Origin of the sequence: Streptococcus suis (genome assembly GCA_002831545.1) — a bacterium.
Classification (GTDB): Bacteria; Bacillota; Bacilli; order Lactobacillales; family Streptococcaceae; genus Streptococcus; species Streptococcus suis_P.
The window spans coordinates 346,029-461,371 of record CP025095.1 but is presented as its reverse complement, the minus strand read 5'-3'; the positions used below and the strand labels follow the sequence as shown (position 1 = coordinate 461,371).

General features: G+C 43.0%; 97 protein-coding genes, 4 tRNA genes, 3 rRNA genes and 7 pseudogenes (2 of these 111 cut by a window edge). 18 read left to right on the top strand and 93 right to left on the bottom strand.

Annotated features, from left to right (window positions below; all coding sequences use genetic code 11):
* On the bottom strand, positions 1-1,256 hold the 5' portion of the coding sequence (locus CWM22_02350) for a PTS glucose/maltose transporter subunit IIBCA (GenBank protein AUC90839.1). Its footprint begins 913 nt before the window's first position; 1,256 of the gene's 2,169 nt are visible here — the first part of the coding sequence; it begins with the start codon at positions 1,254-1,256; its stop codon lies beyond the left edge, outside the window.
* Between the two features lie 36 nt (positions 1,257-1,292).
* Complete coding sequence (locus CWM22_02345) at positions 1,293-2,084, bottom strand: endonuclease (GenBank protein ID AUC90838.1); 792 nt, start codon at positions 2,082-2,084, stop codon at positions 1,293-1,295.
* A 196-nt stretch (positions 2,085-2,280) separates the two neighbouring features.
* On the opposite strand from CWM22_02345, the gene CWM22_02340 reads away from it, so the two are divergent.
* Positions 2,281-2,988, top strand: a complete 708-nt coding sequence (locus CWM22_02340; GenBank protein AUC90837.1) for a GntR family transcriptional regulator — start codon at positions 2,281-2,283, stop codon at positions 2,986-2,988.
* Positions 2,989-3,044: 56 nt separating this feature from the next.
* Here CWM22_02340 and CWM22_02335 read toward each other — a convergent pair whose 3' ends face one another.
* The 27 genes and pseudogenes from CWM22_02335 to CWM22_02205 form a co-directional block, all read right to left on the bottom strand.
* Complete coding sequence (locus CWM22_02335; protein AUC90836.1) at positions 3,045-5,309, bottom strand: glycogen/starch/alpha-glucan family phosphorylase; 2,265 nt, start codon at positions 5,307-5,309, stop codon at positions 3,045-3,047.
* The gene (malQ, locus tag CWM22_02330) at positions 5,302-6,810 is read right to left on the bottom strand and encodes a 4-alpha-glucanotransferase (GenBank protein ID AUC90835.1); all 1,509 of its coding nucleotides are present in this window, start codon (positions 6,808-6,810) and stop codon (positions 5,302-5,304) included. The genes CWM22_02335 and malQ overlap by 8 nt, the downstream gene beginning before the upstream one ends.
* Before the next feature lie 181 nt (positions 6,811-6,991).
* Positions 6,992-9,091, bottom strand: a complete 2,100-nt coding sequence (locus tag CWM22_02325; GenBank protein ID AUC90834.1) for an ATP-dependent Clp protease ATP-binding subunit — start codon at positions 9,089-9,091, stop codon at positions 6,992-6,994.
* Between the two features lie 406 nt (positions 9,092-9,497).
* Entirely contained in the window at positions 9,498-9,908 is a 411-nt protein-coding gene (locus CWM22_02320) for a peptide deformylase (protein ID AUC90833.1), read from the bottom strand.
* A gap of 29 nt (positions 9,909-9,937) precedes the next feature.
* Positions 9,938-11,110 (bottom strand): peptidoglycan branched peptide synthesis protein, encoded by a 1,173-nt coding sequence (locus tag CWM22_02315; GenBank protein AUC90832.1) that lies wholly within the window; start codon positions 11,108-11,110, stop codon positions 9,938-9,940.
* Positions 11,110-12,336 (bottom strand): UDP-N-acetylmuramoylpentapeptide-lysine N(6)-alanyltransferase, encoded by a 1,227-nt coding sequence (locus CWM22_02310; protein AUC90831.1) that lies wholly within the window; start codon positions 12,334-12,336, stop codon positions 11,110-11,112. Before CWM22_02310 ends, CWM22_02315 begins: the two co-directional genes overlap by 1 nt.
* Positions 12,337-12,673: 337 nt before the next feature.
* Positions 12,674-13,393: a MerR family transcriptional regulator gene (locus CWM22_02305; protein AUC90830.1), complete on the bottom strand. Its 720-nt coding sequence runs from the start codon at positions 13,391-13,393 to the stop codon at positions 12,674-12,676.
* A gap of 63 nt (positions 13,394-13,456) precedes the next feature.
* A complete protein-coding gene (locus CWM22_02300) occupies positions 13,457-13,897 on the bottom strand; it encodes a hypothetical protein (protein AUC90829.1) in 441 nt (146 codons plus the stop codon).
* A gap of 3 nt (positions 13,898-13,900) precedes the next feature.
* Positions 13,901-15,553 carry a hypothetical protein gene (locus CWM22_02295; protein ID AUC90828.1) on the bottom strand — a complete coding sequence of 551 codons (1,653 nt, stop codon included), beginning with the start codon at positions 15,551-15,553 and terminating at the stop codon, positions 13,901-13,903.
* Positions 15,554-15,651: 98 nt separating this feature from the next.
* Positions 15,652-16,740, bottom strand: a complete 1,089-nt coding sequence (locus tag CWM22_02290; protein ID AUC90827.1) for a nucleotidyltransferase — start codon at positions 16,738-16,740, stop codon at positions 15,652-15,654.
* 43 nt (positions 16,741-16,783) lie between these two features.
* Positions 16,784-17,410, bottom strand: a pseudogene (locus tag CWM22_02285) (hypothetical protein).
* 174 nt (positions 17,411-17,584) lie between these two features.
* Positions 17,585-18,724, bottom strand: a pseudogene (locus CWM22_02280) (hypothetical protein).
* A gap of 12 nt (positions 18,725-18,736) precedes the next feature.
* Positions 18,737-19,483 carry an SAM-dependent methyltransferase gene (locus CWM22_02275; protein ID AUC90826.1) on the bottom strand — a complete coding sequence of 249 codons (747 nt, stop codon included), beginning with the start codon at positions 19,481-19,483 and terminating at the stop codon, positions 18,737-18,739.
* Positions 19,484-19,932: 449 nt separating this feature from the next.
* Positions 19,933-20,217, bottom strand: a pseudogene (locus CWM22_02270) (hypothetical protein).
* Positions 20,218-20,227: 10 nt separating this feature from the next.
* Positions 20,228-20,581 carry a ribosome silencing factor gene (gene rsfS / locus CWM22_02265; protein ID AUC90825.1) on the bottom strand — a complete coding sequence of 118 codons (354 nt, stop codon included), beginning with the start codon at positions 20,579-20,581 and terminating at the stop codon, positions 20,228-20,230.
* A gap of 1 nt (position 20,582) precedes the next feature.
* Positions 20,583-21,092 carry a cysteine hydrolase gene (locus tag CWM22_02260; GenBank protein AUC90824.1) on the bottom strand — a complete coding sequence of 170 codons (510 nt, stop codon included), beginning with the start codon at positions 21,090-21,092 and terminating at the stop codon, positions 20,583-20,585.
* The gene (locus CWM22_02255) at positions 21,089-21,493 is read right to left on the bottom strand and encodes an N-acetyltransferase (GenBank protein ID AUC90823.1); all 405 of its coding nucleotides are present in this window, start codon (positions 21,491-21,493) and stop codon (positions 21,089-21,091) included. The genes CWM22_02260 and CWM22_02255 overlap by 4 nt, the downstream gene beginning before the upstream one ends.
* Before the next feature lie 157 nt (positions 21,494-21,650).
* Positions 21,651-22,238: an HD domain-containing protein gene (locus tag CWM22_02250; GenBank protein ID AUC90822.1), complete on the bottom strand. Its 588-nt coding sequence runs from the start codon at positions 22,236-22,238 to the stop codon at positions 21,651-21,653.
* Positions 22,235-22,867 carry a nicotinate-nucleotide adenylyltransferase gene (nadD, locus tag CWM22_02245; GenBank protein ID AUC90821.1) on the bottom strand — a complete coding sequence of 211 codons (633 nt, stop codon included), beginning with the start codon at positions 22,865-22,867 and terminating at the stop codon, positions 22,235-22,237. The genes CWM22_02250 and nadD overlap by 4 nt, the downstream gene beginning before the upstream one ends.
* Before the next feature lie 12 nt (positions 22,868-22,879).
* The gene (locus CWM22_02240) at positions 22,880-23,191 is read right to left on the bottom strand and encodes a ribosome assembly RNA-binding protein YhbY (protein AUC90820.1); all 312 of its coding nucleotides are present in this window, start codon (positions 23,189-23,191) and stop codon (positions 22,880-22,882) included.
* Between the two features lie 56 nt (positions 23,192-23,247).
* Positions 23,248-24,354, bottom strand: coding sequence for a ribosome biogenesis GTPase YqeH (locus tag CWM22_02235; GenBank protein AUC90819.1), 1,107 nt, complete (start codon positions 24,352-24,354; stop codon positions 23,248-23,250).
* Positions 24,355-24,882 carry a YqeG family HAD IIIA-type phosphatase gene (locus tag CWM22_02230; protein ID AUC90818.1) on the bottom strand — a complete coding sequence of 176 codons (528 nt, stop codon included), beginning with the start codon at positions 24,880-24,882 and terminating at the stop codon, positions 24,355-24,357.
* Between the two features lie 108 nt (positions 24,883-24,990).
* Entirely contained in the window at positions 24,991-25,668 is a 678-nt protein-coding gene (locus tag CWM22_02225) for a hypothetical protein (protein AUC90817.1), read from the bottom strand.
* Positions 25,669-25,785: 117 nt separating this feature from the next.
* A complete protein-coding gene (locus tag CWM22_02220; GenBank protein ID AUC90816.1) occupies positions 25,786-26,415 on the bottom strand; it encodes a copper homeostasis protein CutC in 630 nt (209 codons plus the stop codon).
* Positions 26,416-26,464: 49 nt separating this feature from the next.
* The gene (locus tag CWM22_02215) at positions 26,465-27,373 is read right to left on the bottom strand and encodes an EamA family transporter (protein ID AUC90815.1); all 909 of its coding nucleotides are present in this window, start codon (positions 27,371-27,373) and stop codon (positions 26,465-26,467) included.
* 75 nt (positions 27,374-27,448) lie between these two features.
* Positions 27,449-28,930, bottom strand: coding sequence for a UDP-glucose--hexose-1-phosphate uridylyltransferase (gene galT / locus CWM22_02210; GenBank protein ID AUC90814.1), 1,482 nt, complete (start codon positions 28,928-28,930; stop codon positions 27,449-27,451).
* 9 nt (positions 28,931-28,939) lie between these two features.
* Positions 28,940-30,112: a galactokinase gene (locus CWM22_02205; protein ID AUC90813.1), complete on the bottom strand. Its 1,173-nt coding sequence runs from the start codon at positions 30,110-30,112 to the stop codon at positions 28,940-28,942.
* Between the two features lie 132 nt (positions 30,113-30,244).
* Here CWM22_02205 and CWM22_02200 point away from each other — a divergent pair, with 132 nt between their 5' ends.
* A complete protein-coding gene (locus CWM22_02200) occupies positions 30,245-31,243 on the top strand; it encodes a LacI family transcriptional regulator (protein AUC90812.1) in 999 nt (332 codons plus the stop codon).
* Positions 31,244-31,545: 302 nt separating this feature from the next.
* Here the strand turns inward: CWM22_02200 and CWM22_02195 are convergent, their stop codons facing one another.
* The 3 genes from CWM22_02195 to CWM22_02185 form a co-directional block, all read right to left on the bottom strand.
* Entirely contained in the window at positions 31,546-31,653 is a 108-nt protein-coding gene (locus CWM22_02195) for a putative holin-like toxin (GenBank protein ID AUC90811.1), read from the bottom strand.
* Between the two features lie 213 nt (positions 31,654-31,866).
* Positions 31,867-32,517 carry a hypothetical protein gene (locus tag CWM22_02190; GenBank protein AUC90810.1) on the bottom strand — a complete coding sequence of 217 codons (651 nt, stop codon included), beginning with the start codon at positions 32,515-32,517 and terminating at the stop codon, positions 31,867-31,869.
* A gap of 3 nt (positions 32,518-32,520) precedes the next feature.
* Positions 32,521-35,421 carry a hypothetical protein gene (locus tag CWM22_02185; protein AUC90809.1) on the bottom strand — a complete coding sequence of 967 codons (2,901 nt, stop codon included), beginning with the start codon at positions 35,419-35,421 and terminating at the stop codon, positions 32,521-32,523.
* 266 nt (positions 35,422-35,687) lie between these two features.
* On the opposite strand from CWM22_02185, the gene CWM22_02180 reads away from it, so the two are divergent.
* Positions 35,688-36,593: an XRE family transcriptional regulator gene (locus tag CWM22_02180; protein ID AUC90808.1), complete on the top strand. Its 906-nt coding sequence runs from the start codon at positions 35,688-35,690 to the stop codon at positions 36,591-36,593.
* A gap of 269 nt (positions 36,594-36,862) precedes the next feature.
* Here the strand turns inward: CWM22_02180 and CWM22_02175 are convergent, their stop codons facing one another.
* Entirely contained in the window at positions 36,863-36,967 is a 105-nt protein-coding gene (locus CWM22_02175) for a putative holin-like toxin (protein ID AUC90807.1), read from the bottom strand.
* 519 nt (positions 36,968-37,486) lie between these two features.
* Between CWM22_02175 and CWM22_02170 the strand changes: the two genes are divergently transcribed.
* Positions 37,487-38,522 (top strand): IS630 family transposase gene (locus CWM22_02170; protein ID AUC90806.1). Its coding sequence is split into 2 segments (ribosomal slippage): positions 37,487-37,983 and positions 37,982-38,522, totalling 1,038 coding nucleotides; the frame shifts between segments, so codons are not numbered across the junction.
* Between the two features lie 124 nt (positions 38,523-38,646).
* Here the strand turns inward: CWM22_02170 and CWM22_02165 are convergent.
* The 7 genes from CWM22_02165 to codY form a co-directional block, all read right to left on the bottom strand.
* Positions 38,647-40,086 carry an Asp-tRNA(Asn)/Glu-tRNA(Gln) amidotransferase subunit GatB gene (locus CWM22_02165; protein AUC90805.1) on the bottom strand — a complete coding sequence of 480 codons (1,440 nt, stop codon included), beginning with the start codon at positions 40,084-40,086 and terminating at the stop codon, positions 38,647-38,649.
* The gene (gene gatA, locus CWM22_02160) at positions 40,086-41,552 is read right to left on the bottom strand and encodes an Asp-tRNA(Asn)/Glu-tRNA(Gln) amidotransferase subunit GatA (protein ID AUC90804.1); all 1,467 of its coding nucleotides are present in this window, start codon (positions 41,550-41,552) and stop codon (positions 40,086-40,088) included. Before gatA ends, CWM22_02165 begins: the two co-directional genes overlap by 1 nt.
* Positions 41,552-41,854, bottom strand: a complete 303-nt coding sequence (locus CWM22_02155) for an Asp-tRNA(Asn)/Glu-tRNA(Gln) amidotransferase GatCAB subunit C (GenBank protein AUC90803.1) — start codon at positions 41,852-41,854, stop codon at positions 41,552-41,554. Before CWM22_02155 ends, gatA begins: the two co-directional genes overlap by 1 nt.
* 228 nt (positions 41,855-42,082) lie before the next feature.
* Entirely contained in the window at positions 42,083-42,757 is a 675-nt protein-coding gene (locus CWM22_02150; GenBank protein AUC90802.1) for a hydrolase, read from the bottom strand.
* Positions 42,758-42,943: 186 nt separating this feature from the next.
* Positions 42,944-43,291 carry a 50S ribosomal protein L19 gene (locus CWM22_02145; protein AUC90801.1) on the bottom strand — a complete coding sequence of 116 codons (348 nt, stop codon included), beginning with the start codon at positions 43,289-43,291 and terminating at the stop codon, positions 42,944-42,946.
* Between the two features lie 263 nt (positions 43,292-43,554).
* Entirely contained in the window at positions 43,555-44,106 is a 552-nt protein-coding gene (locus CWM22_02140; GenBank protein AUC90800.1) for a cysteine hydrolase, read from the bottom strand.
* Position 44,107: 1 nt separating this feature from the next.
* The gene (gene codY / locus CWM22_02135) at positions 44,108-44,896 is read right to left on the bottom strand and encodes a GTP-sensing pleiotropic transcriptional regulator CodY (GenBank protein ID AUC90799.1); all 789 of its coding nucleotides are present in this window, start codon (positions 44,894-44,896) and stop codon (positions 44,108-44,110) included.
* A 231-nt stretch (positions 44,897-45,127) separates the two neighbouring features.
* On the opposite strand from codY, the pseudogene CWM22_02130 reads away from it, so the two are divergent.
* A pseudogene (locus CWM22_02130) lies at positions 45,128-45,226 on the top strand (hypothetical protein).
* Positions 45,227-45,428: 202 nt separating this feature from the next.
* Here CWM22_02130 and CWM22_02125 read toward each other — a convergent pair.
* Complete coding sequence (locus CWM22_02125) at positions 45,429-46,643, bottom strand: pyridoxal phosphate-dependent aminotransferase (protein ID AUC90798.1); 1,215 nt, start codon at positions 46,641-46,643, stop codon at positions 45,429-45,431.
* A gap of 154 nt (positions 46,644-46,797) precedes the next feature.
* On the opposite strand from CWM22_02125, the gene CWM22_02120 reads away from it, so the two are divergent.
* Positions 46,798-47,250: a universal stress protein gene (locus CWM22_02120; GenBank protein AUC90797.1), complete on the top strand. Its 453-nt coding sequence runs from the start codon at positions 46,798-46,800 to the stop codon at positions 47,248-47,250.
* Positions 47,251-47,265: 15 nt separating this feature from the next.
* Here CWM22_02120 and CWM22_02115 read toward each other — a convergent pair whose 3' ends face one another.
* Together CWM22_02115 and CWM22_02110 are read right to left on the bottom strand one after the other, a co-directional pair.
* Entirely contained in the window at positions 47,266-47,784 is a 519-nt protein-coding gene (locus CWM22_02115) for an HAD family hydrolase (GenBank protein AUC90796.1), read from the bottom strand.
* Between the two features lies 1 nt (position 47,785).
* Positions 47,786-48,631 carry a Cof-type HAD-IIB family hydrolase gene (locus CWM22_02110; GenBank protein ID AUC90795.1) on the bottom strand — a complete coding sequence of 282 codons (846 nt, stop codon included), beginning with the start codon at positions 48,629-48,631 and terminating at the stop codon, positions 47,786-47,788.
* Between the two features lie 69 nt (positions 48,632-48,700).
* Here CWM22_02110 and CWM22_02105 point away from each other — a divergent pair, with 69 nt between their 5' ends.
* On the top strand, positions 48,701-49,660 hold the full coding sequence (locus CWM22_02105; protein ID AUC90794.1) for an asparaginase: 960 nt from the start codon (positions 48,701-48,703) through the stop codon (positions 49,658-49,660).
* Positions 49,661-49,723: 63 nt separating this feature from the next.
* On the opposite strand, the gene CWM22_02100 is transcribed toward CWM22_02105, so the two are convergent.
* The 18 genes from CWM22_02100 to CWM22_02015 form a co-directional block, all read right to left on the bottom strand.
* Complete coding sequence (locus CWM22_02100; GenBank protein ID AUC90793.1) at positions 49,724-51,742, bottom strand: DNA helicase RecG; 2,019 nt, start codon at positions 51,740-51,742, stop codon at positions 49,724-49,726.
* 118 nt (positions 51,743-51,860) lie between these two features.
* A tRNA-Glu gene (locus CWM22_02095) sits at positions 51,861-51,932 on the bottom strand.
* A 22-nt stretch (positions 51,933-51,954) separates the two neighbouring features.
* A tRNA-Asn gene (locus CWM22_02090) sits at positions 51,955-52,027 on the bottom strand.
* Positions 52,028-52,031: 4 nt separating this feature from the next.
* A 5S ribosomal RNA gene (gene rrf / locus CWM22_02085) occupies positions 52,032-52,147 on the bottom strand.
* Between the two features lie 202 nt (positions 52,148-52,349).
* A 23S ribosomal RNA gene (locus CWM22_02080) occupies positions 52,350-55,255 on the bottom strand.
* Between the two features lie 307 nt (positions 55,256-55,562).
* Positions 55,563-55,635, bottom strand: a tRNA-Ala gene (locus CWM22_02075).
* A gap of 187 nt (positions 55,636-55,822) precedes the next feature.
* A 16S ribosomal RNA gene (locus CWM22_02070) occupies positions 55,823-57,378 on the bottom strand.
* The 16S, 23S and 5S rRNA genes sit together here with 3 tRNA genes alongside, the layout of an rRNA operon.
* A gap of 725 nt (positions 57,379-58,103) precedes the next feature.
* The gene (locus CWM22_02065; protein ID AUC90792.1) at positions 58,104-58,292 is read right to left on the bottom strand and encodes a 50S ribosomal protein L28; all 189 of its coding nucleotides are present in this window, start codon (positions 58,290-58,292) and stop codon (positions 58,104-58,106) included.
* Positions 58,293-58,685: 393 nt separating this feature from the next.
* On the bottom strand, positions 58,686-59,567 hold the full coding sequence (fba, locus tag CWM22_02060; GenBank protein ID AUC90791.1) for a fructose-1,6-bisphosphate aldolase, class II: 882 nt from the start codon (positions 59,565-59,567) through the stop codon (positions 58,686-58,688).
* Between the two features lie 234 nt (positions 59,568-59,801).
* Positions 59,802-59,887 (bottom strand) — tRNA-Leu (locus tag CWM22_02055).
* A 276-nt stretch (positions 59,888-60,163) separates the two neighbouring features.
* Positions 60,164-61,768, bottom strand: coding sequence for a CTP synthase (locus CWM22_02050; protein ID AUC90790.1), 1,605 nt, complete (start codon positions 61,766-61,768; stop codon positions 60,164-60,166).
* Positions 61,769-61,960: 192 nt separating this feature from the next.
* Positions 61,961-62,542: a DNA-directed RNA polymerase subunit delta gene (locus tag CWM22_02045; GenBank protein ID AUC90789.1), complete on the bottom strand. Its 582-nt coding sequence runs from the start codon at positions 62,540-62,542 to the stop codon at positions 61,961-61,963.
* Between the two features lie 126 nt (positions 62,543-62,668).
* The gene (locus tag CWM22_02040) at positions 62,669-65,824 is read right to left on the bottom strand and encodes a histidine triad protein (protein ID AUC90788.1); all 3,156 of its coding nucleotides are present in this window, start codon (positions 65,822-65,824) and stop codon (positions 62,669-62,671) included.
* Between the two features lie 33 nt (positions 65,825-65,857).
* Positions 65,858-66,778: an adhesion protein gene (locus tag CWM22_02035; GenBank protein AUC90787.1), complete on the bottom strand. Its 921-nt coding sequence runs from the start codon at positions 66,776-66,778 to the stop codon at positions 65,858-65,860.
* 142 nt (positions 66,779-66,920) lie between these two features.
* A complete protein-coding gene (locus CWM22_02030) occupies positions 66,921-68,204 on the bottom strand; it encodes a trigger factor (protein ID AUC90786.1) in 1,284 nt (427 codons plus the stop codon).
* 114 nt (positions 68,205-68,318) lie between these two features.
* Complete coding sequence (locus tag CWM22_02025) at positions 68,319-68,918, bottom strand: DUF1349 domain-containing protein (GenBank protein ID AUC90785.1); 600 nt, start codon at positions 68,916-68,918, stop codon at positions 68,319-68,321.
* A 1-nt stretch (position 68,919) separates the two neighbouring features.
* Positions 68,920-69,939 carry an alpha/beta hydrolase gene (locus CWM22_02020; protein AUC90784.1) on the bottom strand — a complete coding sequence of 340 codons (1,020 nt, stop codon included), beginning with the start codon at positions 69,937-69,939 and terminating at the stop codon, positions 68,920-68,922.
* Between the two features lie 9 nt (positions 69,940-69,948).
* On the bottom strand, positions 69,949-71,067 hold the full coding sequence (locus tag CWM22_02015; GenBank protein ID AUC90783.1) for a pectin acetylesterase: 1,119 nt from the start codon (positions 71,065-71,067) through the stop codon (positions 69,949-69,951).
* Positions 71,068-71,199: 132 nt separating this feature from the next.
* Here CWM22_02015 and CWM22_02010 point away from each other — a divergent pair, with 132 nt between their 5' ends.
* On the top strand, positions 71,200-71,718 hold the full coding sequence (locus CWM22_02010; protein AUC90782.1) for a TetR family transcriptional regulator: 519 nt from the start codon (positions 71,200-71,202) through the stop codon (positions 71,716-71,718).
* A gap of 274 nt (positions 71,719-71,992) precedes the next feature.
* On the opposite strand, the pseudogene CWM22_02005 reads toward CWM22_02010, so the two are convergent.
* The 7 genes and pseudogenes from CWM22_02005 to CWM22_01975 all read right to left on the bottom strand — a co-directional run bounded on the left by CWM22_02005 (position 71,993) and on the right by CWM22_01975 (position 75,952).
* Positions 71,993-72,209, bottom strand: a pseudogene (locus tag CWM22_02005) (hypothetical protein).
* A complete protein-coding gene (locus CWM22_02000) occupies positions 72,210-72,659 on the bottom strand; it encodes an Rrf2 family transcriptional regulator (protein AUC90781.1) in 450 nt (149 codons plus the stop codon). It abuts the pseudogene before it with no gap.
* Between the two features lie 9 nt (positions 72,660-72,668).
* Positions 72,669-73,298, bottom strand: a complete 630-nt coding sequence (locus CWM22_01995; GenBank protein ID AUC90780.1) for an NADH-flavin reductase — start codon at positions 73,296-73,298, stop codon at positions 72,669-72,671.
* A 139-nt stretch (positions 73,299-73,437) separates the two neighbouring features.
* Positions 73,438-73,575: pseudogene (locus tag CWM22_01990) on the bottom strand (short-chain dehydrogenase).
* Complete coding sequence (locus tag CWM22_01985; protein ID AUC90779.1) at positions 73,568-74,413, bottom strand: alpha/beta hydrolase; 846 nt, start codon at positions 74,411-74,413, stop codon at positions 73,568-73,570. Before CWM22_01985 ends, CWM22_01990 begins: the two are co-directional and overlap by 8 nt.
* A 26-nt stretch (positions 74,414-74,439) precedes the next feature.
* Positions 74,440-75,441 (bottom strand): oxidoreductase, encoded by a 1,002-nt coding sequence (locus tag CWM22_01980; GenBank protein ID AUC90778.1) that lies wholly within the window; start codon positions 75,439-75,441, stop codon positions 74,440-74,442.
* Between the two features lie 79 nt (positions 75,442-75,520).
* A complete protein-coding gene (locus tag CWM22_01975; GenBank protein AUC90777.1) occupies positions 75,521-75,952 on the bottom strand; it encodes an Rrf2 family transcriptional regulator in 432 nt (143 codons plus the stop codon).
* 199 nt (positions 75,953-76,151) lie between these two features.
* On the opposite strand from CWM22_01975, the gene CWM22_01970 reads away from it, so the two are divergent.
* Complete coding sequence (locus CWM22_01970; GenBank protein AUC90776.1) at positions 76,152-76,259, top strand: hypothetical protein; 108 nt, start codon at positions 76,152-76,154, stop codon at positions 76,257-76,259.
* Between the two features lie 274 nt (positions 76,260-76,533).
* Here CWM22_01970 and CWM22_01965 read toward each other — a convergent pair whose 3' ends face one another.
* From CWM22_01965 to CWM22_01945, 5 genes are read right to left on the bottom strand one after another with little or no spacing between them, the layout of a single operon-like run.
* The gene (locus CWM22_01965; GenBank protein AUC90775.1) at positions 76,534-77,148 is read right to left on the bottom strand and encodes a DUF1349 domain-containing protein; all 615 of its coding nucleotides are present in this window, start codon (positions 77,146-77,148) and stop codon (positions 76,534-76,536) included.
* Positions 77,148-77,714 (bottom strand): TIGR01440 family protein, encoded by a 567-nt coding sequence (locus CWM22_01960; protein AUC90774.1) that lies wholly within the window; start codon positions 77,712-77,714, stop codon positions 77,148-77,150. Before CWM22_01960 ends, CWM22_01965 begins: the two co-directional genes overlap by 1 nt.
* A complete protein-coding gene (locus CWM22_01955) occupies positions 77,695-78,180 on the bottom strand; it encodes an ECF transporter S component (protein ID AUC90773.1) in 486 nt (161 codons plus the stop codon). The genes CWM22_01960 and CWM22_01955 overlap by 20 nt, the downstream gene beginning before the upstream one ends.
* The gene (locus tag CWM22_01950) at positions 78,170-78,931 is read right to left on the bottom strand and encodes a hydroxymethylpyrimidine/phosphomethylpyrimidine kinase (protein AUC90772.1); all 762 of its coding nucleotides are present in this window, start codon (positions 78,929-78,931) and stop codon (positions 78,170-78,172) included. The genes CWM22_01955 and CWM22_01950 overlap by 11 nt, the downstream gene beginning before the upstream one ends.
* Entirely contained in the window at positions 78,921-79,670 is a 750-nt protein-coding gene (locus CWM22_01945) for a tRNA pseudouridine(38-40) synthase TruA (protein AUC90771.1), read from the bottom strand. Before CWM22_01945 ends, CWM22_01950 begins: the two co-directional genes overlap by 11 nt.
* Positions 79,671-79,829: 159 nt before the next feature.
* Here CWM22_01945 and CWM22_01940 point away from each other — a divergent pair, with 159 nt between their 5' ends.
* The 6 genes from CWM22_01940 to CWM22_01915 all read left to right on the top strand — a co-directional run bounded on the left by CWM22_01940 (position 79,830) and on the right by CWM22_01915 (position 84,173).
* Entirely contained in the window at positions 79,830-80,291 is a 462-nt protein-coding gene (locus tag CWM22_01940) for a transcriptional repressor (protein AUC90770.1), read from the top strand.
* Between the two features lie 148 nt (positions 80,292-80,439).
* Complete coding sequence (locus CWM22_01935; protein ID AUC90769.1) at positions 80,440-82,308, top strand: heavy metal translocating P-type ATPase; 1,869 nt, start codon at positions 80,440-80,442, stop codon at positions 82,306-82,308.
* 133 nt (positions 82,309-82,441) lie between these two features.
* On the top strand, positions 82,442-82,966 hold the full coding sequence (locus CWM22_01930; protein ID AUC90768.1) for a hypothetical protein: 525 nt from the start codon (positions 82,442-82,444) through the stop codon (positions 82,964-82,966).
* 1 nt (position 82,967) lies between these two features.
* Positions 82,968-83,183, top strand: a complete 216-nt coding sequence (locus CWM22_01925) for a transcriptional regulator (protein AUC90767.1) — start codon at positions 82,968-82,970, stop codon at positions 83,181-83,183.
* Position 83,184: 1 nt separating this feature from the next.
* Entirely contained in the window at positions 83,185-83,691 is a 507-nt protein-coding gene (locus CWM22_01920; protein ID AUC90766.1) for a DUF2975 domain-containing protein, read from the top strand.
* An 11-nt stretch (positions 83,692-83,702) separates the two neighbouring features.
* A complete protein-coding gene (locus tag CWM22_01915; protein ID AUC90765.1) occupies positions 83,703-84,173 on the top strand; it encodes a hypothetical protein in 471 nt (156 codons plus the stop codon).
* A gap of 37 nt (positions 84,174-84,210) precedes the next feature.
* Here the strand turns inward: CWM22_01915 and CWM22_01910 are convergent, their stop codons facing one another.
* The 13 genes from CWM22_01910 to CWM22_01850 form a co-directional block, all read right to left on the bottom strand.
* Positions 84,211-84,882 carry an amino acid ABC transporter permease gene (locus tag CWM22_01910; protein AUC90764.1) on the bottom strand — a complete coding sequence of 224 codons (672 nt, stop codon included), beginning with the start codon at positions 84,880-84,882 and terminating at the stop codon, positions 84,211-84,213.
* A 90-nt stretch (positions 84,883-84,972) separates the two neighbouring features.
* Positions 84,973-85,848, bottom strand: a complete 876-nt coding sequence (locus CWM22_01905; protein ID AUC90763.1) for an ABC transporter substrate-binding protein — start codon at positions 85,846-85,848, stop codon at positions 84,973-84,975.
* Between the two features lie 123 nt (positions 85,849-85,971).
* Positions 85,972-87,417 carry an amidase gene (locus CWM22_01900; protein ID AUC90762.1) on the bottom strand — a complete coding sequence of 482 codons (1,446 nt, stop codon included), beginning with the start codon at positions 87,415-87,417 and terminating at the stop codon, positions 85,972-85,974.
* A 91-nt stretch (positions 87,418-87,508) separates the two neighbouring features.
* Positions 87,509-88,645, bottom strand: a complete 1,137-nt coding sequence (locus CWM22_01895; GenBank protein AUC90761.1) for a molecular chaperone DnaJ — start codon at positions 88,643-88,645, stop codon at positions 87,509-87,511.
* 506 nt (positions 88,646-89,151) lie between these two features.
* A complete protein-coding gene (locus tag CWM22_01890) occupies positions 89,152-90,975 on the bottom strand; it encodes a molecular chaperone DnaK (protein AUC92824.1) in 1,824 nt (607 codons plus the stop codon).
* A 255-nt stretch (positions 90,976-91,230) separates the two neighbouring features.
* Positions 91,231-91,743 (bottom strand): nucleotide exchange factor GrpE, encoded by a 513-nt coding sequence (locus CWM22_01885; protein ID AUC90760.1) that lies wholly within the window; start codon positions 91,741-91,743, stop codon positions 91,231-91,233.
* A gap of 12 nt (positions 91,744-91,755) precedes the next feature.
* Positions 91,756-92,790, bottom strand: a complete 1,035-nt coding sequence (locus CWM22_01880; protein ID AUC90759.1) for a heat-inducible transcriptional repressor HrcA — start codon at positions 92,788-92,790, stop codon at positions 91,756-91,758.
* Between the two features lie 263 nt (positions 92,791-93,053).
* Positions 93,054-93,554 carry a hypothetical protein gene (locus tag CWM22_01875; GenBank protein ID AUC90758.1) on the bottom strand — a complete coding sequence of 167 codons (501 nt, stop codon included), beginning with the start codon at positions 93,552-93,554 and terminating at the stop codon, positions 93,054-93,056.
* The gene (locus CWM22_01870) at positions 93,544-93,867 is read right to left on the bottom strand and encodes a PadR family transcriptional regulator (protein AUC90757.1); all 324 of its coding nucleotides are present in this window, start codon (positions 93,865-93,867) and stop codon (positions 93,544-93,546) included. Before CWM22_01870 ends, CWM22_01875 begins: the two co-directional genes overlap by 11 nt.
* Positions 93,868-93,977: 110 nt before the next feature.
* A complete protein-coding gene (locus tag CWM22_01865) occupies positions 93,978-94,673 on the bottom strand; it encodes a histidine phosphatase family protein (GenBank protein ID AUC90756.1) in 696 nt (231 codons plus the stop codon).
* A 67-nt stretch (positions 94,674-94,740) separates the two neighbouring features.
* Complete coding sequence (locus CWM22_01860) at positions 94,741-96,078, bottom strand: PFL family protein (GenBank protein AUC90755.1); 1,338 nt, start codon at positions 96,076-96,078, stop codon at positions 94,741-94,743.
* An 11-nt stretch (positions 96,079-96,089) separates the two neighbouring features.
* Positions 96,090-96,356, bottom strand: coding sequence for an ACT domain-containing protein (locus CWM22_01855; protein ID AUC90754.1), 267 nt, complete (start codon positions 96,354-96,356; stop codon positions 96,090-96,092).
* 174 nt (positions 96,357-96,530) lie between these two features.
* A protein-coding gene (locus CWM22_01850; protein ID AUC92823.1) for an IS630 family transposase occupies positions 96,531-97,566 on the bottom strand; the annotation gives its coding sequence in 2 pieces (ribosomal slippage) (positions 96,531-97,071 and positions 97,070-97,566; 1,038 coding nt in all).
* A gap of 151 nt (positions 97,567-97,717) precedes the next feature.
* Between CWM22_01850 and CWM22_01845 the strand changes: the two genes are divergently transcribed.
* Together CWM22_01845 and CWM22_01840 are read left to right on the top strand one after the other, a co-directional pair.
* On the top strand, positions 97,718-99,460 hold the full coding sequence (locus CWM22_01845; protein AUC90753.1) for a multidrug ABC transporter permease/ATP-binding protein: 1,743 nt from the start codon (positions 97,718-97,720) through the stop codon (positions 99,458-99,460).
* A complete protein-coding gene (locus tag CWM22_01840) occupies positions 99,450-101,198 on the top strand; it encodes a multidrug ABC transporter ATP-binding protein (GenBank protein ID AUC90752.1) in 1,749 nt (582 codons plus the stop codon). Before CWM22_01845 ends, CWM22_01840 begins: the two co-directional genes overlap by 11 nt.
* A 94-nt stretch (positions 101,199-101,292) precedes the next feature.
* Here CWM22_01840 and CWM22_01835 read toward each other — a convergent pair whose 3' ends face one another.
* From CWM22_01835 to CWM22_01815, 5 genes and pseudogenes are all read right to left on the bottom strand, one after another.
* Positions 101,293-102,390, bottom strand: a complete 1,098-nt coding sequence (locus CWM22_01835; protein ID AUC90751.1) for a type 2 isopentenyl-diphosphate Delta-isomerase — start codon at positions 102,388-102,390, stop codon at positions 101,293-101,295.
* Positions 102,391-102,400: 10 nt separating this feature from the next.
* The gene (locus CWM22_01830) at positions 102,401-103,480 is read right to left on the bottom strand and encodes a phosphomevalonate kinase (protein ID AUC90750.1); all 1,080 of its coding nucleotides are present in this window, start codon (positions 103,478-103,480) and stop codon (positions 102,401-102,403) included.
* Between the two features lies 1 nt (position 103,481).
* Positions 103,482-104,507, bottom strand: a complete 1,026-nt coding sequence (gene mvaD, locus CWM22_01825) for a diphosphomevalonate decarboxylase (protein ID AUC90749.1) — start codon at positions 104,505-104,507, stop codon at positions 103,482-103,484.
* Entirely contained in the window at positions 104,500-105,435 is a 936-nt protein-coding gene (mvk, locus tag CWM22_01820) for a mevalonate kinase (protein AUC90748.1), read from the bottom strand. The genes mvaD and mvk overlap by 8 nt, the downstream gene beginning before the upstream one ends.
* A 637-nt stretch (positions 105,436-106,072) precedes the next feature.
* Positions 106,073-108,310 (bottom strand): annotated as a pseudogene (locus tag CWM22_01815) (hemagglutinin).
* A 1,536-nt stretch (positions 108,311-109,846) separates the two neighbouring features.
* Between CWM22_01815 and CWM22_01810 the strand changes: the two are divergent.
* Positions 109,847-110,882 (top strand): IS630 family transposase gene (locus tag CWM22_01810; protein ID AUC90747.1). Its coding sequence is split into 2 segments (ribosomal slippage): positions 109,847-110,343 and positions 110,342-110,882, totalling 1,038 coding nucleotides; the frame shifts between segments, so codons are not numbered across the junction.
* On the opposite strand, the gene CWM22_01805 is transcribed toward CWM22_01810, so the two are convergent.
* Both CWM22_01805 and CWM22_01800 read right to left on the bottom strand, forming a co-directional pair.
* Positions 110,841-114,065, bottom strand: a complete 3,225-nt coding sequence (locus CWM22_01805) for a hypothetical protein (protein AUC90746.1) — start codon at positions 114,063-114,065, stop codon at positions 110,841-110,843. The genes CWM22_01810 and CWM22_01805 overlap by 42 nt on opposite strands.
* Positions 114,066-114,831: 766 nt before the next feature.
* On the bottom strand, positions 114,832-115,343 hold the end of the coding sequence (locus CWM22_01800; protein AUC90745.1) for an MATE family efflux transporter. It continues 766 nt past the right edge of the window; 512 of the gene's 1,278 nt are visible here — the last part of the coding sequence; the start codon falls outside the window, past its right edge — the gene reads right to left on this strand; the stop codon is at positions 114,832-114,834.

The following is a 115,343-nucleotide window of genomic DNA, read 5'->3' as shown; positions in this document are numbered from 1 at the left end:
ATAAAGTTGAAAGCATCCATACCGATACCAGCTTTAATCGCCATCGGTGTACGTGTAAGGAATTCGATATTACCAAATGAGTGCATACGCAAATTGACAATATCCGCCATAGCAAAAGCAGCACCTTGTACAAAAGCATAAACGACATAGAGCGGCATTGCTGCAAACATGAACATAAACTCAATTGGTTCTGTTACACCTGTCAAAAAGACAGCTGCAGCAGATGAAAGGAACATACCACGGTATTTTTTCTTCTTATCCGGGTCAACATTGCGGTACATAGCGTAAGTCAATCCCATCAAAATCCCTGATGAACCAATCATTTGACCAACTTTGAAACGGGCTGGAGTAATGTTTGCAAGAAGATCATTGTACTGAGCCATATCACCAGCGTCTTTGAGGTTGATCAAGTCTGTAATCCAAGCCAACCAGAGCGGATCTTGACCAAATACTTGTGTACCTGCTTGAGCACCTGTCAAGATGTCATAGGTACCACCAAGCGATGTGTAGTTCATTGGAATGGTCAACATGTGGTGCAAACCAAATGGAAGAAGCAAACGTTCCAATGTACCATAAACAAAAGGTGCAAGAATTGGTGCTGTATCCTGTGAGCTTGCAATCCATTTACCAAAGCTATTGATTCCTGTTTGAACAACTGGCCAAAAGATAGCTAATCCTAGCGCTACAAGGACAGAACGATAGATGACAACAAACGGCACAAAGCGTTTGCCGTTAAAGAAGGTCAATACATCTGGCAACTTGCGATAGTTGTAGTATTTGTTGTATGCAGTCGCCCCAACAAAACCAGCAATAATCCCTACAAAGACACCCATGTTCAAAGCAGGTTGACCCAAGATGTTGACGAAGTAGCCTGAAACTGGAATCTCTGTTCCAAAAACAGTGGTTACGGTTGCTGCTGCATCTGCAAGCATGTCAGTCGTCACACCAAAGAAGTGACCTGTTATCAAATTAATCAAGATGAAGGCAAGACCTGCTGAGAAAGCACCGCCAGCCTTCTCCTTAGCCCAGCTACCACCGATTGCCAAGGCAAAGAGCAAGTGGAGGTTTCCGATAATCCCCCAACCGATTTGGGCAATGATATTCCCAATACGAATGAGCAATTCTGATTCAGGACTAATTAGTGGAATCGAGTTTCCGATAGAAACCATGAGACCTGCCGCCGGCATAACGGCAATCACGACCATCAAACATTTACCGAATTTTTGCCAAAATTCAAAACTAAGAAATTTTTTCATGTGTTTCTCCTAAATTTTTTCTTGGTCAGTTGACCTTTAAATACTAATGTTAACTTCCACACCAAAGTGGTCTGAAATAATGGGAAGATTATCTCCATTGAAAATCACACGACTGGATTGAACCTGTCTTTCTTGGTTTAAAAACACATAGTCCAGACGTTTTTCCTGACTATGACCTGCCCATCCATCTATGGCTTTTTCAACGGTGATACCTGCATCCTTTTCCTCTGCCAAATCATAACTATCATAAAGACCTAGATTCTTGATAGCTTGATAGGCTTGTGGATCCGACAGGGCATCCGTATTGAAATCTCCCATTAGAATTTTCAAGTGCCCCGAACTTGTCCGTTCCACAATCGAGCGGATATTATCTAGCTGATTTTCTTCTTTACTGTCAGGAAGGTTGATATGACAAGAATACAGGTCGATCAATTCCTTCTCATACAAGACCGTCAAACCGATGATTTTTCTAGATAAGATTGATGTCAGGTCTTGGTTCTGACTACAATAGAAGGCATCCACTTCGTAGACAGGTAGTTTGGTCAAGAAGGCAATCCCTTCATCGTACCTATCGTAACCAATATGGGAATTGGACCAGAAATAGGAATAGTCTGTCACTCCAAGCTCTCTTAGTTTCTCAAGCAGGACCAGACCATAATTGTCTTGCCGTAAGTCCTTGGTCACCAGAGGACTTGTCATCAACTGGTTGACTTCCTGAAGAGCAATCACATCGTATTGCTTTTGGGCAATGGTCTGAGCTAAAATATCCAATTTCTCATGCTGGTCCTCTTCTAGCCAAGCATGAACATTGACTGTTAGTAATTTCATATCTCTCCTTTCTATTTACTTAGTAAAACCTTTTCAACTTGTAGCCTTATTATAACGTAAACGTTTTCAAGTGTCAATAGTTTTACGGAATAATTTTATTGGTTTTACGTAAAAGTTTGTCTAGACTTAGAATACTGACCTTTGGCATTTTTTATGATATACTAGCGGTAAATAGCAAGCTAGGAAGTTACCCCCAATGAGTAAATACAAGAAAGTCTACGCTGACATCAAGGAAAAAATTGAACAAAATATCTGGCAGGCCAATCAAGAGATGCCTACAGAAAATGAACTGATGGAGATTTACTCCTATTCCAAGGACACCATCCGCAAGGCCCTATCGCTGTTGGAGATGGATGGCTATATCCAAAAACGTCAGGGACGAAACTCAATTATTTTGGACCATAACCTGGTCAGAAAACCATTTGTATCCGAATTGAAAACCGTCAGCGAACTCAACCGCTCTGCCCACCATCAAGTCCAGACCGAATTGACCAACCTCTATATTGTCCAAGGTCAGCCAGAGGTCATGAAAGAATTGGAAGTGGATAAAAAAACGGATCTCTACCGTGTCAGCCGCGTTCGGACTATTGATGGAGAACGATTAGAGTATGAGATTTCCTACTTTGATCGCAGAATTGTCCCCTATCTCAGTAAGGAAATCGCTGAAAAATCGATTTATCAGTATTTGGAAAACGACCTTGGCTTAGAAATTTCCCATTCCCGCCGAGAAATTTCCTTCCGCTTTGCTACGGAGGAAGAAAAAAGCCTGCTGGACCTGGCAGGCTACGACATGGTGGTCTCCGTTACCAGTACCACCTATTTAGCAGACGGCCGTCCTTTTCAGTACGGAACCATCACCTATCGACCAGACAAGGTGACCTTTGTATCTATGGCCAAACGGTAAAAACTAAATATACCAAAAAAGAATGTTCCCACTCGGAAACATTCTTTTGTTTTGGATTATTTACTGTGCCAGATGTCTTCGTTGTACTGCTCGATTGTACGGTCAGATGAGAAGAATCCAGCTTTGGCGATGTTGTGAACAACTTTCTTGTTCCATGAATCTTGATCTTCGTAGTCTGCAAAGACTTGCTCCTTGACTTCAATGTATTCAGCCAAGTCAATCAAGGTCATGAACCAGTCTTTCGAAATCAATTCATGGTGCAGACGACCAAGACGTTCTTCGTTACCAAGTGCTTTTACCTCATCGCTGACGATAAAATCAACTGCACGCTTGATATTGGCATCGCCATTGTAGTAGTCCGCAGATACGTAACCAGCCTTATCGTACAAGTCGATGATGGTATCTGAATCTTTACCAAATGTATAGATGTTGTCCATACCAGCCAACTCAGCAATCTCAACGTTGGCACCGTCCATGGTACCAAGTGTCAATGCACCGTTCAACATGAATTTCATGTTACCAGTACCTGACGCTTCTTTAGAAGCCAATGAGATTTGTTCTGAAATATCTGTTGCAGGGATGAGTTTCTCAGCAACTGTCACATTGTAGTTTTCTACCAAGTGAACGTTGAGGTACTTGCTGACTTCTGGGTCGTTGTTGATCAACTCAGACAAGCAGAGAATCAAGTGGATAATGTCTTGGGCAATCACGTAAGCTGGAGCTGCCTTACCACCGAAGATAACCGTGATTTTACGTTTTGGCAGATTACCATTCTTGATTTCAAGATACTTGTGGATGACATACAAGGCGTTCATTTGTTGGCGTTTGTACTCGTGGAAACGTTTGATTTGTGTATCAATGATAGAGTTTTCGTCCAACTCGATACCCTTATTGTCTTTCAAATAACGTTTGAGAGCCAATTTGTTGTTGTGTTTGATTTCCGCCAACTTAGCATGAACTTCTTTGTCATCAGCAAAGGCCAGCAATTTCTCAAGTTTAGTCGCATCTGTTAAGTACTCATCGCCAATCAATTCCTTGATATAGTCTGCAAGGTCTTGGTTGGCAAATTCCAACCAACGGCGGAAAGTGATACCGTTTGTTTTATTGTTGAATTTTTCTGGGTAAAGCTCGTAGAAAGCTTTCAATTCAGAGTTTTTGAGGATTTCTGTGTGAAGCGCAGCTACACCGTTCACTGAGTTAGAGAAGTGGATATCCATGTGAGCCATGTGTACACGACCTGATTCATCAATGATTTGGACTGCTGGGTCTTTAATTTCTGCACGAATAAGGGCATCCAATTCTTTGATAATATCAACCAAGTGCGGCACCACTTCTTCAAGGAACTCAAGTGGCCATTTTTCAAGTGCTTCCGCCAAGATAGTGTGGTTTGTGTAACCAGTCATATTCTTAACGATGGCAACTGCTTCCGCAAATTCAATACCATGCTTTTCAGTCAAAAGACGGATCAACTCAGGAATCACCATTGATGGGTGAGTATCGTTGATTTGCACATAAGCGTAGTCAGCCAAGTCATGCAAGTTTGAACCGCGCTCAATTGCTTCATCAATCAAAAGTTGAGCTGCATTTGATACCATGAAATATTGTTGGTAGATACGGAGCAATTCACCATTCTTATCAGAATCATCTGGGTACAAGAAGAGTGTCAAGTTTTCTTTAATATCAGTCTTGTCAAATGAAATACCGTCTGTAATCAAGTCATAGTTTACTGACTCAATATCAAACAAATTGAGGTAGTTCTTAGTCTCTTTTTTATAGCCAAGAATATCAAGACGATCCAATTTTGATTTCAAAGTGAAGTTTTTGAATGGAACATCATAGCTGATAGTTGTTGGAATCAACCAAGAATCATTTTCAATCCAGAAGTTTGGCTCTGCTTCTTGCTCATTTTTCTTAAATACTTGGCGGAAAAGACCACAGTGGTAGTTCAGACCAACACCTTCACCGTTGATAGCAAGTGTTGACATAGAATCAACGAAACATGAAGCTAGACGTCCCAAACCACCGTTACCAAGTGATGGTTCTGGTTCAACATCTTCAACCTGCGCCAATGATTTACCAGCTGCTGCCAATTCTGCTTGAATGTCTTTGTACACGCCCAAGTTAATCAAGTTGTTTGACAAGAGTTTACCGATAAGGAACTCAGCTGAGATATAGTAAACTTTACGTTTTCCTGTGTTTTTTGGTTTTGAAGCTGCAGCTTCTTTTACGTAGTTCAACAGTTGAAGATAGATTTCTTCATTTGTCAAATCAGCTAATTTCTTCGAAGTATTTGTTTCTGCAAATGTTGTAAATTTAGTCATGGTTTTCATTTCCTCGTTGGTATAGTAATGTCATTTTTGTCAAGAAGTCTTTGCGTTCTTGGGTCAAGTCTTCAGCTTTCATGCGCCATTCCCAGTTTCCACCGATAGTTGACGGCATATTCATTCGACTTTCTTCACCCAAGTCTAGGACGTCTTGCATGGTTGCAATAGCTGTATCACTCACTGTTGCAAACAGCATACGGAGCATAGCTTGGCTAACTTTTTCAATCGGCTTACGGTTGCTGTAGGCATCCACGTATTCTTGTTGTTCTGGATCAAGATTGTTGTACCAGCCATTGACAACCTCATTATCGTGAGTTCCAGTGTAGGCAACTGAATTTGGAATGCAACGGTGTGGAGCATCGATACTCTTACCCGTTACATCAAAGAAACCAAATTCTAAGATTTTCATGCCTGGATAGCCACAATCCGCAAGCAATTTGCGAGCTTTAGCGTCAATGTTTCCAAGGTCTTCTGCAATGATTGGAAGGTCTCCAAGTGTTTCTTTGACAGCCTTAAAGAGATTGTAGCCAGGACCTGGTTCCCAAGTTCCAACCTTAGCTACTTCTGCCTTACCATCAACTTGCCAGAAGTCTGAGAAACCTTTGAAATGGTCAATCCGAAGGACATCATAAAGTTTGAAACTTTCATGGATACGATAAATCCACCAGTTATAGCCTGTTTTTTCATGTTCTGGCCAATCATAAATAGGATTTCCCCATAATTGACCATCTGCCGAGAAGTTATCAGCTGGTACACCTGCTACATAAAGCGGCTTGCGTTCACTGTCCAATTTGAATAGTTGGGGTTTTGTCCACACTTCAACGCTATCAGCAGAAACATAGATTGGCATGTCTCCGATGATTTTGATGTGGTGTTTGTTGGCATATTCTTTCAATTGTTTCCATTGGCTGAAGAAGAAATACTGTGTGACTTTGTAGTAGTCGATTTGATTTGCCAATTCTAAGCGGTACTTATCAAGAGCTTCCTCGTTGCGAGCTACAACTTTTTTATCTTCCCATTCTTGGAGAGCTTTATTACCAAAGTATTCCTTGATAGCCATGAACTCAGCATAATCTGTCAACCAAGATGAGTTAGCCTTTTCAAACTCTAGAAAAGCAGCTTTCTTCTTATCATCTTGTAAAAATGCTTGAACTGCCTTCTCCAAAATTGGTCGACGAACTTGATAGATAAGAGCATAGTCTACTTTTTCAGGATTATCTCCAAAATTTACATCTTGGAAATCTTCTGTTGCCAATAAGCCATCCTCAACCAAGAGGTCAAAGTCTATCAAGTGTGTATTTCCTGCAATAGCAGAGAAAGACTGGTAAGGAGAATCTCCATAGCTTGTAGTTGTTAGTGGTAAAATCTGCCAGTAGGTTTGCTTGGTTTCCACCAAGAAATCTACAAAATCATAGGCAGACTGTCCAAAAGTACCAATACCAAACTTACCTGGAAGTGAGGTAATATGCATCAAAATTCCACTGGTACGATTTGTCATAAAAACGTTTTCCTTTCTGTCGGTTACGAATATAGTTTAACGCAAACGTTTGCATTTGTCAAGGATTTTATAAAAAAAGTTTTAATATGCTCTAGAAGGCCTATTTTATAGCATTTGTTAGCGAATAACAAAAAAGAAAAATCAGATATTTCTATCCGATTTTTCAAATTCTTCACTATTTTTAAGCAAAGCTTTGCTCTTTTATTTGGATGCTTCCATCAACCACATCCGCTTCCAGATATTTGACATCAACATGATCCAAATAGTAATCTGTTACCTTGTCTCGAATCTGATTTTCAATCACACGGCGCAGAGGACGAGCTCCCATGGCCTTGTCATAGCCTTCTTCCATCAAGAATTCTTTGGCAGCTTCCGTTACCGTTAATTGGATACCTTTCTTCGCCAGGGTATTATTGACCTGGGCCAAGAGTAATTCTACAATGGCTTTGAGATCATCTTTATCCAAGTGCTTGAATTCGATAACTGCATTGAAACGATTGAGAAACTCCGGACGGAAGAATGGTGCGATGCGGTCCATGATGTCTTGATTTTCTTCACCTTCTGCCATTCCATAACCAAAACCTGCATTAGATGTAGCGATGATAATGGTATTCTTAAAGTTAACTTGGTTGCCCTGTCCATCAGTCAAATGACCATCATCTAGCACTTGCAAGAGAAGGGTAATCACTTGCGGATCTGCCTTTTCAATCTCATCCAAGAGGACAATGGAGTAAGGATTGCGGCGGACACGTTCGGTGAGAGTATGGGAATTGTCATCGTAGCCAATGTAACCAGCTGTGGTACCGATTAATTTGGAAACGGCTGTCCGATCGCTGTATTCAGACATATCCAAACGAATAATGGCATCCTTGTTACCAAACAAGTCTAGCGCTAACTGTTTTGCCAACTCGGTCTTACCTACACCTGTCGGACCGACAAAGAGGAAGGAACCAATCGGACGGTTTCCGTCATCAAAACCTGCACGATTCCGACGAATGGCACGGGATACAGCTTCCACCGCATCGTCTTGACCGATAACCTTAGCTGCCAGACGATTTTTCAATTCCTTGAGTCGTTCGATATCTGAGGCTCCCATTTGGGAAACAGGAATACCTGTCATGCGTTCAACTGCTTGAGCCACATCATTAACAGTCGCCACCACTTTCTGTTGCTCTGTATGATTATCAATCTGCTTTTGTAGCTTATCAATACGGACCTTTTCATTCAAGGCTTTTTCATAATCCTCTTTTTCAGCCGCTTCCAACTGCAACTGTTTTGCCTCAGCCATTTCTGCTTCCAAGGTCTGAATATCTGTCACAGGATGTTGTGCAGCCAAGTGTGCAGCGGTCACATCGACCAGGTCAATAGCCTTATCAGGCAAGCTACGTTGTGGAATATATTGGACGGAATAATCAACCGCAGCTCTCAAAACCTCATCTGGCAATTCAATATTGTGGTGGGCTTCATAAAGCGGCTTGATCCCTTTCAAAATCTGGTAGGTGTCTTCTGCGGACGGAGCATTAACCTTGACTTCATTGAAACGACGAGCCAGAGCGGCGTTCTTGTGAATGGTATTGCGGTATTCGTCCTGTGTAGTGGCACCGATAACCGTCAATTCCCCACGGGATAAAGCTGGTTTGAGAATATCCGCTAAACCCTTGGAACCTGAGTCTCCGCCAGTGCTACCAGCTCCCAAAATCTGATGAATTTCATCAAAGAAGAGAATGATATTTCCTGCTTTTTTGACTTCATCCACAAGATTTTGCACATTTTCCTCAAAAGCTCCACGATACTGAGTCCCAGCTTCCAAGCCTGAAATGTCGATGGAGATGATTTCCTTGTTCTTAATAGCTGCTGGCACATCACCATTGACAATGGCTTGAGCCAAGCCTTCTACTACCGCTGTCTTTCCGACACCCGCATCACCGACCAGAACAGGGTTGTTCTTGGTACGACGAGCTAGGATTTCAGAGGTTTCTTGGATTTCCTTGTTTCGTCCAATGACTGGATCCAACTTACCTTCACGCGCATCTTGGGTCAAATTGCGGCCAAGTTTTGCAAGAATCCCGTCTGACTTTATCTGACCTTTAGCCTGTGTTTGAGCCACTTCTTCTGTCTGTGGCAGGCGACCAGTCTGACGGTACATAGCAAATTCTTCTGGTGTCACTTCACGCCCATTGATAGAATAACGGCGACGTTCTGTGCTGTAGCCACCCATGTTGCCCATGAGTTGATTGAAAATGTCGTCCATATTGTTAAAGTTATTGAAATTGTTGTTCATAGTAGTTACCTCATTTATAAATTCTATTTTTTGACTTTTACTGACCTTTGTTTTAAAAAAATTGATTTAGTCTTTTAGTTTGCTTTTAGTACTAGGCAACGAGCTGAAGGCAGTACTGGAGTACGGCAAAGCGAGTTAACGCAGTAATAAAAGATAAACTAAATGACGCTAATAGGGTATAATCCTGTCTTTCATCCTAACCTCCTTAGAAGTTTGTCTTTTACTGACCAATAGGTTCAAGAGTAAGTCAAACCGTTCTAGTTTGACCTAAACTGACCTTTTAATCAAAGAATTCGTAAGGACCTTTACCTTACGAATCTTATTCTACATCATTGGTCAGTAAAAGTCAATAGGTTTGTTTGACCTTTTTTGACTTTTTGATAAAAAAATCTACCTGACGGTAGATTTAGATGATAATCCCTTCCAAATGATCCAGTTCATGCTGAACAATCTGGGCTTGGAAGTCTGTCAGCTTTAGGCTCTGCTTTTTCCAAGAAGCATCAAAAAACTCCACTTCAATCTCCTGATAGCGTGTCATCAGGCGGGTACCTTCCAGCGACAGGCAGCCTTCCTCGGTCTGATAGGGCTTGGCCTTGCTGATGAGGACGGGATTGTACATGATCAGGTTGGTAAAACCCATGTTGACGATGATAATCCGCTTTTTGATGCCAATCATGTTGGCCGCCATGCCCACGCAGGCGTGAGCGTTGGCTGACAAAGTATCCTGCAAATCCTGACCGACCTGTACATCTAGCTGAGTCGCAGGCTCAGACTTTTGTTGCAGGAAGAAAATATCTTTCATAATGGGTTGAATCATGGGAACCTCTTTCGATAAAGTATATAGTATTATTTTACTATTTTTTTGATAATTTGAATTATTTTATGCTTTATCGGATGAGGATAGTAACGAAAAGTACCAGCTTTTCTCAAAATATACCCATTAAAATTTTGCTTAAAGCGAAGAACACCATCTGAGCTGTCGAATATCCCTTGAATACCAAGGAAATTATAACGCTTAAGATTTCGTTTTATTGCACGTTGCATCGCCTCATATTGAAGTAAGAAAGGTGCAGATAGGCTTTGAAACTCTGAATATGAGCCACCAAAAAGATAAGTTGCCTCATTCACATCATAAATTATCAGTGCACATGCCAAAAAAATAGGAGCTGTCTGAGTTTGATTTAAAATATTTTGAACCACCTCTTGTTTTTTCAACAATTTCTGCACTTGCTGTGCATACTGTTTTGAATTTCTATCACTTGTTTCTATTTCCTTTTCAATTTGCTTTAGACTGGCTTTCGGGTCAAGTTCTGCAACTAAAAAATCTGCCTGTGTACCAAAGCTTTCAAAAAGACTGTTATAGTAACCACTATCTCTATCTTCAAAGCCTTGTCTAGCTCCAGTTTCCTCAATTATTTTTTTGAAATCTGAAAGCTCCTTATGATTGATGCTACGAATCCTGATACCGTAACTTTCTGAATTTTTTATGTTTCGTTTACTATTTTTATTGTAGGATTGCAATAACGACGTTGTTGAATACCCTTGCAAATCCTTCACATAATGCCAAACAGGCTCTCCATTTGGATAACCTGTTTGTAAGCCATCATGTTTAAATCCAACTTGCACCAGCTTCTCAATTAGTTGAGTATCTGCTTCACTCATTGGACTCCCTACACTATCAAAGAGTTGATAGGCTTGGGAAGGCTTGACCACCAATTCAAGTACGCCTTCACGCTTCGCATAGTTTTTTAAAGATTGATAAAATTCCTCCAAATAAGCATCATCGGTAACCAGCGGTCCAGAATTTAATTCCATATACAAACCACCAGCCATCTTCTTACAGAAAAGCAAAGTAGAAATAACGATTTCTGATTGTGAATTTTTAAAACCAGCATAGCGAACATCATATCCTCGCTTGGATAGCAATCCGGCCATCTCAATAGATTGAAAAAATGATTTTTCATTTACTTGTTCACAATGCTTTAAAAATTCTTCTTTAGTTATTTGACAAAAAGTCATTATTTTTTCTTCCTTAATTTTTTTCTAATTTCCAGTAAAACTTGAAAAATCTTATATAATATTGGCGAAACAATAAGATCGAATTCCCCAATATACTCTTCTACTACTGGATTCAAATGTGATTTAAAGTGATAAAGGCCTCCGTCTAAAGTTGGCTCTATTCCTCCTAAATTTTGCCATTTCACACCTCGTTCGAAAGCATACTTTGCTGTCTCCACCCATGTTAGTAAAGCAGGCTGATAATGTTTAAACTTTTCATCCATACCAGCATAGATAATTTCAGATGTTCCTGCAAAATCAATTGTCAAAGTACCAGCCAATGGAACTAACTTACTCCCGTTACGAATCAGAGAATTTATCATTTCTAATTCTGTATTTATTCTTCGGGTTTCTTTTTTATAATTGTCAATCTTCGATTGTTTTGTAGTGGAGGTGAAAGTCATGGCTTCTTTTACTAATTTTTCTTCAAGATAAGATAACTGTTCATATCTCTTTGCTAAATCCAAATAGGCAACTACAATATAAGAATTTTCTGGATAGGCATTCAATATTTTTTGATAATACTCTCTCCCCCGCAAGCGAATAGATTTGCGCTCCTCAGTCTTTTTTAATAGCTCTGAAAAATCTCTTAACAATTCCTCACGACCAATTCGAATCTCAATACCTTTATTACGCGCCGACCGAATATTTTGTCGAACTCGTTTATTTAGTGATTCCTCTGAGAAGGATTCGCTATACAATACTGCATGACAAGTAGGTTGGATTGTAGCCGACATGGTCTGCACTCGACCAGACCAAATACCTCCCAAATCAACAATCCTATCTTTGACGGCAAGTACATTTAATTCTTCTTCCCTATCTCCTGTTATAGTTTTACTAGATAGTCGAATAAATGGATCGAATTTTATAACAACACTGCGTTCTCGGAGGGCAAATTCTTTAATGGACTTAAATACAAATGATACTAATTCAGCATCTTCATAATCCATTACAGGACCTCTTGGTATATAAATCATCGTAAAACCAAATGGTACTACCAACCTTCTGATAAGAAGAGAAGCAACTGCCACTAATTGTCCATCTTTAAAAAAGCCTAGTCTCTCATTTCGCCACTCACTTTTTACGGTTGCCCACTGACTACTCTGCAACAGGTTAGCCTGTGGTGATTGCTTTACAAATGAATCATGTTCCTCAGCAGATATACCTATTTTATAAGTGTAAAACATTAATTATTCCCCTTGTTCATAATTACTTTTAACGCTAATTAGGAAGGGCTTGCCCGTAGTGTCAAGCCCTGCTATACTAGTATAGCAGGGCTTGCCCGTAGTGTCAAGCCCTGCTATACTAGTATAGCAAGCGATTTTGTCAAGTATTTTTACTCAATCATAAAAAAATAATAATGTTTTATTTGTGCCAAGAAATCACTTGTGCATATATATAATCGTTTTGTTTTGCTTCTAATATTTTAAAATTTAGCAATGTACCTCCAAGTCATAATTGAATTGATATATACATAGCCAAGATGAACATAAAAAAGCCTAGTTCTCACTAGACTTTTCTTATTTATTTTCCACAATAAATCGCAATCGCTTGACTGACAAAGGACGCTGTACCTTCTCCTCCCACTTGATCAATAAATTGAGTAAACCGGTTATCTGCAATATACATTTGTCCTAGACTTGCTAGAATTTCATTGGTACAATTATAAAAATTCTCACTAATATAAGCTTTAAGAACCTCTACCTGTTTCTGAACTTTAGAATCATCAGCTGATAATTTTTTCAATTGTCCAAATTCCATCATAATACCAGACATTTCTGCACTTATCTGAGCAAACCTTTCCTGATTCGTCTTAGCAGAAAATTCCTGAAAAGCTGCGGTATTACCCCATCTTTCTTTAGCTTCCTCCTGGAAAGCCAACAAATCTGACTTATCAAACACTTCAAAATTCATGTAATTTTCTCCCTTCTGCTGTAAAGACTTGGCATGCTTTATGACTTTTTCCAAGTGTTTCTTTTTCAACTCCAGTAATCTAATCTGGTCTTTCAAAGCTGACTCTCTGTCATAAGCTACATTCCCTACAATTTTTTTAATTTCTTTGAGAGGAAATTCCAATTCACGAAAAAGTAAGATTTCTTGCAACTTTTCAAACGCCTCATTATCATAATAACGATATCCATTTTCCGCAATAAAACTAGGTGTCAGCAAATTTATTTCATCGTAATAATGAAGTGTGCGCACGCTGATACCTGAAAGCTGACTCATTTCCTTCACTGTTTTCATGGGTAATCTCCTCTCATAAATAGCAGTATAATCTATGACCTAGCGTTAGAGTCAAGGAAAAAATTACATTTTTTTCAGTCGGTTATTCACAATAGCAATTTCATTTTCTTGACACCAGTCCAGTACAAGTTCTTTGTAGCATTGTGCCTCAAAAACATACCAATCTTCCAAACGGTCACATCTCTCTAACTCATTCTTAAAACGTCTAAAAGCACCGCGCCCTCGAATAGCTCGAGACAGGCGGTCAGATAAGTCACCTTCAGGCAAATGATAAACATAACGCTCCATGAATGCGTAGGGATTGAAGTCATAATAGGTCGGCAGCCGTACGAACCTTCCCGTCACATCCTCCTCAATCTCTTCTTCTAAACCTTCACAGGATTCAAGCCCCGTTTCCTCAACAGACAGGTAGACTAATTCATCTAAATAGCTATCATAATAGTACCTATCACCTTGACTCAGCATCTGCAATGCATCGACCACATCTTGAAACCAAACTGCCATATCCTACCACCTCACTGCATCTAATTCCTCTATCATGGCTTTGCGTCGCGGATACTGGACTTTCCACGAGGTGCGAAGACTTGCACTCACCACTTTTCCATCAGGTAAACCTGCAATTTTTACCAAATACCCTGCCAACTGACGATAGCGATTGCGACTACTAGCCACATCCATTTGCTGACAAATAGCTTGAGCGTAAGCATCTCGTAATTGCTCAGGCAGTTTCTCTGATAAATAGTTCTCAAACCGGTCCAAATTTTCTAAGAACCAATAACTGGCTGTAATGCGGTCCAATAATTCCTGCGGTCGGTCTGCCAATTGCAACAATTTCAACTGCTGCGACTGGAAACGACCATCCTCCAGCAAATCATCTAAGTAGCTCTGCCATTCTTCCCTAGAAACATAGTCCCGTAACTCCTCTACCAGCTTCAAATCTGTATCACCAGCAGAGAAAATCATCTCCAGCAATTCTTCTCTGACCTTGTCATCCTGCCCCTGAGAACGATAGATGTCCCGTAGCTGCTGGCTATAATCCGACACCAGTCCCCTGTACTGGGCATCCAGGCGCTTACTTTCCTGCAAGAGGTGAACGGCACGGTCTAGATGCTGATTTGCTACAGCCTGGGCAATGGCTAGTTTACGAAGTCCAGCCACCTCCCAATGATTGGCCTGGAAGGTCAGCAAGTCTGCCTCACTAGAGTCCAACTGAACCAACAACCTGTAACAGAGCAAGGCAAATCGGTCACGACGGAATTTCCATGACCAAGAGGACTTGTCTCCTCCTTCTATCGCTTGTAAGACCGCTTGAAAATAGGTCAATTTCTGCTCAAGGAAATGTTCTTCTTGAAACTCTGTTTCTACAAATTCCATGAGAAGGTCTTCTGCAACCTCATAGCCACTTAGCTGTTCTAAGCACCAGTCTAGTAATTCTTGGACAATCTTATCCGGAGCTACAGTCAATAAATTCTGCCAGTAGCCAGTAAGTATATAAAGCAGACTACCAGTCGTTCCATTGGAATCATCCAACTCTTGCTGGCAAATCTGATGGTAAAAGGCATCTGATACAGCCAAGAAATTCGCATACTCACACCTATCCAGCAACGGCTGGAGATACTGATGCATGGCCTTTTCCACGGCCCGTTCGTAATCCCTAGTCTGCCTATACTCTATAAAGCCCGTACGCCTGTCCTCAAAAGGCAAACCCAAGTCTCTGATTTCCTTTTTCACATCTTCCACTTGCTGAGGTGTTAGCTGGGATGAGAAACGCAGTTGAATTCGATTAGCCAGTTCCCTATCTTCTTGAGCCAATTCAAGAACAAAAGCCCGTAGTTGCTCAACTGTCAGTTTATCCAGGAGCTGGGCAAGTGACACATCTTTACCCTCAAGAGCTGGCTGGCTATCTAATTCAGAAATAGCAAACAAGACTGCTGCCATATGCTTGCAGTGGTTCATTTCTTGAGCATATGGACACTCACACCACATATTGACCAGCTGACCGTGCTCAAAGCTAATCTCCACCTCATAGACTTGACTACCAGAGACAAGGGCATAGTAACCCTCACCTACCTCTTCAAGCCCTTGAACAGCATCGTCTAAAAATAAACTGCAGCCCCTATCTACAATGTGAGGCTTAAAATAGTCCATCCAGTTTTCCATGATTTATTTCCTTTGATTTTGCTACTTAAATTATACAAAAAAAATAGGAATTTTTTCAAGTCAACGACAAAAACTTCCCATTCTTTATTGCATTCATCTCACTCCACCCTCACTGGCACGCGCCCATAGGTCTGCTCTGCTATTGCGTCAGCACCCAATTGATAGACTGCGTCTGCCTGCTGGGTCAGGCTGTCCCAGGGCTCTTTGCCGATCCGCGTCACCAGGTCCACCCGCTCCTTGACGTTCTTGAGATAGGCCTGGCCTCGAGCTGAAAAGCCTAGGACATGGACCGCATCTGGCAAGGGAGTTTCCACCGCATTGACCAGGATGTAGGTCAGCACCCGCCGCACCCGCGCCTTAGTGTAGCGCTTGGTCGCAACAGCTTCCACTAACTCCTCCACGGTCGCTACGCTCCCAATGGCAGAGCGGATACGACTGGCTAGTTCTTCGTTGACCTGAAAGACCTGACTGAGATCTGGGTGGGTCGCAATCTGGTAGCGGAGCAGGGGAAAATAATCCTTCCAGCTTACCTTGGTCGCCTCTTCAAAGAGACTGGCAGACGGTAAAAAGTCACGAACCAAGTCCAGCTGGTCAGCACCCTTGCGGATAGCTGTCGCCGAGGCGTAGGACGTTTCCACCTCTTCCGAATGAAAACCAGCTCCCTGCCGTTGAACAGGGCTGAGATGAATGCCTGTTCCAGCCACTGCCTTAGCGTAAGCTAGAGCCAGAATATGGTTGGGCGTGTCACCTGTGAAGGTTAGTCCCGCAAATTCCTGCCACATAGCCTGGGTCTTCTGTGGATAAGAGAGATGGTCTGGCAAGTTTTTCACAAAATTTTCCATTTCCTCAGACTTATCCACATAGATATCCGCAATTTTCTGATAATCCAGCATTTCTTCCGTACCGAAAACCAGTTTTTCCACACCTAGCCTGTGTAAAATACTGATTGCTCCTTTGGCAAAATGGTCAGCCGACTGGACCGACACCAAAAAGGGCATCTCGACAACAAGATCTGCCCCGTGTTCCAAAGCCATCTGAGCCCGTGTCCACTTATCCACAATAGCTGGCTCGCCCCGTTGCATAAAATTGCCAGACATAACCACAATTTTCAAGCCTTCCGCCTGTTCCAGCAGGTATTTATGCCCTGTATGAAAAGGATTGTATTCTGCTATTATCCCTGAAATCATGCCCTACCTCCTAGACTTTATTCAACCATCTCCAACCTAATACCTAAATTACAGCAAATTCTTTTTCTGCAATCTGTACTGCTTCAAGTATATCCTCTTCTGCTAAAACCGTGCGTTTTGAGATAACTCTTTCAACCTCTCGTTCAATTATTGACTCTCTAGTAAACATCCTATTTTTAACAGATTGCTTTTTCTGGAACATGTCTTTAAGTCGTTCTCCTAATTTCTTATCGAAGATATTATTTTGAATTTCTTTAAACTCTTCTTCTGAAAGCGCCATAGCCATAACAATATCAATAAATTCTTCTTTTAGAATTGCAAACATCTCAATTCTGTCATCTTCTATAAAGTTGTCTAAAACAACCTTAGAACCAACAGCAGCCAATGTTCCACCAGCTACTGCACCTACAAATGACCCAACTGGACCTAAAAATGCTCCAGCAACCGCACCACCTGCAACTCCACCTAGTAAGCCTGATCCTGCTACTAGGCTATTCTTTAATAACTGTTGGCTAGATATTCTACCTTGCAGTAGATCAAATACGTCCGGACCTACAGTAATTCCGAATGAAATAATTCCTGCTGCTTGTCTAGCAACAGTATTGGCTGCGACATTCTTAACTGTTTGATCAGCGATTTTTTTAGTAAGAATTTTTCCAATTTGTTGAGAAGCTGTGTATATAGCCGCTCCCAACAATATCGTTTTTACTCCAGAATAGATTGCTGATTTTGCAGCTTCTTCAGTATCTTTTCCAGCCCATTTTTCCATTGCAAAAACAAGGACAAAGCTTATTCCTGCAGCTGGAATAGATTGAATAGCTCCATCAATGGCATCATATTTTAATGAAACAATATTTCCGCCCTTGGCAACCAGTTTTGCCTCATTATAAGTAACATTCCCTTTTCTAATAATCAGATAGGCATCATCAGGCTCACTATGACCCGGAACTTTTCCAGCTTTTATTTTTTTCTTCATGAGTTGAATTGATTCATTATACTGGTCTTTAGGAACTTCTAACTGCATCCCCTTATAACGGTATTCTCCTCCATTAGCCTTATCAAATGCTGCATTTATCGTTCCACTAGCTTTTGCATAGTATTTTGTTTGAATTTTTTGATTTCCAACAATTCTATCTGCCCCATTTTTGACATTATCTCTCCCTACTTGCTCTACTTTTTGGAAAGGATACTTTATCTTGTCTATTACATTATTAGCATATTCAGCTGCATGCCCATGTCCTTGTGGAGCTTTTGCGATAGCATTAAATTGAATATCTTTCAAATGAGAACCTAACATCATATTTAAACCTATAATTGATCCTATTTTAGTCCCATTTTGAAAATTCTCGGTATGAAAATCATTTTTTTGCAAACGATCAATAACTTTTTCTAAATAGTTTTCATGTAAATCTGCCGTATAACCTGTTTTAATAATTTCGTTTAAATTTGCAACTATATTTTTTTGTTGAGCGTCATCAAATTGGAAAGATAGTCTCTCAATCTTATTAGGATAAAAAAGTAGAATTTTTTTACCCTTACAAGAAATCTTCCATAAACCTTTTAAAGGGAAAAACTTTTTGCTAATTTTATACTTAATATCAGCGTCATTATTGCTATTTTCGATTTGTTCTCTAAAATAAAATCCATCCTGAGTTAACAACAAACCATATTCCAAAAACTCCTCGTCAATTTTGCTCCTAATAGGACTATAGCCAAAAATCTCCAAATTCTCTACGTCATTAACTGTACAAACAAAATCTTTGCTCCCCAATATAAACCATCTAGCCCGACCGTAGGGAATCTGCGTACTAAAATATTCAAAAGACTCGGCTAATTTGCATAAATAATCACGAATAATATCTTCATTGTATTCATGTATTTGACGACTTGATTTTAACCATATTTGAAACAAAGCTACATAAACTAATAATAACAATAAAAGAATAACAAATATTGCAACCAAGATAATGATAGCTACATTCATATCCAATACCGCCTATTTCTTCTTACACTTGAAAAACCACCGCTGGCTGATTTCTGTCGGAGCTTGATCTTCAAAGTCCGCAAAGACTTCCACAGATGCAAATCCAGCTTCTTTCAAACATTCCACATAGGTTTCAATCGGATAGGTCCGCTCTTCGTGAACTTCATCCCGACGGATAAATCGCTCCTCTTGACTGTCCTTATCTTTGACAAAGAAGGTCAATTCATGAACAATGGAATGCTCTTGCTCACCCTCATAGGTATCCCAGACAAAGGCAAAATCCTCATAGTTTTCATGGTAGCTATAGCCTGCAAATACTTCCTCCATTTGATAGATGGAGTGAACGTCAAAAAGGAAAGTACCACCTTGATTGAGAACAGAGTGAACTCCTTCAAAGACCCGCAAAACAGCTTCTTGGTCTACCATATAGCACAGACTGTCCGAGTAACAGGTCACCGCATCGAAATCTCCCACACCTTCCAGAGCCATCATGTCTGCCTGGGCTAACTCCATCATGACACCAGCAGCTTCTGCCTTCTTCTGGGCCAATTCCAACATCTCATAGGACAGGTCAAGCCCAGTCACTTCAAAGCCCTTTTGAGCAAAACGTACAGCCTGAATCCCTGTCCCACAGGCCAATTCTAAAATTGTCTTGGTGTCTTGCGGCAAGTTCCGCAAGCTAAAATCTGTCCATTTATCATACAAGCTGTCATCCATGATTTCATCATAGACCGCCGCAAAGGTTTCATAAGTTGCCATATATCCTTCCTTCTTTTCGATGAAAAAACAGTCTTACGACTGTCTTAGGCCAGAAGCCAACTCCCTGCTAAGAGGTAAAGAGCTAAATCCAAGGTAAAGACACCAGCTAAGATATAAATAAGCCCCGTCAGTCCCCTATTTAGTATTGGACGATACTTGTCCATGAAAGCATTGAATTCTAGAACAAATTTCTCATGCTGGTTGAAAATCACAGCAATAGTGAGGAGAAAGAGTGGAGCTTGACTCAGCAAGACCCAGATTGTACTGTAAAGCAAGGACAAGAGAAAATGATTGCGATGTCCAGATATGGCTAAGACTGCGAGAAAACTAGGGTCAGTCGGAGCAGTAAAAACCATAAAGACTACGCCAGCCCAGATACCTGTTATCTTCTTTTCGCTTTGATTCTCTTTGATTTCTTTTTGATTGTCACGGCGAATGCCCCAATAAATCAAGAGAGCGATGAGGGCGACATCAATCCAAACCCAACTGGCATCAGGCAGTTGATTGATAGCTGTGCCGACTTCCCCAATAAAGTCGCTCAGTTTATTGAGACTAGATCCTAAAAGTGTCGATAAGGCCACACCTAGCAGGGTTGTACCAAAGAGAACAAGCCCTGCAAAAAGAACTGCTTGACGCTTGCTTCCACCAGTAGCAAGCTGTGCCATAAGCATCAACATACCAACAGGGTCTATGCCCGCTAACCCCAACCCTAAAACGGTTACTAAATTTGCCATAAAGCTCTCCCTATCCTAGGTACTCCGATACTTCCAAGAAGCTGCCTTCATGCCATAATTTTTCAAGGTTGTAGAGGTCACGCATTTCTTCTGAGAAAATATGAACGACAACGCCTCCAAGGTCCAATAGGACCCAGCCACCGTTACTATCGCCTTCTACACGGCTACTCTTGATTCCAACATCCGCTACCTTTTCACGGATATTTTCCGCAATAGCCTCCAACTGGCGACTGTTCATAGAGCTGGCAATCACAAAGTAGTCTGTCAGGCTGGTCACGCCTTGAACATCAATTACAACAAGGTCCTCAGCTCGCTTGTCATCAGCAGCCTGAACCACAACTTTTACTAAATCTAGTTCTTTCATCTTATCCTCTAATTATATTTTCTAATTTATCCACCTGGGCAAAATTCCATGACCAGATGTTTTGGTAGTGGTCAATCAAGTCTTCGGCATCCAATTTGCCTGAATAACCTGTCGTCGTTCCGTCCCGAATCACAGCTACCTTGTAGCCTAGTTCAAAGACTACTTTAATCGTCGTATCAATGCAAAAATTGGTCGCCATGCCCATGATAATGAGCTGCTCAATTCCCTTTTCCTGCAAATAAGCATGAAGCCCCGTTTCCTTGAAGGCACTGTTAAAGGTCTTATCGAAAATCTTCTCACTAGCTAAGGGTGCAACAGTTGAGTGAATCTCCCAGTCAGCAGTCCCCTTGACCAATTCCTGATCATGATGGCGGACATGGATGACTTCTATCCCCGCTTGACGAGCCTGAGCAAGGCTATCTTGCCAGAGGGCTAATCGCTCTTCAATGGCATAAGGTTTTTCCTCCACTAGAAGGTTTTGAATGTCAATGACTAACAATGCAGATTTCATAGCTTAACACCAGGCGTTTCCAAACGGAAGACCAATTCCCTTTCTTCTTCACTATCCAAGACAAAATCATTTTTCTCTAAGAGATGAGCCATCTTCTGATTGCCCTTAACATAAGCTGCAATCAAATGGTCGCAGACAGGATGTGATTGAGCCATTGCTATTACGACCTCCAAAGCCGCCTGACCATAGCCCTTCCCCTGAAATTCTTGACCAATCATAAACCGCCAGAGCATATACTGCTGTATGTCTTCATCAATGTCAATCAAGGCAAAACCAACCACCTGTTCATCCGCCCAGATGGCATAGGGGAAGACATCCCCGTTTTCTCTGTAAAGCCAAGCGTCAGCGAGTGAACGCACGTTTGGAGCCACGAAGCCCTTGTCCTCCTCGGCTACTGTCAAGTCTAAGACTATTTGATAGGAACGTTCATCAAGATATTTTATAGCCTTTTAGTTTACTTTTAGTACTAGGCAATGAGCTGCAGGCTGTACTGGAGTACGGCAAAGCGAGTTAACGAAGTAATAAAAGAAAAACTAAATGACTATAATGCAATCATCCCTACTCCTTCAACCAAACAACATAGCCATTATAGGTTTCCAAGGTTTGTGGATAAATGGGAATTCCCTTCTTGGCCAAGTAGGAAATGGTCTGGGCAGTTTCATAGGCTACCGCCTTGTCCAAGGACTCTTTTGCGATACGACGCGCCTCATCCACCCCAGGAAAATCCCGATTGGGTTCGATGTAGTCCGCCACATAGAGCACCTTGTCCAGCAAGGTCATCTGCCCAGCACCAATGGTGTGTCGTTGAATGGCTTGGAAAATTTCCTCATCTTTCAAGCCAAAATCTTCTGCGATTTTATAGGCGCCAACCACACCGTGCCAGATGTTATTATCCCAGTTGAGCAGGTCCTTGTCCAAATCATACTTGGCAATCAAGTCCAGAAAGACTTGGTCTTCCACTTCCTTAGCATAGTCATGCAAGAGTGCTGCCAGACTGGCTTTTTTCGGATCACAGTCGTATTGTTCTGCCAAGGCAAGCGCCGCCTCTTCCACACCCAAGACATGTTGGAAGCGCGCTGGCTTCATGGCTACACGGATTTTCTCCAAAAGAGCCTGACGGTCAAATGTCAAATCTGCTGCAATCATTGGTAAAGTCCCTTTTCTTCGATATAGTCCAGAACTTCATGAGGCACCATAAAATTCGGCACCCGTCCTTGCTTGATAAAACTACGCACCATGCTGGAGGAAATATCCATCAAGGGCACATCTACCCAGATAACAGGATAGGAAGTCCCTGCCTTGTAACGAGGACGCTGGACACCAACAAACTGCACCAACTGGACCAATTCATCAATCCTGTGCCATTTTGGCAGGTAGTCTACCATATCTGCACCGATGATAAAATAATAATCTGTGTCAGGATTTTTTTCCTTCAGCAATTTCATGGTGTCGTAGGTATAGCTGACACCACGGCGCTCCAGTTCAATGGTTTCAATCCCCAATCCCTCAATACCTGCAATAGCCATCTTGAGCATGGAATAACGATGGTATTCGTCAATGGTTTCCTTCGTGTCCACATGGGGCGGAATGAATTCTGGCATGAGCAAGACTTCATCCAGCTTCAACTGTTGACGGACCTGGTCTGCCACAATCAAATGAGCATTGTGAACAGGGTTGAAATTCCCTCCCAAAATCCCCACTTGTTTGCGATTGGTTTCTTTCTTTTCAACCTCTAATTCAACCTTGGTAAAGGGTGTTAAGAGTTCAATAGCCATAGGCTCTCCTTCTTAGATTTCTTTGACCTGTTTGGAAATTTTACGGTTCTCTTTCTTGCTAGATTGTTTGAATAAAATCAAGATGCGACCGATTTTTTGGACCGTATCCACACCGATTTCTTCTTCCAAGATTTCTGCTACTTCGTGAATGTTTTCATCCGTATTTTGTAGCAAGGTCACCTTGATCAATTCACGCGCATCTAGCGCCTGACGAACACTAGTTTTAATCTGGTCATTGAGACCATTTTTCCCAATCTGAATAATGGGTTTTAGACTATGTGCCTGACTGTTCAAAAAGGCACGTTGTTTTGAAGTTAATGACATCTATTTTTCCTATGTTTCTATATTTATTGGCTAACAAATGTAACCAGTACGCACATCTAGATAATGGCCTTGCGGATCACCACATCCACACCTTTAGGTGCCCAGGCAGCAATCTTGGCCTTTTCATTGACACGAATCCAACCAAGACCTGAGAAGACCACATCCGTCTTTTCGTTGATGGTAAATTCATGGCGGACCAATTCAGGAAATTCTTTCAATTCCTTGCTGGTTGGTGGCACTAAAAGTGAGCCCGCATGTTTCTGGTAAAATTCACTAGCTCCCTGCAGTTTGGTGCGGTGGAGTTGGAGCTCATTGTCAAAGAAGGCCGTAAAGCCTTGGCGTTCACCAGCCACAAAGTCAAATCGTCCCAGACCAGCCAAGAACAAGGTTTGTTCTGGATTGAGCTGGTAGGTCTTTGGCTTGATTTCTTTCCGAGGGCTAATGTACTTGAGGTTTTTAGCTGTCAAATAATGGGCCATCTGGTGACGATGGATAATCCCTGGCGTGTCATAGATGTATGAACCATCATCCAGAGGAATTTCAATCTTGTCCAGCGTCGTTCCAGGGAAACGTGAAGTCGTAATGACATCCTTGTCCCCCGTGATTTCTTGAATAATAGCGTTAATCAAGGTTGACTTGCCGACGTTGGTCACGCCGACCACATAGACATCCCGTCCCTTGCGGTGTTGTTCAATCTTTTCAATCAAGTCCTTGATAGCCTGCTTGTTTTGGGCTGAAGTCAAGACCACATCAACTGGTCGCATGCCGATTTCATGCGCCCGCTCGGTCAACCACTGAGTGACCTTTCCTGTCTTGACAGACTTGGGTAAAATGTCCTGCTTGTTGCCGACCAAAAGCACGTCATTTCCAGAAATAAAGCGAGGCAAGCCAGGAATAACCGATCCATTGAAGTCAAAAATATCAATGACATTAACCACCAAGGCATCACTTTCTCCTACGCTATGGAGCAGTTTCAAGAAATCGTCATCCGAGATATTGACATCTGAAATTTCATTGTAATGGCGCAAACGAAAACAACGTTGGCAGTAGAGTTGCCCTGTTTCCAAGCCTTTTTCTAGGGCTGATTGAGGTGTAAAACCAGCGACAGCCTTGTCTAGCGTCTGAATCTGGGCACCACAGCCGATACAAAATAATTCTTCCACTTACATCTCCCTCTTGTAGTCTATCGCCCCGTATTTGGCGATGATTTTCTTCATGGTCCGTCGCTCACGCCAACGGTTAATCTGCGTATTGATCGAGTCCGTCTTTATCAAGGGTTTGACCAAGACAGACTTGAGACCTGCTCGCTTAGCAGCCCGAATATCCGTCATCAGCTGATCCCCAATCATAACCACTTCATGTGGCTGGACATTAAAGCGTTTCAGGGCACGGTTAATCCCAAAGGTGAAAGGCTTGAGAGCGAAGGCTTCAAATTCAATCCCAAATTTTTCAACCGCCCGTTTGACACGTTCGTATTTATTGTTTGAAACCACCACAACAGGAATACCTGCGTCTCGCAAATCATGTAACCACTGGCGCATCTCTGGCGTACCATCGGGATTATTCCAAGCAATCAAGGTATTATCCAAGTCAACAAATACTACTTTAATGCCATGTTTTTTCAAGCTTTCGACGGTCACGTCATAAGCCTTTTCCAAGGCAAAATCTGGCATGTAATTTTCTAAACTCACTATCGACTCCAAAGTTTTTTATCAGACAATTATACCATTTTTCCAAGAAAAATGCGAACAGAGAACCAAAAGTAAAACACCCGGCAACCCGAGTGTTCATCAGCAAGTTTAGCTCTTTTCTAAAATCCAATCTTTAGGAATGAAAATCATATGGGTTAGCAACCAATCAATATCCAGTGAGTATTTTGAGAAGGCAAAACCGATTTGCTCTACTCCTGAACCATCATCATCCATCCCCAAAATCGTAGCTGCATGGCCGTAATCAGCATGACTATCATCAAAGAGTCGCCAAGTGAGTGCTTTATAGACTAATTTTTTTGCATCGTACAAAGTATAGCATTCTCTGAATTCCGAAAAAGCTAAACAATCTTTTCCTTTGGGCTCCACTCCCTTGATTTGGGCAATGGCAATCAAACTTTCATAATTGTGGTAACGTAGGGAATTGTTTAAAGATTGGGCCAAGCTCACTGCATAATCCAAGGCTAAATCACTCACCTCAACTGCTACTGTTCCCAATTGTTCCCGTAGTGGATTGAGCAAACCAGCTGCAAAGCGAGCTAACTCTTCTCGGATCTCTTGAGGCAAATTCTCTATATCTTCCAGAATAACCTCCCTATCCTGCTCAGAACCCTTGTAGACATTGATGTCTAGCCCCTGCTCACCCAGTTTTTCCAGTTCAGAATCAAAACCTGTTTTCCCAGCTCGAACATATTGAGCGAGAGTTTCATAGTAACCTTCTGGCAAGATGATACGTTCTAAGTTATCAGCTCTTTCAATGATTGTCATAGATTTCTTCCCCCCTATGCTTGATATTCTTATTGTAACAATATAAGGTAGAATTGTAAACCTTTTCAACTTTTATTACATACTTATAAGAAGTATAAGGATTTCATACGTCATAACCTACCAAAACAATCTTGTCCCATGAACTTGGTCAATAGCTATTTTTTCTAGTAAAGTCGGCACATTGTCCACAGTCAATCCTCCACCAATCAAGATTTCAATTTTACCTTGTGCATAGGCGACAATTTCCTGTAACCATTCCACACTGTTCAAGGCAGACCCCGTCAAACTGCCTCTTGTCAAAATCCGTGTCACACCATGAGCTGCCAGCCAATCAAGAGCCTCGAATTGGCGTTCGCGAGGAATTTGGTCAAAAGCCATGTGAAAGACAATCTGACAGTCCTGCGAAACAGCAAACAGTCTTTCCAAGGCTGGTTCGTCCAACCAATTTTCCTCGGTTAACAAACCATAAACCAGACCATCTGACCCCAGTTCAATCGCTGCTTTACAATCTTCAACCATCATCTCAATCTCTGCCTCATCATAGCAAAAATCTCCACCGCGAGGGCGAATCATGGTCATGATTGTTGCATCCTGCTCATGCGCTAGTTGGCAAACATATTTGATTACAGCATAGCTCGGTGTCGTCCCTCCGACTGCCAAATTATCGCAGAGTTCAATCCGCTGGGCACCCATTGAGATAGCTTTGGCAAGCTCTACGTGGTTTTCCGAACAAAATTCTTTTATCATTGCAATTTCCTCTTATGTCTTTTACTTTAGTATATCAAAAAAGAGTATATTAACCAATACTCTTCTCTGAAATAATAATATCCTTTAATGAAATAAGAAGAACAGCTCCTAATATCAAGGCCATGCCCAGAAAATCAATCGGATAAAAACGTTCATTGACCAACCATACCGCAAAAAATACTGAGGTGATTGGTTCGATAGAAGCCAATAGACTACCATTGACAGGACCAACCATACTGACACCTTTGAGAAAGGCCGTATAGGCAAAAATCGTCCCGACTCCGACAATACCTAACAGGCCCAGGAAACTTCCACCATCAATAGGAAGACGATGCTGCCAAGTTTGCAAACCAAGCGTGACTACAAAACCACCCATTAACATCCCTAAACCAATCACCGTTATACTGCCGTATTGACGAATCAATTTACCTGGCAAAATAATATATAGCGCATAAGTAAAGGCTGAGAAGATTCCCCAGAACAAACCGATTGGAGTCACTGCCAATTCATCTAATTTGCCATGAGTCGCAATCAAAAGTGTTCCTGCTACAGCTAAGATAATCGAAATCACTTCAACCCCTGTCGGTCTTTGCCTATCTTTCAAGCAGGTATAGGCTAGCACTAAGATAGGGCAGAGATATTGAAGAACTGTTGCCGTTGCCGCATTAGTATGATAGATGGCTTGTAAATAAGCCATCTGGTTAAGAACCAGACCCAACATCGCAAAAACAAAAATTCCCAACAAGGCTTTTCTATTTTTCAACACTATCAACAGCTGTTCTTTCGCTGTAGCATAAGCCAGGCCAACGAGAAAGAATCCCGATACCAACAAACGCAGGGAGGTAATCATATCCACTGAAACACCACGTGACATCAAGTACTGTCCACTCACTCCAGACAAGCCCCAGGCTATACCTGCTATTAATGTAATCAGTGTTCCCAATCTCTTTTCCGCCATCATATCTCCTTTTCACACTGTGAATACTTTCATTATACCAAAAAGAGCAGGATAGCGTCCCACTCTTTCTTACATTTATATTGCTAAACCTACAAATTCTACGAATCGTAGAAAGGCTGCTTGTCCTTCTGGTGTTCGTTTGTAGACCCCTGCATCTTCCAATACACGCGCAAAAATTTGTCCCACTGACTCACGAACAACTTGTTCGACAGTTTCTTCCGTCACATCTGGGTGAGCTGTTTTCAGACTTTCCGCCCAAGGCTGATGATAGTCAGCCACCTGACTATCTTGACCCAGTAAGAATTTTTCTACTTCAGCCAATTCTGCCTTCAAGCGTGGAGGCAAAATCGCCAAGCCCATGACCTCAATCAAGCCGATATTTTCTTTCTTGATATGTTGTACATCTGGGTGTGGATGGTAGATGCCATCTGGAAACTCTTCTGAGGTCTGATTGTCGCGGAGAACCAAATCCAGCTCGTACAAATCTCCTCGTTTCCGAGCAATCGGGGTAATGGTATGATGGGAAGTTCCATCCGTCTCAGCCTTAATCTGAACGCTATCATCTGAGTAGCTTCGCCATTTTTCCAAAATCTTAGTCGCTAAACCAAGAAGCGATGGCTTATCTGCCGAGCTCAATCGAATCACCGACATGGGCCACTTGACAATGCCTGCCGAAACGGACTCAAAGCCGTCGAAGACCAGCTGACGCTCAATCGGTGCCTTTTCCATGGCAAAACTGTGCCGCCCACCTTGATAGTGATTGTGGGTCAAGATGGAGCCACCCGAGATGGGTAGATCAGAGTTGGAACCGACAAAATAATTTGGAAAGATGTCTAGCAGGTCCAAAAGTTGTTCAAAAGTTTGAGGACTGATAACCATAGGCACATGCTCTTGGTTCAAGAAAATCGCGTGCTCATTGTAGTAAGCATAGGGCGAATACTGGAAGCCCCACTTTTCCTGACCAAGATCCAAGCGAATAATGCGGTGATTGGCGCGTGCAGGATGATTAATCCGACCCTGATAGCCCTCATTTTCCATACAGAGTAGGCATTTGGGATAATTGCTTGCTTCAGCTTTCGTAGCAGCTGCAATAGACTTGGGATCCTTCTCGGGTTTGGACAGATTAATCGTGATTTCCAAATCCCCATACTCTGTCGAAACTGGATAATAGATATTTTTCGCAATCGCAGCCATCTTGATATAGTCATTGCGCTTGCTCAATTCATAGAAGTCACCAATCGCTTGCTCTGGACTATCCTGATAGGTCTGCCAAAAATCGCGATTGACCTGACTCGGACTCGGTGTCATCAAATCCATCAAACAAGCCCCAACAATGTCCTGCTCTTCCAGCAATTCACCCACAAAACCAGTTCGAACCCCGTGAGCCAATAATTCTTCCTTGAGTTCAATCAAGTCTGTTAGCTCTGTTTGGACAGTCAAAACTTGGTCCCCAACCAAGGCTAAAACCCGATTTCGCAAGTAGATAGCATCCATTTCCTCAAAATCACTGTTGGCAATAACCTGCTCAACAAAACGATCTACCAATCCAGCCATCATTTCTCCAATCTATTTTCGAGATAAAACGCGAGAGCCTCCAGCAATCTCCGCTACATAAAAGCTTGGTGCATAGCCCACGACCTCTGTATAGGTCTTGCCGACATTTTCCGTAAAGGCATCAACCTTATCCTTGTGAACAATGGCAATACCACAGCCGCCGAAGCCAGCTCCTGTCATCCGAGCACCAAGAACGCCTTCTTGCTCCCAAGCAGTATGGGCCAAGGTATCCAATTCCAAACCTGTCACTTCATAATCATGCTCCAAAGAGACATGGGAAGCATTGACCAGACGACCAAAGGTTGCCAAATCTCCTTCTTCCAAGGCCTTACGAGCTTGCAAGGTCCGTTGGTTTTCCAAGACAGCATGGCGGGCACGCTTGATACGGTTTTCATCTTTGATTAAATAACTATATTGGTCAAAGGTCCACTCATCCAATTCACCTAGAGTTTGAATAGTCAAGACTGCATTCAATTCTTCCACAGCTTTTTCACATTCCGCGCGGCGTTCATTGTACTTAGAATCCGCCAATTCACGGCGTTTATTGGTGTTCATGATAACGATCACATGGTCACCCAAGTCAAGTGGCACCAATTCATACTCCAAGCTATTGGTATCCAGATAAATGGCACGCTGGTCTGCTCCCATACCGATCGCAAACTGGTCCATGATACCAGAATTGACACCGATAAAGTGATTTTCCGTTTGTTTACCAATTTTCACCAAATCAAGTCGAGTTAGCTCAAGTCCATACAGTTCTTCTGCGATAATACCGATCAAAAGTTCCAAGGAAGCTGATGATGACAAGCCTGATCCGTTTGGAATATTTCCGTAAACAAAGACTTCCATACCTGTATCAATGCTGTGCCCTGCTTCTTGCAAGAACTTGAGAACACCCTTGGCATAGTTGGTCCAGTTGTCCGCCTTATCAAAGACCAGATTGTTCAAATCCACTTCGATAATTCCAAGTTCTTCAAAGTTTGCGGAATAAAAACGTAGAAGCTGGTCATCACGTTTGCGAGCAGCCCCGTAGGTCCCCAAGGTAATAGCCGCAGGGAAAACATGACCACCGTTGTAGTCTGTATGCTCACCAATCAGGTTAATCCGACCAGGTGAGAAGAAAGTCGCATCTGCCTCTTGACCAAACACATCGAGAAAGGCTTGCTTGAGTTGTTCTGTGTTCATAGGAACCTCCTTGATTTTGTAATCGTTTTCTTTTATTGTACAACTTAACAATATAAAAGTCAATAAATTTACTAAAAATTTACTAATTTTACTTTTTGTGCTATACTAGATACAAATAGATAGGAGAATCCCATGGTTACCATTAAAGACATCGCTGAAAAGGCTCAATTATCATCCGCCACCATTTCCCGCGTACTCAAGGGCGACCTGACCCTATCCGTCAGCCAAGAAACCCGCGACCGCATTTTCAACTTGGCACAGGAATTGGGCTACACCAAACACATAAAAAAACAAGCACCTCAACAAAAAGGCACCATCGGCATTGTCCAATGGTACACTGAAAGCGAAGAGCTAGCCGACCTCTACTACTATTCCATTCGGGCCAGCATCGAGCAGACCGCCAGCCTTCTCGGCTACCAAATCGTCCGCTCCTTCAACGACCTGACCAATCCCCTCCTTCAAGGATTGGATGGCATCATCGCAGTTGGCAAATTTTCTTCTGGACAAATAGCAGAGCTATCTAGCCTGTCTTCTAAAATCATTTTTGTGGATTCTGATACGCTGACAGAGGGATTTTCCTGCATCACAACTGACTTTGAACACTCTGTACAGACCGTTATCGACCACTTCCGTTCTCAAGGCCTGACAGGCATTGGCCTATTAGTTGGACAGGAAGAAACCACAGACGGACACCAACTGCCAACAGACCCCCGCCTGACTGCCTTTCGTGACTACCTAGACACCTTGGGCATTCTCCAAGAAAATTATATCTACCAAGGAAAATTCTCCACCCAATCAGGCTATGAGCTGATGAGCCAGGCAATTGAGGACCTAAGCGACAAGCTACCCTCTGCCTTTTTCATGGCTAATGATACCCTGGCTGTCGGCGCTCTGCGTGCTTTACAAGAGCGTCAAATCGCAGTGCCCGATAGAGTCCAACTCATCACCTTTAACGATACAGCCATCACGCGCCAAGTCTATCCTGCCTTGTCTTCTATCAGCGTCTTTACCGAAGAAATGGGGCAAGAAGCCATGCAGCTGCTAGACCGTGTGATTGCTAGTCCGCAGCCCCACCATCCCCGTAAGATTAAACTAGGTACACAGCTGGTTATACGGGAGAGTTCATATTGATAAGGAAATCTTCCATCATTCCGTTACTTATATTGAATTTTATACAAGTGGTTTGATACCGAGTACGGCTTTTCAATAAGTATTAAAAATGTTAAACTTCTTGTAAAACTTGTACTAAAATTTGCATAGCACATGCTCATAGCCAACATGAACAGATTATTTGCATTTTACAAGTAATCTGTTATAATGGATATAGAAAAAGGAGCTAGACGGCAATCCAGCCCCAAATGTAGAACCGTTAAAAAGACGGTGGCTCAGTTTAGATTATTTAGAAATAACCGTTACTGTCCAAAGTTTGACGGTTATTTCTTTTTGTCATTATCTTTGAAGATTTTATAGCACAAGCCAATCAATGCAATAGTAAAACTACCAAAGCCTAGAATAGTTTGCACAACTTCAAAAGCTGTCAAAAGATGCTACTCCTTTCCGTCAGTTTTTGATGAATTGCCCATAGGCATCACCTCACTTTCAGAAAATCAAGAGCCACCGTCTTCACTTTTCTACTCATCTATTATAACACATTTCATTCCCAAAACTTGTTGAAATAGCGTAGTCTTTTCAATAAGTTTTGGGAATCCAAAAAAATCTTCCTACTATCTAAGTAAGAAGATTTTTTTATTTTCCTAGTTATTCTTGATACCGTGTCTATAATTAAAGGCGTGTGCTTCAATTTCTTCAATAGTATCAGGAAAACGTTGTACTAACCTAGCATTCAAGAGTTTTTTGACACTATCTTTCGGAGTAAGTTCTCCTACAATTAAGGCATTACGGAGATATTCTCGAATTTTCCAATATTGTTGTGCATCTTCCAACAATACTTTTTGATACTTTTTAGGTCTAGCCATTATCAATCTAACTATAGTTATAAACACAGAAAGCCCAATAATCGAACCTATATCAGACAATCCAAATGGTACTGTCAGCAACAAAACCGCTATACCTGTAACCCATGGATGTCTTTTTGCAAAAACACCTATTTTTTGAACATTGAAATCTTGAGTCAGTTCTTGAAAATCTTTTTGAATTTCTGAGATGTTAATCACTGATACTTTGATTGGAAATGGATAAATCCTATTTTCCAGTTGCCCATCTACCTCTAAATGACATAAATCATCTCGAACAATCGGATCAAAAAACTTTGCTTGATAGGTCTTAACCTTATTTTCAGCATGTTCTTCTGCCACTGTCAAAGTCTTCTGAATACCAATCTTTGTCGCAGCATGTCCCAGTGTCAAACCAGAACTAACTTTTAATGAATCTGTAAATAATCCCATCCCTTACCCTCTACGTTTTCTTTTTGTAACTGCAAGGCCAAGACTAGATAATACTGCCACACCTGCGAGTGCCAACAGACTTGTTTGCTCCCCTGTGTTTGGCAAGGTCTTAGCACGGTCTACACGTGAGTAAGTAATACCTTGTGGTGTGACGGTGACACCTGCTTGTGGGGTCGTCACAATACCTTCACGATTCACCACAACTTCACCATCAACAGCTGGTTTTTCAGCAGCAGTTGGTGCATCTTTTGGTACTGCAACAATTGTTCCGTCAGGAAGTGTTGCAATCACATTGTCTTTTGCTTTGTCTTCAAGGTCTTTGAGTTTGTCGTACTCTGCTTGAAGTTCTGCCAACTTAGCTTTTTCTTCAGCAAGTTTAGCAGTAACAGTTTCAAGTTTGTTTTGTGCAGTTTCAGCTTTAGCTTGTGCGTCTGCAAGAGCAGTTTGTTTTTCTGTGAGGGTTGCTTGAGCTTCAGCAAGGCGTGTTGGGGCGTTCAAATAACCATCAAGTTCTTCAGCAAGTGCTTTTGCTTCTTCAACCAAGCGGTCTTTTTCAGCAAGAAGAGCGTCTTTATCTTTATTCAAGCTATCAAGTGTACCTTGTTGCTTAGCAAGTTCAACCTTAGCTGTTTCAAGAGCCTCTGTTTTTGCAGTAGCAGTAGCTTGTGCTTGAGCAAGGTCAGCTTTCGCTGTATTAAGAGCATCTTGTTTGCTTGCAAGGTCTGCTGAGAAGTTGTCAACTGCTTTTTGTGCATCTGCCTTGCGAGCTTCAGCGTTTTGAAGAGCAATTGTTGCAAGACGTAGGTTGTTTTCAGCAACTTGTGTTTGAAGTGGTGTTGCAGTAGCATCAGCAAGAGTTTTCTCTGCTTGAGTCTTCAATTCAAGAGCGGTAGCGTAGTCTGAGCTTGCTTTAGTTAATTCAGCTTTAGCATTGTCTGATGCTGTTTGGGCTGCTGCAAGAGCTGTTTGAGCTTGAGTGAGGTTTGCTTGGAGTGTTGCGGAATCGTTAAATGAGGTCGAACTAAATAATGGAACATCAATTTCGCTTGGAACAACAACTCTATTCTTTGAAACAGCTGTTATGACAGCCATATTTTGCGCAGTATGAGCAAAACCATATTGAGCATTTGTAAGCAAGCCATCAAGATGCCCCCAAACAGAGTCTGCATCTCCAATCATTAAAATATATAGAGAAGTTGCGATACCTGATATAAAACGTTTGTTGATAACCGTATCCTCTTCTGTCCCTACGTAGTTTGGTTCATAATTTGATTCGAGAGTAGGAAATCCGATTGACCAGGATATAGATTCATGGTCTGTAAACAAATAATATGAATTTCCACTAAAAATATATTCATGATCATAGACATTAAAACGACCGTGATTTGAATATGGATTCACTGCAAATTCGTCTGGATTGGATTTTTTAATAGTTAGATATCTAAGTGCACCATTTTGATAAGATTCTCCTGTCCGTTTTGCAGTCTCAGAACTACGAATTGTGGCTATTGCACTGTCCTCAAAACCCATCGCTTTACGAATATAGTTTATCCCCTCAACTGCTCGAATAGACCACGCTGAATAAGCATCTTGTGATAGTGTTAGGTTGCCATGCTCATCTGTATATAATTTAGCTAAATCATATGGAGTTGTTATTGCAGACATTCTAGCTTCAAGAACATTACGAATTTCCGCTTGAGTTTCTAGTTTGTTTAACTCTGCTTCTTTGGCAAATAATAATTTCGTAATAGTCATCGCCTCTTCATCGGCCTTAATATTGGACTTATAAAGAGGATCTAGTTTAAAACCCTTTTTTTCATAAACATCTTTCAGCTTACGAAGTATATCTCCAAATTGCGCTAATTTTTCAAGTGTATCCTCACTGAATTCTAATTGTGGTGATACATCATTAGAATTTACAAGAGCGTCTTGTGCCGATTTGACAGCATCAGTAGCTTTAGTCACTGCATCAGTTGTTTGTTTAACCGCATCTTGTGCCGCAGTCAATTTCGCTTTTGCTGTATTTACAGCGTCAGTTTTTACTGCAACGTCAGTTTGAGCATCTTTGATTTTAGCACCACGTTCTGCATCTGCTTTGATAGCTGTATCGACAGCTGTAGCTGCACTTGCAACGTTGTCTTGAGCTGTTTTCACATCAGCTGTTGCTTGGTCAAGAGTTGCTTGAGCTTCAGCAAGACCAGTACCAGAAAGGGCATCTTGTGCTGATTTTACGTCAGCTTGTTTAGACACGACCGTAGCATCTGCTTGGTCTTTTTCTGCTTGTGCTGTATCAACAGCAGTTTGTGCGTCTGCGACTTTACCAGTTTGGTCAGCAATTTCAGCGTTGACTTCATCTGTTTCAGTAGCGTTTGCAGCTTGGTCAGCAAGGTTAGCTGCTTGGTCAGCTTGGTTTGCAGCAATGTTTTCTGGTGTTGCATTGGCTGCATTAGCTTCAGCGTCTTTGACCGCTTGTGTTGCAGTATCAACGTCTGCTTGAGCAGTAGCAATATCTTGGTCAGCGGTGTCTGCATCAGCTTGAGCTTGGCTAGCTTCAGTAGCAGTAGCATCAACAACAGCTTGTTGAGCATCAAGAGCTGGTTTAACATCAGCTGATGTTTTAGGTGCTTCGGCAGCAGTAGTTTCTGCTGTTGGTGTTTCAACAGTTGATGCTTGAGTTTCTAACCATGAGGATAAACCTGCGTTTGCTTCGTCATATGTAGAGTATGTACCGTTTGGTTCAGATTTTACAATTTCGCCTGTGGCGTGGTTAACAGTTTGCCACTCACCAGTCACACGGTTTAAGAAAATATCATATTGTGTGTCTGCTGATACGGTAGACGCACCAACGGTTGCAAGAGTGATAGCCGCACCTGTTGCTAAAGTTTTAAATGTTTTTTTGTTCATAGTATCTCCTTTGTTACTGTTAGGATTGGTTTGACTGTAAAGTCAAACCTTGATATATGTAGTATATCAAGCGATTTGTGCTCTATATTTTTAAAGTATACCATAAACTTCCTTACAATTATTTCCATAGAAAACTATAGGTTCAATATTGCAAAATAGCATCGAAAAGTAATGTATTTTTTTTTTTGAACCCATAGGTCATCTTTTTGTAGATTTTTATCCTAGTTTTAAGTATACTAATCTAAAAAAAGATTGAAAGGAATATTATGTCGAATCTATACCCGTTTGGACCAACCTTTAAACAATTACGAGAGAAAAGAGGGCTCAGCTTAAAAGAGGCTGCTTCTACGGTTGTATCACCGCAATTTCTGAGTCGTTTTGAAAAAGGAGAGAAGGGAATTTCCCTTGAAAACTTTAACCGTTTATTGATTGTGCTCGGCTTAGAATGGAAGGACTTTGCAGCTGCATTTGCAGATAATGGCGGAGATTGCATAGAATTTCCTGCTTACGAATTTTCCAAACATATCACAAATGAAGAAGACATATTTCGCTATCTTCCTGAATACGAAAAATTATTTGATCGATACCTAACTGACAATCCTACACAGGCAGACATATTATTAAAGATAATCAAGCTTGGTCATTATCCAACGATTGCGAAGTCAGAAGAAACCGTCGAAAAAATCCAGCCTGTTATCAATCACCTGATGAAGCTTGAGACCTTTACTAGTTCCGAGCTGGAATTATACTGTCGTATCGTCAATCACTGTCCCCTCGAATTGGTGGAGCACATGTCCAAACAGCTTCTGGTTATGTACAAACAAAGTGCAGATACGGACACCTATATTCGTATCTTAAATGGACTGACCTTCACAGCCAAACACTTTTCCGAACAAGGGTATCATCTAAGGGCTGATAACATTATTAAAGAAGTGAAAAAGCTTCAAACATTTGAACGTGGTTATTTAGCTATACCTCTCATGTTCCTTGAGGTAGAACATATCTACAATCAATTCCGCTGGAATAAGACTGAAGCTATCGAACTCGCTAAAAATATGTTAAATTACTTGGAAAGTGCTAAATTTATTGACCAAAATTATTATTCGAATTTCATCAAAGCCTTTATCTACAACTGTCATAAATTAAATAAAACAGGCGAAGACCTATTTTAACGTTAAAGTAAGTTCCAGTCTGGCACAAAAACTAGAAATCAGACTAATACAAAAAATAAGGCAGAACCTACTACGAAAGCTTGACATAAACTAGGTAAAGTAAGCTAATCACTAAAATTAACAGATTATTTGTATTTTATAAGTAATCTGATATAATAGAGATAGAAAAGGGGTTGGTCTGCAAACCAACCCCATGTAGAACCGTTTAAGACGGTGACCATATATTAGACTATAACTCGGCCAACAACTCGATCAAAAGTGGGGACGGGTTATTTTTTATCACCATCTTTGAAGATTTTATAGCACAAGCCAATCAATGCAATAGCAAAACTACCAAAGCCTAGAATAGTTTGCACAACTTCAAAAGCTGTCAAAAGATGCTACTCCTTTCCGTCAGATTTTGATGAATTGCCCATAGGCATCACCTCACTTTCAGAAAATCAAGAGCCACCGTCTTCACTTTTCTACCCATCTAGTATAACATATTCATTCCTAAAAATTATTGGAATAGTGCAGTATTCCCGAAATCTTTGAGAACCCCCCAAAAAATTACAACTCTTCTATAGTGATGATATTTTTTCATTTTATACTCAATGAAAATCAAAATCAGACTAGCTCCAAAGGTTTGGGGAACCTTTGGAGGTTGGAGATAGAGCGAACGTAGTTCATTTCTACTCAGCAGATAGAACCCTGTTACTATTTTGTTTCAAGGTAACAGGCTGAAAGGCCCCACTGGAGCCTTTCACTCATCAAATCAAGTCAACAACGTCTGATTTTGATTTTCGAAGAGTATTAGCTAACTATCCTTTAACAGTCAATACCCGCGCTACCTTCTAATACTTTATACCGTTTTTATACTATTCAAAAAACAAAAACTAACCTATAATAGATTTATGAAACTTACTATCGAACAAACGAAAGAATTAAAAACTTATTTGAAAGATAAAACCTATTCTCCATTTCATAGACGACTTCAAGTTATCTTGTTCAGAGCAGAAGGTCTTAGCTATAAGGAAATCACTAACCTCATCGGCTATTCAAAGTATACAATCTGGTCCTTACAGCGCAAGTACGAACTTGAGGGGATTTCAGCTCTAGTAAGAGAAACGCGAGGTGGGCGGAACCGTCAATATTTAACCCTTCAAGAAGAGGAAGCGTTTCTAAAAGAACAGTTAACAGCCTCACTAAATGGCGAATTTGTGACGATAAACTCTCTCTATGAAGCTTATCAGAAACGGGTTGGACACCCTACGACCAAGGAAGGATTCTATGCCATTCTTAAACGCCATGGTTGGCGCAAAGTGACGCCAAGACCAGAACACCCTAAAAAAGCAGACGCCGAAACGATTCTAGCGTCTAAAAATAAAATCTTCATTCACGAAAACAGGAAAGCGCTTCAAGAATAGTCGTCGCTATCATAAAGTCAGGCTAATGTATCAAGATGAGGCGGGTTTCGGTCGGATCAGTAAAATTGGGAAGGCCTGGGCACCAAAAGGGGTGAGACCGCATGTACATAGTCACTATATTCGTGAGTATCGCTATTGCTATGGTGCTGTTGATGCCCATACAGGAGAGTCCTTCTTCATTATCGCTGGGGGCTGTAATACAGATTGGATGAATGTTTTTCTCAAACAACTATCTGAAGCTTATCCTGACGATTATATTTTATTAGTGATGGACAATGCCGTTTGGCATAAATCAAGTACCTTAGAGAAACCACATAATATTGGTTTTGAGTTTATTCCTCCCTATACTCCTGAAATGAATCCAATTGAACAAGTTTGGGCTGAGATTCGAAAGAGAGGGTTTAAGAATAAAGCTTTTAAAACACTAGACGATGTGATAAACAAGCTTCAAGAAGTAATACGAGAGTTAGATTGGTCTATTTTAAAACCAATTGTTAGTAGACAATGGTTTAAAAACACTTGACTGGTTTGCTTTTGATTTTTGTTGAGTATTAAAATATAGCATAAAAATAAGATAGAAGTACCTAGTTTACAAGTAACAGTAAAAACCGCTAAGATTCAATCCTAGCGGTTTTCTTCTATTCATTTTAATCCAACAACTTAGCCAATTCCTGTGCCAAAAGTTGTTGTGCAACTTGTGGGTTAGCTTGTCCCTTAGTCGCTTTCATCAAGAAACCTGTAAAGGCCTTATCAGCATTGCGTTTGCCAGACTTGAAGTCAGCTACGGCTGCTTCATTATCCGCAAAGACTTGGTGGATAATCGGAATCAAGACCGCAGGGTCTGAAATCTGTACCAAGCCAGCTTTCTCAACGTAAGCTTTAGCAGAGCCACCTTCTTTGGCTAAGTGAACAAAGACTTTCTTGGCAATCTTAGATGAAATAGTGCCATCCGCAATCAAGGCAATCATCTCAACCAAGTTTTCAGGTGTTAAGGCGATTTGCTCAATGGTCTTGCTTTCTGCATTGAGGAACTGAGCCACTTCACCCTGCAACCAGTTAGACACTTGTTTGGCATCGCCACCTGCTGCCACTGCAGCTTCAAAGAAGTCAGACAGAGCTTTAGTTGACGTCAACTGACCAGCATCGTAGGCGGTCAAGCCCAAATTCTCCACATAGTGAGCACGGCGAGCCTTTGGAAAGACTGGCAATTCTGCACGCACTTCCTCAATCCAGCTGTCATCAATCTCATAAAGCGGTAGGTCTGGCTCTGGGAAATAACGGTAGTCCGCTGAACCTTCTTTGACACGCATGAGAATAGTTTCCCCAGTAGATTCCTCGTAACGGCGAGTTTCCTGCTGGATTTGACCACCTGAACGCAAGATTTTGGCCTGACGTTCTACTTCATGCTGCAAGCCCTTGCGAACATAGTTGAAGGAGTTGAGGTTTTTCAACTCAGTCTTGGTACCAAATTTTTCTTGACCATAGGGACGAAGGGAAATATTGGCATCCACGCGCATAGAACCCTCTTCCATCTTGACATCTGAAATACCAGTGTATTGGATGATTTCCTTGAGGGCAGTCAAGTAGGCATAGGCCTCCTCAGGCGAACGCATATCTGCTTCTGATACAATCTCAATCAGTGGCACACCCTGACGGTTGAGGTCCACATAAGAATAGCCATCTGTACCATGCGTATTCTTACCTGCATCCTCTTCCAAATGCGCACGCTCGATACGGATTTTCTTGGTTGAGCCGTCTTCTAACTCAATCTCAATCCAACCATTGTAGCCAATCGGCTCATCAAACTGGGAAATCTGATAGGCTTTAGGGTTATCAGGATAGAAATAGTTCTTACGGTCAAAATGCATTTCTTTATGAATATCCATGTTCAAGGCCAAGGCCGCCTTGATCCCCGCATCCACAACACCCTTGTTGAGAACTGGAAGGACACCTGGGAAGGACCAGTCAATCACGTTGGTATTGGCATTTGGGTCCTCACCAAAATGAGCAGATGAAGGTGAGAAAATCTTCGAGTTGGTATTCAACTCCACATGGACTTCTAGACCAATAATCGTTTCAAAGTTCATTAGTTAGCACCTCCAAAAATCACTGGTTGTTGCTTGTGGTAGTCTGTCGTCGCTTCAAAGGCAGCAGCCACTTGGTAAATGGTCTCTTCTGAGTATTTTGGACCAATCAACTGCAAGCCAACAGGCAAGCCTTCCACAAAACCTGCAGGAATCGAAATCCCTGGAAGACCTGCCAAGTTGACAGGAATTGTTAGCAAGTCCGCCAAGTACATAGCCACAGGGTCATGGTTGAGCGTATCCAAACCAAAGGCAACTGTCGGAGCAGTTGGTCCCAAAATCAAGTCATAGTCCGCAAAGACTTTTTCAAAATCTTGGATAATCAAGGTCCGCACCTGGCCAGCCTTCTTGAAGTAGGCATCGTAGTAACCTGATGATAAGCTAAATGTACCTAACATAATACGGCGTTTGACTTCCTCACCAAAACCTTGGCTACGGGTTTTCACGTAAATCTCATCCAAGTTTGTCGCATCTTCTGCACGGAAACCATAGCGGATTCCGTCAAAACGTTGCAAGTTAGAAGATGCCTCTGATGAAGCAATGATGTAGTAAACAGCAACCCCATACTTAGAATGTGGCAGGCTGACTTCTTCAATGATTGCTCCCAAGCTTTCCAAGTGCTTAGCCGCCTTGAGAATAGTTTCCTTGACCTGCGGATCAATCCCTTCGCCCATGTATTCTTTTGGCAGAGCAATCTTCATACCCTTGATATCCTGACCAATCTTGCTGGTGAAGTCAGCAATTTCATTAATCGTTGATGTTGCATCCTTGACATCATGACCAGAGATGACATTGAGCAACTGGGCATTTTCCTTAACCGTCTGTGAAAACGGACCAATCTGGTCAAGAGATGAACCAAAGGCAATCAAACCAAAACGTGACACCGTTCCATAGGTTGGCTTCATACCAACGATACCATTAAAGGCTGCTGGTTGGCGAATAGAACCACCTGTATCAGAACCAAGTGACAAACGGACCTGACCAGCAGCAACTGCAGCTGCCGAACCACCTGATGAACCACCAGGAACTTTTGTCTGGTCCCAAGCATTTTTAGTCGGTTTGAAGGCAGAGTTCTCATTCGAACCACCCATAGCAAATTCGTCCATGTTGGTCTTACCAACAACAATCATATCCTTGGCATAGGCCTGAGCAACCGATGTCGCATCGAAAATCGGCTCGTAATTGTAGAGCATTTTTGAAGCTGCCGTTGTCAAAATCCCCTTAGTAGAGATATTGTCCTTGACTGCCAAAGGAATCCCTGCCATAACATTGTCCGCATCAATCCCTTTTTCATCAAGGGCAGCAGCCTGCGCCAAGGCCGCATCTTCTGTGATAGTCAAGAAAGCATCCACTGCTCCCTCACGGCTCTTAATGTCTTCCAAAGTTGCCTTGGTTAACTCCGTAGCCGAAATCTCCTTCTTGACAAGGAGGTCATGCAATTCATCAATGGTTTTATTGTTAAAAGTCATTAGGCATCTCCTCCCCCATCTAGAATAGCTGGTACCTTGATAAAGTTATCTTGTGATTCAGGCACATTTTTAAAGAGCTCCTCACGGCTCTCCCCTTTTTGGGCAATATCTGCTCGCAAGACATTCTTACGGTCAGCCATAGTGGTCGTTACCGCAACACCTGTCGTATCTACTTCATTGAGCAATTCAACCATATCGACAATCTTGCTCAAACTTGTCGCAAATTCCGCTGTTTCCTGGTCCGAAAATTCCAGCTTAGACAGCTTGGCAACATGACGGACTTCAGCTTCAGAAATCTTCATTCTTACTTTCCTCCTAATGGAAATCTATCTTCTCATTATACCACATTTCCAGCCCCAGACAAAGGTAGAAATGACCTAATATGTTACCAATTTACCACCAATTTCCTCCTAAAAATCCGTTCTTTAAATTGCGAAGTATTCCTAATCTCACACCGTAAAACGATAAAAAACAGCAAGTTTCATCTTGCAATAAAACTTACTGTTTGCTTAGCCTATCTTTTTTATGAGCTAATCCTTTGCATGTTTGCGGTATTTTTCCATTTTCCCTTTAAAAAGCTCCCCATTACTTGGTGCTGTATAGGAGACAGCATTGGCTCCAGCTTCGATAACCCGACGAATAGAGTCCTCAGTCGGTCCACCAGTCGCAATAATCGGAAAGTCAGGGAAAGCTTCTCGAATCTTCTTCACAACCCTTGGCGTTTCTATACCGCAAGAAATATTTAAAATATCTACTCCAGCTTTAATCCGTGAGGTTAAATCAGACTTTTCAGAAACAACGGTATAAATGATAGGAATATCTACTACCTTATTGATTGCCTCAATTGTTTTTACATCCGTTGGTCCATTTACCACAACAGCGTATGCTCCCTCCGACTCAGACAATAGACTCATATTAGCTGAACGCATACCTGTCGTCAAGCCTCCACCAACACCAGCCAAGACTGGAACTGACGCAACCAACATAATACTTTTGATAATAGCTGGACTGGGCGTAAATGGATAAACAGCCAAAATAGCATCTGCATTGTGGTTGGCAATAATAGACACATCCGTTGTAAATAAGACTGAACGAATGCGACGACCATAAATACGAATTCCACTACATTCCTTGATAACCTCTGGCATCTGAACAATATCCTGCCGTAAATCTGATAAAACAGATGGAATAAACTGTTCGCTCATCCTCAACCTCCTCTATACTAGCTTCAATAATATATAGTATAACATATTATTTCATGGAAGATACACAAAAACAATCCATTTTACCACTGCTTTCACAATTTGGTACTCTTTCAACAGATTTTTTTAAAAAAAGAGACAGCTTTCGCTGCCTCCCATTCTCCGACCAAAATAGTCTGTAGGACTATCTTAACGACGGATTTCTTTGATACGCGCTGCTTTACCTTGCAATGCACGTAGGTAGTACAATTTAGCACGACGTACTTTACCGTAACGTACTACTTCAATCTTATCAACACGTGGAGTGTGGATTGGGAATGTACGCTCAACACCTACACCGCCAGAGATTTTACGGACAGTGTACATTTCTGAGATACCTTGACCTTTACGAGAGATAACAACACCCTCGAAGATCTGAATACGCTCACGAGTTCCTTCGACAACCTTAGCGTGAACACGAACAGAGTCACCAGGACGGAAAGAAGGGATATCAGTACGAAGTTGACCTTCTGTCAAACTTTGGATCAATGGATTCATTTTATTCTCCTATCTTTGTCAATCTTAGGTGCTTTTAAACCCAGCGGATAAACTGTATTTTTGTGCGTCCATTACACACAGACTATATTATACACCAAGTAATCACCTATGTAAAGCATTTTGATAAATTTATCATGGTCAATCACACCGCTTCTTTTACAAGTTAAGTCAACAAGGTCTGAGTTTGATTTTCGAAGAGTGTTAATAATACATTCCTGTTGGAGAAAAACGAAAAACCAGTCCACAGACTGGTCACTATACTATTAATCAATGATTGTCGCACCGAGTACATGACGCAAATGGTTAAGAGCAAACTGATGATTCTCCTCCGTCAATGCAGCAATGGCTGATGAGACCACCTCAATACGATAACCCTTATTATAAGCATCAATAGCTGTATGAAGAACACAAATATCAGACAAAACACCCGTCAAGACAACCGTATCTACACCACGTTCTCTTAGTCGAACATCCAAATCCGTCCCAGAAAAAGCAGAATAATGACGTTTATCCATCCAACGAACACGCGCATGCCCTTTATGTTTTTGATAAAAATCTGCTAAAGGACCATACAAGTCACGCCCTTGCGTCCCAATGATATTATGACTTGGGAAAAGCTGAGCTTCAGGATGAAATTCATCCCCCTCCTCATGACCATCAATCGCAAAGAAAATGTAGTCTCCATTTTCAAAGGCTTCTTGCGTAACCTGAGCAATTCGTTCAGAAATAGCCTGAGCTGATTTTCCAGCAGTCAACTTTCCTTCATCTGCCACAAAATCTATTGTATAATCAATCGAAATCAATGCTTTTGTCATTTTAGTAGTCACGTTTCTTAATTTCATCAAAAATAGCTGGGATGAGAACTTTCAAATAAGTCCCCTTCATTCCCAAAGAACGACTTTCAATAATCCCTGCACTCTCCAACTTACGCAGTGCATTCACAATCACCGAGCGTGTAATACCGATACGATCTGCAATCACAGAAGCAGTCAATTGCCCCTCATTGCCATCCAATTCACCCAAAATAGCTGCAACTGCCTTCATTTCTGAGTAAGATAGCGTATTTACCGCCATATTAACTGCCGCACGACAACGGATATTCTTCTCGTCTTCTTCCCGTTGGAAATTAAGTAACTGAATACCAACTACTGTTGCCGCAATCTCAACCAAAATCAAATCATCATCGTGAAACTGCTCATTATTCCGCCAAATAATAAGTGAACCAAAACGAATCCCCGTTACGTGGATAGGCGCTATCGTTGTCAGCCCGTTTGGATAAGTCGATCGTGATTCGACAGGGATGGCAGTCAACTCGCTCTCGACAGGCAAATTAACCTGCGTATCGTAAACCTGCGCAACTGCTTTTACATATCCTTCTGGGAATTGTTTGTTTTGGAAAAATTCTTCCACACGATCATTGTTCGTCTCATAGTTCATGTGGTATCCCAAAACTTCACCTTCACTATTAATGATGCACGAGTTGCAGTCAATAATAGCTGATAAATGCTCAGCAATGGCATTGTAAGGCAATTCTTCTGCCAATTGCTCTTCGGAACGCTTCAAAATAGAAGTAATATTCCGTGTCTTCTCTAATAATGTTGTCATATTTTCCTCTTTACTCTGTAATTGCTTTCAGTATAGCAAAAAATATATAAAATTTCAACAATTATCAGAATATTTACCGTTATCAGAAAAATTCAAACAATTTCATTCAAGTAAAAAGAAAAGGCTGGGCAAAAAGCCCAGCACCGCTTCTCAAAGTTAGTGTCAACATCTCAGCGCAGTGGTTGATTGGGTTTAACAGTCCAGTGGACTGTTAAAGGTTGGAGATAAGATTTGCGAAGCAAATCTCAGCACTTCGCATTTTACACTCCAAATCTGGCCTATACGACTGATGCGAACAGAGTTCGCTTCATCTCCAACCTCAAACTGTCTCCCAGACAGTTTGAGCTGTGCGGGGGTGGGAGTTTAAAAGGTCTGGGAGACCTTTTAAAGTGGGAGATATAAGCTGACGGCAGTCAGCTCACATAAATTGATGTCTGGGAATAGACTGTTTCAGCTCAACAACTAGAAATAAAGACTTGTTGACGAACTCTTCTTATGAATGGTTGAGTTCTTTCCCACTCCCAAAATTCCATTATCTACGATATTGCCGCAAGAATCGTGACATTTTTTCTTGAATTTCTGCCAACTCATCCACACGTGGTAAATACACAATACGGAAATGATCTGGATCCTTCCAGTTAAAACCTCGACCATGGACCAAAAGTACTTTTTCTTGCTTGAGGAAATCCAATACAAATTGTTCATCATCCTCAACTCGGTACATCTCACGATCAATTTTCGGGAAGACATACAGACCAGCCTTAGGTTTTACAGCAGAAAGCCCCGGAATATCATTAATCGCCTTGGTAATAAACTCCCTTTGTTCATATAAGCGTCCGCCAGGCATCAAGAGTTCATCAACCGATTGGTAGCCTCCCAAAGAAGTTTGAACAACCTGTTGAGCCAAAACGTTTGAACACAAACGCATATTGGACAACATATTCAAGCCTTCAATGTACCCTTTTACATGCTTTTTCGGACCAGATAAGACCATCCAACCTACTCGGAAACCACAAATACGATGCGATTTAGACAGTCCATTCATCGTCACAACAAATAAATCTGGAGCCAGTGTCGCAATAGGGATATGAACAGCTCCGTCAAAGACCATACGATCATAAATCTCATCAGAGAAAATGATCAATTCATGTCTACGAGCAATATCAATGATTCCTTCTAAAATTTCTTTCGGATAGAGAGCGCCAGTTGGATTATTTGGATTGATAAGGACAATTGCCTTGGTTCGAGAAGTCACCTTGGACTCCATATCTGCCAAATCTGGATACCATTCAGCTGCTTCATCACAAACATAGTGAACAGCTTTACCACCAGCCAAACTAACTGCGGCAGTCCAGAGAGGATAGTCTGGCATTGGCACCAACACCTCATCACCATTATCTAGCAAACCTTGCATAGACATAACAATCAGCTCACTCACGCCGTTTCCAAGATAAATATCTTCAATGTCAACATTTGGAAATTTCTTTAGCTGACAATACTGCATGATAGCCTTACGTGCAGAAAAAATTCCCTTACTGTTCGAATATCCCTCTGATTTACGGGCGTTATGAATCAAGTCACGAATAACTTCATCTGGAGCAGTAAAACCAAATTCTGCAGGATTCCCCGTATTCAAACGTAAAATCTGCTCTCCATTGGCACGCATACGCATGGCCTCTTCCAAAACAGGCCCACGAATATCATATGCTACATCATCCAATTTTGTTGACTTGTTAAATTGCTTCATGTCGTCACCTCGACTTTCTATCTTTTCTATTGTACTGTAAAAGCTAAAAAAGTACAAGAATCCTTTACATTTTATCTCAAAAGGCTTATAATAAAAATGTAAGGAACTACTCTACCTATTTCGGGACAAAGCTCTTCTGAAAGGAGTTATTATTATGACACAATCTTACAAAACCATACTCGTCGCTGTAGACGGCTCTAAAGGAGCAGAATTAGCTCTTCATAAAGCTATTCATGTCGCACTACGCAACCAAGCACGTCTGATTATCGCCCATGTGATTGACACCCGTGCTCTCCACAATGTTGTTGCATTTGACGCCTCTGTCTATGAATCTTTAGAAAGAGAGGCGGAGCTCCTCCTCGAAGAATACAAACAAGAAGCCCTCAACTCTGGTCTGACCGATGTACAGATTCGCATTGAATTCGGTAACCCTAAAACCCTATTGGCTATCGATATTCCAAAGGAAACCGGTGCTGATCTTATGTTACTTGGAGCAACTGGTCTAAACGCCTTTGAACGTCTCCTGATCGGATCCTCATCCGAATATATCATGCGCCACGCAACTATCGATTTACTCATTGTTCGCGATGGAGAAAAAAGTTTATAAACCAAAAGACTTGATTTACGAATCAAGTCTTTTTATCTGTCTTTTCAGCTCTTCCTGAATCTTTTCCTCCGGCGCAAACCGTTCTTCCCAATCATCAGGTTTTAAAATTTTATGGCTAATTGGATCAAAATGGGCCTTCCCATCTGGAAATGTTTTCCCCATATTCGCAGTATGGACTATCTGAAAAATTGGTTCTGGATCAACCCCCATCAAAACAAACGAACCATATGTAAAATAAAGAATATCCAGCAAAGCATCTACCTGATCCTGCATCGAAACCCCGAAACCTCTCTTGCCAGATACCTTAGCAACAGCAGTATCTAAATCCTGATGAAGTTGTTGAATAAAATCATGAAACTCAACTTCAGATTCTGAAGCTGCATGTAGAAATTCTACCAACTCCTCCAATTTAAAACCAGCGCGATGCAAAGCCGTCTGTCCATCATACACACTGGGAAGTTCTTGGGTTTCACCATCCATTAAAAAATGAAAATCCTTTACCCTATTAAAATTATCGTCCTTGCTCTGAAACATCTTATCCCTCAATCACACCAAAATGAATTAATGCCTTATAAATCCCATCACGATTATTTGTATCCGTAACAAAGGAAGCTGCTTGTTTTACCTTTTTCGTCCCATTTCCCATCGCTACCGAGTGCTGAATTTCATTCAACATTTCAAAATCATTATTAGAATCCCCGAATACCATAACTTCATCTAACTCAAAACCATATCGATCTGCAACCTTTACAATACCCGATAATTTTGAATTTCCCTTACTGATAATATCAGTCGCATAAGGACTCGAACGTGTAAAAGACAAGTTCGGAAAGAGCATCTCCAATGATTGTGTCTCCCTTTCCGTCGTCAGCAACATCAGCTGATAGATTGGTTGAAAGAGAAAACCTTTCAAATTCGTTTCCTGTTGAGGACTAATCCAACGTACCAAGCGATTGAAAATAAAATTTATGATTCCAGCCCAGGACTCCGGAATCATACGCGTCACACGATAGGCAAAATTTCCTGTTCCAGCACTCATAATCTTACTACCAAATATGCCTTTAGCAGTTCCAAAAGATAAATCCTTATGGTGAGTTTGCGCATACTCCATAATTTGTTCAATTTGCTTTGGCTCTAAACTCTGACTATAAATAACTTCTTCTCTTGAAAAAATATATTGACCATTATAAGCAATGACCAAATCTAGCCCTAAACTAGCCATATACTGCAAAACAAAACGAGGGTCACGTCCTGTAGCTAGACCAACTAAAATCCCCTTCTCTTTCAAAGCATTAATGGCGAGAATAGTTGAACTACTAACCATACGATTGTCGGTCAATAAGGTACCATCAATATCGAAAAATACAGCCTTTATCGTCAACCAACTCACCTACTTTCTAAGAATTATGTTACAATTAGTATATCACACTTTGAAAGAAACTGAAAATTTATGAAAAAAATTCTAGTACTGCATACAGGTGGAACCATTTCTATGCAAGCCAATCATCAGGGTGAAGTTGCATCGAGTAAAATCAATCCAATGACCCAAATTGATAGCCCACTAGAAGAAATTCAAGTGATATCCTTGGATTTTCTCAATGTTCCAAGTCCACACATTCGCTTAGAACACATGATGACTCTATACCAAAAAATCAAAGAAGAACAAATGAACTTCGATGGTTTTGTCATTACACATGGCACAGATACTTTAGAAGAAACTGCCTATTTCCTTGATACAATGGCTATTCCAGAAAAACCAATTGTATTGACCGGAGCTATGCGTTCCTCAAATGAACTAGGTAGCGACGGGATTTATAACTACCGAACAGCCCTACGTGTGGCTGCTGATGCTAAATCCGCAGATAAAGGTGTTCTAGTGGTCATGAACGATGAAATTCATGCTGCTAAATATGTTACAAAAACCCATACCACCAATGTCTCAACCTTTCAAACACCAACCCATGGACCACTGGGATTAGTCACCAAACGAGAGATTCTCTATTTTAAAACTGCTGAACCACGTGTTCGATTTGACTTATCAACAGTCACAGGAACGGTTCCAATCATAAAAGCTTATGCAGATATGGACTCCATTCTCCTTGATTCTCTCACTGCAAGCTCAATTTCCGGTTTAGTCATTGAAGCACTCGGCGCCGGAAATCTTCCGCCTACCATCCTTCCAGCCATTAAGAAACTCCTTGATCAAAGGATACCCATTATTCTGGTATCTCGCTGTTTTAACGGAATTGCTGAGCCTGTCTATGCCTACCAAGGAGGTGGCATCCAACTGGAGAAAGACGGCATTCTATTTGTTAAAGAATTGAATGCTCAAAAAGCCCGGCTCAAACTCCTTATCGCTCTCAATGCAGGCTTGGAAGAGCAAAGCTTGGCAGATTACATCCAAGGTTAATCGCTGACGAACTATACAATATGTCAAAAGACCAACACAGGTGTGTTGGCCTTTTTTATATGACTAGTCCAATTCCTCTCCATCTTTCAAATTAGCAAGCAAAATCGACCAATTAGGGTCCTCCTGCCAATTTTCCACGCTAACAATCTGACTAGCAACTCGTCTTGCTTCCTCTAAAATCGGATAGTCCTCGATAATATTTGCAACCTGAAATTCTGGCAAACCTGATTGACGAGTTCCAAATATTTCTCCAGACCCACGCATTTTTAAGTCTGCTTCAGCCAAAATAAAACCATCTGTCGTCTCTGTCATAATTTTCATGCGTTCCTTACCAGACTCTGTTTTAGGATTAGCAACTAACACTGCATAAGACTGCTTATGACCACGTCCTACACGCCCTCTCAACTGATGTAATTGGCTCAAACCAAAACGATCTGCATCCATAATAACCATCACCGTTGCATTGGGCACATTGACTCCGACTTCAATAACAGTGGTAGAAACCAAAATATTCGTTTTTCGCTCCTTAAAAGCCTGCATGATGGCATCTTTCTCGTCATTCTTCATCTTACCGTGTAACAAATCCACTGTAACTTGCTCTCCAAAATGCGCCTGTAAATCAGATTGCAGATCTACAGCATTCTTTAAATCTAGAGCCTCAGATTCTTCAATCAGCGGAGAGATAAAATAAACCTGAGCACCCACTTCTAGCTCCTTCTCCAACCAATCTAAGACCGTGGGCAGCTGTTGATGTTTGACCCAGCGAGTGATAATTGGCTTCCGACCAGCAGGTAACTGATTAATAATCGATACATCCATATCTCCAAAAGCTGTAATGGCTAACGTCCGAGGAATAGGTGTAGCAGTCATCATAAGCACATCCGGATTATCACCCTTCTCACGAAACAGACGGCGCTGTTTAACACCAAAACGATGTTGCTCATCCGTCACAACCAAACCAAGCTTATGGTACGTCACACTTTCCTGGATAAGAGCGTGAGTTCCTACAATGATGTCTACCTGACCACTAGAAATCGCCTCTAAAGCAGTACGACGCTCCGTAGCCTTCATTCCCCCTGTCAAAAGAGCAATAGAAAGTTCTGGAAAAAGCTGGCGCAAACTCTCAAAGTGTTGCTCAGCCAAAATTTCTGTCGGCACCATAATTGCAGCCTGCATCCCCGCAGTCACAGCGGCAAACATAGCCAATCCAGCAACTACTGTCTTTCCTGAACCAACATCCCCTTGTAACAAGCGATTCATGTGCCCATAGGACTTCATATCTGATAGTATTTCAGCCAAAGCCCCAGACTGAGCATCCGTTAAGACAAACGGCAATTGTCTTATTTGCATAGCCAATCTATCAGCATCATAGGCAATCTTCAAACCATTCGAAATATCACGATTATTGGCTTTCAGCATTTGCAACTGTAATTGAAAATAAAATAATTCCTCAAACTTCATACGTCGCAAAGCTTGTCTATACTCTTCTAAATTTGTCGGAAAATGCATCGCAAAAACCGCCTCTCGGCGATTCATTAACCGATAGCGCTCTCGTAAAACTGATGGCAAGTTCTCCTCTAATAAATGCAAATATCCCTGTTCAATAGCTGTTTTAATAGCCTTAACCAAATTTACTTGCGAAATCCCCTGCGCCACATGATAGACAGGTTGTAACTCATCTGATACTTGAGCCAAAACTTTCATTCCTGTCAAACTTGCCTTAGCCTTATCCCACTTTCCCCAAACTGCAATATCCTGCCCCAAAACAATCTTATCTGCTAAATAAGGCTGATTAAAAAACGAAACTGCTAAGACAACCTCTCCCTGTTTCATTGAAAAACGGAGTCTATTTCTTTTGTAACCATAATACTGTACATTAGCTGGAGATACCACCTCCCCAACTACCACTGCCTTCTCCCCATCCTGCAAATCATAAATAGACTTAATCTCAAAATCTTCATATCTAAATGGATAGTAAGTCAGCAAATCATTAATATTCTGAATGTTAATTTTTAAGAATTTTTCAGCCGATTTTGGACCAATCCCTGGCAAAACCGATAATTCATCACATAATCTTTTCATGTCTCTATTATATCAACAAACAATGAATAGACAAAGTAACAAGAAAAGAAAAAAGAGTCAAATTAAAGCCCATACACCTCAAAAAACCAAAAAAAGAGGCCTAAGCAGCCTCCAAATATAGTCCGTACGGGATTCGAACCCGTGTTACCGCCGTGAAAAGGCGGTGTCTTAACCCCTTGACCAACGGACCATATACTAAAGATTTCTCTTTACTCCGCCAACAGGGCTCGAACCTGTGACATCATGATTAACAGTCATGCGCTCTACCAACTGAGCTATGGCGGAATATGCTAAGCGACTACCGTATCTAACAGGGGGCAACCCCCAACTACTTCAGGCGTTCTAGGGCTTAACTGCTGTGTTCGGTATGGGTACAGGTGTATCTCCTAGGCTATCGTCACTTAACTACTGAGTCTTGTCAACTCAAAATTGAATATCTATATTCTAACAAGAAACCGATCGCTTGTCAATATCGACTCTAGTTTTAATAAGTAATTGTATTCGAACTAAAAAGCTAGTGATTTAGAAAAATCGCCTTGAAGTCTAACCGACTTCCGCGTTGATTTCCTAAAATCATACGCTTTTCTTAACGTTCTCATTACTTATTCTTGGATAAGTCCTCGAGCGATTAGTATTGGTCCGCTACATGTGTCGCCACACTTCCACTTCCAACCTATCTACCTGATCATCTCTCAGGGCTCTTACTAACATAAAGTTATGGGAAATCTCATCTTGAGGTGGGTTTCACACTTAGATGCTTTCAGCGTTTATCCCGTCCCTACATAGCTACCCAGCGATGCCTTTGGCAAGACAACTGGTACACCAGCGGTAAGTCCACTCTGGTCCTCTCGTACTAGGAGCAGATCCTCTCAAATTTCCTACGCCCGCGACGGATAGGGACCGAACTGTCTCACGACGTTCTGAACCCAGCTCGCGTGCCGCTTTAATGGGCGAACAGCCCAACCCTTGGGACCGACTACAGCCCCAGGATGCGACGAGCCGACATCGAGGTGCCAAACCTCCCCGTCGATGTGAACTCTTGGGGGAGATAAGCCTGTTATCCCCAGGGTAGCTTTTATCCGTTGAGCGATGGCCCTTCCATACGGAACCACCGGATCACTAAGCCCGACTTTCGTCCCTGCTCGAGTTGTAGCTCTCGCAGTCAAGCTCCCTTATACCTTTACACTCTGCGAATGATTTCCAACCATTCTGAGGGAACCTTTGGGCGCCTCCGTTACCTTTTAGGAGGCGACCGCCCCAGTCAAACTGCCCGTCAGACACTGTCTCCGATAGGGATAACCTATCCGGGTTAGAGTAGCCATAACACAAGGGTAGTATCCCAACAGCGCCTCAGTCGAAACTGGCGTCCCGACTTCATAGGCTCCTACCTATCCTGTACATGTGGTACAGATACTCAATATCAAACTGCAGTAAAGCTCCATGGGGTCTTTCCGTCCTGTCGCGGGTAACCTGCATCTTCACAGGTACTAAAATTTCACCGAGTCTCTCGTTGAGACAGTGCCCAAATCATTACGCCTTTCGTGCGGGTCGGAACTTACCCGACAAGGAATTTCGCTACCTTAGGACCGTTATAGTTACGGCCGCCGTTTACTGGGGCTTCAATTCAGATCTTCGCTTGCGCTAAACCCTCCTCTTAACCTTCCAGCACCGGGCAGGCGTCACCCCCTATACATCATCTTACGATTTAGCAGAGAGCTGTGTTTTTGATAAACAGTTGCTTGGGCCTATTCACTGCGGCTGACTTTAAGTCAGCACCCCTTCTCCCGAAGTTACGGGGTCATTTTGCCGAGTTCCTTAACGAGAGTTCTCTCGCTCACCTGAGGCTACTCGCCTCGACTACCTGTGTCGGTTTGCGGTACGGGTAGAGTATGATACATCGCTAGAAGCTTTTCTCGGCAGTGTGACGTCACTAACTTCGCTACTTAACTTCGCTCCCCATCACAGCTCAATGTTACAGATACAAGCATTTGACTCATATCACACCTCACTGCTTAGACGGGCTCTTCCAATCGCCCGCTTTAGTTAGCCTACTGCGTCCCTCCATCACTTCATACTCTAGTACAGGAATATCAACCTGTTGTCCATCGGATACACCCTTCGGTCTCTCCTTAGGTCCCGACTAACCCAGGGCGGACGAGCCTTCCCCTGGAAACCTTAGTCTTACGGTGGATGGGATTCTCACCCATCTTTCGCTACTCATACCGGCATTCTCACTTCTATGCGTTCCAGCACTCCTCACGGTATACCTTCTTCACACATAGAACGCTCTCCTACCATAACACTAATGTGTTATCCACAGCTTCGGTAAATTGTTTTAGCCCCGGTACATTTTCGGCGCAGGGTCACTCGACTAGTGAGCTATTACGCACTCTTTGAATGAATAGCTGCTTCTAAGCTAACATCCTAGTTGTCTGTGCAACCCCACATCCTTTTCCACTTAACAATTATTTTGGGACCTTAGCTGGTGGTCTGGGCTGTTTCCCTTTCGACTACGGATCTTAGCACTCGCAGTCTGACTGCCGACCATAAATCATTGGCATTCGGAGTTTATCTGAAATCAGTAAACCGAGATGGCCCCCTCATCCAAACAGTGCTCTACCTCCAAGATTCTCAAATGTCGACGCTAGCCCTAAAGCTATTTCGGAGAGAACCAGCTATCTCCAAGTTCGTTTGGAATTTCTCCGCTACCCACAAGTCATCCAAGCACTTTTCAACGTGCCCTGGTTCGGTCCTCCAGTGCGTCTTACCGCACCTTCAACCTGCTCATGGGTAGGTCACATGGTTTCGGGTCTACGACATAATACTAATCCGCCCTATTAAGACTCGGTTTCCCTACGGCTCCGTCTCTTCAACTTAACCTCGCATCATATCGTAACTCGCCGGTTCATTCTACAAAAGGCACGCTCTCACCCATTAACGGGCTCGAACTTGTTGTAGGCACACGGTTTCAGGTTCTATTTCACTCCCCTTCCGGGGTACTTTTCACCTTTCCCTCACGGTACTGGTTCACTATCGGTCACTAGAGAGTATTTAGGGTTGGGAGATGGTCCTCCCAGATTCCGACGAGATTTCGCGTGTCTCGCCGTACTCAGGATACTGCTAGGTATAAAGAACATTTCAAATACGAGGCTATTACTCTCTTTGGCCTACCTTCCCAGGTAGTTCTTCTATACTCTTTAAGTCCACATTGCAGTCCTACAACCCCGAGGAGTAAACTCCTCGGTTTGCCCTCCTGCCGTTTCGCTCGCCGCTACTAAGGCAATCGCTTTTGCTTTCTCTTCCTGCAGCTACTTAGATGTTTCAGTTCACTGCGTCTTCCTCTTCACTACCTTAACAGTAGTGAGTGACAGGCATTACCTGCCGGGTTCCCCCATTCGGACATCCCTGGATCATTGCTTACTTACAGCTCCCCAAGGCATTTCGTCGTTAGTCACGTCCTTCATCGGCTTCTAGTGCCAAGGCATCCACCGTGCGCCCTTATTAACTTAACCTTATTAACCTAATTTTTTCAAAAATTAGAAAACTCATTAAATATTCACAGCGTTTTCGGTTTATTTTCTTGTTACTATTTCTTAATGTATCCTTTCAGATACATCAGGAATGTTTGATAGATATTCAATTTTCAATGGACAAGTTCTAAGATATTAAGAACCGATGCGATTTGTCGCAAAACTTTCGTAGAATAAGGAGATAACCAACGACGTGTCTTTAGACACTAGGTGGTTTTGACTTATTCCTAGGAAGTTTAGGTTCGTATTCAGTTATCTTAGTTATCTAGGTTACTCTGTATCCTAGATAATGGAGCCTAGCGGGATCGAACCGCTGACCTCCTGCGTGCAAAGCAGGCGCTCTCCCAGCTGAGCTAAGGCCCCGTACATTTTTATGTACCTGTTAACGTATTTAATTGTTTCGATATAATATCATTTTTGAGACGCTGGCCCCTGTCGTGCACTAGCTCCGCTAGTTTCGACAAAGCTTCAACCTAAAGGTTTCGCTTAGCTGAGCTAAGGCCCCACAAGACCTCTCAAAATTAAAGAAGACTGACGTACAGGTTTCCATTTCCTTAGAAAGGAGGTGATCCAGCCGCACCTTCCGATACGGCTACCTTGTTACGACTTCACCCCAATCATCTATCCCACCTTAGGCGGCTGGCTCCTTAAAGGTTACCTCACCGACTTCGGGTGTTACAAACTCTCGTGGTGTGACGGGCGGTGTGTACAAGGCCCGGGAACGTATTCACCGCGGCGTGCTGATCCGCGATTACTAGCGATTCCGACTTCATGTAGGCGAGTTGCAGCCTACAATCCGAACTGAGACTGGCTTTAAGAGATTAGCTTGCCGTCACCGACTTGCGACTCGTTGTACCAGCCATTGTAGCACGTGTGTAGCCCAGGTCATAAGGGGCATGATGATTTGACGTCATCCCCACCTTCCTCCGGTTTATTACCGGCAGTCTCGCTAGAGTGCCCAACTGAATGATGGCAACTAACAATAGGGGTTGCGCTCGTTGCGGGACTTAACCCAACATCTCACGACACGAGCTGACGACAACCATGCACCACCTGTCACCGATGCTCCGAAGAGAAACCCTATCTCTAGGGTGGTCATCGGGATGTCAAGACCTGGTAAGGTTCTTCGCGTTGCTTCGAATTAAACCACATGCTCCACCGCTTGTGCGGGCCCCCGTCAATTCCTTTGAGTTTCAACCTTGCGGTCGTACTCCCCAGGCGGAGTGCTTAATGCGTTAGCTGCGGCACTGAGTCCCGGAAAGGACCCAACACCTAGCACTCATCGTTTACGGCGTGGACTACCAGGGTATCTAATCCTGTTCGCTCCCCACGCTTTCGAGCCTCAGCGTCAGTTACAGACCAGAGAGCCGCTTTCGCCACCGGTGTTCCTCCATATATCTACGCATTTCACCGCTACACATGGAATTCCACTCTCCCCTTCTGCACTCAAGTTTGACAGTTTCCAAAGCGTACTATGGTTAAGCCACAGCCTTTTACTTCAGACTTATCAAACCGCCTGCGCTCGCTTTACGCCCAATAAATCCGGACAACGCTCGGGACCTACGTATTACCGCGGCTGCTGGCACGTAGTTAGCCGTCCCTTTCTGGTAAGATACCGTCAAATGAGAAACTTTCCACTCTTCTCACAGTTCTTCTCTTACAACAGAGCTTTACGATCCGAAAACCTTCTTCACTCACGCGGCGTTGCTCGGTCAGGGTTGCCCCCATTGCCGAAGATTCCCTACTGCTGCCTCCCGTAGGAGTCTGGGCCGTGTCTCAGTCCCAGTGTGGCCGATCACCCTCTCAGGTCGGCTATGTATCGATGCCTTGGTGAGCCGTTACCTCACCAACTAGCTAATACAACGCAGGTCCATCTCATAGTGAAGCAATTGCTCCTTTCAAGTATCTACCATGCGGTAAATACTGTTATGCGGTATTAGCTATCGTTTCCAATAGTTATCCCCCGCTATGAGGCAGGTTACCTACGCGTTACTCACCCGTTCGCAACTCATCCGTCTAGTGCAAGCACCAGACTTCAGCGTTCTACTTGCATGTATTAGGCACGCCGCCAGCGTTCGTCCTGAGCCAGGATCAAACTCTCATTAAAAGTTTTGATTCAAACTCAAGCTATTGCTAGCTTTCCGTTTTATTGTTTTGTTTTGTCATTGACGATTTATCCTTAGATAAATCACCCTGCACGTTTGGTTTGTCTTCTTTAATTTTCAAAGGTCTTGTCCATCGCTCTCGCGACAACTATCTTAGTTTATCATTTCTTGTGAACTTTGTCAACACTTTTTTGAAACTTTTTTTGTTCCTCTGTTAACTAGTCCCTCAAGAGACAACTCAATTATTCTATCATCTTCTGATGGTCTTGTCAACACTTTTTCGAAACTTTTTTTCGTTCCTCTATTAACTAGCCCCTCAAGAGACAACTCAGTTATTCTATCACGACTTATATACTTTGTCAACCGGTTTTTTGAGATTTTTTAGATTTTTTTATGAAATTTGGCGAAAAACTGAGAAAAACTGAGCAACACTCTCTATTCTTCCAGTTCGTGATTCCCTTCTTATAGAATCCGTACAGATATGCTCCTCCTAATGTCAATCTAAGTTTATATGTTCGTGCTTGAGAAAATCTCCCACATCAATACACATTTTATTTTTGACAACGTTCCTTCTTTGTTAACTTTTCAACACCAATGTGAAGAGCTATATAGCTGATATTCTTTCCTGTTTATTATGTAGTGGCCGAATTTGCTCCTCGCCGACTTTACATCTAGGTTATTTTTTCCAAAAACAAAAGTCGCTAGATTTTTCTAACGACTTTGTTATTATACGCGTTCAACTTTGCCTGATTTTAGTGCACGTGCCGAAGCCCAAACTTTTTTAGGTTTACCATCAATCAAAACAGTTACTTTTTGAAGGTTTGGTTTAACTGCGCGTTTCGTTTGGTTCATAGCGTGTGAACGGTTGTTACCTGATACAGTCTTACGACCAGTGAAATAACATACTTTAGCCATTGTATCTTCCTCCTCATTTGATCAAATATATCGGATGTGCTAGCACCACATACCATATTATTCTAACAGAAAAGATTGGACTTGGCAAGAATTATTTTCATTTTTATTTTTTTAAAGTATCTATACTCATAGGTAAATATTTTACCACTACAGTTTGCGCCCCATCCATAATTCTTCGTTCTCTAAGTTATTACAGTCATGAAAACTTTGGAGCGGTTTATACTTTAACTGTTCTCTGCTCACTTCTATCGTAGATTTCTTCATAGCGAGGAACTAGATTAAACTTACTCAACTATTATAATAAAAAGGATTCTCGAAAGAAAATCCTTTTTGGTTTAATCTAAGAAACTTATGCTTTGTTTACTTGAAATCTGAGATTTCTTCGCAGTTACATTAAGCTTTGTTCGCTGAACCGAATACGTCGATACGCTCTTCAACAGATGCTTGGATAGCTTTCACACCGTCTGCCAAGAATTTACGCGGGTCAAAGAGTTTTTTCTTATCGTATTCTGCTTCGTTTGCTTCATAAGCTGCTGCAAACTTACGAGTTGCGTTTGCAAATGCGATTTGGCACTCAGTGTTTACGTTAACTTTAGCAACACCCAATTTGATTGCTTCTTGGATTTGTGCATCTGGAATACCTGAACCACCGTGCAATACGATTGGGAAACCTGGTACAGCTTCAGTTAATTTACGCAAGTGGTCAAGGTCAAGACCTTCCCAGTTTGCTGGGTATGGACCGTGGATGTTACCGATACCTGCTGCCAAGAAGTCAATACCAGTTGCAACCATTGCTACTGCATCTTCGATTGGAGCCAATTCACCGCTACCAATGATACCATCTTCTTCACCACCGATAGTACCTACTTCAGCTTCAACTGAGATACCTTTAGCGTGTGCCAATTCTACAACTTCTTTAGCTTTTGCAAGGTTTTCTTCTACTGGAAGGTGTGAACCGTCAAACATGATAGAAGTGTAACCAACTTCGATACACTCAAGTGCATCTTCGTAGTGACCGTGGTCAAGGTGAATAGCAACTGGAACTGTAATGTTCATTGACTCGATCAAGTTAGCGATCAAGTTGCGAGCTACTTTGTAACCACCCATGTACTTAGCTGCACCCATAGAAGTTTGGATAAGAACTGGAGCTTGTTTTGCTTCTGCTGCACGCAAGATAGCTTGAGTCCACTCAAGGTTGTTTGTGTTAAATCCACCAACTGCATAACCGTTGTCACGCGCTGCTTGGACAAATTTTTCTGCTGAAACTAATGGCATTTCGATAGCCTCCTAATATTTTTTGAGGTTGCACCTCATACTCTTCTATTCTACCATTTTTATTTTGAAAATGCTAGTTGAAACCGTCTAGTTTTGAGAAAAGTTTCACATATCTTTTCATGAAAGCTATAACAATACCCGTTTCGTATCATTCTTGTAATTTATGACCTAGCATATATCGTGCTCTGCACTTATCTAGATAAAGCAAAAGGACTAGCCTTAGCTAGTCCACTATGCGGAGAGTGGGACTTGAACCCACACGACCTAAAGCGGTCACAGGATCCTTAGTCCTGCGCGTCTGCCAATTCCGCCATCCCCGCTTAACACAAGAACTAGTATATCATTAGGAACTAGCCTTGTCAACACTTTTTTTGAATTTTATTTTTTATTTTTACTTTTTTTGACAAAACGTATTGATTTAGCCGATTCTTTTGCAATACTCTACTAATATAATGCTTAAAACCATCTAGACAATGATGCCATATGGGGATGGTATTTCGTATTTTCTTCTATAAATACTGTCATCTTTTTCGTTTCTTTATATAAAATATAAAAGAAGATTGAATAATACCAATCTTCTTCTATAATAATTACACTTATTTTTCATTCTCCATAGCTGCCGAAACAAAGGCTGTATACAAACCTTCAGGGCGATTAGGACGAGATTGTAGTTCTGGATGATATTGGCAGGCAACGAAGAATTTATTTTCTGGAATTTCAACAATTTCTACCAAACGGTTGTCTGGTGACACGCCTGAGAAAACAAAACCTGCTTTTTCAAATTGTTCGCGGAATTCATTGTTAAACTCATAACGATGACGATGGCGACGTTGTACAACTTCTTGATTATCATAAGCAGCTGCAGCCTTGGAGCCACGTTTGAGCTTGCTTGGATAAAGACCTAAACGGAGAGTTCCTCCTAAATCTTCTACTCCAATTTGATCACGCATGATGTCAATAATTGGATATTTAGTTTCTGGGTCTAATTCAAAGCTGTTAGCACCTTCTAAACCGAGAACGTGACGTGCAAATTCTACACAGGTCAGCTGCATTCCCAAGCAGACCCCTAGCATTGGCACGTCATTCTCACGAGCATAACGAATGGCTTGTATTTTCCCTTCTGTACCACGTTGTCCAAAGCCACCAGGAACGATAATTCCTTGTGCTTGTCCTAGACGTTCAGCTACGTTTTCTGCTGTCAAATCATTTGCATTGACCCAGTCCAATTCGATAGCAGCATCATTTGCATATCCTGAGTGTTTTAGAGCTTCAACTACAGAAATATAGGCATCTTGTAATTCTACATACTTACCAACTAAAGCGATTTTTACTTTTTTCTGGAGATTAAGAACCTTGTTTACCATCGCTGTCCACTCTGTCATATCTGCTGGAGGTACGTCGAGCTTCAAGTGATCGCAAACAATTTGATCCATGTTCTGCGCTTGCATATTTAATGGGATTTGGTAAAGATGTTCGACATCCAAGGACTCAATAACTGCTTCTGGAGCAACATCACAGAATTGTGCCAGTTTATTTTTAATTCCTTGTCCAGCAGACTGCTCTGTCCGAATTACCAACATGTTGGGCTGAATACCTAGACCACGCAACTCTTTTACAGAATGTTGTGTTGGTTTAGTTTTCATTTCGCCTGCTGCTTTGAGATAAGGCAAGAGTGTTGTATGGATATACATAACATTGTCTGAACCGACATCTGCCTTCATCTGACGAAGCGCTTCAAGGAATGGCAAGCTTTCAATATCACCTACTGTACCACCTACTTCCGTAATGATGACATCTGCATCTGTAGTACGAGCTGCACGCTTGATTTTATCTTTCAAAGCATCTGTAATGTGTGGAATAACTTGAACTGTTGCCCCTAAGTATTCCCCTTTACGCTCTTTACGGAGGACTTCGCTATAAATTTTACCTGTTGTAACATTTGAATATTTGTTCAGGTTAATGTCGATGAAACGCTCATAATGCCCAAGGTCCAAGTCGGTTTCTGCGCCGTCGTCCGTCACAAAAACTTCACCGTGTTGATACGGACTCATTGTTCCCGGGTCAATGTTGATGTATGGATCAAATTTTTGGATTGTTACCTTGAGACCTCGGTTCTTCAATAAACGACCTAGGCTGGCTGCTACAATCCCTTTGCCGATAGAGGAAACAACGCCACCTGTTACAAAAATATACTTTGTCATGCAAACTCCTTTTCTACGATTCAGGCTAATAGGAAGCAATTTGTGGGGATACTTCCTGTTAACTTGAAGAAAAAACAAAAATAGCTCCCTATCGCTAGGGAGCTCCGACCTCAAAAGAGGTGCCCGATAATATCTTATCGTAATTTGGTAGTCTTGTCAAATTATTTTTAAGAATCTAGGGGGATATAATTCTTATTCGTCGACGACCTCTTCATCTGAATACTCGTCGTCATCTTCACCTAAATCAACATCCTCTTCGTCCAATTCGTCATCTGGAATAATTTCGTTGATTTCTGAATCATAGGACTCAACTTCATCTTTTTCGTCATCTGGATTTTCATCATCGTATTCTGATGATGCACTACCCGGATAGTTGTCCTCATCTTCTGGATCGTCATGTCCATAGTCAATCGCATCATCATCACCGTCCATGAAGGCATTGACACGTTTCTTCTTGCGTTTTGGTGCGTCTTCATCATCTTCTTCAAGAGTGATCACTTCTTCGTCGATCTCATCGATTGCGTACCAAGAACGTAATCCCCATTTGTTTTCGCCAAGTGGAATGAAGCTTCCATCCACATTCAAATCAGAATAGAAGGTTGGGAGGGCTGCGCGAATCTCGCTGTTTGATTTTTCAAGGTAGTTTTGAACTTCATTGACCAAGTCATTGAAATACATTTCGTTGTCACGTCCACGTTCTTCCAAAATAGCACGGGCTACTTCAATCATGGAAAGTTCGCTTTTTTCTTGTCCTGCAAATACGTTAAGTTCCAAGGCTGTTCTCCTTTTTTGTCTTTCCTTTCTATTTTACGCTAAAAAAGGCAAATAGTCAAAGATAATCTTTATCGTTTTTCTGTAAAAAAATACCTGCAGAGCTCAGCGCTACAGGTATTTTGTTTACTATACTTGTTCTTCTAAACTTGGAAGGGAGATGATCCGTTTGACCCCATCCTTATCTACAAGTCGAACAACTTTGCTTGTTGCATCATATTCGAAAGCTTCAAAAGAGACTTTGTAACGGTCTGAGAGTGTGACCAGACTTTGTTCAAAGGTTTTGAAGTCCATGCCAAACTCTTCTGCTCTTCGTTTTAATTCTTCTGTAAACTCGTCAATTTCCTCGGTTTCTTCAGAAATAATTTCTTCATCACTTTCTTCCGTCTCTGTTTCTTCTGTTGATTCAGATGGTGTATTTGGTGTAAATACTCCCCAGCCATCGTCTGAAACTGGGCGTTCTTGTGGATTAGTCATGTAGTATTTAACCGTTGCTAGGAAATCTTCTAAACTATATCCTTCAGGACTTCTTGCACTACCTTGGTCAAACCATTTAAAGGATACATAGTGATAGTGATCTTGATGCGGAATTACCAGAGTCCCGTTGCGTACTTCGGTCGCATAGCCAGCATTGTAGGTCAGTGCTTCGAAAGGAACGACTTTCTTCGCTTCCACTCGGTTATAAATTTCCTCTGCCGTTTCTTTGGCAACTTGCGGCTGTTCTGGCGTTGTTGTCTCGCCTGCACTTGCTCCTATTTCAGTTGGTGCAGGTGTTGACGGTGAACTAGAATTAGATTTCTCACGTTGAGCCACCATAGCCTCTGCTGGGATCAGCTCGCTTAAGTAATTCAAATCACTCTTGTTAATCCGACGGTAACCATCTGTAATCACACGTGGGATGCGATAGTTATCCGTACCTATTTTCACTTTGGGATCTAATAGGTCTGCTGGGTCAAAAATATAGCCATCTTTTGTTGTATATTTTCCTGTTGCCTTAGCTTCTGCCAACTCTTCTGCTGAGTGAACAATTTGCCAATTTTTCAAACCTGCACGTTTCTCAATTGGTGTGACATTTTTCGCCAATTCTTCAGCATCTCGTTTATCAAGAAGAGTTTGTACAGCTTCCAATTCTTCTTTAGATAAATCTTTCTTGGAAATTGAACGTAGAGAACCTCCTGTCGCTCTTGGTAGACTGAACGCTTGACTAAAGACAAAACTTGCTGGGTCTAGTACGTCTTCCGCCGAGAAGATATAGCCATCATTTGTCGCAAATTTCCCTTTTGCACGCGCATCCATAACTTCTTCTGCTGTGTGAATAATTTGCCAATTTTTCAAGCCTAAGCGGTTTGCTTTAGGTGTTGCATTTAGAATCGGGGGAACAAGATCCGTTGCTTCTCCATCACCATGTCCACTTGTAGTCCAAGCAGATGGACGAATTTCAGGATGTTGCATGATATAGCGGATCGTTGCAATTTGTTCCTTACTCAACCATGTGTAAGGTAGGACGTGGATGTGATCAATGTGTGGAATAATAAAGGATTGTCCAGTATCATAGGTTGCATTCGCTCCCTTCATCGGAATTTGATCCATACCGACCAACATGGCTGGCTTAAGATCTCCTTCTGCAAGCGGTGCAATATCAAAGATATACTGCTTATCTTTTTCTGCCAAAGTTAATTCAGCAAAAGAGATTTTCATCAAATCTAGTTCGTCACGACCATACGTATAAGTTTTTCCACCTACTTCCATTTCATAAACAACTTTTCCAGCCAATTTACGTTTAGCCGTTACTTGTTTGTATTCAAATGCAGGGCGATTTTCTTCTTGAATTGGTTTTACAGGTTTTGAATCATTCCCTTGACTTGGTGTTGTGGGTTTAGCATCGTTTCCTACTTGTTCAGATGTCTTAGGTGGCACTTGTTTGCCCGCCTTCTCATTAACCCATTCCTCTACTTGCTTGATTTCAAAATCTTCGAGTTCGCCAAAACCAACATAATGGAAATGATCTCCATGACTAGCTATCAACCCTTGATCATCAACTGAGGTAATAGAGTCTTTGCTAAAGGTATATCCATCACTTGTAAAATATGCCTTACCATCTAATCCTTTTCCGTAAGCAGGAATTTGACGTCCCATATAGGAAACCACTTTCCCTGTTGACTGCTTCGGTTGTGTTGGTAATACTGGTTGTGTAGGCGATACCGGTTGCGTTGTAACCGTGCCGATTGGTGTTGCTGGACGATTTGGTTGTGTTGGTGTATGTTGGGAGTGACTTGCTTGTGCGCCAGAAGAAACACCTGCTCCATTTACACCAATCATTCGAGAAATCTTCTCTTCTAGAGGAGACATCTGGCTGTATGGAATAAAGTGGTAATGGTCGCCGTGTGGAACGATGACACCTGCTGCGGTTTTCTTCGTAATCGTTCTTGGGTCAAATACCAATCCATCTGCTTCTACATGGCGTTGAGATAGGGGTGTTGCATCCAATTGAGCCAATAAACTAGCCAAATCCTGACCTTGCCCCGCACTAATTGTTGTCTGTTGAGCTCTATTATTTCTATCGCCATATTGACTACCACTAGCCGAGCTCACACTTCCTTTTTGATTCCAGTAATCTTGAGCAGCCTTCAATTCGGTAGCTGATAAATCTTTTTTAGGAATAAAGTGGAAATGGTCGCCGTGCGGAACGATAAAACCATCTCCCGTGTCTTCAATAACATCTGTCGGATTAAAGACATAGCCATCGTCTGTTCTGTAGCGGCCATCTTTACTATTTCCTGCTGCCTGATTCTTACTGTCAGCAGAAGAGATTCCTTTTTGCCGCTCCACTTCTTCTTTGCTACGAACATTTTTATGTTTGCTAGGGTCTTTTAGATAGAGATAGTATTTCCCATCAACTTTTATGACGTAGCCATCCTGGACTTCATTGATGATGTGACTGTCTTGTAAGACATAGTTTGGGTCCTTCATGACCAACTCTTCACTAAAAATCGCATCAAAGGGGACTTTACCATTATAGTAGTGGAAATGGTCACCATGTGATGTCACATAGCCTTGATCAGTAATTTTAACGACTATCTGCTCAGCGTCAATATTTTCCTTGGCAGAAACTTGATCAGGTGTTAATTGTTCAGCAACGGTAGTTTGTACACTTTGACTATCTTCAATATAGGACACACGATTTTTTTGCTCTTCCATCGCTTGGAAACGTCCAAGCTGATAGCTACAGAGACTCGTCCCTAAAACAAGGGCGGCTACGGAGCCAACAACTGCTTTTTTCTTCATTTTTTCTCCTTTCGGTCGATAGAATTCGGCCTTTTATTTTAACTCTTGAGCTAATGTTTCTAAGACTTGCTCTAGATTTTCTAGATAGGTTAAATTATTTTCTGGATCTGCTTCAAGAGGATCCAACACTTTTAAATCTACACCTGTCGAACTCGCCAATGCCTTGGCAAGTTTATCCGAGGCACCTTTTTCTGTAAAAATTGTTTGCACATTGTAGGTGTCAACAAATTCTTTAATTTCCGCCAACTGTCTAGGGCTTGGCTCTTCCTCTGAAACTCCTGCGATTCCTAACTGCTTCAACCCGAAGCGTTGTGCAGTGTAAGAGAAGGCTGTGTGTTGAGTGACAAATGTTTTTGATGCGGCTTTTAAAAAGATTGGGCTATACTTGTCTGCCAACTTTTGCGCCTTTTCCTCTAAAGTTGCGGCATTTTGACGATAATAATCCGCATTCTTAGGATCACTTTCTGCTAAAAGTTCACCAATCGCAACAGCTTCCTGACCAACCAAAACTGGATCCAGCCATGTGTGGGGGTCATACAAACTAGCTTCATCAATCCCTTGACCAGCTTCCATGTCTTCTAACCCTGGAACCTTTGTCAGCGGTAAATTTGTCGAAGCCTCCAAAACCTTGACAGATGAACCTTGCAAATTAGGTTCCAAACGTCCTGCCCAGGATTCCAAAATTCGCGAATGATAGATAAAAACATCTGCATCGTATATGGCCTTTATGTCCGCAGCCGATGGTTCATAAGAGTGTATGCCCTGTCTTGAGCCAATCATTCGAACATCATTTTTATTCCCTGACACTTCCTTAACCAGTGAATAAATCGGGTAAAATGAGGTGACTATTTTCATTCCTGGCTGTACTTGGCTCGCTTCCTTCTGAGCCGAGCAAGCCATCAAGCACAAACCAGCTAGAACCGAAAGACAAGCTCCAAGTATTTTCTTTAGCATATTTCCTCCTTTTCACAAAAAACATTAACCAGTTAAGTTTATACCACAAAATAATTAACCAGTCAAGCGTTTTTTTAAAAATATATACTAATTTATCAAAAAACAAAAAGAAAACCCGACTAGAGTCGAGTTTTCCAAATAATTATTTTACAGTTGCAGTGCTTGTGATCACTTCTACAGCTTTCTTAACAGCGATGTCGTGTTTAAGCATTTCTGGTGAAAGCAAGCTACGTACTTGTGCGACTTCCATGTTGTAAGTTGCTGCCAAGTCTTCGATTTCTTTGTTGATTTCCTCTTCAGTTGCTTCGAAACCTTCTGCTTTCGCTACTGCTTCAACAACCAAGTTTGTCTTAGTACGTTTTTCAGCATCTGCTTCGTATTGTTTATGAAGGTCTTCACGAGTTGTACCAGTGATTTGGAAGTACATATCTGGTGAGATACCTTGTTGTTGCATACCACCCAAGAATTCATTGATTGCACGGTGAACTTCTTCGTGGATCATTTCTTCTGGCAATTCAACGATTTCAGCGTTTTCTACAGCCAATTCAAGAGCTGCTGATTCAACTGCATCGTCAAAGGCAACTTCTTTTGCTGCTTCCAATTCTTTACGGTACTTAGCTTTCAACTCATCAAGTGTTTCTACTTCTTCGTCGATGTCTTTTGCCAATTCGTCATCCAAAGCTGGAACTTCTTTTGCTTTTACTTCGTGGATTTTTGTCACGAAGAGGGCTGGTTTACCAGCAAGGTCAGCTGCTTGATAGTCTTCTGGGAAAGTTACTTCAACGTTTACTTCTTCACCAGCTGCATGACCTACCAACTGCGCTTCAAAACCTGGGATGAATTGACCTGAACCAAGTCCAAGTGAGAAGTTCTCACCTTTACCGCCGTCAAATTCAACGCCGTCGATAGAACCTACAAAGTCGATAACAACTGTGTCGCCTTCAGCTGCTGGACCTTCTTTGATGACCAATTCAGCCAAGTTGTTGCGCTCACGTTCGATTTTTGCATCTACTTCTTCGTCAGATACTTCTTTAGTTGCTTCTACTGAAACTGCCAAGTTTTTGTAGTCACCCAATTTTACTTCAGGTTTTGTCACAACTTCAGCAGTGATTGTCCAATCTTGGCCTTTTTCCATAGATACAACGTCGATTTTTGGTTGTGCAACGACTTCAAGACCAGCTTCAGCAACTGCTGCTTCATAAGCTGCAGGTAAAAGAGCGTTTACTACATCTTGGTAAAGTGCTTCTTCACCAAATTTTTGGTTGAAAACGGCACGTGGCAAGTGACCTTTACGGAAACCTGGAAGATTGATATCTTTCTTAACTTTGTTGAAAACGCGGTCCAATTCTGGTTTGATAGCATCTTGACCGATTGTGAAAGTCAAAACGCCGCGGTTTGTTTCTTTTGCTTCAAATGATACAGACATTCTGTCATTCTCCTTAAAATTTTATTGCATACTCTTCATTATAACACAATTGGCAGGGATTTCAACGATTTTATAACGTACTTTTGGGAAATGGCAGAGCTTCTACCCAATCTTCTAATCTGGTTGTTGACCGTCGTGGGCCAACCACTTGCAGTCAGTCAAACTCATTTCTGTAAAGACAGCTTCAAAGGAAGAGTCTTCTGGCGAGCAGGCATAGATACCAAAACGAATTTTCCCGCCGCCTTCATGCAGGTGGCAAATCCGCATTTGCTCAAAATGAATACCGTCTTTGGAGTTTTCGATGCAGAAATCACTACCACGTCGGCTCAAACGGTAGTAAATTGACTTGACAGAAGCTGGAATTTCCTGGGTTGCCCAGTCTGAAAAGCCCTGATTGGTCACAACGCTGCCCAAATGCTGAAAATCTTCATTCTCATACTCAATCGAGCCCTTAATCCAGTTTTCCGAATCCTGATAGACCACGACACCGCACTGATCAAAACGAGTATGACTATTGGAAAAATCCGTCTTAACCGTAAAGGAAAAATACTCTTCCTCCGTGTCCATCAAGAGCAGGGGAGCATTGTCATTGACAAAATGGTAATAGGTCTTCTGCCACAAGTCTGTATGAGCTTGGGTTGTGATTCTGATTTCATTATCCGAAATCTGATAGTTTTCTGGTTCTCGCACCCAGTAAAAATTTTTGGTGTTCATGTTACTCCTTAGTTCGTTCGTCTATAAAAGTCATCATCCGCTCAAATGCTTTGGCAGACACCGGGTCAGTTCGTAAATTCGCCACAAAGCCATGTGGCTTTTCAAGCCCTTCTTCCGCTAAAGGATCGACCAATTCATTCTCAACTCCCGCTTGCTTCAAGGCTTTATTGAGCGATACCATATCTGTCCGATACTCGCTTCCCAGGAGGAAACTTGCTGGGTAGTCCTTGTTCACATGGAAAATCGGGTTATAAGCATTGATTTCTTCCTCACTTAGATAAATGGTTTCTGAAACATAATTTCCAACCAACATCTTCGTACCTAAGCTAAATTTGGCATAATCTAAGGGAGCATCGTCGATGACCAAAGCCTTGACATGTTCTTTTACAATACTTGGTTCAATGTTCAATAGTTGAGCGTACTCCTGATTGGCTAAGACACTACCATATTGAGCTACCATGATGGCACCTGCTGATGAGCCCATCAAGACGACATTGTCCATGTTCAAATGGTATTCTTCAGCGTGTTCCTTTATGTAGGCGATAGCCTGATTCATTTGAATCACAGGTGTTGGAAAATGATAGTCTGGAACAAGCGCATAATCCACATTGACAACATTATATCCTTTTGACACGATGTCGTCAATGAGGTAGGTCGCTTGGCTGGCAGCCAGTGGATCCCCCATATTTTTGCTGCCTCCAAAGAATCCACCACCGTGGAAATAGAAGAGGGTTGGTCGGTCAGCTTCAAGATTTTGGTCTGGATAGGTAATATCTAAAAAGCTGTTAGGATATTCCTTGCTATAGGCAATCTCACTTTTCAAATACTGACCATTCTCTTTCAGACCATCAATGGGGGCATAAAGAGGACTGTAAGAGTTCGGTGAACTTTCCTTGTACATAAACGATTGAATGACACCGACCATCAACTGCGGATGATTGGTAACCGACACATAAGCAATGATACCGAGACTAGCTACAATCCCAAGGATCCATAAGATGATTTTTTTGAATTTTTTCATGTTGTTCTCCTAATCTAATAGTTCTAACCCGTAACTCTTTACCTCTCCGTTAACCGCATCATCCAGCCATTCTGCCACACTCTTGTCTTGAGACATAGGGGTAAAGAATGTTGAGAAGTTAATGGTGGTGTGCTGAGTAGCGGTAGTTTTTTCATCTTGCCCATAATTCCAGACAAAAATACCCACGCCATCAATTTTAGATTGCAGTTCTTGAATCATTTTTTTAAGTTCTTTTTGAAAGTGCTCACTACTCTCTTCTGTTGCATCTGCTAGTTTCCCTTGGTCAATATAGGCCTGATATTGCTGAAGAACTCCATCTCGATAGGAAATGTCAAATAAAATCTTAACGCTATCCCCGCGTTTCTCATGGAGGGCTACTAAGCTATCTAAAACAATATTATCTGAATGCAGGCGGTCACTAATAGAAGTCGGCGTTTTCCAGACATTTTCCGCAATACTTTTCCAGTTATCATGTCTCAAAAAGGAACTGTCCACTGCAACTGTGACATTTTTCGCTGTTGGAAAATGAGAAATGACATCATCCGCTAGCAGAGAGGTAGCAAATCCGCCAGCTGAAAATCCAGTTACCAGAAGCGTATCTGGATTGCCAACGTGCGGTTTAGCTGCTGCTAAAATACTCATCAGATTGGAATAACCTTGGTGATGGACTACTTGCTCTTTTCCGTGATCGTCTACATATGAAAAGTTCTGGGTCCCTGCATGAAAATCTCCTGTCCCATACGGAAGCACAATCATAGTCCAGTCCTTAAATGGATTGTCTTCCTGCGGACTTCCAATTCCCCAAGTTGCAACATAATCTTGATGGCCAGTTGTGGTCGCATAATATTGAGTCCCTCCACTAGCAGTCTCTTCATTGATACTCACACCACCACCAAAGAAATAGACCATCACCTTATTCTTCTCTTTACCGATACGAAGCAGGCCGTGTGCCTGATTCCCCTGAGAATCTACAACCCCTTCGGGACTGAGGCTGTACCATTCATTCACTTGTGGGGTTTGATGGACAAGCTCTGGAGCGGACCAACCAAAGGTCATTTTATAGGCAATAAAACCAAGCAAAGCTAAGGCGACTACTACAGCCGCTACTATTTTCCAAACTTTTTTCATACTTTCTTTTTTCTGTCCTTTATGGTATATTTTTAGAAACAAGTGTTTCGTTTTTTATTAGTATAGCAGATGAACAGCGGGAAAACTAGTCCCAGCTCTGCTATTTGCCCAAAAGGAAACAAATGAAAGGAAGTGTTTCGCATGGAAAGAGTGAAGCGGAAAGAGTCGTTATTTGTGGAGAGTGTCGTGGAGGCTCTGTGGGAGCTGCTGGAAGACAAATCCTTTGACAAGATTAGTGTGTCAGAGTTGGTGGAGCGAGCTGGCATCGGTCGGGTGACGTTTTATAGGAACTTTTCTAATAAGGAAGAGGTCCTCGAACGGTCCTTCAACTTGGAATTGCAAGCCTGGTTGACCGATCGGCAGATTGACTTGTCGGATTGGTCAGATGCTCATCTCTTACTGGCTTTACGGCAATTTTTTGACTTTTGGTATGAGCAACAGGATAAGATTCGCTTGTTGACTGCCAACCATTTGGACTACTTGCTCGAGGAGGTCTTGGACAGCTACTTCAAAGAAAGGCTGGGGGACATGACTGATGATTTTCACCTGCAATTTATCGTAGGAGGATTTTTCCGAGTGCTTAAAACCTGGGTTGCTAGAGGCTGTAAGGAAAGCCCTGATGACATCATGCGATTGATGGGTGAGCAATAGAGCAAACTTATCAACTGTCTTGACCAGACCAAGCAAAAAGACTTAGGCAACTGATGTTCAGTCACTCTAAGTCTTTTTGTGTATAGTGAGGATGGGCAAAAAGCCCAGGACCACTACTCAGAGTTCGTGTCAACATCTCAGCGCAGTGGTTGATTGGGTTTAACAGTCCAGTGTACTGTTAAAGGTTGGAGACAAGATTTGCGAAGCAAATCTCAGCAATTCGTGTTTTACACTCCAAATCTGACCATTACGACTGTGGCGAACAAAGTTCGCTCTATTTCCAACCTCCAAAGGTTCCCCGAACCTTTGGAGCTATGCGGGGGTGGGAGTTTAAAAGGTCTGGGAGACCTTTTAAAGTGGGAGATATAAGCTGACGGCAGTCAGCTCACATAAATTGATGTCTGGGGATAGACTGTTTCAGCTCAACAACTTGAAATAAAGACTTGTTGACGAACTCTTCGATGAATGGTCGAGTTCTTTCCCACTCCCATTTAAGTCCTTTTCACTTTTTCTTCAATGGCTTTTTCTAGGTCAACCAGAACATCAGACATATACATGGTTTTCAATTCTTTCTCCATAGCTGTCTGGACTTGGACTAGTTTGTCGTCCACAGCAGCATGGATATTTCCCCCCACGATACAGTCAGGATGGGGATTTTCATGAAAGTTGAACAAGCCTTTCTTATCAATATTGTCAACTGTAACAAAGATGTCATAAAGACTAATGTCATCAAGTGTCTTTGCTAAACGAAAACCGCCGCTGCCCTGCTTGGCATCTACAATCCCCGCTTCCTTCAAACCAGACAGAACCGAGCGAATGATAACGGGATTGGCTTGAATGCTGTTTGCCAAAACCTTGCTGGTGACACGTTGCTGGTCTTGAAAGAGATGGATAAAGGCCAAGGCGTGAATGGCAATGGTAAATTTATTTGAAATCTGCATAACACTCTTTTACTCACTGACAAGGCTGATACGTGCTTTGAGATGATCACCTGATGCAATCTCGTCAATCATACCAATGGCGTAATCTGCATAGGAAATCACACTTTCTCCCTTGCTATTCAAGACCAACTCTTCACCGCCAAGAATATAGCGACCTGTCCGTTCGCCGTCTGCTTGGAAATCACCTGCCGGGCTTACATAGGTCCAGTTGACATCATCTACTTGACGAAGGGCCTCAAGTGCTTCCTTGTGAGCATTTAGCACAGGCAATACTTCCGATGGAAACTCTGTCACATCTGCCACAGTCAAGGTACGCTCTGGATTAACATACAGGCTTGCTGCTCCACCCACCACAAGCAAACGTGTTTGTGAATCTTTTAGGATAGCCGCCAAATGTTTGGCTGCATCAGGAACCACATGTACAGTGTCTGCTGTCCAGGCACCTACTGCATCCACTACCGCATCAAAACCAATCACATCATCGGCTGTCAGGTCAAAAACATCCTTTTGAAGAACCTGCTGTGCGACTGTCTTATTTTCACCACGAACGATGGCCGTTACTTCAAAACCACGTGCTACCGCTTCTTTCACAATCAAGCTACCTGCTTTACCGTTTGCTGCTACTACTGCTATTTTCATTTTCTTTTCCTCCGAAATGTTTTTTGTTGTAAATTGTTTTGTTACAACTTTGCATGCACTAGTATATCTTAACTCTTTGAAGTTGTCAACAGTTTTATTACAACTTTTTAAAAATTGTTGACAGGTTCATTTGTCGTAGAATATCACTAAGGGCTACACGGAGCTTTTCGCTATTTCGTCCGTGCAAGATCACTTCATGGCCTTCACTAGCTAGTTTCATGGCTAGGTGTTTGCCGATCCCATCCGTCGAACCAGTGATTAAAATGGTTTTAGGCATTGGTTTCCTCCAAAAAGGCTAGTAAGGCTTTTGAAAACTCTTCTGCATTTTGGAAGATCGAGCCATGTCCTGCATTTGGATAGATGATCAGTTGGCTATTTTTGATCTTCTCATGCATGGTATAAGAATTTTCTGTTGGAACCTGGATGTCCTTATCACCGTTGACGATAAGAGTTGGCTGAGTGATAAAGGTCATGTCATCTTGCGGCTCTCTTCCCCAGCGTTTGATAGCTTTGAGCTGGGTCAAAAATCCTGGAACATTCATGTCCTTGTCTGCATGAGCAGCACTTCTTTGCCCCATACGACCCAAGACTTTTTCTGCCTCCAAACGACCTGCTTCATCATGATTGTAGAAGATGTAGCGTTTTGGATCCACACGCTCCAAACCAGCCTTCAGCATGTAGCGGAAGGTTTTTCCAGTCACCTTATCAACTTCAAAACCACCACGAGGACCTGTACCTGCTAAAATCAAACGGTTGACCAGCTGACTATCCAGGCGAACGATTTCTTGAGCAATGAAACCACCCATAGACAGACCTAGCAAATTGATTTTCTCATAACCCAAAGCCTTGATAATGGAAACAGCCTGCTCAGCCATTCCTGGAATAGTTGGGGCCACCTTGCCTTGACTAGCTCCTACGCCAGGAAGGTCTAGGACAATCACATGGTGCTTTTCAGCCAGCAAATCCAGCAATTTTGGATCCCAGTTGTCCAAGGTTGCGGCTAGGTGAACCAGCATGACCAAAGGGATGTCAGACTTGCCCTTGCTGAGCTCACGATAGGCGATTTTATTGTTTGAAACGATGATGTATTGATTTTTGGTTGTAATATATGACATGATGTTTCCTTGTATATTCTATTGTCTTAATTGAAACTGAGGACGGTTTTTCCGCGTGAACGACCGTTGGCAACCTTATCAAGTGCTGCGTTGACTTCTTCAAATGGATAAACGGTATCGATAGACGGTTTGATTTCGAGCTTGCTGAAAATATCTGCTACCTCTTGCAGTTGGTGACCATTGCTCTCTACGAAAATGAAATGGTAGTGAACACCGTATTTCTTAGCCATTTTGTCAAATGAACGACCAGCTAGGCCAAACAAGATTTGCTTCCATTTTGGCAAATTCATACGTTTGGCAAATTCGCCATTTGGCATGGCACGAAGGGAAACCAGCTGCCCACCTTTTTTCATGATTGACATTTGTTTTTCCGTTTCTGCACCGCCAAGTGTGTCCAAGACATAGTCAACATTGCTAAGGGTTTTGGTGTAATCTTCTGTCTTGTAATCAATAAACTGGTCTGCACCCAGTGACAACACCCGCTCTGCACTTGCCCCATCACCGTTGGTAATGACGGTCAAGCCCTTGGCTTTGGCAATCGGAATAGCCATACCGCCGACACCACCAGTTCCACCTGAGATGAAGATGGTTTTGCCTGCCTCAGCACCCATGAGGTCAAGAGCCTGCATGATAGTCAAGGCTGTCAGAGGAACAGCTGCTGCTTCTTCATCTGTCAAGTAGGCAGGAACCTTAGCAAGAGCTTGAGCGTCAACCGCTACATACTCAGCGAAAGCACCGATACTATCAAGCGGAAGACGACCAAAGACACGGTCACCTGCTGCAAATGTCGTCACGCTTGAGCCTACTTCTTCGACCAAGCCGACTACTTCATTTCCAGCTGTTTGGGGCAATTTGTAAGGGACAATCAATTTCACATCTCCGCGTGAAATCATGTTGTCCAAGGGGTTAACGCCTGCTGCGGTCACTTTGACAAGGACTTGGTTGGCTTGAATAGTTGGTTTAGCAATTTCTGTAAGGTTAAGGGTGATATTGTTTTTGTTATAAGATGTATGTTGTGCTGCTTTCATGTTCTTCTCTTTTCTATTCTTTTATTTGTTCCTGTATCACTTACAGGTCTAAGTTTGAATTTATAAAATCTGACCGAGGTCAGATTCGGGTTTCTTGTGCGGATTGATAGAGATTATCAATCACATTATCTAAGGATTGACGACTGAGTTGATTTTCCAGTTCTTGTTCAACACTGGAAAAGATGGGAACCATTGCACCTTCTATATGCTGCCCAACCGGACAAGAAAGATTGGCATTCTGGTGTATCTGAAACAGTCGAATATGCTCCACTTCTTGCGTCGCAAGGTAGATTTCCAATAAGCTAATATCCTTAGGGGACTTGCTCAATTGGTAGCCTGATCGCCCTTGGTGCGAAGTGATTAAGCCTGCATTTTTCAAGAGTGCAATCACCTTACGGATGTAGCTAGCATTGGTGCCAACGCTCTCAGCCAAGGCTTGCGAGCTAAGTATTTCCTTGCTCTCACTGATCATGGTCAGTATATGAAGGGCTACTGAAAATTTTGTATCCATCTGGTCTCCTTTCTGTTCTTGTATCGACTACAAGAACAAGTTTACCATAAGCCAGACCTCTTGGCAAGGATTTGGCTCAAAAGATAAAGAGGCTGGGCAAAAAGCCCAGGACCACTACTCAGAGTTCGTGTCAACATCTCAGCGCAGTGGTTGATTGGGTTTAACAGTCCAGTGGACTGTTAAAGGTTGGAGATAGGATTTGCGAAGCAAATCTCAGCAATTCGTGTTTTACACTCCAAATCTGACCTATACGACTGATGCGAACAGAGTTCGCTTCATCTCCAACCTCCAACAGTCACTACTCTGACTGTTGGAGCTATGCGGGGGTGGGAGTGAAACAGTCTGGGGATAGACTGTTTCAGCTCAACAACTGGAAATAAGGACTTGTTGACGAACTCTTTTTATCTTGGTCGAGTTCTTTCCCACTCCCCCTGATACTCAATGAAAATCAAAAGTCGCCTAGGAAACGAAGGCGAAGATTGAACAGGAGTTCTTCAAGGCAAGTTGACAAGGGAACATTTTGATTTTCGAAGAGTATGAGTTTCAACTATTTTTCTGTCACTACTTACCTAAGACTCTCACTAGATTTCATCTGGCTCTTGGCCATCATGGGCCTGCCATTTGCAGTCGCTCAATTCCATATTGGTAAAGCGAGCTGTAAAACTGGAGTTTTCTGGAGAACAGGCATATAGCCCAAAAGCTATTTTCCCTGCCCCTTGATGAAAATGGCAAACCCGCATTTGTTTGAAGTGGATACCATCTTCGGAATTTTCAAAACAGTAATCAGCTCCCCTGCGACTGAGCCTAAACCACATGGATTTGACTTGTGAACTGATTTCAGTAGTTGCCCAGTCAGAAAATCCGTGATTAGTCACCACACTTCCCAAGTGTTGGAAGTCATCATTTTCATATTCTATCGAACACTTTAGCCAATTCTCCGAATCTTGATAAAGGACAATCCCACACTGGTCAAATCGAGTATGACTACCCGCAAAATCCGTCTTCACAGTAAAAGAAAAATAGTCCTCCTCTGTCTCCATCTGTAAGACAGGAGCATTGTCATTCACAAAATGGTAATAGGTCTTCTGCCACAAATCCGTCTGGGGGTGGGTGGTAATGGTAATTTCTTCATCTGAAATAGTGAATTGTCTCGGTGGACGGGTCCACACTAAATCCTTGACCGTAAATTTTTTCATTATGAACCTTTCCGTATGGTATCTTCCTGATAGGCTGCACGAGCTCCACCGATTAGTTTTGGGCGGCTGGCAAGGGCGGTGACATGGGCCTGACCAATCTCACGCAGGCTAGGCCTAATCGGAACTTGGACATGCTTGATGTGCATGCCGATAGCTGTGTCGCCGATGTCTACACCAGCCTGAGCGGTGATAAACTCGACTTCCACCGGATCCTTCATATACTTGAAGGCCGCCAACTGACCAGAACCACCTGCATGAAGAGTTGGGAGGACATTGACTATTTCCAAGTCCTTCTGGATTGCCAATTCCCGCTCCACCACCAAGGCACGATTGAGGTGTTCGCAGCCTTGGACAGCTAAATAAATCCCCTTGGGAGTCAAAATATCCAAAACGGTTTCAACAATCACTTCACCAACTTCCAAACTAGAATTTTTGCCAATATGCCCACCAATGACCTCACTAGAAGACAAACCTAGAACAAATATCTGCCCCTTTTGAAGATTGCTGAGTTCTAGGACTTCTTGCACAACTTGCTGGGTCTGTTCCTTAATTTCCTTTAATGACATGATTTACTGCACCAATTCTTTCTATTGCCTGAGCCAAGACGTAACCAACTACCAAACCAACTGTGTTTTGCAGAGTATTACTCATCAGACTTGTAACAGCGTCAGCTACATTATACATGAAACTAGATGCCACAAAATAGCCCCCAACCATAGAGAGCGTCGCCAAGACTAAACCGAGAATCCGTTTCTTACCTGTCCAACCCGCAAAGTAACCTTGAGCCCCGTGGAATACTAGACTAAAGAATGCCCAATGGGGATAGCCCAACAAGAAGTCAATCAATAGCCCTGCCAAACCGCCGACAATGGCTCCTTCTTTCTTGCCCAAGTAAAAGGCGGTAAAGAAGACACCCACATCCAACAAAGTAAAAAATCCCGTCGGTGTTGGCACATGAATAAAGGCCAAAACTAAACTCAAGGCTGTTAAAATAGCGAGCAAGACCAATTCCTGCGTTTTTTTATTTCTCATATTGAATCACCCCATAATCATCTGATTTTTCAATCGCCGCATGGACAAAGTCCTTGGACAGTCTGACCGCCTCCAAAGGCTCTTGACCCAGCAAAAGCTGACTGGCAATGCTGGACGCAAAGGTACAGCCCGCCCCCACGTTGTTTTCTGACAACAGAGGCGACTGGAGCACCACGATTTCCTGACCATCGTAGAAAACATCGACCGCCTCTGGGCCACCCAGACGATTGCCGCCCTTGATGACCACCGCCTTGGCACCAAAGTCATACAAGGCCACTGCCGCCTGCTTCATCTCCTCCACCGTTTTGATGTCTTTTTGGAGCAATAGCTGAGCTTCTGCCAGATTTGGCGTGATCATGCTGACATAGGGAAGGAATTTCAAGAGTTCATCTCGCAACTGGCTGACCTCAGTATCATGCGTTTCCTTGCAGACCAAGACTGGGTCCAAGACCACAGGAATCTCCTGGTGAGCCTTGACAAACGCCAAAGCCTGCTCTGCTATTTCCACCGTGGGAAGCAAGCCAATCTTAATCGCAGAAAAGGGTACATCCTTCAAACTAGCCAGTTGCTGGGCAAACACCGCCGCATCCGTCGGAATGACCTCAAAACCTTTTTCCGTCATAGCTGTCAAGCAGGTCACCGCCACAAACCCATGCAGCTTGTGGACAGCGTAGGTCGTCAGATCCGCATGGAGACCGCCACCGCTGAAAATATCGTTGCCCGAAAGCGCCAAAATATACTTAGTCTTCATAAATAATCTCCTTTAGATAGAGGCCGTTGCCTGCCGCAGTTGGACCTGCCAAACCACGATCTTTTTCTGCCAAAATCCGCTTAATCTGTCCCACAGGCATGCGACCATTGCCAATTTTCAGTAAGGTCCCGACCATATTGCGCACCTGCTTGTACAAAAAACCATTGCCTGAAAAGGTAAAAATCAAGAACTGCCGCCGCTGGTCGTATTCCATAGTCGCCGCCGTAATGGTCCGCACCTTGTCTTCAACCGAGGTCCCTAAAGCCGTAAAGCCTGTAAAATCATGGGTCCCCACCAAGTCCTGAATAGCTTCTTCTATCAAGCTCAAATCCAAATCATAGGGATAGAAGGTCGCATAGTGGCGCATCATGGGATTCTTAGGCCGCCCAATATCCACCAGAAACTCGTAGGTCTTGCTGTGCTTAGCATAGCGGCAATGAAAATCATCCGCCACCTGCTCCACACTGACCACATCAATATCCTCAGGGGTTTGAGTATCTAGGGCAAAGCGGAGCTTCTCAGCATCTCGACTGCCAGCCAAGTCAAAGTGAATCACCTGACCATAAGCGTGCACTCCTGCGTCTGTACGACCTGCACCATGAACGGTTACAGGCTGGCCACTATTCAATCTTACTAACGTTTTTTCGATTTCTTCCTGAACTGTACGGGCATGGGGCTGGCGTTGGAAACCAGAAAAGTCATGTCCGTCGTAGGAAATAATTGCCTTATATCGTGTCATGTTCTGATTGTAGCACAAGCAAACTTGCAAATACAAGCCTATAAAACAAAAACTGTACTAGTACAGATGGACCCCTTCTAAGTTTGACAGCTTTCATAAAAAGGATTATAATGAAGAAAAGTAAATTAGAATTATTCTTGAAAAGAACAGGAGGCACGAATGGAACTACACTCTCACCTTAACGCAGAAAACCAAACTGCCTTTGAGCACGTCATTCAACACCTAAAAGAAAAAGGAATCCGCATTACCGAAACCCGCAAGGCTGTTGTGGCTTACATCATCGAAAGCGACGACCACCCAAGCGCAGAAATGATTTATAAGGACCTCCTGCCCAACTACCCTAACATGAGCTTAGCAACGGTCTACAACAATCTCAAGGTTCTCTTGGAAGAAGGCTTTATCACCGAACTCAAACGGGCCAACGATACAACGACCTACTACGACTTTATGGGGCATGAGCATCTCAATGTTATCTGTGAAAAATGCGGAAAAATAACGGACTTCATGGACGTCGAAATTCCTAGCCTCAAACGCGAAGCCCATGAACAAACAGGCTATAAGATTACCAAGGAAGTCTTGTCTGTGTATGGTATCTGCCCCGACTGTCAATTCAATAGCTAGAAAGCAGCCACTGGTTGCTTTTTTCTTTTCTCTTTGAATTGTCTGACAAATCTTATTTATAATTATTCTAAAAAACTCTTGATTTTCTATTTAGAACTGTTATAATTAACTTATCGAAACGATAATGATTATAAATAAGGAACTAACTATGACTCTTGTAAACAACCTAAAAAACCATCTTCACATCGTAACAACCAGCCTCTGTCTGTTGTTGATCCTCATCGGGATTTTCTTACTTCAAACTAATCAGGGAGCCACACCCATCCTCTTCATTTCAGCCTTTGTCATCGGGGGCTACCAGTCAGCCAAGGAAGGCATTTCTGAGCTGATTTTCGACAAGCACCTGTCTGTCGACCTGCTCATGATTTTGGCTGCTATCGGTTCTGGTATTATCGGCTACTGGATGGAAGGGGCTCTACTCATCTTCATCTTCTCCCTTTCTTCTACACTGGAAGAATTAGCCATGGAAAAAAGCAAGAATGCTATTGCCGCTTTAATGAATATGACGCCTCCAACGGCTCGCAAAATCGAGGAAAATGGTGACATTACTGTCTTAGACACCGCAGCCATCCGCATCGGCGACCTCCTGCAAGTCCGCAAGGGTGACACAGTTCCACTGGATGCTACCCTCATCAGTCCCCAATCCATCTTTGACGAATCCATGATTACAGGCGAGCCGCTCCCTGCGGAGAAAATGGCTGGCGATGCTGTTATCGGCGGAACCATTAACCAAGGTCCAACTGTGACCGTTCAAGTTACAGCTGAAAAAGGCGATGCCCTATTCGATAAAATCGTCCAAATGGTTGAAAACGCCCAAGAATCTAAATCACAAACAGCGACTTTCATTGAAAATATGGAAGATACCTATGTCAAGGTTGTTTTGGTGGTAGTACCGCTCTTCATTCTCTTTGCCCATTTTGCACTGGGCTGGGACTGGTTAACTGCCTTCTACCGTGGCATGATTCTCTTGACCATCGCTTCTCCTTGTGCACTTGTAGCTTCTTCTTCACCGGCGACACTTTCTGCCATCAGCCGGGCGGCACGCAAGGGCATGATTATCAAGGGAGGTGACATTGCGGACAATATCGCCAACTTAGAAGCCATCGTCTTTGATAAGACAGGCACATTGACCATTGGTAAACCTGAGGTTGTAGGTGCGACCTATCTTGGCGATGAAAAACTAATCAAGGAAGTTGTTCAGGCAGTTGAAAAACAATCAAGCCACCCAATCGCCCAGGCTCTCATGACCTATACGGCTGACAGCTCTGCTATTGCCCTCCAAAGCCTAGAAGACGTGACCGGAAAAGGCTTGGTGGCAGGCTATCAGGGCGACAGCTGGAAAATCGGTAAGGCGGGATTTGTGGTGGACAGCCTGGTGAGTCCCCTGTCTGCTGGCTTGCTGGCACAGATCGATGAGGCGGAAAGCACTGGAAAAACCCTGGTCTATGTCAGCCAAAATGATGTGCTGGCAGCAATCTTCATGGTGGAAGATAGTCTGAAGCCAGAGAGCAAGCTGCTGATTGCCCAGTTGAAAGAAATGGGGGTGACACCTATTCTCCTGACGGGCGACCAAGAAAAGACGGCTCGTTACGTGGCGAGTCAGGTCGGTATTGATCGGGTCATTGCCAACTGCCTTCCGACGGACAAGGCTTCTGTTATCCAAAAATTGCAAACCGAGTTTGCGTCTGTCGGTATGGTGGGTGACGGTATCAACGATGCTCCTGCCCTTGCCCAAGCCAATGTCAGCTATGCTATGGGAAGCGGAACGGACATCGCTATGGAGTCAGCCGACATCGTGCTCATGGAAGATCTGACACGGATTCCTTACTCCATCCGTCTATCTAAGAAAATGCGGGGCATCATCAAGCAAAATATCGTCTTTGCCCTGTCTGTCATTGCCCTTCTTATCATCTCCAACCTCTTCCAGTCTATCAACCTCCCACTCGGTGTGGTGGGCCACGAAGGATCAACGATTTTGGTGATTTTGAATGGGTTAAGACTCTTGTATTTTAAATAGCATAAAGCCGCCAAGCGATTGGCGGTTTTCTTATTATTCTTTTTTAAAAAAACGCTTGCATTTCAGAAATTATTGTTTTATAATAATTTTAAAGATAATATTATCATAAAACAATAATAATCGGAGGTTTGCTATGAAAACCAATCTACTCAAAATAACTGGCATTGTGGCTGCTTGTGTTCGCTATTTCTTCTATTTCATGATTGCTCTCTATGCCTTCATTACCTTGGTAGGTCTTGGAGGCCACTCCTTTGTGATAGACTCTTGGGAATACACCTTTAACAAACCCATTGACCAGATTAACATCTGGCTCATTCTATTAACGACTGGATTGATCTTAATTGTCTTGGCGGCACTCAGTCATATTGCCCACCTGATCCAAAAGCTATGTAAGCTACTTCTGGAAGAAGATTATTTCGCCTCATCTAGCCTAGCACTCTATCAGAAACTCTTGGTCAGTTTACTAATTTTGACTGCTGGTCAATTTTGCCTAACCACTTTGTTTTTCCTGACACATGCTACTAATCCAAACACCTTCCTCAATCTTCGCTGGTCAGACTTTATCCTCAATGCCCTCTTCCTCTTCGCAACTTATTTTGTCTGGACCTTAGTACAAAAGGGGCAACAACTTGAAACCGAGAACAGCGAGTTTATCTGATATGGAAATGATTCGCGTAAACTTAGACAAGGTCCTCAAAGATCGACAAATGACTTCCAAGGACTTGGCGGAGCAAGTCGGCATTACCGAAGCCAACCTGTCCATTCTCAAGACAGGCAAGGCAAAAGGCATTCGTTTTAATACCTTGATGAGCATCTGCCGCATTCTAGACTGCCAACCAGGAGATATTTTGGAATATGTGAGGGAGGGGGAATAGCATGAACAAAAAGATATTTTTCAACATCGTCATACAGTTGCTAACGTTTATTCGTTATGGATTGATTGCCTTAACGGGACTGATAATGTTGGCACTTCTTATTCTACTTATAGGCGGGAAACCTATTCAAAATAGTCTACGATTAGATGTCCCCTTGCCTATCATTGTTATTATTCTAATCATAAGTATCCTATTAGTAGCCTGCTTTATCTACATGGCCACCATACTCAAAAAATTGCTCATCAACTTTCAAACAGGAACTATTTTCTCAACTGAAAATGTAGTCTATACAAAGATAATTTTAGGAACCTTAATCGTATGGACGAGCATACAATTTGCAAGTGCTTTTTTCCTATCTTACCTAGATTTAAAGAATGTAAGTGATTTATATGATTTTTCACTTAGTGACTACTTCATAAATGGTGTGCTGATTATTATTGCACTACTAGCAAAGATGGTGTTGGAAAAAGGTGTGCTTTTACAAGCTGAAAATGATGAAATTATATAAAGGAGCCCATGATGAAAAAGTATATTTCCCTCATTGCACTCTGCATGATGATACCTTGCTTAAGTGCTTGTCACTCTGTCACTTCAGAAGTTAATAAAGAAATGCAAAACGAGCTAACAGCAGCGTCCATTGAAACAGAAAAAGCTCTAAAAACAGATGAACGTCTGGCTAAGATTGATAACTTTCAGCAAATTGTTGAAATCACGACATCCAAAGGAGAATTCTCTCTTGAATCTCCTTTCTCTGGCAAAATCTATTTAATGGCAACAAAAGAAAATCTCGAGAAACTCTCAAAAGAAGAGTTTACTCTGAATGAAAAGAGCTTCTCAACTATCGATGCTGGTAGTAGCAGCGATTTTAATATCCGCTACAAACATCAAACTTACTTCACTATTCAAAGCTTGTCCGTGCAAGATCTGGAGGATTTCGAATACACCAAATCCTCTTCCACTTCTGCTATTCTTGTCTTCTATCCAGACTAGCAAAAATTCCTCGATTCAAAAGAACCGAGGAATTTTTTTAATACGTCGCCAAGCGTTTTTCCAACCTGAGCTGACCGAAGGCGTAGAGAGTGCAGATGGCCCAATATATCAAGGCCACACAGATATAAACTGTCATGTAGTCCGACTTGGCTCCGCCGACTATTTTTGCCTTATTGAAAATCTCTGGTACAGTAATCATGGCTGTCAGAGAGGTACTTTTGACCATGTCTAAGAGGACATTGCTCAGCGGTGGAAGGGCAATCCGAAAGGCTTGGGGAATGATGATTTTTCTGTAAATCACATTGGTCCGCAAGCCCAGGGAACGCGCCGCCTCCCACTGTCCCTTATCAATGGCCGAAAGAGATGCACGAATAATTTCAGAAATGTAGGCACTGGACATGGAGGTAAAGGCGATGATAGAGGCTGTTATGGCATCTAACTGCAAACCCATAAAAGGCAGACCAAAATAGATAAAAAATAGAAGAACCATGAGGGGAATTCCACGCATGAGAGAAATATGGGCCATAGCCAACCAACGCAAGGGTCCAAACTTAGACATCCGCATGAGGGCTACAAAAAATCCACAGAAAGTCCCCAAGGCAAAACCAATTAGGGATAGGGACAGAGTGTAGGGAAGTCCCTCCAAAATCTGTGGAATAGCCTCTCTTGCAATATCCGCATTAAAAACTGCCTGCCAGTTGATATCCATATCCTCTCCTCTTTCCTAAAAACCAGATAGACCTTGCCAGTCTGTTACTGACAAAGTCTATATAAGTTGCATTTAATTTGTTACAAGGTCTTATTCAACTTCGATAACTGGCAACTCATCTGCATTTTCAACAGGGACTGTCAAATCTTGTCCTGCGTAGTATTTCTCAGAAATTGCCTTCAAAGTTCCGTCAGCTTTCATCGCTTCAAGAGCTTCGTCAATTTTTTCTTTCAAGCTTGTGTCAGCCTTGCTCATGACAATACCTTGTTCAGTTGGGTTGTATTTAGCTTCACCCATCTTCACTTTGATATCTGGGAAGTTGGCATTGACCCATTTGATAGCCATCACTTGTGTATAGTAATCATTTGGAATGAAGTCTGTACGGCCTGTCGATACATCACGCAAGTAGACATCATTGGTTACGTTGTCATAGATAACTGACTCTGCGCCTTGCTTTTCAGCAATCTTCATGTACTGAGTACCTGCGCCACCACCAGCTTTTTTACCTGTCCAGTCGCTCAAGTCAGCTGCTTCAAGTCCTGATGAACCATCTTCACGAACAATGTAGCCACCAACTGAATACTTGTAAGGGATAGAGAAGTTGTACTTTTCCTTACGTGCTTCTGTCATGTCAAAGTTGTTAACAGAAATATCGACCTTACCACTATCAACAGCTGTAAAGGCTTCTGCCACACCGATTTCTTGGTATTCAATTTCCAGTTTCAAACGCTTACCAATTTCATTGATCATGTCAATTTCATAACCGACCAATTCTTTGGCATCGTTGTAGTAAGAAGTTGGGAAGAGGGTTCCTGGTGTTGCAACCTTCAAGACACCTGCTTCTTGTACTTTTTCCCATTGAGTCTGTTCAGCAGAAGAACTGCTAGTATTCGAACTTGAGCTAGAACATGCTGCCAAGGTCAATGTAGAAACCAAGAGAGCTGAGGCCAAAACTTTTTTCAACATAAAACAATCTCCTTTGGAAGCTATAACTTCCTTTTTAATTTTTCGGTGTTAACCCACCAACTTTTACAGGTTAACATTTTGAAAACGTTTTGGCAAATAATTGAACTGAAAAAATGAATTCCCTTACAAGTTGAGCAAACCAGCTGCCTCCATTTGATCTGCCAACTGCAAGAGTAAATCCTCTCGTCCCTTGGCTGCTGTGAATTGAACGCCGATTGGCAGGCCTTGTGGGGTCTTATAAGTTGGCAAGCTGATAGCCGGTTGGCCGGTGATGTTTGCCTGCTGGGTAAAGGGTGTCCAGGCTAGACTATCTGCAAACATCTCCCAAATCAAACTCTGCTGCTCTGCCATTGCCAACTCCTGCATGTGCAACAAGCGGTCCAGCATCTCTTGCGAGTGAGTGAACTGGTCTAGCTTGGGCGCTACATCTGCGACGGTCGGTGTCAGAAGGAGATCGTAGTGCTGGTGGAAGTCCGCCATGATGGCACTGTAGCGGTCCCAATCCTGTAAGACCTTAGAATAGAGTTTAGCTGGGATGGTCTGCCCGCTCTGGTAAATGGCCCAGGTCATGATCTCTATGTCATCAGGGGTCATGGGACGACCCAGCCCCGCTTCAATCTCGTCAAACATCTGAGCTGTTTCAACACTGTTCATCAGGTAATAGGCCTGCATGACTTCAAGGCCGTCTAAAATAGGACTTGCTAGCTCGGTAATCTGGTGCCCCAGTGCTTCTAACTGAGGCAGAAGGGACAAGACAGCTTGTTTGGCATCAGCGGAAACCGAACTGCCAATCGGCGATTCCAGACTGTAGGCAATTTTCAGAGGTTTATCTTGCGGTGCAAGGAGACTCTGCTCAGACAGGAGAGCCAGAGGAAAGGGAGCTTCCACCTGATAGGTCTGCAAGTGATAAAGAAGGTGTTTGGTATCGCGGACTGACTTAGTCAGAGCAAAGTTGCTGGAAGCGCCCTGCCAACCTCGATAAGAAATTGGTCCAACTGGAATCCGACCCCGACTGGGCTTGAGCCCAATCAAACCATTGAAGGAGGCGGGAATACGGATAGAACCGCCACCATCTGAAGCTGCTGCCAAAGGTACCATACCAGAAGCTACTGCCGCTGCTGCACCACCACTGGACCCACCTGCATTTCGGCTCAAATCTAGCGGCGACTTGACTGGCCCATGTAGGCTGGAGTCAGATATGTTCTTAAAACCAAACTCTGGCGTATTGGTCCGGCCCAAGATGATGAAACCCATATCCTTGAAATCCTGTACCAATTTATCAGTATGCCTCACTCGGTAATTCTGGAATAGACGAGAGCCCGCTGTTGACAATTGTCCCGCTTCATTTTGCCCCAAGTCTTTCAATAAGAGAGGGACACCACCAAAGGCCTTGTCTTGAAAATTCCCCGTTTCTGCTTCTTGCAGGGCTTGCTCATATTGCTTGCTGACAACTGCATTGATAGCAGGATTTTCCTCTTCTATTCGTTCAATAGCTTCCGCTACCAATTCTCTGGCAGAAACCTGGCCTGTTCGCACAGCCAAGGCCATTTCCGTCGCATCTTTCCACATAGGCTTCTCCTTGTATTTTTTATTAGCTTATCATGAAAGTAAAAAATCAGCAAGCCACGCTTACTGATTTTGAATATCTGTTCAAAACAAATTACAATTCATCAAAGGCATCTTTTACCTTGTCAAAAAATCCTTTTTTATGGGGCTTGACATCAATATTTCCAGCTGCCGCAAATTCTTTAAGAGCTGCTTTTTGGCGGTCATTCAAACCTGTCGGAGTGACGATATTTACCGTCACATATTGGTCACCGATGACTCCACCACGAACACTTGGTGCACCTTTTCCTTTGAGTCGGAAGGTCTTACCAGTCTGGGTACCTTCAGGAATGACCATATCCACATCACCGTGAACCGTTGGCACATGAACTGTATCTCCAAGTGCGGCTTGGACAAAGTTGAGGTTCAGTTTATAGTGAATAGTAGTCCCTTCACGTTCAAACTTGTCTGAAGGTTGGACCTGAATGACAACGTAGAGATCTCCGTATGGACCTCCATTGAAACCAGCTTCACCTTGACCTGCCAAGCGAATACGTTGACCAGTTTCCACACCAGCTGGCACCTTAACCGTTACCGTATGAGCTTGTTTTTCATGACCAGTTCCATGACAGGTTGTACACGGATCTTTGATTTGTTTTCCGCGACCATGACAGACATCACAAGTCATTTGACGACGCATGGTTCCAAGTGGAGTTTGGGTGTCCACATTGATCACTCCAGAACCATGACAACGCCCACAGGTTACCGGACTTGTTCCAGGTTTGGCACCTGAACCTGTACAGGTTCGACAAGTTGCCTCACGGTTATAGGAAACTTCACGTTCCACACCAAAAATCGCTTCTTCAAATTTCAAATTGACCGCATATTGCAAGTCATCCCCTTGACGAGGTGCATTAGGATTGCGCGTCGCACCACCTCCACCAAAGAAACTAGAGAAAATGTCTTCAAAGCCACCGAAACCTGCTCCGTCGAAACCACCAAAACCACCAGCTCCGCCACCGAAGCCTCCATTGGCACCAGCAGGACCATACTGGTCATAGGCAGACCGTTTTTGCGGATCGCTCAAGGTCTCATAAGCCTCTTGGACTTCCTTGTATTTATCCTCCGCACCCGGATCCTTATTAATATCTGGATGGTACTTCTTGGACAACTTCCGATAAGCTTTTTTTATCTCGTCCTGAGAGGCATCCTTAGAAACCCCCAGACGATCGTAAAATTCTGTGTTGTTCATAGTTTATGATACAAAAGGCGTTAAGAAAACCGTATGAAAATAGGAAACTGACGCAGTGTGTAAAACACACTAGGAAGTTTATCTTTTTCACTAGGTTTTTAGCCTGTGTTCGAATAAACGAACTTGTATTCCTTTCTTTGAAAATTAGAAAGTAGCCCGTGTTCAGTTACGAACACTTTCCTTTCTATGAAGATATTAAGCCGTTAAGCGACTCAAAGAAAAATAGGAAACGGTCCGACGATGCCTCGCATCTAGGTAAAGTTTATCTTTTTTCAAAGAGTCGTAGGCGTATTCAATTCTGTAAAAGTTAGAAGGGTATTTACCCAAAAACAGAGGCTGGGTTGCAACCTCTGTGATTGGAATGTTATTGACGAATGATTTCTATTCTCGGAAAGATGAGAATTGAGTTCGAGCTAAGAACTTCGGAAAAAAGATAACTTACCTTGAATGCAAGCATTCAGCGGCAAGTTCCTATTTTTCTGTCGTTCTTTTAACGCTCTCACATCTTATTTTTCAGTAAACTCCCCATCCACCACATCATCGCCTGCGTTGTCAGTAGTTTGGGCACCTTCTTGGCCTGCAGCTGCTTGTTGTGCTGCTGCGGCTTGCTCGTAGAGTTTCACTGCAAGGGCTTGAGCTTTTTCGTTGAGGTTTTCAAGTTTCGCTTTCATGTCGTCCAAGTTGTTAGCCTCTTGAGCTGCTTTCAACTCGTCAAGAGCTGCTTGAGCTTGGTCACGTTCTGCGTCGAATCCTTTGCCTTCTGTTTCTTTAAGAGTTTTCTCAGTCGCAAAGATTGCTTGGTCCACATCGTTACGAAGGTCAACTTCTTCCTTACGTTTCTTGTCTGCTTCAGCGTTTGCTTCTGCATCTTTCATCATGCGGTCGATTTCTTCATCTGTCAAACCTGAGTTAGACTGGATAACGATTGTTTGTTCTTTTTGTGTACCAAGGTCTTTTGCTTTTACAGAAACGATACCGTTCTTGTCGATGTCGAATGTTACTTCGATTTGTGGAATACCACGAGGTGCTGCAGGGATGTCAGTCAATTGGAAGCGACCAAGAGTCTTGTTGTCCGCTGCCATTGGACGCTCACCTTGAAGCACGTGGATGTCAACAGCTGGCTGGTTGTCCGCCGCAGTTGAGAAGACTTGTGACTTAGAAGTTGGGATTGTTGTGTTACGGTCGATGAGTTTTGTAAATACACCACCCATTGTTTCGATACCAAGTGACAATGGAGTTACGTCAAGAAGAACAACATCTTTGACATCACCAGTAATGACACCACCTTGGATTGCCGCACCCATAGCAACAACTTCGTCAGGGTTGACAGATTTGTTTGGCTCTTTACCTGTTTCAGCTTTTACAGCTTCCACAACGGCTGGGATACGAGTTGAGCCACCGACAAGGATAACTTCGTCAATTTCTGACAAGCTAAGGCCTGCATCTGAAAGGGCTTGGCGAACAGGAATTTTTGTACGTTCTACAAGGTCGTAAGTCAATTCGTCAAATTTCGCACGAGTCAATGTCATTTCCAAGTGAAGCGGACCTGCTGCACCTGCAGTGATGAACGGCAAGCTGATTTGAGTTGATGTTACACCTGACAAGTCTTTTTTCGCTTTTTCAGCTGCATCTTTCAAACGTTGAAGAGCCATTTTGTCAGCTGACAAGTCGATGCCATTTTCTTTCTTGAATTCTGCTACCATGTGGTCGATGATCTTTTGGTCAAAGTCGTCACCACCGAGCTTGTTATCACCTGCTGTTGCAAGTACATCAAAGACACCGTCACCAAGTTCAAGGATAGATACGTCGAAAGTACCTCCACCAAGGTCGAATACCAAGATTTTCTCGTCTTTGTCAGTCTTGTCCAAACCGTAAGCAAGGGCTGCTGCAGTTGGTTCGTTGACGATACGTTCTACTTCAAGACCAGCGATTTTACCAGCGTCTTTGGTTGCTTGACGTTGGGCATCGTTGAAGTAAGCAGGAACAGTGATAACGGCTTTGGTTACTTTTTCACCGAGGTATTCTTCCGCATAGCCTTTCAAGTATTGAAGAATCATTGCTGAGATTTCTTGTGGTGTGTATTCTTTGCCATTTGCTGAAACTTTTTCAGAAGTTCCCATTTTTGATTTGATAGAGATGATGGTATCTGGGTTGGTTACTGCTTGTCGTTTTGCCGCGTCACCAACGATGATTTCACCATTTTTGAAAGAAACAACAGATGGAGTTGTGCGGTTTCCTTCTGGGTTTGCGATGATTTTTGATTCAGTTCCTTCAAGAACTGCAACTGCTGAGTTTGTTGTACCTAAGTCAATACCGATAATTTTAGACATAATAATGATACCAAGAACGCCGAAAATGCGACTGAAAATTAGGAAACCAACGTAGCATTCGATGAATGCAAGGCGGTTTATCAATTTTCCGAGCATTTCGTTCGGGTTCAAATCCTTTCAAAAATTTAATTTTCTTTTATTTGATGCACTCTTCTTAAGTAGTGCAGATTTCGCGAGTCATTAACTCGCATTTTCTTATTTCAAGTAGTTTAACGACATTTCGGTCAAGTAATTTTGTGGAAAATAGCAGAGCGACTATTCTGATACGACTACCATAGCAGGCCTCAACAAACGTTCATGCAACTTGTAGCCTTTTTGGAAGACTTGTGCGATGTGTTCTGCTGGGCAGTCGTCTGTGGCTGGAACAGTTTGAATAGCCATGTGAAGATTTGGGTCAAAGACATCTGTTGCGACTTCTTCCACCCCTTCTTCTTTGAGGGCTTGAATCAAGCTTTCCTGTACCATTTCCAAACCTTTTTTGACATCTTCTGTCAGACCTTCGACTTGAAGGGCACGTTCCAAGTTATCCAAGCTCGGCAAGATTTTCTTGGCCAAGTCTTGCGAACGGTAACGCTGAATGGTTTGGCGTTCCTCGTTAGCACGGCGTTGGATATTTTGCATTTCAGCGTGGGCACGGAGGTACTTGTTTTCAAATTCCTCTGCACGCTCGTTTGCCAAATCCAATTCTGATTTTTCAGGTGTCTCCACAACTTCTTCTGTTGCTTCAACCTCTTCTACGATTTCTTCGTTTTTGATTTCTTCTGACAAAGCATTCTCCTTCTAATTGACTTCGTAATGATTACTACTTAGATAACGGTAGTAATCGGTTAATTTCATAAATAGGACGCGGCTGATGATGTTGATCAAACTCATCTGCCTGCGGTAGTTCATGTTCACAGGACCGAGCAAACTCATCTGGGCCATGCCCCGATATGGGATTGGAAAGCGATGATGAATGACTGTCACATCTGCAAGGGCTGAATCCCTATGTTCCGCCACGGAAATACTAGTCTGCTGGTCTGGAGCCAGGCCCTGTCGCAACTCTGGTGCCAATAACTGAGGACTATCCAAGAGTTGGTAGGTAGCTAGATTACCGTAAGTCAGCGAGGCAACTTTTCCACCGATAAAGACAGATTCTTGGAAAAGATTGGAAAAGATGTAGTCCATGAGATCCAAGACATTGTCCGTCGTGGCAAAGTAACGCTGCACCACTTGGGGAACCTCCGTCCGCAGCTTATAGTGGATGGATAAGACCGTCTGTCCAACGAAGCGTTCATCCACCAGGCGTTTGAGCACCTCCAAGTCCCTAGTCAAAAAGTTCTTGGGAATGGCAAACTGAACGGTGACAGGTTTGGACTGGTCCAAGGTCAAGACTGCTAAGGCATCGTGGCTGCTGAGTTGCACGATGTCAAAGGAAGTCAACTGCTGACTGGTAGGCTCCACATCTAAGATAACCGAAGTGTAGCCTGTCAAATCCGCTAGGACCTGACTTGCCCGCTCCAAGATGTCTTCCAGCTTGAAAGCTTCAAAGTCGAAGGCCTTGACCACCTGATAAACATCTTCTTCATTGATGTGTTCCAGATTGAGCGAGTGGTTGACAAAGTATTGAAAACCAGCCCGACTGGGCATCCGACCACTTGACGTGTGGGCCTTTTCTAGCAAGCCCAACTGTTCTAGCTTAGCCATATCATTGCGAATGGTAGCAGAGCTAGAAGCAATCATTTCCTGTAAGGCCTTAGAACCAACTGGCTCATGATGGCGCGTAAACAATTCAACAATCAGATTCAAAATATCATTTTGACGTTGGGTAATCATCTCCGCTCCTTTCATGAACACTGTTTTAGTTACGCTCAATGAAAATCGACAGTAGCCTAGGAAGCGAGGCCGAATGTAGAACTGAGGTTCACAAAGGCAAGCTGACAACGGATAGTGTTGATTTTTGAAGAGCATTAGCACTCTATAGCATCGAGTGCTAATTACTTATACTCTCATTATACGCCGAAAAAATGGATTGTCAAGAGAAAAAGACAAAAAATTAGCACTCTTTTGCTTAGAGTGCTAAAAATCAGTCTGAGGACCTAGTTGTTTTTTACAAGTCGATAAAAACGCAAGCCAAGTAATAATAAGAGAGGTATATAAATAATAGAAATACCTAAGACAAAACTTGGACGCGAACCCAAACTTGTTCCCAGTAGAATGCCGTACAGTCCCAAAGATGGCAAATAGCGTCTTTGGAAGATTGTTTTCACAAACTCTACCTTACTTTCCCTATCACCGTATATCTCAAGATCTCCCTTTACAGCTACCTTCCTAAAAATAACGAAGTTTTGGCAGGATATGACAAACTCCCACCCATAATCTTCGTACATATGTAGATAGTTTTCTCGATCTTTATTTTTTGATTCCTTAAAATCAACCTGATACACAACCTCTTCTGGCTGGCATTTTTCAAAATGATAAAAGAAGAGCCAGCTAATCTTAACTAATTTCCACCCTTGCTGATGCATCTCACTGAGATAGTCTGCTTGTTGACTAAAGTCTGTGATAAAAAATACCTTGCACTCTGTCTTAGTCTCCATAACTTTCCCCCTTACTATTTCGATAGAGCCGTTCAATCCGAGCCAATTCTATGTCTAGAATTTCTCGACCTGTTTCTGTTATCCTATAAAACTTCCGCTTATCTTCTTCCCTGACAAAGGCAATCAAGCCGTCTTTCTCCATTTTCGACAGGGTGCCGTACATGGTCCCAGGGCTAATCACGACCTGACCTGCCGTGACTTGCTTGGTCTTTTGCGTAATATCATAGCCATGCCGTTCTTCCTGTAAATGAAATAAAATATAGAAGGCTGTTTCTGTCATCGGAACATAGACCCGTTTTAATTTGTCGTTCATAAAATTCCTTTCGCACTACGATACATCGAACTTCGATGCATTTATTGTATCGCATCTCGATACACTTGTCAAGAAAAAAATCAGAGAATATCCCTGATTTCATTTCACATTTATTTCCCTTGGGCAATCAATTCTGCCCCACGTTTGCGGTAGGATAAATCCCCAACTGCTTCAATTACAAGCTTGCCATTTTCGTATTTGAGGACGGTGATAGAGCCGTTGTCTAAGAAAAGATTGGTCGGACTTTCTGGCTGGAGCAAGTTGACCAGTGTCGCAATGGTCATACCGTGACTGACCACGAGAGCATTCCCTCCGCCCTGCTTTTCCAAGTCCTGAGCGATAGATTCAAAGCCTGTCAAAATGCGATCACGCAAGACTTCCCAAGGCTCTGACCAACCCGCTGTATCAGCTTCTTGGATACCATGTGCAATCTCTTCGTAGCTCATCCCAACCACATCAATGGTTCCTTTCAAGCGTGGCAGGACACCTTGGAAGAGGTCTGCGTCATACATGCCCTCAAAACTACCGAAACACCATTCGCGGATACGCTTGTCTTGGTAGTAAGGGATTTTTCCCAAAATCCCCAACTCACGCTGGGCAATGGTCATAGTTTGAACAGTTCGTCCTAAGTCACTGGATACAGCCAGCTTAAAATCAAGGCCCGCATCCTTTAGCCCCAAGCCCAGTTCACGAATTCCCTCCTCACCGACCTTGGTCAGCGGCGTATCGCACCAACCCTGCACACGTCCAATGGTATTGAACATGGTTTTCCCGTGACGAGAAATATACAATCTAGTTTCTACCATAGCATTCTCCTTGTCTCTTTTCTATTATTATAGCAAAAAACCGACTGCTTGGGCAATCGGTTTCAATTTAGTTCTTAAAGCTGTGAATCGGTGCTGGAATCTGACCACCACGGTTGATAAAGTCCACAGAAGAAGCCTGATTGACCTTCATAACAGGAGCTGTTCCCAGCAGTCCACCGAATTCGATCATGTCCCCTTCTTTTCCGAGCGGAATAATACGGACCGCAGTCGTTTTCTGGTTGATGACCCCAATCGCCGCCTCATCCGCAATCATAGCCGCAATGGTTTCAGCTGGCGTTGTTTCTGGAATAGCAATCATATCCAAACCAACAGAACAGATAGCTGTCATAGCTTCCAATTTTTCAAGGTTGAGGGAGCCATTTTGTACCGCCGCAATCATGCCTTCGTCCTCAGACACAGGGATAAAGGCACCTGACAAACCGCCAACTTGGTTGCAGGCCATGACCCCACCCTTTTTCACTGCGTCATTGAGCAATGCAAGGGCAGCAGTCGTTCCGTGCGTACCTACGGTTTCCAAACCCATTTCCTCCAAAACACGTGCTACTGAGTCGCCAACGGCTGGCGTTGGAGCAAGCGACAGGTCCACGATACCGAACTTGACACCCAGGCGTTCACTGGCCATATTGCCGACCAACTGACCGATACGGGTAATCTTGAAAGCGGTCTTCTTGACGGTCTCCGCCACCACATCAAAGCTCTCACCACGGACTTTTTCAAGAGCACGCTTGACCACACCAGGCCCAGACACGCCGACATTGATGACCACATCCGCCTCACCGACACCATGGAAGGCACCCGCCATAAAGGGATTGTCCTCGACCGCATTGGCAAAGACTACAAGTTTAGCCGCCCCCATATCAGAAGCTTCCGCCGTCTCCTTGATAATCCGCCCCATGTCCCGCACAGCCGTCATATTGATACCCGTCTTGGTTGAGCCGATATTGACCGACGAGCAGACCTTAGAGGTTTGGGCCAATGCCTGCGGTATGGAGTTGATGAGGATTTCATCACCCTTTTGGTAGCCCTTTTGAACGAGAGCTGAAAAACCTCCGATAAAATCGATTCCGATCTCATGAGCCGCCTTGTCCAAGGCATGAGCCAAGGGAAGATAATCCGTCGCATCCGTCGCCGCACCAATCAAGGAAATAGGCGTCACCGATACCCGTTTGTTGACAATGGGAATGCCCAATTCTGCCGCAATCTCATCGCCGACTGCTACCAAGTTCTTGGCCTTGGTGACAATCTTGGTATAAACTTTCTCAGCAGCCTTCTCAATATCCGCATCGATACAGTCCAAGAGGGAAATCCCCATGGTGATGGTCCGAATATCGAAATTCTGCTCCTCAATCATTTCAATGGTTTCTCTAACCTGTCTAATATCCATGATTGCTCTCCTTACAAGTTGTGCATAGCATCAAAAATGGCAGCACTTTGAATGTTGATTTTCACGTTCAAACCTTGACCAAAGGCTTCTAGTTCTGCACGAAGCTTGGTGAAATCTTTCTTCTCATCCGACGACACCACCGCCATCATGGTAAAATACTCATCCAAAACAGTCTGGGAAATATCATCAATATTGAGCCCTAACTCCGCAACCTTAGTCGCAACACCCGCAACAATTCCTGACTTATCCTTACCGACAACTGTAACAATAGCTTTCATCTGAACACCTCTTCTAAATTTTCATTTATTTTATCATAAATATACAGAAAAAGGTAAAAATCTTTTGATTTCTACCTGTATCGTACGTGTTTACAACTCCAACTGTTTCTTCTATTCGGCCACGGCTAGAATTACCTAGTTTTTAATACTCAACAAAAATCAAAAGCAAACCAGTCAAGTGTTTTTAAACCATTGTCTACTAACAATTGGTTTTAAAATAGACCAATCTAACTCTCGTATTACTTCTTGAAGCTTGTTTATCACATCGTCTAGTGTTTTAAAAGCTTTATTCTTAAACCCTCTCTTTCGAATCTCAGCCCAAACTTGTTCAATTGGATTCATTTCAGGAGTATAGGGAGGAATAAACTCAAAACCAATATTATGTGGTTTCTCTAAGGTACTTGATTTATGCCAAACGGCATTGTCCATCACTAATAAAATATAATCGTCAGGATAAGCTTCAGATAGTTGTTTGAGAAAAACATTCATCCAATCTGTATTACAGCCCCCAGCGATAATGAAGAAGGACTCTCCTGTATGGGCATCAACAGCACCATAGCAATAGCGATACTCACGAATATAGTGACTATGTACATGCGGTCTCACCCCTTTTGGTGCCCAGGCCTTCCCAATTTTACTGATCCGACCGAAACCCGCCTCATCTTGATACATTAGCCTGACTTTATGATAGCGACGACTATTCTTGAAGCGCTTTCCTGTTTTCGTGAATGAAGATTTTATTTTTAGACGCTAGAATCGTTTCGGCGTCTGCTTTTTTAGGGTGTTCTGGTCTTGGCGTCACTTTGCGCCAACCATGGCGTTTAAGAATGGCATAGAATCCTTCCTTGGTCGTAGGGTGTCCAACCCGTTTCTGATAAGCTTCATAGAGAGAGTTTATCGTCACAAATTCGCCATTTAGTGAGGCTGTTAACTGTTCTTTTAGAAACGCTTCCTCTTCTTGAAGGGTTAAATATTGACGGTTCCGTCCACCTCGCGTTTCTCTTACTAGAGCTGAAATCCCCTCAAGTTCGTACTTGCGCTGTAAGGACCAGATTGTATACTTTGAATAGCCGATGAGGTTAGTGATTTCCTTATAGCTAAGACCTTCTGCTCTGAACAAGATAACTTGAAGTCGTCTATGAAATGGAGAATAGGTTTTATCTTTCAAATAAGTTTTTAATTCTTTCGTTTGTTCGATAGTAAGTTTCATAAATCTATTATAGGTTAGTTTTTGTTTTTTGAATAGTATAAGTTCCAAACTTTCCATTTCTACCAGTCTGTGATACACTAGTGTCACCGAATTCTATTATTTGTTGGTGGCGACAAGCTACCAACCTTTCTTTTGTTCAGAAAGGATACTTATGAAGATTATCAAACAATTGTGGTGGTTCTTTTCCCTTGAGAAAAAGGCCTACCTGATTGGGGTTTTATCACTCTGCCTGGTCAGCCTCCTCAATCTCCTTCCCGCTTCTATCATGGGGCAGTTGATTGACCAGATTGCCAGCGGACAGTTGACTAAGCATCGCTTACTACTCGGGGTAGCCGGGCTCATCTTGTCAGCCTTGGCCATGTACGGCCTCCGCTATCTTTGGCGAATGAACATCCTGGCAACATCTTATCGTCTAGGAAAAATCATGAGGGCTCGGCTGTTTGACCACTTTATGCACCTATCTCCATCCTTTTTTCAGCAACATCGAACTGGGGATTTAATGGCCCATGCAACCAATGATATCAATGCCCTGACCCGACTAGCAGGTGGTGGCGTCATGTCCTTTGTCGATGCCACCGTCACTGCTTTGGTCACACTGGTCACCATGAGTTTGAGTATTTCCTGGCAGATGACCTTGGTGGCAATCTTGCCCCTGCCCTTCATGACTCTCACTACTAATTTTCTAGGCCGTCGTACCCATGAAAATTTCAAGGCTTCACAGGCAGCCTTTTCAGAGCTTAACAACAAGGTACAGGAAGCTGTTTCTGGTATAAAGGTCACCAAATCCTTTGGCTACCAAGAACAAGAAACGGCGGCTTTTCAGGAAGTCAACCAAGCAGCCTTCTTGCAGAATATCAAAACCATGCGGTACGATGCCCTGTTCAACCCTGCCGTCCTCTTCTTCATTGGCCTGTCCTACCTACTGACCCTTCTGGTCGGCTCTCACTTCATCTCGCAAGGTCAGGTCAGTCTGGGCCAACTAGTAACCTTCATGACCTATTTAGATCTCCTCATCTGGCCTCTTATGGCGATTGGTTTTTTGGTCAATATTAGCCAGCGTGGTGATGTGTCCTACAATCGGATTCAGACCCTTCTCAGCATTTCTTCAGAAGTCGTTGAAATAGACCAACCGCTGCCTGCACCAAGCAATGGAGAGATTGTCTATGAGATTAGCGAATTTGCTTATGATAACATACCAGTCCTCCAAGACATCCAGTTTCACATCAAAAAAGGGCAGACAATTGGCCTTGTGGGGCCAACAGGCTCTGGGAAGACAAGCCTGCTCAAGCTCCTGATGCGAGAATACGATGTGACAAATGGACAGATTTTGCTCAATCAGGAAAATATCAAGAACTACAAGCTAGCTGACCTGCGACGATTAATCGGCTATGTACCCCAAGACCAATTCCTCTTTGCGACCAGCATTGCTGAAAATATCCGCTTTGGCAATCCAGACCTCTCACTAGACCAAGTAGAAGAGGCCGCTCGGGCTGTTCATGTCTATGAGGATATTCGGGATATGCCCGATCGCTTTGATACCATGGTTGGTGAGAAGGGGATTTCCCTTTCTGGCGGACAAAAGCAACGGTTGGCTATGGCCCGTGCCATGATTCTCAATACAGATATTCTACTCTTGGATGATTCGCTCTCAGCGGTGGATGCTAAAACAGAACACGCTATTCTCGAAACCATCAAGCAAGAACGCCTTGATAAGACCACCATTATTACCGCCCATCGCCTGTCAGCTATTGTCCATGCCGATTTGATTCTGGTCCTTGAAGACGGGAAAATCGTAGAACGAGGTCGTCACCAAGAATTACTAGATGAAAAAGGCTGGTATTACGATACCTATATGATGCAGCAACTCGAAAAGGAGGAAAGTGATGCTCTCTAAAACCAAGCAAGCTAGTGTTTTTTGGCGACTCTTGTCCTATCTCAAAGCCTATCGACTGCTGACAGTCCTTGCCCTCAGCTTTTTGCTGCTGACGACTGTTGTTCGCAGTTTGATTCCCCTTCTGGCTTCTTATTTTATCGACCACTACATTTCTACTATTTCTGAGACTGCGGTGGCTATTCTAGCGGCCTACTTCGCCCTCTATCTGCTTCAAATGCTGCTCCAGTATTTTGGAAATCTCTGGTTTGCAAAAGTTTCCTATAGCATTGTGAGGGATATTCGCAGGGATGCTTTTGGGAGAATGGAAAAGTTGGGAATGGCTTATTTTGATCAGACTCCGAGTGGCTCCATTGTTTCGCGAATCACCAACGATACCGAGAGCATTTCAGAGATGTTTTCAGGGATTTTATCCAGTTTTATCTCCGCTCTCTTTATTATCATCACCACGCTTTCGACCATGTTTGCTCTGGATTGGAAATTGACCTGTCTGATCATCCTCTTTCTTCCCTTGATTTTCGTCTTGGTTAATCAATACAGAAAACGGTCAGCTCCTATTGTGGCCAAGACTAGAAGTCTGCTGAGTGCCATTAACAGCAAACTGGCTGAAAGTATTGAGGGCATTCGGATTATCCAGGCTTTTTCTCAGGAAGACCGCTTAAAAGCAGAGTTCGAAGCTATCAACCAGGAACATCTGAACTATGCCAGCCGTTCCATGGCCTTGGACAGTCTCTTTCTCCGTCCTGCTCTGTCACTTGTCAAGATTTTGGCCTATGCCCTGCTCATGACCTACTTTGGTTTGGATTGGTCACAGGCTGGGATTTCTGCTGGTCTTATCTATGCTTTCATCCAGTATGTCAATCGTCTTTTCGATCCCTTGCTGGATGTCACGCAGCATTTTTCCACCCTCCAAACCTCTATGGTATCTGCCGGACGGGTCTTTACGCTCATGGACCAGACTATCGAGGAGCCACTACAGCTGGACCGAGGGGCCAAGATTGACAAGGGGCATATTGTCTTTGAGGATGTTTGCTTTTCCTATGACGGCAAGCGGCAAATTCTGGATAAGGTTTCCTTTGAAGTGAGACAGGGGCAGACCATTGCTTTCGTAGGGGCCACTGGGTCTGGAAAATCCTCAATCATCAATGTCTTTATGCGTTTCTATGAGTTCCAATCTGGGCGGATTCTGATTGACGGTCAGGATATCCGCAGTTTTTCGCAAGAGGAATTGCGGTCCGCGATCGGCCTAGTCCTGCAAGATCCCTTCCTCTTTCACGGAACCATTGCGTCCAATATCCAGATGTATCAGGATATTTCCCAGAAGGAGATTGAGGAAGCGACTCGATTTGTGGATGCTGCTCCCTTCATAGAAAAACTTCCTGAGAAATACGACCACTTGGTCACTGAGCGGGGTACCGCCTTTTCGACAGGGCAACGGCAACTGCTGGCCTTTGCACGCACCATGGCTAGCCAGCCTAAGATTCTCATTTTAGACGAGGCTACCGCTAATATCGATTCGGAGACAGAGCAAACGGTCCAGACCTCTCTTGAAAAAATGCGAAAAGGGCGGACAACCATTGCGATTGCCCACCGTTTATCAACTATTCAAGATGCCGACTGTATCTATGTCTTGGATAAGGGAAAGATCATCGAGTCAGGCAATCACGAAGAACTTCTAGCCCTCAAGGGTCACTACCACCGCATGTACCAGTTGCAAGCAGGGCAGTTAGCAGCGACCTAGGCACCACTCCATGACAAAAGCCAAGTTCCAAAATGGACCTGGCTTTTTTATTTTTCTACATTGTTGAGAACTGAAGACATCAGTCTATCTCTCTTTAACTCACATTCGCTGACCGACGGGCATAGGCTTTCCAGTCAATCCCACGCGCTTCGCACCAGTTTTGTACATTTGGAGCCAAAACCAAATCTTTCTTGCGAAGATCTGCAATATTCTTAGCCCCCAACATGGTCATGATTTCAGCCATCTGCCATTGATAAGTCTTAATAGCCTGCAAGCCGTCGTCAAAACGATGCCCCTTACCATCCTTGACATACTGGAGGAAATGGTTGGACATACCGACAAGGTCTGCACCGAGGGCCAATGATTTGACAATATCTAGTGGCGTCTTAATACCACCAGATGCAATCAGGCTTGGGCGAACTTCTTCAGAAACAGACATAGCCTCCACCAAGGAAGTCACGGTAGACTGCCCCCAACCCTCCAAATAAGTATAGTCATTGAAGGTTCGACGGGCATTTTCAATCTTGGCAAAATCCGTCCCCCCAGTACCAGATACATCAATTGTTTGCACACCGACAGAAGCCAGCTGGGCAACCGTTTCTCGGCTCATGCCAAAACCAACTTCCTTGACGATGACAGGTACTTCCATCTCCCGCACCAGGGTTTCAATATTCTTCAACCACATCGTAAAATCACGGTCTCCCTCAGGCATGACAATCTCCTGAGGAGCATTGACATGGATCTGAATGGCATTTGCCTCCAACAAATCCACCGCCCGCTTGGCGTTCTCAACACTGTGGTGGGCACCTAGGTTGGCAAAGATAATCCCGTAAGGATTTTCCCGACGCATAACAGAGAAGGTTTCCGCAACAGACGGATCCTTGATCGACGCACTGACCGAACCAGATGCCAGAGCAATCTTGCCAAAATGCCCCATAATTCCCAACAGACGATTGATTTCCCGCGTCTTCTTGCTTCCGCCAGTCATGGCATTGATGAAGAAAGGAAAGGCAAAGTCCAAACCAGCTACGCTGGTCGAAATATCCACTTCATCCACCTTGGTTTGAGGCAGGGAATGATGGACAAACAAGGTCTCCGTAAAGTCCTTGGCCGGTGTGGCACTATATTGCTGGTTGGCCAAGCCAACGTGTTGATCCTTGCGGTCTAAACCAAATTCTCCTAGATAAAACATAGGGTTCTCCTTATTCTCTACTTGTGATCTTTAGTTGGAGTGGAAGAATGTCGGCTTGTTGCCAAGCCTTCTCAATCGCTACTTTTTGTTCCTTACTGTCTACCAAGCAAATGCCGCAGTCACCTCCGCCAGCACCAGATGATTTGGCCACCGCTCCATAGGTCTGGGCCAGGTCACAGAGTTGACTCAGTTGAGGCGTTTCAATGACCAATCCCATTCCTCTCGCAAAATCCTGTAAGAGTTTGCGGTTTTGAGTAATAGCCTGTCTAGCTGATACCAAGTCATTTGTCTGACAAGCTACTATCAACTGCTCTACACAGGTCTTAGAGTCGGCTAGAAACTGGACATGAATTTGCTCTTTTTCTGCCTGACTTTTTTGGCTTTCCATCCGGGAAACTAGACTATCCGTCGAAGCCGCCAACCCTGTCCAGCCAACCAAGAGGTCTAAGCCTGCAGGTAACTGAATAGGGCTGATAGACAAACCTTGCCAATCACTTTCGACCAGATCCAGCAGGGACAGCTCTGCCATTTTCCCTAAAAGCCAAGAACGGTCCAGGGAATGATAGGCGATCAAGCCACCAAAACTGGAAGCCGCCAAATCTCCGAAGGAACCTGTCATGCCTAGCTTGGTCTGGGCCAAGGCTGCCAGCTTGTAGGTCAGGAGGGCATCTGGTCGGTGACCGTAGTAGGTCAACAGGGCCTTGACCGTCGCAACCGTTACTGCCCCTGACGACCCCAGACCATACTTGGCACCTGAAGTCTGGTCATCTAGGTCGGACTGTACAGATAGGCTATAGGTTCCATGACAAGCATAGCCCTTGGCCGTCAGATATTCCTCCGTTACCTGCATAGCTGTCTCAATCAGAGCATAGGGATGGTTATCTTGGATGAAAATCTTATTTTCCTTACGCTCCCAGGTCAGATAGAGATCTGCTTGCTGGCTGGAATGAAGAAGGCCTCGGTCACTTGTTTCAATGGTGACGGTCAGGTACTGGTCAACCGCCGCAATCACCGCAGGATAGCCGGCCTCAACAACTGCATATTCCCCTGCTAGAAAGAGTTTTCCAGGTATCTTTACTTGTACTTTCATGCTACAAGCCCTTTTCAAACGCTGCTTGTGAGGTCTGCCACTCGTCTTCACTGAGGACGTAGGTAGCAGGTCCAGGCTTACTAGTGATGATTTTCTCTCTTGGGAAGACTTTGGACAATTCAGCTACTAGCTCATCCATCTGACTTGCTCGGCAGAGGACCTTGACATTTGGTCCCGCATCCATGGTCATGTAGGCTGATAAGCCAGTTGCTTCACGAACCTGACGGACTGCCTCTTGAGCCACTAGGCTATCGGCTGACCAGTAGGTAAAGGGTGGATTGGCAGAGAGCGTAGTCGCATGCATCTTCATGCCATTGTGCTCTGTAATCTGACCAAGTTTTTCAAAATCACGGCTAGCAATAGCTGCCTTGATGTCCACCAAGTCTTGTTTGGCTGTATCTACCCAGGCTGAGTAAAATGGTGAAGTGGCAACTGTGTGGTCCATTCCCTCTCGACTAGCAATCTTTTTCGGTCCGGTATTGACCGCCAAGACGACCATGCCGATATCCCAGTCCGCATCATCAATGGGATGGGCCATAGAATCTTCTGAACCGGTCCCCATGTCCCACTCAACAAATCCACCGAATAGGCTACGGGTACTAGAACCTGAGCCCCTACGAGCAAGAGTTGATAGGGTAGCTGGTGACAAATCTAAATCCAAGGCAGTTGCGGTTGCAAGTGCAAGGGCTGCGAAGGCTGATGCTGAGCTTGCCAAACCAGCCGCAGTCGGAACAAAATTTAGACTTTCCACTCGGGCAAATGCCCTTTCACCTATATATTCGCAAAACAAATCCAAAAATCGAGAAATTTTTAAAATTTCTTTTTCTTTTTGTAAAATTCCGTTGAGATAGAACTCATCGGCAGTTAATTCTGGGTCAAAAACAACCTTGGTATCCGTATAAAATGCGTCAAGGGTCAGGGATAAACTGGAATTCATAGGTAGGAATAATTCCTTATCGCGTTTTCCCCAGTATTTAATCAAGGCAATATTGGTATGGGCACGGGCAAGGCCTGTTTGTTTAGTCATTGGTTTCTCCTAAGTACTGTATCCAGGTTTGGCGGGCGCCTGCTTGGGTAAGAATTTGAGCAAGAGTCTGAGCATCTTGGCCTGTTCTAACAAGAGCAATCATGCAACCGCCACGACCGCCACCAGTTAATTTGGCTCCGAGGGCTCCATTTTCTTGGGCAAGGCGGACTAGCTTATCTAGGCTAGGATCAGACACGCCTAATTTTTGCAGGAGGGCATGAGCTTGGTTCATTCTGCTGCCTAGAAGCTCTGCCTGGTCTGTGGCTAAATCTTCCTTGGCCTGTCGGGTCAAGTTTCCTAGTTCTTCTACTAGCTTGATAGCCTCTGGCTTTTTCTCCAACAAATCAGCCACATCTGAAATGGCTTCTAGGGTATTTCCCGTCACGCCTGTATCAGCCACTACCAAGTGGGCACGGAGTTTCAGCTCAAAAGGTTCGATGGGCTGGTGCTTGATAAAGAAGACGGGGGACTTGCCACTGGTAGTCGCCGCATCAATGCCCGAGGGATTACCGTGAGCAATTTTTTCCGAAGACTGGACAATGTCCCAGAGTTCGCCGTCCGTCAGGTCTTTTTCGTAGTAGGCAAAGAGGGCGCGGGCAACGGCTACTGCCACCGCAGCACTAGACCCCATGCCTCGCTCGGCAGGAATGGTGGAGCTGATTTCGATGTGAATAGCTGGGTCAGTCGGCGCACCAATACGATAGAGTGAGAAACGGATGGCATGCTTGAGACTTTCCCATATTTTGGGCATCTTGTGAACCAGGCCTTCATAGAAGTCACAAGCTACACTAAGTGCCTGACCTTGGGCAGTCACCTGAGCTGTAATTTCCACAGCAGAAAATGGCATGGCAATAGCAGGCTGACCATAGACTACTGAATGTTCTCCCATCAAAATGATTTTACCGCTTGATTTCCCTACTACCGACATACTTTTCTCCTTATACAATCACTACCATTATACCATTTTTGCCCGAGAAGAAAAGACACGAAAACAGCCGACCACAGTCGACTGTTCTCTGGAGATTATATGAAAAAGAAATTCGCTATTTCTAGCTTGAATACAGTATATATCTACAAACTTAAACAAAACTGAAAATCAAAAAGTTTTTCTGAAAATATTTTCTTGATTATGAAATTACTAATTGTACCCAAACACGAAAACAGCCGACCGCGGTCGACTGTTCTCTAGGAGATTATATGAAAAAGAAAAGTTGTTTGCTATTTCTAGCTTGAATATAGTATATAGCTACAAACTTAAACGAAACTGAAAATACTAAGTTTTTCTGAAAATAGTTCTGAAAGTAAAAACAAATTTAACATATAAGGCGAATCGAGTAGAAAAGAAGTTTTCCTTTGAAAGTCATCTTTTTGGAAATACGACTCCTTAGAAGAAAATAGCTGAATAGACCACTTCACCTCTTATGCTACTGTATATTTTATACTGATCTGGTTTTATTTGATTGTAATTCATAAAAACTCTGTAATCTTTGTAATGACTCTATTCACTACTAAATTACAGAGTTTTATTAAATAATCTTTAGATTACTGACATCATCGTATTCGAACTATTCAGTTTCTTCGTCTTTTTTACGACGTCGTTTAGCTTTAAGAGTAAAGGCTCCTAGCAACAGAGTTGCACTGACTGCTCCAGATATATTTGAAGCTGTTTCTCCTGTATTCGGCAATCTTGCAGGTTTTGGACTTACAGTTTCTGAACTTGGCTGGTTCGGAATCATTGATTCAGACCTTGAAGCACTTGCTGAAACAGATGCGCTAGTTGATGCACTCACGGATGCGGACGCACTGGCTGAAGTCGATGTGCTCACTGATGCAGATGAACTGATCGAAACTGATTGAGAAACACTTATAGATTCCGATACAGATTGTACATCAATTTTCGGTAATTCCAAGGAAGCTCCACCAGCATTTGATGTAATCCAAACTTCTGATGCGGACGCAGATGATGAGGTACTTGCTGAGGTAGACGCGCTAGTTGACGCAAACTCAGAAGCCGAAGTACTTGCTGAGATGGACGCGCTGGTCGACGCAGACTCAGAAGCTGAGGTACTTGATGAGGTAGACGCGCTGGTTGACGCAGACTCAGACGATGAAGTACTTGCTGAAGTAGACGCGCTTACTGATGCGGACTCTGAGGCCGAGGTACTTGCTGAAGTAGACGCGCTAGTTGATGCAGACTCAGACGATGAGGTACTTGCTGAGGTAGACGCGCTGGTTGACGCAGACTCACTCGTTGAGGTACTTGCTGAAGTAGACGCGCTGGTCGACGCAGACTCACTCGTTGAGGTACTTGATGAGGTAGACGCGCTGGTTGACGCGGACTCAGACGATGAAGTACTTGCTGAGGTAGACGCGCTGGTTGACGCGGACTCGCTGGCACTTGTACTTGCTGAGGTAGACGCACTTGTTGATGCAGACTCGGAAGCTGATGTGCTTGCTGAAGTAGACGCACTGGTCGACGCAGACTCACTGGCACTGGTGCTTGCTGAAGTAGACGCGCTGGTTGACGCAGACTCACTGGCACTTGTACTTGCTGAGGTAGACGCACTGGTCGACGCAGACTCACTCGTTGAGGTACTTGCCGAAGTAGATGCGCTGGTTGATGCAGACTCAGAAGCCGAGGTACTTGCTGAAGTAGACGCACTGGTTGATGCGGACGCGCTGGCACTCGTGCTTGCTGAAGTAGACGCACTTGTTGAGGCAGACGCGCTAGCACTGGTGCTTGCTGAGGTAGATGCACTGGTCGACGCGGACTCGCTAGCACTGGTACTTGCTGAGGTAGACGCGCTGGTTGACGCAGACTCAGAAGCCGAGGTACTTGCTGAAGTAGACGCACTGGTTGATGCGGACGCGCTGGCACTCGTGCTTGCTGAAGTAGACGCACTTGTTGAGGCAGACGCGCTAGCACTTGTGCTTGCTGAAGTAGATGCACTGGTCGACGCGGACTCGCTAGCACTGGTACTTGCTGAGGTAGACGCGCTGGTCGACGCGGACGCGCTAGCACTGGTGCTTGCTGAGGTAGACGCACTTGTTGAGGCGGACGCGCTAGCACTGGTACTTGCTGAAGTAGACGCACTGGTTGATGCAGACTCAGAAGCTGATGTGCTTGCTGAGGTAGACGCACTGGTCGACGCGGACACGCTGGCACTGGTGCTTGCTGAAGTAGACGCACTGGTCGACGCGGACTCACTGGCACTCGTGCTTGCTGAGGTAGACGCACTGGTCGACGCGGACGCGCTAGCACTTGTACTTGCTGAGGTAGACGCACTGGTTGATGCGGACGCGCTGGCACTCGTGCTTGCTGAGGTAGACGCACTCATTGACGCGGACTCACTCGTTGAGGTACTTGCTGAGGTAGACGCGCTTACTGACGCGGACTCAGACGATGAAGTACTTGCTGAGGTAGACGCGCTTACTGATGCGGACTCAGAGGACGAGGTACTTGCTGAGGTAGACGCGCTTACTGATGCGGACTCAGAGGACGAGGTACTTGCTGAGGTAGACGCGCTGGTTGACGCAGACTCACTCGTTGAGGTACTTGCTGAAGTAGACGCGCTTACTGACGCGGACTCAGACGATGAAGTACTTGCTGAAGTAGATGCGCTTACTGACGCGGACTCAGACGATGAAGTACTTGATGAGGTAGACGCGCTGGTTGACGCAGACTCACTCGTTGAGGTACTTGATGAGGTGGACGCGCTGACTGATGCGGACGCACTCGTTGAGGTACTTGATGAGGTAGACGCGCTGGTTGACGCGGACTCAGAGGAGGAGATACTCGCAGACACACGATCTGTGATAGTCAATGTGTACTCTCTTGTCACAACGCTACCATCACTGTCCGTAACTTTGACAATGACTTTGTAGGTTCCGGCCGTAGTTGTAAGCGGAAGTGTCACATCCTCGCTTTCCGCCTTAATAACCCTCGCCCCATCTGCAGAACGAACTTCATAAGTAACACGTTTGGTTTTGTTATCATTCGGATCACGATCATCTTCTTTATCAGAAACCGTAACTTCTCTTGATAAATCGATAGAATTTCCTCTCACATCTCCCTTGTCTATCGTCTGATCGCTCACCGTTAGACTTGGATTTGTGTTTGCATCATAATTAACAGTTACCGTTACATAGGTCACAACCCCCTGACTTGTCGTCACTCGTACACGAACTTGATTTCCTGTCCCTGTTTTTGGTAATTGATTATCTGTTAGAGCATTTCCTTGTGCATCTACTGGTGTAAATGTCAAGCCAGCAGCTGCTTTGAACCCATTGCTATCATACCCAGAACCAGATGTCAATGTCACAAGATTGGCAAAATCCGTTGTACGCACATGGTGCCCATGAATCCGTGTCGTTGTTTCCCCACTTGGCTCAAGGACAAAGATTCTGACTGATACAGCAGTTGCACTGTTTGTACCATCCGTAACAGTCAAACTTCTACTGTAGTAACCTGCAGTACTATTACTTATTCCTGTTAAATTGCCGTTCAAGTCCAACGAGAGACCAACTAAATTGTTTCTTCCAACAATGTCTGTCACAGCAATATCATCCGAAATAGTCGCCCATTTCAATGGTTGTTCCCCTGTTACAGTTGCATTTGTGTCAATTGCTACTCCTTTGAAAACAAAAATGTCTGACTTCGCATTCGCAACCGTTGGCGGTGTTGTATCCACATTTACACGAAGGGAATAGGTTGCAACGACAGGTGTTGTTGCTCCAGAATCTGTCGCAGAAATCTTAACTGTATAATCCCCTGCAGGAAGATCTGTAAGGTCAACTATTTTTGATGCTGTACTAGGCCCAACCGTTCTCACTACTTGATTGGTACTATCTACAATCTCATATTTGACAGATGTCGTCAGGTTATCTGATGGAGAACGATCATCTTCTCTATCTGTAACAGTCACACCTTCGGACAAGTCAATGGTGGTCGATTGCCCCACTGGTTTTCGAAGGATTTCTTTTCTAGCTGGCACGTTAATAATCGGACGTTGGTTGGTGTAATTGATTGGTACAGTCACAACAGTACGAACCCCTTCGCTCGTTGTTAACTGGACTTGTACATGTCCATTAACATTTTTCGGAATAGTTCCTAATACTTCTTTGGTAATCGTTGGACCATTGTTATCTACACCCGTTATTGTGACATGGTTTTTAATATCATCTGCTGTCGGAACCAATCCATACTCACGCTCAAGGGCTGTAATAGTCCCATCGCTCCCCATATTATTGATAAACAGGGATCGAATCCAAAAATCACCTGATGTTATGCTATTGTTTTGATACTATTCAAAAAACAAAAACTAACCTATAATAGATTTATGAAACTTACTATCGAACAAACGAAAGAATTAAAAACTTATTTGAAAGATAAAACCTATTCTCCATTTCATAGACGACTTCAAGTTATCTTGTTCAGAGCAGAAGGTCTTAGCTATAAGGAAATCACTAACCTCATCGGCTATTCAAAGTATACAATCTGGTCCTTACAGCGCAAGTACGAACTTGAGGGGATTTCAGCTCTAGTAAGAGAAACGCGAGGTGGACGGAACCGTCAATATTTAACCCTTCAAGAAGAGGAAGCGTTTCTAAAAGAACAGTTAACAGCCTCACTAAATGGCGAATTTGTGACGATAAACTCTCTCTATGAAGCTTATCAGAAACGGGTTGGACACCCTACGACCAAGGAAGGATTCTATGCCATTCTTAAACGCCATGGTTGGCGCAAAGTGACGCCAAGACCAGAACACCCTAAAAAAGCAGACGCCGAAACGATTCTAGCGTCTAAAAATAAAATCTTCATTCACGAAAACAGGAAAGCGCTTCAAGAATAGTCGTCGCTATCATAAAGTCAGGCTAATGTATCAAGATGAGGCGGGTTTCGGTCGGATCAGTAAAATTGGGAAGGCCTGGGCACCAAAAGGGGTGAGACCGCATGTACATAGTCACTATATTCGTGAGTATCGCTATTGCTATGGTGCTGTTGATGCCCATACAGGAGAGTCCTTCTTCATTATCGCTGGGGGCTGTAATACAGATTGGATGAATGTTTTTCTCAAACAACTATCTGAAGCTTATCCTGACGATTATATTTTATTAGTGATGGACAATGCCGTTTGGCATAAATCAAGTACCTTAGAGAAACCACATAATATTGGTTTTGAGTTTATTCCTCCCTATACTCCTGAAATGAATCCAATTGAACAAGTTTGGGCTGAGATTCGAAAGAGAGGGTTTAAGAATAAAGCTTTTAAAACACTAGACGATGTGATAAACAAGCTTCAAGAAGTAATACGAGAGTTAGATTGGTCTATTTTAAAACCAATTGTTAGTAGACAATGGTTTAAAAACACTTGACTGGTTTGCTTTTGATTTTTGTTGAGTATGAGCATCCAGCACTGTAACCGCACGTGTATAGTATCCAGCACCAGTAGCACTAAGCGTTCCTTGCACTTTACCTGTAGTAGAATTGACCGTCACTCCTGATGCATCTGGCATACTATAGGTCAACGGCATTGAGCTATCGGTTGCGATTACGGGAGCTGCTGTGTTTGGCTCGATCAATTCAACAGGTCGATTAGCAAAGACAGAAACATCTTTCTTGACGGTGATACGTGGTCTAGTTCTATCTACATAGTCGAACGTAACATCAACATCTTTATAGGTGTTGCTAGCTGTGTAGACACGCACTGTAGCCCTTTTTGTACCAAGAGTTACCCTGTCTCCTGTATCTGAATTTGACAGAAGCTCCTTGCGAACTTTGACTGCATTTTGCTCATCTTGAGTGACAGCACCATAGTCTACATTGACTGCATTGAGTATATCTTCTGCCGTCACACGTGTGAAACCTGTCGCATCAATATCTCGTGCGACAATAGGCGTGACACTCGTATCCAGCAAGTGCATTTTAAATTTGGCACTTTCTGTTTGATAGGTAGTCGCATTACCTTGGGTATCTGCAATTTTAACGAAATTGTTGTAAAATCCAGATGGCAGATTGAAAGAGGCTGCGGTTTGACCCGAGACAAAGACTTCTTTTGGACTAGCCGTACTTCCTTCAACTGTAACGGTCAAACCTTTTTTGTTGTCATTTTCAGCTTCTACAGCGGTGAGTATGTCCGCAGTCGTGGCCACTCCAGACACATCCGTAACCGTTGCAATTTTTAATTTATCGGCAACTGGAGAAACCGCTTGAGGATTGTTCGGATTCAATAGTTTAATTGGTACATTATCAAATACGTAAATAACGGACTGGGTTCTTGTAACGGTAGGTGCTTGGGTGTCTCGGTAATTCAACTTCACTTGAACGGTCTTCGAGTTCCCGTTTGTACCTGTTGCTACAACATTTATTGTTTGTATTCCTAAACTCATTTCATGCTCAGGTATACTAAAGCTTACGTTGCTTGATACACTTTCTCCACCAGATTGTAAATTAGCAAGGAGTAAATTTCTAATTTGATCGTTTGTAATTTTTGTACCAATTTCAGACGTTAACTCTCCGCCAGTTAAATCCATATAATAGATTCCGAATGAATTTGATGTATTAGTGTTGTTTAGGTTGTCTGTAGCTGAAACAGTACGTGTATATCTTCCAAGAGTTGCATTTGCATGAACCGTCCCCTGCACCAAACCAGTTGTCGATATAGTTAACCCTTGTACATATGTATTAAAGGTAGCACTTTTTACAGTTCCTCCAAAATTCGCTGGTCCACTCTCTGTTATCTGAATAAGTTGTCTATTTACGCTCTCCCCCTTAAATACATACATATTGCTTGCAGTTGTTATTTGAGGAGGATAATTAACATAAATATTTGCGGTTGCTGTATTCGATTGACCGTTTACAGAAAGGTCAACAGCAACGTTTTTGGATTCATTCACTGCTGGAAGTTGACCCGTTGGACGAATCACAATATTGTTCAATACGTTTTTATCAGTCCAAGGGTTCCCAGCTTTAGTATGCAGGCTAGCTTTCTCAGTCAGTTTATTAGAGGTTACTGCCTCTCCCCAATTCATATTGATGTAATGGTTCCCATCTTCCACTTCAACAATGATGATTTTAGATTCCTTCCATGCTCCATTGACATAAAAGAGCGGTATATTCCCAGCGCCATCCACGATATACGGAGCACGAGTAAAATATGTTCTTCCATTTACTTCCTGTTTATAGGTAGCAGTTCCAGATATTGTTATCTGATATACATCTCTCGTCCCCGTTTTCAAACTATGTCTTACTTGTAAACCAGGGAAGTCCAAAAGAATGTTATTTCCTCCCTTTATACTATCAGCTGTATAGGTATTGGATGCATAGTTAATACCAAAATCTTTCCATGAAGAAGGATTGCTTGCTTCTCTAACCTCTCCAAAAACTAATGGAGTTGTAATCGTCCTTTTATTGAAGATTATTAGGTCATTTGTTTTAAGAATCTCCGGTCTTACAGTATCCGTTGCTCGAGTACTTGTCCCCTCTACAGCCGTAATCGGATTGATTTGGGCTATTCGACCATTTAAACTTATCGCAGCTTGACCCGCTTTTAAGGCCATAGCGTCTAACTCTACCTGACTGACCGAGTCTTTTTCCCTAAGGGCGATGGCCTGTTCTAAAGCAAGTCTAGCAAGAGATAAGGCTTGTCGATACTTTCCATACTTTTCTTCATTCCCTGTTTCTTCAAAAATTTCTGGGAAAGATAGGGCGTGCCTTAAGTTGCGGATGGCATTGTCCAGTGTGGTGTATTCCAACTCTGCTGCGATACGAATGGTTTCTGATTTATTCACAGTTCCATTCGCGTTCAGCGGTTCACTTTCGCTTGTTGACAATGATTCTCTAACCGATGTACTCACCAACTCTGACGCACTAACAGACTCACTGCCACTAACTGAGGAGGAAGCACTAACAGACTCACTGCTACTAACCGAGGAGGAAGCACTAACAGACTCACTGCTACTAACCGAGGAGGAAACACTAGCAGACTCACTGCCACTAACCGAGGAGGAAGCACTAACAGACTCACTGCCACTAGCCGAGGAGGAAGCACTAACAGATTCACTGCCACTAGCCGAGGAGGAAGCACTAACAGATTCACTGCCACTAGCTGAAACCATGCGATCAATGGATTGGTTGACATTTGATGATGGAGATGGATCTGTTGAAATCAGTAGGTGACTATCAACAATTATTTCTGAAGAAACTCTTTCAACAATTACTACATCTTTATCAACAAGAGTATCAATACTACTTTCTACTTCTTGCTCCACAACAAGAGGATACTCTTCTGCAAAAGCAGTCGGTGAAACAGAAGTACCTGTAATTGCCGCCCCCAAAGCTAAAATAGACTTCAAGTATTCATGACATCGATTATCCAAACAATCCCTATTTTCAACAGTGCTTATGTTAGCGGTTACATCATCACGGCTACGAATTACTCGTAAAAGACTAATCTGAGATATTACTTTCCGAACCCAGTTTTTACCAGCTTTGTACATCTTCACTTGACTCTTACGGTCAATTTCATCAAAGTTCTTGCTAAATCGCTGACGATTCATATACACTCCTTATATAAAGAAAACTTGCTCTATATATAAAACATACGCAATCAAGCATATATATATATATTATCCAATGTCATTATATCAACATTTGACAAATTATTCAACAAATAGTATAAAATTGAGACCAAAATGGAGAGAATGGGGAGAAACGCTTTTTGTGTTTTCATTAACATTATTATTTCAGTTGGTGTAAACAGGTATAAACTCCGGTAATTATAGATTTTCATTGAATATCAGTTTACTTTTAGTAAAAGGCAACGAGCTACCAGTCACTTCTACAAAGTACAGCACAACTAGGTTAAATAATCCAGTGGAGTTAAACCGTTCATTGAAATGTTTCAGCCCGAGCATAAAAATGCGAAAGCTAGGTTGAGCTAGAAATAGAGAATGGCGGAGCTATCATAGATGTCTTGCCCAGCTTTTCTTGCATTGAATTATAACGAATTGAATTTAAAACAGGACGTGTTTGCATTTATAAATTTGAAAATTTTAGAGTTATTTTGAGAGTGGGCTACTGACACTATAACTTGATGCTAGACTTTTCCTAATTCAAACAACTATAACCAAAGGTATTGTCTAAACGACCATAAATTTCCAGGTAAATGGATAAAATTTTCAAAACACATAGAAACACGAAAACAGCCGACCGCAGTCGACTGTCTTCTAGGAGATTATATGAAAAAGAATTTCGCTATTTCTAGCTTGATGATAGTATATATCTACAAACTTAAACGAAACTGAAAGTTTTCTTAGATATTCCTTAATCCGTTTTAACTTTTCCTACCCTCTTATATTGAACATACAAAAGTCCTGCACGAAAGGCATTGTCTACTATGGTTGCTATCCAAATGGCCTGCAACCCCAACTGAAAGATACCTACAAGCAAATAAGCAAGACCTATGCGGACCAGCCACATCCCTAAACTAGTTGCATAGAAGGGTAGCTTGGCATTGCCCAAGCCCTGCCACAAGGCAGTTAAAATAAGGGTAGCTGCTGTAACAGGAACTCCGAGCATAGAATAGAGTAGGACTGTCTGACTGGCTTGAACTACTTGAGGCTCTCTTGAATACAGACTGGTCAAAAACGGACCTGCAAAATAAGTCGTTGCCGCCATCAAAAGCATAAATATGAGTGATAGGTGCAAACTCGTTTTAAAAATCCTTTGAACCGCTAACTGATCCTGTCGATGTTGAGCCGTCAAAATAATGGTTGCTGTAGCAATGCTCATGGCTGGCATATAGTTAAACTGGGTTAGCGTTTCTCCAATAGCAT

Coding starts and splice junctions, on each gene's coding strand:
- CWM22_02345 (AUC90838.1), bottom strand. CDS start 2,084: ATGAAATTACTAACAGTCAATGTTCATGCTTGGCTAGAAGAGGACCAG.
- CWM22_02340 (AUC90837.1), top strand. CDS start 2,281: ATGAGTAAATACAAGAAAGTCTACGCTGACATCAAGGAAAAAATTGAA.
- CWM22_02335 (AUC90836.1), bottom strand. CDS start 5,309: ATGACTAAATTTACAACATTTGCAGAAACAAATACTTCGAAGAAATTA.
- malQ (AUC90835.1), bottom strand. CDS start 6,810: ATGACAAATCGTACCAGTGGAATTTTGATGCATATTACCTCACTTCCA.
- CWM22_02325 (AUC90834.1), bottom strand. CDS start 9,091: ATGAACAACAATTTCAATAACTTTAACAATATGGACGACATTTTCAAT.
- CWM22_02320 (AUC90833.1), bottom strand. CDS start 9,908: ATGATTCAACCCATTATGAAAGATATTTTCTTCCTGCAACAAAAGTCT.
- CWM22_02315 (AUC90832.1), bottom strand. CDS start 11,110: ATGACTTTTTGTCAAATAACTAAAGAAGAATTTTTAAAGCATTGTGAA.
- CWM22_02310 (AUC90831.1), bottom strand. CDS start 12,336: ATGTTTTACACTTATAAAATAGGTATATCTGCTGAGGAACATGATTCA.
- CWM22_02305 (AUC90830.1), bottom strand. CDS start 13,393: ATGAAAACAGTGAAGGAAATGAGTCAGCTTTCAGGTATCAGCGTGCGC.
- CWM22_02300 (AUC90829.1), bottom strand. CDS start 13,897: ATGGCAGTTTGGTTTCAAGATGTGGTCGATGCATTGCAGATGCTGAGT.
- CWM22_02295 (AUC90828.1), bottom strand. CDS start 15,553: ATGGAAAACTGGATGGACTATTTTAAGCCTCACATTGTAGATAGGGGC.
- CWM22_02290 (AUC90827.1), bottom strand. CDS start 16,740: ATGATTTCAGGGATAATAGCAGAATACAATCCTTTTCATACAGGGCAT.
- CWM22_02275 (AUC90826.1), bottom strand. CDS start 19,483: ATGGCAACTTATGAAACCTTTGCGGCGGTCTATGATGAAATCATGGAT.
- rsfS (AUC90825.1), bottom strand. CDS start 20,581: ATGAAAGAACTAGATTTAGTAAAAGTTGTGGTTCAGGCTGCTGATGAC.
- CWM22_02260 (AUC90824.1), bottom strand. CDS start 21,092: ATGAAATCTGCATTGTTAGTCATTGACATTCAAAACCTTCTAGTGGAG.
- CWM22_02250 (AUC90822.1), bottom strand. CDS start 22,238: ATGATTGCAGCAGATTTGACATTTGACCGTCAGGCTCTTTTGGAGAAA.
- nadD (AUC90821.1), bottom strand. CDS start 22,867: ATGGCTATTGAACTCTTAACACCCTTTACCAAGGTTGAATTAGAGGTT.
- CWM22_02240 (AUC90820.1), bottom strand. CDS start 23,191: ATGTCATTAACTTCAAAACAACGTGCCTTTTTGAACAGTCAGGCACAT.
- CWM22_02225 (AUC90817.1), bottom strand. CDS start 25,668: ATGACAATCATTGAAAGAGCTGATAACTTAGAACGTATCATCTTGCCA.
- CWM22_02220 (AUC90816.1), bottom strand. CDS start 26,415: ATGATAAAAGAATTTTGTTCGGAAAACCACGTAGAGCTTGCCAAAGCT.
- CWM22_02215 (AUC90815.1), bottom strand. CDS start 27,373: ATGGCGGAAAAGAGATTGGGAACACTGATTACATTAATAGCAGGTATA.
- galT (AUC90814.1), bottom strand. CDS start 28,930: ATGATGGCTGGATTGGTAGATCGTTTTGTTGAGCAGGTTATTGCCAAC.
- CWM22_02205 (AUC90813.1), bottom strand. CDS start 30,112: ATGAACACAGAACAACTCAAGCAAGCCTTTCTCGATGTGTTTGGTCAA.
- CWM22_02200 (AUC90812.1), top strand. CDS start 30,245: ATGGTTACCATTAAAGACATCGCTGAAAAGGCTCAATTATCATCCGCC.
- CWM22_02190 (AUC90810.1), bottom strand. CDS start 32,517: ATGGGATTATTTACAGATTCATTAAAAGTTAGTTCTGGTTTGACACTG.
- CWM22_02185 (AUC90809.1), bottom strand. CDS start 35,421: ATGAACAAAAAAACATTTAAAACTTTAGCAACAGGTGCGGCTATCACT.
- CWM22_02180 (AUC90808.1), top strand. CDS start 35,688: ATGTCGAATCTATACCCGTTTGGACCAACCTTTAAACAATTACGAGAG.
- CWM22_02165 (AUC90805.1), bottom strand. CDS start 40,086: ATGAACTTTGAAACGATTATTGGTCTAGAAGTCCATGTGGAGTTGAAT.
- gatA (AUC90804.1), bottom strand. CDS start 41,552: ATGACTTTTAACAATAAAACCATTGATGAATTGCATGACCTCCTTGTC.
- CWM22_02155 (AUC90803.1), bottom strand. CDS start 41,854: ATGAAGATTTCTGAAGCTGAAGTCCGTCATGTTGCCAAGCTGTCTAAG.
- CWM22_02150 (AUC90802.1), bottom strand. CDS start 42,757: ATGAGCGAACAGTTTATTCCATCTGTTTTATCAGATTTACGGCAGGAT.
- CWM22_02145 (AUC90801.1), bottom strand. CDS start 43,291: ATGAATCCATTGATCCAAAGTTTGACAGAAGGTCAACTTCGTACTGAT.
- CWM22_02140 (AUC90800.1), bottom strand. CDS start 44,106: ATGACAAAAGCATTGATTTCGATTGATTATACAATAGATTTTGTGGCA.
- codY (AUC90799.1), bottom strand. CDS start 44,896: ATGACAACATTATTAGAGAAGACACGGAATATTACTTCTATTTTGAAG.
- CWM22_02125 (AUC90798.1), bottom strand. CDS start 46,643: ATGAAGCAATTTAACAAGTCAACAAAATTGGATGATGTAGCATATGAT.
- CWM22_02120 (AUC90797.1), top strand. CDS start 46,798: ATGACACAATCTTACAAAACCATACTCGTCGCTGTAGACGGCTCTAAA.
- CWM22_02115 (AUC90796.1), bottom strand. CDS start 47,784: ATGTTTCAGAGCAAGGACGATAATTTTAATAGGGTAAAGGATTTTCAT.
- CWM22_02105 (AUC90794.1), top strand. CDS start 48,701: ATGAAAAAAATTCTAGTACTGCATACAGGTGGAACCATTTCTATGCAA.
- CWM22_02100 (AUC90793.1), bottom strand. CDS start 51,742: ATGAAAAGATTATGTGATGAATTATCGGTTTTGCCAGGGATTGGTCCA.
- CWM22_02065 (AUC90792.1), bottom strand. CDS start 58,292: ATGGCTAAAGTATGTTATTTCACTGGTCGTAAGACTGTATCAGGTAAC.
- fba (AUC90791.1), bottom strand. CDS start 59,567: ATGCCATTAGTTTCAGCAGAAAAATTTGTCCAAGCAGCGCGTGACAAC.
- CWM22_02050 (AUC90790.1), bottom strand. CDS start 61,768: ATGACAAAGTATATTTTTGTAACAGGTGGCGTTGTTTCCTCTATCGGC.
- CWM22_02040 (AUC90788.1), bottom strand. CDS start 65,824: ATGAAGAAAAAAGCAGTTGTTGGCTCCGTAGCCGCCCTTGTTTTAGGG.
- CWM22_02035 (AUC90787.1), bottom strand. CDS start 66,778: ATGCTAAAGAAAATACTTGGAGCTTGTCTTTCGGTTCTAGCTGGTTTG.
- CWM22_02030 (AUC90786.1), bottom strand. CDS start 68,204: ATGTCTGTATCATTTGAAGCAAAAGAAACAAACCGCGGCGTTTTGACT.
- CWM22_02025 (AUC90785.1), bottom strand. CDS start 68,918: ATGAACACCAAAAATTTTTACTGGGTGCGAGAACCAGAAAACTATCAG.
- CWM22_02020 (AUC90784.1), bottom strand. CDS start 69,939: ATGAAAAAATTCAAAAAAATCATCTTATGGATCCTTGGGATTGTAGCT.
- CWM22_02015 (AUC90783.1), bottom strand. CDS start 71,067: ATGAAAAAAGTTTGGAAAATAGTAGCGGCTGTAGTAGTCGCCTTAGCT.
- CWM22_02000 (AUC90781.1), bottom strand. CDS start 72,659: ATGCAGATTTCAAATAAATTTACCATTGCCATTCACGCCTTGGCCTTT.
- CWM22_01995 (AUC90780.1), bottom strand. CDS start 73,298: ATGAAAATAGCAGTAGTAGCAGCAAACGGTAAAGCAGGTAGCTTGATT.
- CWM22_01985 (AUC90779.1), bottom strand. CDS start 74,413: ATGTCATATATTACAACCAAAAATCAATACATCATCGTTTCAAACAAT.
- CWM22_01980 (AUC90778.1), bottom strand. CDS start 75,441: ATGAAAGCAGCACAACATACATCTTATAACAAAAACAATATCACCCTT.
- CWM22_01975 (AUC90777.1), bottom strand. CDS start 75,952: ATGGATACAAAATTTTCAGTAGCCCTTCATATACTGACCATGATCAGT.
- CWM22_01965 (AUC90775.1), bottom strand. CDS start 77,148: ATGAAAAAATTTACGGTCAAGGATTTAGTGTGGACCCGTCCACCGAGA.
- CWM22_01960 (AUC90774.1), bottom strand. CDS start 77,714: ATGTCATTAAAGGAAATTAAGGAACAGACCCAGCAAGTTGTGCAAGAA.
- CWM22_01955 (AUC90773.1), bottom strand. CDS start 78,180: ATGAGAAATAAAAAAACGCAGGAATTGGTCTTGCTCGCTATTTTAACA.
- CWM22_01950 (AUC90772.1), bottom strand. CDS start 78,931: ATGAAGACTAAGTATATTTTGGCGCTTTCGGGCAACGATATTTTCAGC.
- CWM22_01945 (AUC90771.1), bottom strand. CDS start 79,670: ATGACACGATATAAGGCAATTATTTCCTACGACGGACATGACTTTTCT.
- CWM22_01940 (AUC90770.1), top strand. CDS start 79,830: ATGGAACTACACTCTCACCTTAACGCAGAAAACCAAACTGCCTTTGAG.
- CWM22_01935 (AUC90769.1), top strand. CDS start 80,440: ATGACTCTTGTAAACAACCTAAAAAACCATCTTCACATCGTAACAACC.
- CWM22_01930 (AUC90768.1), top strand. CDS start 82,442: ATGAAAACCAATCTACTCAAAATAACTGGCATTGTGGCTGCTTGTGTT.
- CWM22_01925 (AUC90767.1), top strand. CDS start 82,968: ATGGAAATGATTCGCGTAAACTTAGACAAGGTCCTCAAAGATCGACAA.
- CWM22_01920 (AUC90766.1), top strand. CDS start 83,185: ATGAACAAAAAGATATTTTTCAACATCGTCATACAGTTGCTAACGTTT.
- CWM22_01915 (AUC90765.1), top strand. CDS start 83,703: ATGAAAAAGTATATTTCCCTCATTGCACTCTGCATGATGATACCTTGC.
- CWM22_01910 (AUC90764.1), bottom strand. CDS start 84,882: ATGGATATCAACTGGCAGGCAGTTTTTAATGCGGATATTGCAAGAGAG.
- CWM22_01905 (AUC90763.1), bottom strand. CDS start 85,848: ATGTTGAAAAAAGTTTTGGCCTCAGCTCTCTTGGTTTCTACATTGACC.
- CWM22_01900 (AUC90762.1), bottom strand. CDS start 87,417: ATGTGGAAAGATGCGACGGAAATGGCCTTGGCTGTGCGAACAGGCCAG.
- CWM22_01895 (AUC90761.1), bottom strand. CDS start 88,645: ATGAACAACACAGAATTTTACGATCGTCTGGGGGTTTCTAAGGATGCC.
- CWM22_01890 (AUC92824.1), bottom strand. CDS start 90,975: ATGTCTAAAATTATCGGTATTGACTTAGGTACAACAAACTCAGCAGTT.
- CWM22_01880 (AUC90759.1), bottom strand. CDS start 92,790: ATGATTACCCAACGTCAAAATGATATTTTGAATCTGATTGTTGAATTG.
- CWM22_01875 (AUC90758.1), bottom strand. CDS start 93,554: ATGGAGACTAAGACAGAGTGCAAGGTATTTTTTATCACAGACTTTAGT.
- CWM22_01870 (AUC90757.1), bottom strand. CDS start 93,867: ATGAACGACAAATTAAAACGGGTCTATGTTCCGATGACAGAAACAGCC.
- CWM22_01865 (AUC90756.1), bottom strand. CDS start 94,673: ATGGTAGAAACTAGATTGTATATTTCTCGTCACGGGAAAACCATGTTC.
- CWM22_01860 (AUC90755.1), bottom strand. CDS start 96,078: ATGGATATTAGACAGGTTAGAGAAACCATTGAAATGATTGAGGAGCAG.
- CWM22_01855 (AUC90754.1), bottom strand. CDS start 96,356: ATGAAAGCTATTGTTACAGTTGTCGGTAAGGATAAGTCAGGAATTGTT.
- CWM22_01845 (AUC90753.1), top strand. CDS start 97,718: ATGAAGATTATCAAACAATTGTGGTGGTTCTTTTCCCTTGAGAAAAAG.
- CWM22_01840 (AUC90752.1), top strand. CDS start 99,450: ATGCTCTCTAAAACCAAGCAAGCTAGTGTTTTTTGGCGACTCTTGTCC.
- CWM22_01835 (AUC90751.1), bottom strand. CDS start 102,390: ATGTTTTATCTAGGAGAATTTGGTTTAGACCGCAAGGATCAACACGTT.
- CWM22_01830 (AUC90750.1), bottom strand. CDS start 103,480: ATGAAAGTACAAGTAAAGATACCTGGAAAACTCTTTCTAGCAGGGGAA.
- mvaD (AUC90749.1), bottom strand. CDS start 104,507: ATGACTAAACAAACAGGCCTTGCCCGTGCCCATACCAATATTGCCTTG.
- mvk (AUC90748.1), bottom strand. CDS start 105,435: ATGTCGGTAGTAGGGAAATCAAGCGGTAAAATCATTTTGATGGGAGAA.
- CWM22_01805 (AUC90746.1), bottom strand. CDS start 114,065: ATGAATCGTCAGCGATTTAGCAAGAACTTTGATGAAATTGACCGTAAG.